The organism is Mesoterricola sp. MK458, assembly GCF_055384935.1.
Genome location: NZ_AP045075.1, coordinates 338577 through 453919, shown reverse-complemented (window position 1 = coordinate 453919; position 115343 = coordinate 338577). Strand labels below are relative to the sequence as shown.

Genomic DNA, 115343 nt, shown 5'->3' with positions numbered 1-115343 from the left:
ACGAGGTGCAGACCGCCCGTGCCTCGCGGCTCCTGCCCAGGCGCATGGCGGCCTTCCTGGGCACCCATGCCCGGGACCTCCTCGTCGGGGCCCGGGGCCAGGCCAACGACCAGGTTCCCACCGTGGAGGACGTGGAGGAGCAGTTCCGCCGGGTCGTCGCCCTCACGGAGGAGCGCAAGCGCCCGGAGCGCATCGCGAAGGAACTGGGCGTCCTGGCGCACCAGGTCCAGCTGCTCATGGACCCGTCGGCGGTGGTGGGCGTTTCGTCCCTGCGGGAGTCCTTCCAGGCTTACGGGGACGAGAAGCTGCCCAAGCTGGTGCTGAGCCGGGAGCCCTTCTGGGCCGTGACGTCACCCCTGGACCCCAGGCCCAGGCTGGTGGAATGGGCCAAGGTCAAGTTCGACCGGAATCAGGCCCTGCAGGCGTGCTTCGACGAAGCCACCGGGCGAAGGAAGGGCGGGTGGGACGAGCTTTCCGTCCCCTTCGCCCAGCTCCAGTTGGCCTATTCCAATGGAATCAACGCCACCGCCAACATCTGGATCCAGCTTTGGCGGGCCGTGGGCGACCAATGGGACGCCCCGGGCGATGAAAACCTAGCCAGGGAGTAGTCTTTTCGATATCTTCCTATCATCACCATGGAGACAAGAATGGCTTCGTATACCCGGCTCGGTTCGTACTTGCTTTCCAGTGAACTCACGGCCGATCCCGTCGGCAGGATCCAGCGTGGGCTCTCCCTTGCGGGAAGCGCCTTCGAGAAGCACCTGCTGCTGCGGACCTTCTCCGACGAACTGGTGGAAGCCGGCATCGGCGGCCGCATGGCCGAGGCCACGCGGGTGGCGGGGATCCTCGCCGGCAGCCGCGGCTTCGGGACCAACTACCACGCCGAGGCCGGTAGGGCGCCCCACATCGTGTGCGACTACGTGCCGGGGCGCAGCCTCGCGCAGGTGCTGAAGAAGACCCGGGAGGAGCAGATCCCCCTGGGCGTGGACCACTCCCTTTCGGTTATCCAGGGCCTGGCCATGTCCCTCATGGCGCTGGCCGCCAAGGACCTCCACCACGGCGCCCTGAGCCCCCACAGCATCTGGGTGAGCTTCGAAGGCGCCACCCAGGTCATCGACGCCCCCTACGCGGCCGTCCTGGCCGGGCTCCTGCCCAAGGCCAAGGGACTCGAGAAGGAGCTCGCCCCCTACCGCGCCCCGGAACCCAGGAACCCGCTCCAGCAGGACCTCTTCGCCCTGGGCGCCGTGCTCTACGAGATGCTCACCCTCGAGAAGCTCCCGGCCCCGGAAGCCATCCCCGCCGCCCTTTCCCGGGCCACGCTGAAGGCGGCCATGGAGGACGGCCCGGTCCCCGCCGAGATCTCGGGCCTCCTGAGCCGGCTGCTGCTGGACGCCTCGGCCTTCCCCTCCATGGGCGAATTCAACAAAGAGCTCGAGCGCGTCCTCTATGACGGCGACTACAGCCCCACCACCTTCAACATGGCCTTCTACATGCACACCCTCTTCCGGGACGAGGCCGAGCAGGACAGCCAGGCCATGAAGGCGGACCAGGGCATGGACTACACCCCGTTCCTGCCTTCCGAAGGCGCGTCGCGCAGCGTCCTGGTCAACGCCGACGGGCAGAGCCGGGTGAAGTACTTCGTCTACGCCGGCGCCGCCGCCGTGGCCATCCTCGGCTTCTTCGGCTACAAGTACCGCGAGCTGCGGTCCGAGAACAACGCCATCCAGGTCAAGCTGGCCGAACTCCAGCAGCTCAAGGCCGCCAACGAGAACAAGCTCCTGGACATCGCCAAGCAGGAAGAGTCCCAGAAGGCCCTCCAGGAGCAGCTCGCCAAGAAGGCCTCCGAGGCCAAGACCGCCGAGGAACGCGCCAAGGCGAAGAAGGACCTGGAGGAATCCAAGGCCAAGGCCCAGGAACTGGCCCGGCAGAAGGATGAGGCCCTGAAGAAGCAGCAGGAACTCACCAACCAGGGCAACACCATCGCCCTCAGCGCCCAGAAAGCCGCACCCCAGCCCGTGCCGCAGCCGCCGCCTCCGCCCAAGCAGGAAGCCCCGGCCCCTGCGGTGGTGGCCACGCCCGTACCCCAGGCGCCGGCCCCCGCGGCCGCCGCGCCCGCGCAGCAGGAGACGGTCGAGACGCCCGTGTCCCTCGTGAGGCGCGTCAGCCCCGCGGTGCCCCGCATCGCCAACAAGGCCTTCCTGCCCGCCAACCTGCGGGAGGGCGACATCAAGGTGATCCTGAAGATCTTCGTGGACGCCCAGGGCCACCCGGTGAAGGTGGTCATCGTGCAGGGCGTGGCCGGGCCCTTCGGCTATAACGACTCCGCCCAGAACGCCGCCCTGGCCTCCGGCTACGCCCCGGCCACGCGGAACGGCAAGCCCACCACGGGCTGGATGACCCTCGAATACAACTTCGGCAAGGCGAGGTAGCTACCCCTACCCGCCCAGGATGATCGGATCGTCGTCGTCCCCGTCCACGATGCGGATGTGGGACCCGGCGTCCAGCAGCACCGCATCCTCGAACATGTTGTGAAGCTTGGGTTCGTACCGGTCCGCTTCCAGGAGCCGCGGGTCCTCGGCCAGTTCCAGGCCGGTGCGCGCCAGACCGGTGACGGCCGCGGGGTCCACCCCGAGGATCGCCCCCAGGAGTTTCTGGGGGTTGGGGGCCTGGCCGGAGGCGATGCGGGTGGTGAAGGCCAGTTCCCCGTCCCGCCAGGCCATCGCCTCCACCAGGGACCGGATCTCCACGCGCTTGACCCCTTTGTGGCCACCGGTCTTGCCGGCCTTCTCCATCTCGAAGCGTTCGGCGGCCATGAACTCCGCCGTCGCGAAGAAGGCCCGCTCCAGCAGCTCCGGCGGGCACGCCCAGGTCCAGGACGCGGATCGGCACAGGTCGGACACGGGCGACGCGTAGTTGGGGACGATGCTGGCCTCGAGGACGGCGAGGCCCGCCGGCGCATGGGTGTTGATGCGCCCGGGCAGGTCCGCCGGCGGAACCCCGGCCCCGTGGGACAGCACGGCGTCCGCCCATTCCCCGAGCCCGGGAACGCCCAGGGGCAGCGGGTGCCCCAGGTGCAGCGCGGGACGGGGGACCTTTTCCAGGCCCATGGCCAGGGGAAGGCCTGCGTCCAGGATCGCCCGGGCCAGTTGGGCTGCCAGCGCCGGCGGGTGCTGCGCGCAGGCGGGACTGGAGGCCGAAAAGCGGAGCCGGAGGGTTCTCCGGTTGGGATCGGTCTGCCAGCGGTTCATGCGCCGGACCCTGGACCTGGCCACCTCGTCCCGGAGCCGTGCCCGCACAGGCTCCCAGTCCGGTCCCGCCTGGCGGAGGAGGGCCAGGGCGTGCTCAAGCTGGCCCTCCAGCCCCAGTTTTTCCAGGAGGAGGTCCAGGGCCGCCGGCTCGGGAGGGCCGGCCGCAACCATGTCCTGGAGGGCCTTCAGCGGCGCGGGTGCGGAATCTCGGGTGGCCTCGTCCATAGCGTTCCAGTGTAACCAGGGGCGGCGCCGGTTCCAGGGTCCGGGTTTTCCGCGAAGGCTGCTGATTTCTCGGCGGGGAATTCCGAAGTCGCCATGAGAATCAGGTAAGGGAAGGGTTGCTGCGTTCTTTGTGCAGGGAAAATATTCACGGGCCCGCTGGTCCATTTCCCCAATGGATACGCCATTCTTCCGCGAATTCCCCCGGATGATACAAGCCCCCCCCGGAAAGGAATTGCCTAGGTTCAGGTCATGAATGGATTTCCCCGGGGGAAGGGATGCGCCTCACCGCGGCTGCTTGGATTCCAGGAAGCGCTTGGCCTCCCGCCGGAGGATCTCCGCGACGCCCTTGTCCCGCACCAGGAGCTTCAGATCCAGGTCGATGAGGCGCTTGAGCAGGTTCAGGGAAAGGGCGATGGGCGTCTTGGGGTTGAGCACCAGGGCCTTGACGATGACGTATTTCTTGAGCCAGTCCCGGTTGGTGGCGATGATCCGGATGACTTCCTCGTTGACGGTGCGCATCTGCGCGATGAAGGCGATCTCGCCCTCGGTGATTCGCGGATTGCGGATCACGTTCACCTGGATGAGCCGGTTGGCCTCCCGGATGAGGAGGGTCCGCTCCTCCTTGCCGCCCTTGATGGCGAGCATGATCTTCTGGTTGGTGCGGAGGCGCATTACGCGCTTGGCGAGGGAGAGGGAGATCTCGTTGCCCTCCTCGTCCACCACCGGCGCCAGGAGGGTCCTGACGGGGGCCTCCTGCTCCTCGGGCGTCTCCGCGGGCAGGGGCAGCTCGGACCAGGCCTTGTCGAGCCTGCCGGCCTCCACTTCGTCGATGATCTCCAGCCGCTCCTCGGCGACCTCCTTCGTCACGAGGCGCAGCACGTCCCGCCGGAACTCGTTGACCCGCCGCTTGATCTGGTACTCGGCCTCGGGGTGGGTCTCCAGCAGGTCCAGGATCACCGGGCGTTCCAGCCAGAGCACCTGGTTGTTCAGGGGGATCTCCAGCACCGAACCCGGCAGGAACGGTACCACCCGCTCCATCCACGCGGAGTTCATGTCCGGGTGCAGCAGGGCCGTCTCCAGGAGGGCCGGCTCCTTGCGGTGGATGAGGATGAGGCCGAGGGGATCGGGAGGGTCCTGGGGCCCCAGGATGGCGTTGGAGAGCAGGCTCTCCGGCATCGCCTTGATCGTCTCCACCGCCGTGTCGGCGAAGGGGGTCTCGTTGAAGAAGGCGTGGCTCAGCGCGTGGAGCAGATCGGTGGGCGGCACCGGAAGATTGCCCGCCACCAGGGACCTCGCCATGGCCTCGGGCAGCTGGCCATCCATGAATTTCTGAACGATCAGGTGCACGTCATTCCCCTTCCTGGTCGGTCTCGGGAACCGTGGGCGGGTTCTTGCTCGCGGTGTCCTCGGGAACGATCCAATCCCCATTCTCGCCGAAATTCCCCGTCCACGGTTCGCCCACCGCGGTGCCGTGGCGGATCCTGCGGCCCGCCACGTCCACGACCACGACGCCACCGTTGTCCACGGTGATGGAGAAGGGCCCCTTCACCCGCAGGCGCCAGGGTTCGGAAACGCGCAGGCTGCGCTTCTGGGCGGGGGCGCCGCCGGCGGCGACGGTGACCTCGCAGGTGTCCTGGGCGCGCAGAGAGACCAGCACGCCCTCCTCGTTGACGGGCACCTCGGGCAGCACCTCGCCCACCACGGGAAAGGGCCCCTCGGGCTCCGCGGGCTTCCAGCGCGCGGGGCCGGCGCGTTCCACCGGCACCTCGGCCTGGTCCCGGGGCCTGCGCAGGTTGCGCCCGGGCACCACGAGCCAGAGCACCAGCAGCAGGGTGCCGGCGCTGAGAACGCCCATGAGGATCCGCTCCTGGTGCTCCCGGCGCGGGTCGGGAGGTTCCTGATCCACCGATCCGGGAACCTGGTTCCACTGTTCGGGAAAGGCTTCGGGATCCACGCCCAGGCGTTCGGCGATCTGGCGCGCGTAGGGCCGCTCCCGGCCCGGCGGGACGCGGTCCCAGGCCTCGGCCTCCACGGCCTCGAGGATCCGCACGCTGAGGTTCAGGTCGAAGGCCAGGGCATGCAGGGAGAGACCCTGGTCGATGCGCGCCTGCCGGAGGGCGTCGCCGATCCCCGAGGCGTGGGGCGCCCCCTCGGACCCGCTCACGGCTTCCAGCCCACGGGAACCTCGTCCAGCATGCGGCCCAGTTGCTCCCGCCGCTCGTCCCGGTTGAGACGGCGGTCGTCCATGGTCCCGCGGTGGGCCATGGCGTCGCCCAGGGTGGATTGGAGGTCGTCGGGCGTAATGAAGTCCCTGCCGTCGAGCCAGGCTTCCGCCCTGGAAAGCGCCACCCAGTGCCCCGCGGCCCGGGTGGAGCAGAACCCGCGGTTCTCGCGGATCCTCGCCACCACGCGCTCGGCATAGTCCAGCGCCCCGTCGGAGACCCGGACCCTGCGCACCCCGGCGCGGGCCCGGCGCCAGCCGTCCAGGTCCATGGCGGGTCCCAGGGATTCCAGGGTGTCCGAACCGGCCTCGCCCCGCAGCACCAGGCGCTCCGACACCGGGTCGGGATAGCCCAGGTGGAGGACGCAGGCGAAGCGGTCCATCTGGCTTTCCGGAAGGGGAAAGGTGCCGGAGGCGTCCATGGGGTTCTGGGTGGCGATCACGAAGAAGGGGTCGGGAAGCTTGTAGGTGGTGCGGTCCAGCGTCACCTGGCCTTCCACCATCACCTCCAGCAGGGCGCTCTGGGTCTTGGGGCCGATGCGGTTGAGTTCGTCCAGCAGGACGACGTTCGCGAAGATCGGCCCCTCCTGGAAGCGGAACGCCTGGCCCGCGGCCTCCCACAGGTGGATGCCCAGGAGGTCGGAGGGCAGGAGGTCGTTGGTCCCCTGCACGCGCTGGTAGGAGCCGCCCAGGAGCCGGCTGAGGCCCTTGGCCAGGGTGGTCTTGCCCACCCCGGGAAGGTCCTCCAGCAGGAGGTGCCCGCCCGAGAGCAGCACGGCCACGGACCGGCGCACCGGCCCGTCCTTGCCCACCACCACCCGGGAGAGGGCCCGCAGGCCCGCCCTCACGAGCTCCCTCGCGTCGTCAGGTCCGCTCATCAGTCGTCCTCCAGGGGAATGCCGTGTTCGCGCAAGGCCTTGGCGAGGGCCCGGGGTGTGAGGCCCAGCTCCCGCGCCAGGGCTGCCGGATCCGAGGCGCGGCCTTCCATGGCCCTGCGCAGCAGGGCCCCTTCGGCCGCATGGGACACGGCGCCCAGCATGGCTTCGAGGGTGCCGGGTTCCGGGAAGGGCAGCACCATGGCGCCGCCCCGCCGTGCGCCGTCGGGTGGCAGGGCCGCGAGCACCGAACCCGCGGTGCCCCCCAGGGCCTGGGTCAGGCCCCAGGTGAGCTGCCTCAGGTTTCCCGGCCACGCGCGCTGGAGGAGCTCCTTCTCCATGGCCCGCTCCACGATGGGCACGGGCCGGCCCTCGCGCCTGGCGTGCAGTTCCAGGAAGGTGCGGAATAGGGGAAGGATGTCCTCGCGGCGCTCGCGCAGGGGCGGCAACCGGAAGGTGAGCACGCCCATGCGCAGCCGCACGGCCTCGGGCAGCGCGTCGGGGCTTCCGCAGCCGCCCATCCACTGGACGCCCTGGCCTTCGGGGCCCTCCATGGCCGCGATGAGGGCGGGCGCGGACAGGCCCTCCAGGCCGGCCACGTAGACGCTGCCGCCCCTCAGAAGCGCCAGCTCCGCCGGCCCGGGGGCGCCCTGGGCGCCGTCCCACGCGAGGAAGGGAGCCTGGGGATGGCGCAGGGAGTGGAGCCGGCGCGCCGCCCGGGCCTTGCCGGTGCCGGGCTCGCCGTGGAAAAGCACCGGCTCGGCGGTGCCCGCGGCCTTCACCAGGCCCCGGTCCAGGATCGCCATGGCCGGAGAATGCACCACCCAGGGCTCCCGGGGGTCCGGGGGCGGGGCCATGCGCAGGCTGTGCAGGCGGTCCAGCACCGCGCCGAAGACGTCCAGGTCGAAGGGCTTGGGCAGGAAGTCGTCGGCGCCCCAGCGGATGGCCTCGACGATGTCCGAGGGCTCCCCGAAGGCGGACATGACCACGGCCCGCAGCGCGGGCTGGGCGCGCTTGGCGGCCTTGAGCAGCTCCAGCCCCGACATGGACGGCAGCCGGAGGTCCGTGACGAGGATGTCGAAGGGGGCCGCGCCCAGCGCCTGGAGCGCCTCCCGCGGGTCGGCCACCGCCGTCACCTCCCAGGGACCGGATGCCATGGCCTGCACCAGCATCCTGCGGAAGCTGTCCTTGTCCTCCACCAGCAGCACGCGCATGGTTCACCCCCCCCCGCAGCCGCGGACGAAGAGGTCGGACTGGGCCCGGGCCTGGCCCTCGAAGAGCGCGGCGCCGTCCACCACGCCCAGCCCCGCCTCCCGCGCCCAGGCGGCGAAGGCCGTGTCTTCCTTGTAGATCCATTCCACCGCCCACGTCGCGTGGGGGCGCGCGGCCTCCAGCAGGTCCGGGAAGGGCGCGGAATCGCCCGGGGCCATGCCCAGGGCCGTGGCCTGCACGATGCCCACGGGCGCGAAGGCTTCCACCTCCCGCGCGGTCGGCGCCCGCTTCCGGGAGGCCTGCAGCACGGGCCATCCTCGCGCTTCCAGCACGGCGCGGGTGGTGGCGGCGACGCCCCCGTCCCCCAGCAGGAGCACCGGTCCCCGGGCTAGGCCGGCCAGGGCCGCGTCCAGGGCCCCCGCATCGGTGTTGGCCCCCTCCCAGGGGTCGCCGGGGCCGCGGCGGTAGAGGGTGTTGAGGGGCGCGGCGAGCCCGGCCAGGGGCGGCAGGGTCGCCTTCAGGGGGGCGGTGAGGCTCGCGCCCAGCACCGGCAGGGCCTCCAAGGCCTCCAGCGCCTCCGCGGCGTCGCCGCATTCCAGGGGGAGGTACAGCAGGTCCTTGAAGGCGGCCTGGAAACGCGGGTTGTGGTAGGCCGGTCCCCGGGAGTGGAGCACGGGGCTGCCCAGCACGCCGCACAGGTGGTAGCCCGCGTGGAGCCGGTGGCACCGCCACGCCAGCATCCTGGACAAGGGCACCTGGCCCGGCGCCGCGGCGGGGGCGTCGTCGGCCGCGGCGAAGGTGAAGGCGCCCCCCCAGGCGAACTGCAGGCAGCGGCTGGGGATGCCCTTGGGCCCCATGAGGAAGGCGGACAGGATCACCTCGCGGTCCCTCGCCCAGGCCAGGGGGCCCTTGACCCGGGCGTTGTCGGCGAGGCGGGCCGCGCGGCCCACCCACTTGTAGGCGTCCCCCTCGGGAAGGTCCTGGAGGCGGTTCTCCAGGTCAAAGACGCCCTCGCCGGCGTGGACCGAACGCAGGAGCCGAAGATGGGAGCGCGCCTCCCGCAGCCGGGGGGGGATGGGCAGCTCCCATTCCAGGTCCAGCCACGCCGGTCGGCTCCCGGCGGCCTCCACGAGGCGCTCGATGCGGGAGGCCTCGTCCCCGTCCCAGGCGCCCCCGTCCTCCCGGCGCCGGCAGGTCACCAGGCACCTGCGCCCCAGGGCCTGCACCATGGCGTCGACCGGCACGTCCGGGTAGAGGTCCAGCCGCACTTCGGCCATGGCCTCGGGTGGAAGCCTCCGGCCGCAGGCCTCGGCGCCCTGCCAGTCGGGGTGGGTCAGGGTGACGAAATAGGGAGGCGGGAGGGCCATCAGGACGCCCCGGCTTCCTTCGGGGCAGCCTTCTTGGCCCGCTGCCACGCGGCCTCCAGGCCGTCCAGGTCCTGGGCCTCCCAGCCGCCGTTGGCCTCGGCGAAGTCCTCCACGGACCGGAAGCGCCCCTTGAAACGTTCCATCTGGCGCCGCAGGGCCCGGTCGGGATCCACGCCCTTCTTGCGGGCCCACTGCACGAGGCTGAAGAGCACGTCCCCGAACTCCGATTCCACGCGGTCCAGCTCGGTTTCCGCCTGCAGCTCGCCGATCTCCTCGCGCACCTTGTCCAGCACGCCTTCGAGGTCGGGCCACTCGAAACCGACCTTGGCGCAGCGCTTGCCGATCTCCATGGCCTCGTCCAGGGGGGAGAGGCTGGCGGCGATGCCAGCCAGCACGCGCTTGCGGGTCTCCTGGCCCCGGCCGGCCTTCTCGTCCTGCTTGATGGCGGCCCAGTTCACCAGGACCTCGGCGGCGTTGTCCACCTCCAACCCGGCGAAGACGTGGGGGTGCCTGCGCACCAGCTTTTCCACCACCATGGCTTCCACGTCGTGGAGGTCCCAGGCGCCGCGCTCCTCGGCCAGCCGCGCGTGGAAGGCCACCTGCAGCCACAGGTCGCCCAGCTCCTCGCAGAAATGGCGCTCCTTCTCGGGATCCCCCGGCACATGGGCCGCGAGGGCATCAAGCACCTCGGCCGCCTCCTCCCGCAGGAACCGCGCCAGCGATTGGTGGTCCTGCTCCAGGTCCCAGGGGCATCCCGTAACGGGGTTGCGGAGGGCTTGCATCACGGCACGGAGGGTGGTGGGCGTCATCCCTTAAAGGTACCAGAAATGCCGGAGGCCACGGAGGCGGCGAGGCTCCGGCGGCCGATAGGCCTCACCAGAGCCGGGTGATCCCCAGGAGGCCGGCCGGGTCGAAGTGGGCACGGAGCGCGGCCCCGGCGGCCTTGACGGCCGGGGGGGTGTAGAGGTCGTGGAAACGCTGGTTGTGCGGGCCCACGCCGTGCTCGGCGCTGTAGCTGCCCCCGTGCTCCAGGACGGCCAGGTCGTAGACCTTGCGCTGCACCAGGGGCACCAGCTCCGCGTAGGGGATGGGGCTGTCGGCCTCGCGCCAGACCAGGTTCAGGTGGGTACCGCCGTCGCCCCAGTGGCCGAAGTCGCAGACCCGCATGAAGGGATGGGTCTCGGCCAGCCACGCCTTCACGGCCTCCGTGAAGGCGGGAAGGCCGGACCGGGGCACGGCGATGTCGAAGGCGAGCACCTTCCCCTCGCCGCGCAGGCTCTCGGACACGTGGTGGCGGATGGCCCAGAACTCGGCGGGCTTGCCGAAACGCGCATCCAGCACGCCTTCGCCGTGGGCTTCCATGTGGGCTCCCAGGGCGTCCTCCAGGAGGGTGGCCAGGTCGAGGCTCCCCTCGGGCAGGGAGCTGGCCAGCTCCACCAGGGCCGTGTAGGGCGGCACCTCGTCGAAGGGGTTGCGAAGGGCCTCCTGGTGCCGGAACACGGCGGCCATGGCCTCCCCGGAGATGACCTCGTAGGCGGTGAACACCTCGAAGAGTTCGCGCTCGAGGCTGCGCAGGAGGTCCAGCACGGCCTCGCCCCCGGCCAACGCCACCAGGGCCACGGCCCGCTGGCGCGGCAGGGGCGCCACCTGCAGCACGGCGCCCGTGACCACGCCGTAGAGCCCGGTGGTGCCGGTGAAGAGCTGCTTGAAGTCCAGGCCCGTGTTGTTCTTCCGCAGGGCGGAAAGGGCGTCCACCACGGTGCCGTCGGCCAGCACCACCTCCACGCCCAGGAGGTTCCGGCGCACGTCGCCGTAGCGCAGGAGCCGGGTGCCCCCGGTGTTGGTGGCGATCATGCCCCCGATCTGGGGGTCGGCCCCCAGGTCCACCGGGAAGTGCAGGCCGTGGGGGGCCAGGGCCTCGTTGAGGGCGCTGAGGAGGACGCCGCCGTCCACCCGCACCGTGCGGTCCGTGGGATCGATCTCAAGGCGCCGGTTCAGGCGCTCCAGGCTCAGCACGGCCATTCCGCCTTGGGCGTCGGGCACCGAGGCGCCCACGAGGCCCGTGTTGGCCCCCTGCACGATGACGCGCAGCCCCTTGTCCCGGCAGTAGGTCATGAAGGCCGAGACCTCGGCGGTGGTGGAGGGCCGGGCGACGATCCGGGCCCTGCCCTTCCCGTACCGCCAGCCGTTTTCGTATTTCTCCAGTTCGGAAGGGTCGGTGAGCACCGCGCCCGGGCCCAGAAGGGCGGTGAGGTCGTCCATCAGCGCGTCCACTCAATAGCTCCCGGGTGCGGTCATCTTGAAAATGGCCTGGGCGTTCCCCGTGTCGAAGCCCAGATCCAGGCCGCCGCCCGGATGGGGCCTGCGGGTGATGAACTCGAAGAACGAGCCCGGCACCGTCTTCAGCACCAGGTGGCCCTCCAGGTCACGGAAGGCCCGCTCCACCGGATCGGCCTGGAAGGCGGTCTGCAGGACCCGGCCGCTGGCGGAGACCTCGACGGTGTCCTTCATGGCCCGGCCCAGCTCCTTCTGGGCCGCGGCCAGGGACTCCACGTCGGCGACGCGGTCCGTGGCGTGGTTGAAGGCGTTGCCCTCGGTGGCGATCCAGGCCATCTCCGCGCTCTCCTGGTAGAGGACCCGGTAGTCGGCGAGGCTGGGCGCCCCGTGCTGGCGGTCGAAGCACGCCACCAGGTCGGGCAGGAGGGCCCGGGCGTCCTCCAGGGCGAGGCTCCCCGTCCCGGCCAGCTCAGCCAGGAGCTCCAGGGCCCGGGGCGGCAGGGGATCCCGGGAGGTGGCCAGCACCCGGGCCACGGCGTCCCGGAAGGCGGGGCTGAAGCCCTCGGGGTGGAACTCACTCAGGAAGAACTGGGGGATGTCCTCCGGCAGGTCCTGGTGGCGGTAGGCGCGGCCGGTCATGGAGAGCCGGTCCAGGGGATAGACGTCGGCCAGGGCGTAGCCCAGGGGTTCCAGCACCCGCGTGATGGCGGCCTCCCCCGGGGGCAGCGGGCCGCTGGCGGCCAGGACCGTTCGCAGGGCGCCGTGGTCGAAGACCACCCTGCCCCCTCCGGCGGTCACGTCGAGCATGTACGCCCTCGCCGAAGGCACCCGCTCCTGCAGGTCCCGGAGCAGGACGAGGTTCATGGCGAAGGCCAGCTGGGCCCTGGAGACCCGCGGCTCCCGCGGCCCCATGAGGGCCTCCGGCACCGCCACGGAAGCCAGGATGTCCCCGGCGCGGCGGGCGCCCAGCAGGGCTTCCAGAAGGGTCCGCAGGTTGGTGTCTGCTTGCATCGATCGCTCCACAAAGATTCCACGAAGGGGCCCGCGCGGGCCCTGTCCTTTCTTCTTCGATGCCGGTCGCCCCTAGTGGGTTCCCGCCAGCGCGCCGAATCCGCAGATGGCGCCGCGCAGGGCGCTGGCCGCCACCGTGGCCGGACTCGCCAGCCACACCTTGCCGGGACCGCTGCGGCCGGGGTTGTTGCGGTTGATGGCGCTGATGGTGACCTGGTCGGCGCGGGTGGAGACGCCGGGGCCGGCATTGATGCAGGCTCCGCAGCCGGGCCCCAGGATGCGCGCGCCGGCCTCCTCGAAGGCGGCGAGCCAGCCCTGCGCCTCGGCGTGGGCCCTCACGTCCTCGCTGCCCAGCTGGATGAAGAACTGCACCCGCAGCGGCACCGTGAGGCCGCGGTCCAGGCCCCACCGCACCACGTCGTAGACCTTCTGCAGGTCGGCGCGCTTGGCGCCGGTGCAGCTGCCCACGTAGGCGATGTCCACCGGGATCTCCTCCTCCAGGGAATCCAGCGGCAGGCCGTTGCCCGCGAAGCCCGGCGAGGCCACCATGGGCACCACCTTTCCGCAGTCCACCACCAGGCGGCCCGCGTAGACGGCGGCGGGGTCGCTGGCCATCCAGGGTTCCAGGGCAATGCGGGCGCCCCTGCGTTCCTCCACGAACCGGACGGTTTCCGCGTCCGGGGCCATGACGCCCGCGAAGGCGCCGAAGTCGGCGGCCATGTTGGTGAGGGTGGCGCGTTCGTCGATCTGCAGGGCCCCGAGGGCCTCGCCCGCGTACTCGATGATGTGCCCGCGCACGTGGCCGTCCCGGAAGAAGGGCAGCGTCAGGAGGTGGAGCACCAGGTCCTTGGCGCAGACGCCGGGGCCGAGCTGGCCGTCCAGGCGCACCAGGATGGTGGGCGGCACGGTGATGCGCACGTCCCCGGTGACCCAGGCCGAGGCGATGTCCGCGGCCCCCACCCCGAAGGCCAGGGCGCCCAGGGCGCCGCTGTGGGAGGTGTGGGAGTCGGTGCCCACGATCACCTGCCCAGGCAGGGCGTACCGCTCGGCCATGAGCACGTGGCAGATGCCCTCGCACCCGCCCTCGGAGACGTCCCCGTGCAGGCGGATGGCGTTGGCGGCGCAGAACTCCTCCTGGAGTTTCTTGATGCGCCGGGCCACCTCCATGAGCCCGGGCTGGCCCTCGTCCTGGGTGTAGAACCGGCCCATGAACGTGAGGTGGTCGCGGAAGGCCAGGATGGAAGCGGGATCCGCGAAGGGGATCCCTTCGCCCAGGCCCTTGCGCAGCATGGCCACGGCCAGGGGTGTGACGGTCTCGTGGGAGAAGCGCCAGTCCGCCTTCACCAGGAGCCCGTCGCCGGGCGCCACCGAGGGCAGGCCCAGCCCGGCCCCGTCCCGGGCGGCCCGGGCCAGGATCTTCTCCCCGTAGGTCATGGGCGCGGGTTCCCGGCGCGTCACCGGGATCACCGCGGCCCCTTCCAGCCGGGCCCGGGTGAAGTCGAAGATCCCGCCCGCGGCCACGATCTCAGCGGTGAGCGGATCCAGTCCCTCGGTGAACGCGGCCATGGGAACGGCCTCGCCGCCGCGGATGCGGTCCACCAGGGTCATGTCCGTGGAGGTGAGCAGCCCGAGGGAGTGGCAGTAGAGGCGGTAGCCGGGGTCGAAGCTTTCCGCGATGACGATGCGGATGCCCGAAGCGCGCTCCGCGTAGGGACCGGCCTCGCGGGGGCTGCCGATGCCGTGGCGCTTCCCCGACACCGCCACCTCGAACCCGCCGCGGCGCACGAAGCCCTCGTGCACGGGAAACGCCCCGTCGCACAGGAGGCCCAGGTACGGGAAGTCCTCCAGCCGCTGGCCGAAGTAGTAGCACACCCAGCCCGGGGCGATCTCGTCCACTGACACGTAGTCCCGGAGGCGCACCTGTTCCAGGGGGAGGTCCTCCCCCTGGAACTGTTTCTGCAGACCGGTGGGGTCTCCGCACAGGAGAAGCACCCGACCCTTGGTCTTTACAGAATCCGTCCTCATGTCACAAGAATGCCACAGATGACGAGGTGATGGTTGCTATTTGCCTTCCTCTTCCTCGAGCTTGGCGGACAGTTCGTCCAGGTGCGCCAGGAGGCGCTGGGCGAAGGCCTCGTCCTCGAGAATGGAGAAGTCGTCGCCCTTGACCTCGAAGATCTCGATGGTCAGGTTGCTGTCGCCTTCGGCTTCCTCGCCGGCCTCGGAATAGGCCTGCACCTCGGCGAGGGGGGCCATGATGGCGAAGTGGCGGTCTTCGAAATCCACTTCCTCCAGGATGGCGAACTCCTCCTTTTCTCCGTTTTCGTCCTCGAGTTCGACTACCTCGATTTCATCGGCATGGTCCTCGTCGTGGCCGCAGCCGCACGCGTGATTGGGGTCTTTGTGATCATGGTCGTGGGCCATGGCGAGCTCCTGTCAAGGCTCCAGACTATTGTCTTTGGCCTTCCCCCGCCACCTATTTCGATCCGGCCCACCGGAGTCGCGCCTCGCCCGGGCCGGTGACCACCGCCTGGACCATCCTGCGGGTGGTGGGCATTTCCAGCCTAACCTTGTCCCCGGCAGCCCCGCTGGACCGCGCCACGGCATCCACGGTGATGGACAGGGCGCCGTCCACCAGGGCCAGGCGCACCGGTTCCCCGGCGTTGACCAGCGGAATGGCCTCCAGGTCCGTGCGCACCAGCACCTTCCCCTGGGTCACGGGTCCCCGCAGGCGGAACCCCTCGGGCATCTTGCGGAGCGCCCCCGCCGGCGGGACGCCTTCGAAGTCGAAGGTTTCGAGTTGGCCCGGCTCGGGCACGGCCCGGCGCGGCAGGGAGGTGCAGAAGCGCAGGAGCTGGCCCTTCCACAGGCCTTCCATGTCCACCCGCACCATGCCCAGGATCCGGCCCCCGGCCACGGCGTTGAAGGAGACGTAGAAGCGGCCTGCCAAGTCCGGGCGGCTCAGGTGGGCCGGCTCGAAGGCCAGGGGCCCCTTGGGGGACCTGGGCAGGATGGGCGTGTTGAGCACCCGGAAGGTGTAGGTCCCGTCCCGGCCCGCCACCTGGGCCTCGGCGTAGGCCAGGGCCTGGGCGTGGAGGCGGTCCCCTTCGGGAAGCGCATCGTCGGGGCCGGCCCCGAGGAGGGCGGCGCCCAGGAGGAACGCGGCCAGCAGGCGCATGGTTAGCGCTTGAGGCCAGCCACCAGCTGCAGCATGCTGTCGGCGGTCTGGATGGTCTTGGAATTGGCCTCGTAGGCGCGCTGGCCGATGATCATGTTCACCATCTCCTCGGCCATGTCCACGTTGGAGACCTCGAGGAAGTACTGCTGGATGGTGCCCAGCCCGGTCTGCCCGGGGGCGCCGTCGATGGCGTCACCGCTGGCCAGGGTGGGCTGGTAGAGGTTGTGGCCGAGGGCGTTGAGGCCGTTGGGATTGATGAAGTTGGAAAGGGTGATCTGGCCCACCTGCTGGGGGGTGGACTGGCCCGGCTGGGTCACGGAGACGGTGCCGTCGGTGGCGATGGTGACGCTGAGGGCGTCCTGGGGGATGGTCACCTGGGGATCCAGGGGGTTGCCGTTGGCGTTCACCACGTTGCCGTTCTGGTCCAGGCTGAAGGAGCCGTCCCGGGTGTAGGCGAAGGTGCCGTCGGGTTGGGTGATGCGGAAGAAGCCCGAACCCTCGATGGCCAGGTCGAACTGGCTGTTGGTGTTCTTGAGGCTGCCGGTGGTGAACTCCTTGACCATGGCCGCCAGGCGCGCCCCGTGGCCGATCTGGATGTTGCCCGGATAGGTCGTGGTGGTGGAGGTGTTGGTTCCGGCCGTGTTGATGGTCTGGTAGAGGAGATCCTGGAACTCCGCACGGGATTTCTTGAACCCGGTGGTGTTGATATTGGCCAGGTTGTTGGAGATCGTGTCCATGTTCGTCGTCTGGACGTTCATGCCGGCGGCGGCGGACCACATGGCTCTCATCATGGGAGACTCCTGATATCGAAAGGTTTCAGCGCGGGGCCACGTCGGAGATGCTGCGGCTGTCCATGTCGTTGGTGATGGTGGACGCCACCTTCATGCTCATTTCGAAAAGGCGGTTCAGGCGGATCATGTCGATCATGCAGGTGGCCATGTCCACGGAACTCTGTTCCAGCGACCCCTGCACCACCGTGGCCGTGGCGGCCTTGGGGGCGGCGCCGGCCGGGTCGAAGCGGTTGGAGCCCATGCGCTGGAGCGAATCCAGGCTGGCGAAGTCCCGCACCTCGATCTGGCCCCGGATCTCCGTTCCCTGCATGACGGTTCCGTCGGCCAGCACCGTGAAGGCGGGGTCGTTCACGTCCAGGGCGATGGGTTGGCCATTTTTGCCCAGCACCTGGGCCCCGTCCAGGGTCTGCAGCTGCCCGGTCTTGGAAAGGCCAAGCCGGCCGTCCCGGGTGGCCTGGTCCCCCGCGGGGGTCCGGACCATGAAGAACCCCGAGCCTTCCAGGGCCAGGTCCATGTTCCGCCCGGTGGTCTTGAGGGTCCCCTGGGAAAAATCCGTGCCGCGCGAGGCGAGGACGGTGCCGTCGTTCAGGAACCCGGAAAGGGGCAGCCCGGAGCCTTCGTTCACGGCCTTGTTGAACACCGCGAAGAAGCTCTTCTCCGGCTTGTAGCCGATGGTGGCGGAATTGGCCAGGTTGTTGGATACGGTGTCCAGCTGGAAGGAACGGGCCTTCAGGCTTCCGGCTGCGACATAGTATGCGGGATCCATGGGTGGGCACCTCTGACCGGGGACAGTGCAGAGGTCGTGCCAAATTCAGGCCCGCCGCTCGCCCTCCACCCAGGCCTTCTCCCCGTCGCGGTAGTTCTCGCGCTTCCAGATGGGCACCGACGCCTTGATGGCGTCCATGATCCAGGCCACGGCCTCGAAGGCCTCCTTGCGATGCCCGGAGGCGACGCCCACGATCACGGCGGCCTCCATCAGGGGCACCTCCCCGACGCGGTGGTGGATGGCGCAGCGGATCAGCGAGAACCGGGCCATGGCCTCGTCCCGGATGCGGGCGAGCTCCGCCAGGGCCATGGGGGTGTACGCCTCGTAGGCCAGGAGCTCGACGCTCCGGCCCTGGTGGTTGTCCCGGGCACAGCCCTCGAAGACCACCACGGCGCCCGCGCCCGGATCCAGCATGGCCTCGCGGACCCGGGCCGCGTCCAGGACGGCATATGTGACTTCGATCGTACTATCCAATGGTGTCCCCCGGGACCCCATGGTAGTCTGGCTCATCACCGAGGCCACCATGAAAAAATCGCAGCATTCGCATGTAATGCCGTCCGAGGTCTTCGACGTTCTCGGCCGCCACCTCCTCGTGGACGGGTTCCACATGGTCATGGATCTGGAGAAATCCCAGGGGTCCTGGATCGTGGACGCCCGCGACGGCAAGAAATACCTCGATTTCTATACCTTTTTCGCCACCGCGCCCCTGGGCCACAACCATCCCCGCCTGCGGGACGCGGCCTTCCAGGCCGAGCTGGGCTCCATCGCGGTGAACAAGCCCGCCAACTCGGACATCTACACCACCGCCTACGCGGACTGGGTGGAGACCTTCGCCGCCAAGGCCGCACCGTCCTACCTGCCCCACCTGTTCTGGATCGACGGCGGCGCCCTGGCCGTGGAGAACGCCCTCAAGGCGGCCTTCGACTGGAAGGTGCGCAAGAACCTCGAAAAGGGCCTTCCCGAGAAGGGCTCCAAGGTCATCCACTTCAAGGAGGCCTTCCACGGGCGCTCGGGCTACACGCTCAGCCTCACCAACACCGCCGACCCGAGAAAGTACCAGTACTTCCCCAAGTTCGACTGGCCCCGCATCTCCAATCCCAAGATCACCTTCCCCCTGGACGCCGAGAACCTGGCCCGGGTCGAGCAGCTGGAAAAGGTCGCCCTGGCGGAGATCGAGGCCGTGATCGCCGAGGACCCCGCCGAGATCGCGTGCCTGATCATCGAGCCCATCCAGGGCGAGGGCGGCGACAACCACTTCCGCACCGAGTTCCTGCAGGCCCTGCGCGACCTCGCCGACCGCAACGAATTCCTGCTCATCTTCGACGAGGTCCAGACGGGCTTCGGCGCCACCGGCAAGTGGTGGGCCCACCAGCACCACGGCGTGCGCCCCGACATCCTCGCCTTCGGCAAGAAGACCCAGTGCTGCGGCATCGCAGCCAGCGCCCGCCTGGACGAGGTGGAGAGCGTGTTCCAGGTGCCCAGCCGCATCAACAGCACCTGGGGTGGCAACCTCGTGGACATGGTCCGCGGCACCCGCATCATCGACGTCATGGTCGAGGAGAAGCTGGTCGAGCACTGCGCCGCGCAGGGTGAAAGGCTTCTCAAGGGCCTGCAGGAGATCCACGCGGAATTCCCCGAGTTCACCAGCAACCCCCGCGGCAAGGGCCTTTTCTGCGCCCTGGACATGGCCAACCCCGCCCTGCGCACCGCCACGGTGGCCAAGGCCCAGGACCTGGGCATGATCATCCTCTCCACCGGCCACAACGGCCTCCGGTTCCGGCCGGCCCTGAACCTCGCCACCGAGGACCTGGACCTGGGCGTGGAGCTGCTGCGCAAGAGCATCCTGCTCGCCGTGGACGCCGCCCGCCCCTACCTGGCGCAGGTCTGATGCAGGTCGAACTCTACTGCGACGGCGCCTGTCTCGGAAACCCCGGCCCCGGCGGCTGGGGTTTCCTGCTTCGCGTCAGGACCGCCGAAGGTGCCCGGGAGCGCGAAGGCTCCGGCGCCCAGGCCGGGACCACCAACAACCAGATGGAACTCACCGCCGCCATCGAGGGCCTGAAGCTCCTCACCCGGCCCTGCTCCGTGGCGCTCTACAGCGACAGCCAATACGTGGTCAAGGGCATCCAGTCCTGGATCAAGGGCTGGAAGGCCAAGGGCTGGCGCAAGGCCGACGGCAAGCCCGTGCTCAACCTCGAGCTGTGGAAGGAACTGGACGCCCTCTGCCTGAAACACCGGGTGGACCCCCACTGGGTCAAGGGCCACGCCGGGCACCCCGAGAACGAGCGGGTCGACCAGCTCGCCTCCGAGGCGGCCAAAAGCATAACCTAGTCAGCCCGTGATGGACTGGATCGCCTGGGACCAAAGCTCCTGGGGATCCTCCGGCATGAGCCATTCGGGGTTCAGCGGCACGCGCACCCAGGCCCCTTCCTGGATCTCCTGGTCCAACTGCCCGGCACCCCAGCCCGCATACCCCAGGAATAGGCGGAAGGTGGCGATGGGCTCCACCAGCAGGGACTCCAGGAGGTCCTTGCGGTAGCTGATGAAGTCCGTGAAGTCCAGGACCGTGTCGTCGGCTTCGGGCAGGCCGCCGCGCACCAGGATGATGCCCCGCTGCGGATCCACCGGACCGCCGCGCCAGGCGGTGGCGTCCTCGTCCCCCGCGAAGGCCAGGCGGCTCTCGTGGCAGATCTGGCTCAGGGTCACGGGCAGCGGGCGGTTGAGGATCACGCCCATGCCCCCGGCCTCGTCGTGCTCCACCAGGAGCACCACCGAGTGCAGGAAGTTGGGGTCCAGGAGCATTGGACTCGCCACAAGCAGACATGGGGCCAGTTGACTCATGCCCAAGATCATAACGCGCTACTCTCAGGGAATGGTCAAGTCACCCCGCTCCGATCTCGCCAGCTTTTCCGAAGGGCTCGGCTTCCTCTCCCGCCGTCCCCTCGCCGTCCTGGCCCTCGCCGCCCTGGGCATGGTCCTGGCGGCCCTGCCACCGCTGCTCCAGATCAAGGTGGGCCTGCCCGACGACGACCCGGTCCGGTTCGTCCTCACCTTCGTATGCCTGGTGCCCCTGGAGATGTACTTCATCCCCCGCTTCCTGGCTGAGGCCGACGCCGCCCGGGGCGACCGGGCCCTGAACCCCGTGGCGGGCTGGGAGCGGCTCTTCGAGACGCGCTGGGTGGCGGCCATGGCCGCCCGGCTCTTCCTGTACGCGGGGGTGTTCCTGGGGATGGTCCTGCTCGTCCTGCCCGGCCTCATGGTCCTTTTCGCCTTCGGGTGGGCGCCCATGCGGGTCCTCCTGCGGGGTGAGCCGATGCCCGTGGCCGCCCGGGGCAGCCTGAGGATGATGGTGCGCGCCTGGCGCCGGGTGATGCTGGTGGTGCTGGCCCTGGCGGCCCTCTACCTCCTCTACATGGCCGCCCTCGCCCTGGCCCTGACGCCCATGGGCGAAGCCCCCACCCCCTGGGTGCGCCTGACGCACCCCGGCATGTGGCTGGGCAATTTCCTGGGCACCCTGCTCAACCTGTGGACCAGCGCGACGGTCCTGGCGCTGTTCCGGCGGGTGGAAGGGTTCGCGGCCGAGAACCCGCCAAGTAATTAACCGTTGATTCAACGGCCCATAGCTGCTTTTTGACATTGAATCCGGGTCGCAGGGGGCCATACTCCTGGCAACGCCCCCCGGATGCCCCATGCGGAAACCCCCCACGAAGCCCTCCCCCGCCCAAAGGGCCGAACTCGAGATGCAGGAGCGGTTCCAGCTCCTCATCGACCAGGTCAAGGACTACGCCATCTTCATGCTGGACCCCGAAGGACGGGTGACCACCTGGAACCAGGGGGCCCATAGGCTCAAGGGCTACGAGGCCGCCGAGATCCTGGGGCGAAACTTCGCCTGCTTCTACGAGCCCGGGGACGTGGCCGCGGGGCTCCCCGCCCAGGAGCTGGCGCTGGCCAAGGCATACGGCACCAGCCAGCAGGAGGGGTGGCGCCTGCGCAAGGACGGCACCCGCTTCATGGCCAACACGGTGATAACCGCCCTCCGGGACCCCGGCGGGGAACTCAGGGGCTTCGTCAAGGTCGCCCGGGACGTCACGATGCAGAAGGACGCCGAGGCGCGCATGGCGGCCTTCGCCCGGGAGCTGGAGGACACCGTCGCGGCCACCACGCGCGAGCTCCAGGAAAGCGAGGTGCGCCTCCAGGCCTTCGTGCGCCACGCCACGGCGGCCATCGCCTTCAAGGGCGCCGACGGCCGGTACCTCCTCCTCAACCCCGCCATGGAAGCCCTCCTGGCCTTGCCGGCGGAACGGATCCTCGGCAGGACCGACCCGGAGCTCCTGCCCGCGCCCCGGGGCGAGGAGATCGCCGCGCTGGACCGCAAGATCCTGGGGGCCGCCCAGCCCGTGGAGGTGGAGGAGCGCTGGATCCACGCGGACGGGTCCGCCCACGACTACCTTTCCCAGAAATTCCCCCTGGTGGACGCCCAGGGGCGCAACTGGGGCATCGGGGTCATCAGCACCGACATCACGGAGCGCAAGCTGGCCGAGCAGGCCCGGCTCCAGAGCCAGAAGCTGGAGTCCCTGGGCGTCCTTTCCGGTGGCATCGCCCACGACTTCAACAACCTCCTGGGCGCCATCCTGGGCAACCTGGGCCTGGCCCAGATGGAGATCAATCCCGCCGCGTCCGCCGCCGCCCGCCTCAAGACCATCGAGAGCCTCGTGGTCAAGGCCACCAACCTCACCCGGCAGATGCTGGCCTACTCGGGCCGGGGCACCTTCGAGATCAAGCCGCTCCTCCTCAACGCCCTCGTGGAGGAAATGACCCACCTGCTCTCCATCTCCATCTCCAAGAAGGTCGCCATCCGCTACAGCCTGGACCGGACCCTCCCCCCCATCGAGGCCGACGCGAGCCAGCTCCAGCAGGTGGTGATGAACCTGGTGATCAACGCCTCCGACGCCATCGGGGACAACCCCGGGACGATCACCGTCCGCACCGGCGTCATGAGCGCGGACGCCGATTACCTGGAGCGCACCTTCCAGAGCCAGCCCATGAAGCCGGGCACCTTCGTGACCCTGGAGGTGGCCGACGACGGCGCCGGCATGAGCCCCGAGACCATGAAGCGGATCTTCGAGCCCTTCTTCACCACCAAGTTCTCGGGCCGCGGCCTGGGCCTCTCGGCCATCCAGGGCATCATCAAGGGCCACGGCGGCGGCATCCGGGTCTACAGCGAACCGGGCCGGGGCACCACCTTCAAGCTCCTCTTCCCCGCCACCGGCGCCGCCGCCGGCCCCCACGCGGCCCAGGAGTCCCCCCAGGCCTACCGCGGCGCCGGCACCATCCTGGTGGTGGACGACGAGGAGAGCATCCGCTCCATGGCCGCGGGCATCCTCGCCCAGATGGGCTTCGACGCCCTGCTCGCCGCCGACGGCATGGAGGCCCTGGTGCTCTACGAGACCCACAAGGCCGACATCCGCCTGATCATCATGGACCTGACGATGCCCCACATGGACGGCGCCGAGGCCTTCGCCGCCCTGCGCGCACGGGGGCACACGACCCCCGTGGTGCTCAGCAGCGGCTTCAACGAGTCGGAGGCCGTGAACCGGTTCAAGGGCGAGGGCTTGGCGGGGTTCCTGCAGAAGCCCTACCGGGTGCAGTCCTTCATCCAGGCGGTGAAGGCCGCGCTGGAGGGGCCGGCCTGATTGCCGGCGGGTTGGGACCGCGCGCCTACTTCAGCGCCTCGGCCCCCCCGAAGACCCGCGCCGGGCTCAGCTCCTCCAGGACGGCGGCGTCGCCCTCCCGCAGGGTGTCCGTGGCCAGCCGCGCCACCAGGGCGCCCACGCCGGGGCCCAGCATGTAGCCCTGGCCGCACATGCCGATGGCGTCGATGTAGCCTTCCAGCGAGGCGGAACGCCCCACCAACGGCGCGCCGTCGGGGGTCATGGGATAGAGGCCGCGCCAGGTGCGGCGCACCTTCAGGTTGCCCAGCTTGGGCATGAGGTCCACCATGCGCCGGGCGATCATGGGCAGGTAGGCGCTGGTCTCGCGGCGGTCCGAGCCCACCACGGGCGGGTTCGGGGTGATGCAGAAGACCACCTGGCCGGGCTTGTGCTGGTAGAAGTAGAAGTTCTCGGATCCGGGGGCGGGGCGGATGTCGACCACCATGGGATCCAGGAAGGGGGCCACGGCCTCGCTGATGCCCGCCTCGTGACAGTCGGGAACCACCGGCGCGTCCAGGCCCCCGGCCTGGGCCACGGCCCGGGCCCAGGGTCCGGCGGCGTTCACCACGCACCCGGTGGCGTATCCGCCCTTGTCGGTGCGCACGCCGACCACCTTGCCCTTGCGCCGCATGATGCTGGTGACCTTCTCGTTGAAGCGGAACTCCACGCCCAGTCCCACCGCGCGGCGGTGGAAGCCCAGGCAGCTGCGCATGGGCGAGGCCGAGCCGTCCTCGGGGGAGAACGTCCCCCCCAGCAGCCCTTCCTCGCGCAGGCCCGGAGCCACCCGCAGCATCTCCTCCCGGTCCTTCCACTCGATGTTGAGGCCGGCCTTCTTCTGCACCACCAGGAGGTTCTTCAGGAGGCGCTCCTCCTGGGCGCGGTAGGCCACGAAGGCGTACCCGCCCCGGGCCCACTCGATGTCCCAGCCGTGCTCCTCCTTCCAGTGGCCGAAGGTCTCCAGGCTGTCCAGGCACAGCTTGATCTTGGCGGGCGCGGAGTGCGTGGCGCGGATGCCACCGATGGCGCACTTGTTGCTGCCCTGGCCCGGGGAGGCGAACTGGTCCAGGCAGAGAACCTTCAGTCCCTTTTCCGCCAGGTGCATGGCAGTGGGCATGCCGACGCTGCCCGCGCCGATGACGATGACGTCGAAGACGGCCGTGCTCATCACAGACCTCCCTGGAAGGCGCCGACCGCGTGGGCGCGCGCCACGTCCTGCACGGGACCTTCCCCCGTCACCACGCCCGCGAAGGCCCCCAGGGGCACCTCCATGAAGATGGGCCGCTGGGTGAAGCCGGTGATCGCGGAATCCGGGACGCCCTCCTCGCGGAAGATGCGCCGGATGAGCCCGGGGCAGGTCTTGCCGCCGCAGGCGCCCATGCCGGCCCGGGTCGCCGCCTTCAGTTCGTTCATGTCGCGCACGCCGGCCCGGATCTGGGCCCGCACCTCGCCGGCCGTGACGCGCTCGCAACGGCAGACGATCTCGTCGTCGGCGAGGCGCTCCACGTACCCGGCCATGGGCTCGGAAACCCAGGGCTGCTGCACCCGGATGCCCGCGATCCGCTTGGCGATGTCCAGGGGCGCCCGGACCTTGACCAGCATGGCGTGATCCGCGAACTTGGGCGACCGCACCCGGTCCACCTTCACGTTGCCCAGGATCCCGCCCAGGGTGTCCAGCACCGTGACGGTGTCGCCGGCCTTCAGGGTCGAGCCGGGGAATTCGTACGGGATGGAGACCAGCACCTCGTCGCCGCCCCGGCGGTAGTCCAGGAGGGTGATGGCCAGCCCCGGGCACACCGCCACGCACTGTTCGCAGGCGATGCAGTCCTTCTCGTTGAAGGTCGGCACCCCCAGGATGTCGTTGCCTTCGATCATGATCGAGCCCTGCGGGCAGATGCTGGTGCAGGGGTTGCAGGGGATCTCCTGGCTGCAGTGGAAGACCGGGAACACGCCCTTCTCGCTGTCGGGGATCTCCTCGGTGATGGTGGCGCCGGGCCGGGACTTGAGCACCGCGGCGGTGCGGTGCCACTCCGGCGGCACCTCCCCCGTGTCGCGGCCCAGGGCCTTGGCGATCTCCAGGCCCCGGATCTTGCCCGTGAACATGGCCGCCGAAGCCTCCGCGATCTCCTCGGCGTCGCCGGCGGAATACACGGGAAGGCCGAACTCCTTGGCCTTGGTGTAGAACTCGTTCACCGGCTCCAGGCCCACCGCCACGAGGACCGTGTCGCACGCGAAGGTCTTCTCGGAGCCGGGAACCACCCGCCAGGCCGGGTCCAGTTGGGCGATGGTCACCGATTCCACCTCGCCCTCGCCGTTGGCCGAGATGACGGTGTGGCTGGTGTGGATGGGCACGCCCATGCGCACCAGCTTGTCCCGGTGCACCTTGTAGCCGCCGCACTCCGGAAGGGCCTCGCAGAGGCCCACCACCTCGATGCCCGCCTGCAGCGCGTGGTAGGCGGCGATCAGCCCCACGTTGCCGCCGCCGATGACGAAGAGGCGCTCGGAAGGCTTGACCATGTCGCGGTTCACCAGCGTCTGGAAGGCGCCGGCGCCGTAGACGCCCGGCAGGGTGTTGCCCCGGAAGACCAGCGACTTCTCCCTCGCGCCGGTGGCCACCAGCAGCACCTGGGGCTGAACCAGGACATAGTGCCCTTCCCGCAGGATGCCCACCTTGCGGTCCGAGAAGACCGCCAGGGCGTTGCTGTTGGCCCAGATCCGGACGTTCTCGTGGGTGCGGACCTCCGCCTCGAGCTTGCGTCCGATGTCCATGCCGCGCGTTCCCGCGTGGCAGGCGTCGATGGACCCGAAGAACTTGTGGGTCTGGAGCACGAGCTTGCCGCCCAGGTCGGCCTTGTCGTCCACCAGGATCACGCCCACGCCCGCCTTGCCCAGTTCCACCGCGGCCGACAGCCCCGCGGGACCGCCGCCCAGGATCAGGCATTCCACGTTCAGGGTCTCGATGTCCCGGAAGGCCAGGTCCCCGGAGGCGACGTCGGGCAGGACGGGCTTGCCGTCCAGGGGGGCCACGGCCATGCCTTCCTTCACGGGCACCATGCAGGACTTCACCGGCAGTCCGTCGGCGATGACCGAGCACTGGGCGCACTGGCCGTTGGCGCAGAAGATGCCCATGGGGGCGCCGTCCTTGTGGTGGTGGCCGAAGGTCCGGATGCCGTTGGAGAATAGCGCCGAGGAGATCGTCTCCCCCACCCTCGCCTTGAGTTCCCTTCCCTGCCAGGTGAAGGCCAGGGTGGGTTCCGCAGGGATGGGCAGGATCGGGTGTTCCTTTATCCGGTAGTCCGACATGCCTGAACTCCTCTCGTCCTCAATTCAACCACCCCCGCGCCGGGAGCCGGGGCGGGTTGTGACCGGGGTCGCAGCGTTGAAACGGATTCTCAGGAACGGGGACCCCGCCGGTATCCTATCCTGGAGCCATGAGCGAGACCCGCCGGGAGAAGGACACCCTTGGAGAGCTGGACGTCCCGGCCTCGGCCCGCCACGGCGTGCACACCGCGCGGGCCCTCCAGAACTTTCCCCTGCTGGGACGGCCCGTGCACCCGGCGCTGGTCCACGCCTTCGGCGCCGTGAAGCTGGCCGCCCTGCGCACCAACCGCAACCTGGGCTTCTTCCCCGACGCGGCCCGGGCCGACGCCCTGGAACGCGCCTGCCGGGAGCTCATGGACGGCCTCCTGGACGCCGACGTGGCCGTGGACGCCCTCCAGGGCGGGGCCGGCACGTCCACCAACATGAACGTCAACGAGGTGCTGGCCAACCGCGCCCTGGAGCTGCTGGGCCTGCCCCGGGGCGACTACGCGTCGGTGTCGCCCCTCGACCACGTGAACCTCCACCAGAGCACCAACGACACCTTCCCCACCGCCCTGCGCATCGCGGCCATCGGGGGCCTGCGCGAACTGGAGCGCCAGGTGCTGGCCCTCCAGGAGGCCTTCCAGGCCCAGGAGAAGGCCCTCGCCCACGTGGTCAAGGTGGCCCGCACCGAGCTCCAGGACGCCGTGCTCACGACCCTGGGCCGGTCCATGGGCGCCTACGCCGAGGCCCTCAACCGCGACCGCTGGCGCCTGGCCAAGGCCGAGGAGCGCCTTCGCGTGGTGAACCTGGGCGGCACGGCCATCGGCACGGGCCTGGCGGCGCCCACGGAGTACGTCTTCCGCGTGGTGGACGAGCTGCGCGACCTCACCGGCATGGGCCTCGCCCGCGCCGAGAACCTGGTGGAGGCCACCCAGAACGTCGACACCCTCGTGGAGGTCTCGGGGCTCCTCAAGGCGCTGGCCACCACGCTGGTGAAGATCTCCACCGACCTGCGGATCCTCTCCAGCGGCCCCGAGGCGGGCCTGGGCGAGCTGCGGCTCCCCCCGCGCCAGGCAGGAAGCTCCATCATGCCCGGCAAGGTCAATCCCGTGATTCCCGAGGCCGCCACCCAGGCCGCGGTGCTGGCCATGGCCCACGACCAGGCCATCTCCATGGCCGCGGCCATGGGCTCCCTGGAGCTGAACCCCTTCCTGCCGCTGGTCGCCCACGGGCTGCTGGAGAGCTTCGACCTCCTGGCCCGGGCCTGCATGATCCTGCGCGTCCATTGCGTGGAAGGCCTGTGCGCCGACGAGGCCCGCTGCCGCGCCCAGGTGGACAACGGCACCGCCGCGGCCACCGCCCTCCTGCCCCTGCTCGGCTACGAACGCGTGTGCGAGCTGGTGGCCCGCGCCGCGGGCCGGGGCCTGCGCGCCGCGGGCATCGAGGAGGGCTACTTCACCGCCGCGCAATTCGACGAGCTCACCAGCCCCGAGGCGGTGGGCCGCCTCGGTTTCAGGAAACCCCGCCCATGACCCAGCCCGCCCCCCGCTCCCTCCGCCTGCACATCGGTTTGTTCGGCCGACGCAACGTGGGCAAATCCTCCCTTCTCAATGCGTTCACCCGCCAGCAGGTGAGCATCGTCTCCGACGTGAAGGGCACCACCACCGACCCGGTGGAGAAGCCCATGGAGCTGCTGCCCCTGGGCCCCGTGCTCTTCGTGGACACCGCCGGGGTGGACGACGAGGGGGCCCTGGGCGAGCTGCGCATGGCCCGCACCCGCGCCGTGCTGGACCGCGTCGACCTGGGCGTCATCGTCACCGAGGGCACCAGCTGGGGCGAATTCGAGGCGGGACTCCTTGCCGAGCTCCAGGCCCGGAAGGTGCCCGCCCTGGTGGTGCACAACAAGGCGGACCTGGGCGGCGACGCCGCCCCGCGCCACCCGGCGGACCTGCCCTTCGTGGCCGTGAGCGCCCTGCGGGGCACCGGCATCCCCTCCCTCAAGGAGGCCCTGCTGCGCCTGGCCCCGGCGGACTTCTTCGACAACCGGCGCCTGGTGTCGGACCTGGTGCCCCCGGGGGGCCTCGCCGTGCTGGTGGTGCCCATCGACAAGGAGGCCCCCAAGGGCCGCCTCATCCTGCCCCAGGTCATGGCCATCCGGGATCTCCTGGACGGGGAGTCCATGGTGATGGTGGTGCAGGAACGCGAGCTGCGGCCCGCCCTGGCCCGGCTCAAGGAGCCGCCGGCCCTGGTGGTCACCGATTCCCAGGCCTTCCTGAAGGTGGCCGCCGACGTGCCCAGGGACGTGCCCATGACCAGCTTCTCCATCCTCATGAGCCGTTTCCAGGGCGACCTGGCCGAGCAGGTGCGCGGCACCCTGGGCATCGAGCGGCTCAAGGGCGGCGACCGGGTCCTGGTGGCCGAGACCTGCGGGCACCACCCCGTGGGCGAGGACATCGGCCGCGTGAAGATCCCCCGCTGGCTCACCCAGTACGTGGGGGCGAAGCTGGAGTTCGAGCACGTCCAGGGCCGGGACTTCCCGGGCGACCTCACGCCCTACGGCCTCATCGTGCACTGCGGCAACTGCACCGGAAACCGCCGGGAGATGCTCAGCCGCATCCACCGGGCCCGGGAGGCCGGCGTGCCGCTCACCAACTACGGCCTGACCATCGCGTATTCCCTGGGGATCTTCGCGCGGGCCCTGGAGCCCTTCCCCGCCGCCAAGGCCCTCCTGGAGACCGCGCATGCAGCGAACTGAGATCCTTCACTGGCTCAAGGAGACCGACGAGGCCCGCCTGGAGGAGCTGTGGGCGCGCGCCGACGCCGTGCGCAAGGCCAACGTGGGCGACGAGGTTCACCTGCGCGGCCTCATCGAGATCAGTAACTACTGCGTGCGCCAGTGCGCCTACTGCGGCATCAACGCCTGCTCCCAGGGCATCACCCGGTACCGCATGCCGCCCGCCGAGATCCTGGCCTGCGCGCGGGAGGCCCACCGCCTGGGGTACGGCTCCGTGGTCATGCAGTCCGGGGAGGACCCGGGCCTGAAGGCCGGGACCATCACCGCCATCGTCCGGGAGATCAAGGCCACCACCCCCCTGGCCGTGACCCTCAGCCTGGGCGAGCGCGAGGACGACGAGCTCAAGGAATGGAAGGCCGCCGGCGCCGACCGGTTCCTGCTGCGCTTCGAGACCAGCGACCCCGCCCTGTACGACGTCATCCACCCCTCGCTGCCGGGCACCCTTTCGGATCGCCTGGCCCAGCTGGACCGCATGCGGAGCTTCGGATACGAGATCGGCACCGGCGTCATGGTGGGCATCCCCGGCCAGACCTGGGAGATCCTCGCCCAGGACATCGACACCTTCCGCCACTACGACATGGACATGATCGGCATCGGCCCCTTCCTGCCCAGCCCGCGCACCCCCCTGGGGGGCCCGGACGCCGCCTCCTACCGGGCGCCGGAGGACGAGCAGGTGCCCAACGACGAGCTGACCACGCTCAAGGCCGTGGCCCTCGCCCGCATCGTCTGCCCCGGTTCCAACATCCCCAGCACCACCGCCCTGGCCACCCTCGATCCCAAGGCCGGGCGCGAACTGGGGCTTTGCCGCGGCGCCAACGTGGTGATGCCCAACGTGACGCCGCCGGAGTACCGGGTGCTCTACGAGATCTACCCCGGCAAGGCCTGCGTGCACGAGACCGCGCAGGTGTGCCACGGCTGCATGGAGGCGCGGATCCGGTCCATCGGCCGGGTCATGGGCAAGGGTCCGGGAGGACGGCGCAAGGCACCGGTTTCCCTGACGGAAGGCCCCTGACCCGTCCGGGTGGGCAACACGCGTGAAATTGAATTTTAATTTATTTATTAATTAAAAAATCAAAGAACGAAAATCCATTCTGAATCCACATTGTCCACGAATCGTGGATAGCTTATATTTTTATAAGCAGTTTATCGAAGGATTTTCATGCGATCTTCCATCACCCTCCCCTCGGCCATCGGGCTTGGCCTCCTCCTCGCCTGCAATTCCCACCCGCCAGCCAAGGAGGTGCCCACCCCCGCCGCCGCGCCCGACCCGAGGGTCGCCGCCCTGGACAAGGCCCTGGCGGGGGACCCCACCCTGGACCACCCCGCGGTGCGGGAAGCGGTGAAGGCGGCCTGTTTCCATCCCGCGGGCATCTGGTCCGCGGCCGGCGGCACCGCGGACGCAGCGCCCGGGGCCGGGGAGATCCTGAGGACGCTGGTCCGGCCCTGGCTGCGCCCCGTCCTCATGGAAGCCGTCGACGCGACGTTCCGGGAACGCTCCCGTGACCTTTCGATGGCCCGCGGCGCCTTCCACTACAACGTCGCCATCCTGGGATCCGGGCCGGTCGGCGCGGTGGCCGCCCTCAACCTCCGCCAGGCCAACCCGGGGTTGAAGGTGGCCCTGATCGAGGAGCAGGCCCGTCCGGGGCAAACCTTCCGGACCTTCGGACGCTTCACCTGGATCAACAGCCCCGAGCGGGGAGCGGCATCCACCAACCGCTTCCCGGGCCTGCCCCTGGCCGCCCGGGACCTGCTGGAGCCGGACACCGTCCAGGACACGCCCTATTTCCTCATGCCTTACCACCTGGCCGATCTGACGGAACTGACCGCGTTGACCAGCGGGGCGGACTGCTGGCTGGGCGTCCAGGCCGAGCGCCTCGAGCCCAGCCCGGGCCAGGGCCTGGCGATCCGCATGCGGGGCACCGGTCCCCGGATCACCGCCGACCGGGTCCTGGTGGCCAGCGGCCTCGGCCAGGTGGCGCCGCCGGCCGACCCCGCGAAACGCGCCCCGGCCGTGGACACCTTCGAGCACATCACGGCCCGGGCCACCGCGCTGGTGGAGCGCAACCGGCTCCGCCGCGGGGCTCACGCCTCCTTCATGGCCCCCTACGCCGGCAAGTCGATCGCGATCATCGGCGCCGGGGATTCCGCCAACAACCTCGCAGAACTCGCCGCCGGCTACGCGCCGCCAGAGCTTTACGGGAAGGCCATTTCGGAAGCCGCCCAACCCGGCCCCAGGAACGGCCCCGCCATCGGCGATCCGCAGGGCCCGGCATCCGTGGTCTGGGTCCGCCAGCGCGCCGCCGACGCCGCCGCCTTCGTGGCGGGGAACAAGCTGCGCTACCACAAGACCGTCACCGCCTCCTACGGCGCCTTCACCCTCGCCCCGGAGCGCCTCCGCGCCCTCCACCCCCTGCCGTCGGGCCAGGTGGAACTGGAGCTCGAGGCCACCGGCGCGGGCCCGGGCCGCCGCGTCACCGTGGACTTCGTGTGGCGCGCCACGGGCCAGGAGGTCGCATCCTCCCCCGCCATCCGCGCGCTCTACCAGGACGTCCACGGCACCCAGGGCTCGTCCGGGGCCGTGAGGAACTGGATCGGCACGCTGGACACCGTGAGGGGCCCCATCACCGGCAACGCCCCGGGCCCCTTCCAGGGCAAGGTGGTGGAGACGACCGTCGGCAGGCGCATGCCCGGCACCAGCGCCCTCCTGGAAACCTACTTCGGCGGGGCGGTGGCGAGCCCCCTGGCCACGCCCCAGGAGCTCCAGGACCTCTCCATCACCCGCAACGCCGCATCCCTCGAGACCAATCTTCCGCGCGCGGCCTCCCTCGCCGCCCACCTGGCGGCGCTTCCCGGCTACCTGCCGGCGGCGCCCCCCGTGGTCCCCCCAGCCACGCCGGGCCCCGTGCTGACGCCCGCCGCCGGCCACGCGTCCTGGTCCGCGCTGGTGCGCCCGCGTTCGCGCCGCCCGGGGATCCTCATGGCCGGCCTGCCTTCGGATCCGGCCCGCCGCGGCGCCTATACGCAGATCGCCCTCGCCTCGATCCTGGGCCGAACCCTCCACGGACAGCGATTCCCGGTGGACTTCATCCTGCGCTTCCAGGCCTCCGACGGAGCGCTGACCGTGGGCGCCGAGAACCTCCCGGCGGACCAGGCCAATGCCCTCATCCAGGACCTCGGCGCCCGAACCGAATTCCTGGCCCTGGCCCGGGATCTTGCCCGGCGGAGCCCCAAGGGCGTGGCGGTTCGCGTGCCGGGCGGCTTCCCGGCCGACGCCTCCCGGGTGCAGGTCCAATAGAGTTGCCGGGGCGGTCCCCTGGTTCCATGATGGAAACCTGAGCCCCTTGCGGGGCACAGAGGAAGGCATGGACGAGGAAGCTCTTTCACAAAAATCCAGGATCCGCGTGTCGGCGCTCTCCATCGCCGCGGGCTTGTTCATCCTCGGCATGAAGTACTATGCCTTCTACATCTCCCATTCCGCGGCCCTGAAGTCCGACGCCATCGAAAGCGTCGTCAACGTGGTGGCCGCGGTGTTCGCCCTGGGGGCCATCATCTTCGCGGGAAAGCCCGCGGACCGGGAGCACCCCTACGGCCACGGCAAGATCGAGCACTTCTCGGCGGCCTTCGAGGGCGGCATGATCAGCCTGGCGGCGGTGCTCATCGGCTACGAGGCCGTGCACTCCCTGGTGGACCGCCCCCCCCTGGAGCACCTGGGCAAGGGCATGGCCATCAACTTCGCCGCCGGTGTGCTCAACGGCGTGCTGGGGCTGTACCTCATCCATCACGGAAAGAAGCAGCGGTCCGCGGCCCTCGTGGCCGACGGCCACCACGTCATGTCCGACTTCTTCACCACGGTGGGCCTGGGATGCGCCCTGCTCCTGGTGCAGTTCACGGGCTGGCTGTGGCTGGACGCCATCATCGCCCTCGCCGTGGGCGGGCTCCTGGCCTGGACCGGGTTCAAGCTGGTGCGCTCCTCCAGCGCCGCCCTGCTGGACACCGAGGACCCCGACCTCCTGGACAAGCTGGTGGCCGCCATCAACCGCATCCGCCCCAAGGACATCCTGGCCATCCACGAGCTGCGCACCATGCGCTCGGGCCGCTACATCCACGTGGACATCCACATGGTGGTGCCCGAATTCTATGGAATCGCCCAGAGCCACGACCTGGCCGACGCCTTCGCCAAGGCGGTGGTGCGCGAGGCGGGCATCGAGGGCGAGCTCCACACCCACGTGGACCCCTGCCAGCGGTCCCTGTGCGACCACTGCGCCGTGGATCCCTGCCCCATCCGTCGGCAGAGCCAGGAACGCACCCAGCCCATCACCACCGACGAGGCCGTCGCGGCGGGGCCGGTCTAGGCCTCCTAGCTCACCGGCACCGTCAGCTTGGCCTGGAAGGAATCCCCCGCCTCGTTGGTGATCTCGCACACCAGCTCGAGGGCCGGGCCTTCGCCGGCATCGAAGGACACCAGGGGCGCGTCGGCCCCGGCGGTGACGACCCCGCCGGTGACCTTCCACGCGTAGCGGCACCCGGCCTGTTCCACGACGCTGGCCCGCAGGCCCTTGGCGCCCGGGGCGACCCGGCCGGGGCCCTTCACGGCGCCGGCGGGGGCGGCCACGACCTTGACGGGCACCGAGGTCCGGATGGACGGGTCGTCCTTGGACGACACCACCACCGTGTACACGCCGGGCACGGCCGGGGCGCGGTAGCGACCCGAGCCGTCCACCGTTCCACCCCCGGGCTCCCGCACCGACCACTTCACCTCGCCGGTGGTGCCGCCGTCCAGGGAGAACCCGAATTTCGTGCTGGCCCCCACGGTCACCGTGGCCGAGGCCGGATCCACCGAAAGGTCGACGCCGGGCACCAGGGGCACTTCCAGGGACGCCGTGAGGCCCTGGCCGGCGGCGTTCACCACCCGGCAGGAAAGCAGGACCTTGGAGCCCGCGCCGGCGTCGAAGGTCACCGAGGCGCCCCGGGCGCCGCCCTTGAGGACCCCGCCTTCCACCTTCCAGTCGTAGGTGGCTCCCTCCTGCGCCGGCACCGAGGCCTTCACCCCCCGGGCACCCGCCCACACCCGCGCCGGGACCGTGACGGGGCCCCTGGGGGGGGCCACGATCCGGACCGTGGCCGAGGCCGTGCGGCCTCCGTAGGCCCGGGCCACCACCGTGGCCGTGCCGGGCTCGGCCGGGGCCGTGAAATGTCCTGCCGCGTCCACAGACCCGCCCTGGGCCTCCCAGGTCACCGCGGGCCTCGAACCGTCCCGGGTCCGGGCCTTGAAGTCGGCGCCCTGCCCCGCGGTCACCGCCGCCGAGGCCGGCTCCACCACCAGGGGCGAGGGCGCCATGGGGGACACCGGCGCGATGGCCTTGGGCTCGACGCAGCCCAGGACCAGAAGGAGGCAGGCCGGGATCAGGAGGGTGGAATGAGCCATGAGCGTCTCCCCAGGAATGCCCCCAGTCTACCAAAGCCAAGGTTCCGCACCGGACCCCCGGGGGCGCGGGGGGCAGGAGCAAAGATAACCGTTTTTGATCTTAATACTTGAATGGTTGGCATCCCTTTCGCTCCCCGGTACCCCGGTGTCAACATGCTGACCTTCCTGGACAGGCTCCTTCCGTACATCACCCGCCTTTCGAAGCGGGCGGATCTGGCCACGCCTGTTTTCGTGCTCATCGTCGTGGTCGTCATGATCCTGCCCCTGCCGGCGTTCGTGATCGACATCCTCATCGTCTTCAACATCACCATGTCCCTCCTGATCCTCATGGTGGGCATGTATGTGGCCAAGCCCCAGGAATTCAACGCCTACCCCTCCATCCTGCTGATCATCACCCTGTTCCGCCTGGCCCTGAACGTGGCCACCACCCGGCGGATCCTGCTGTACGGCGGCGAGCAGGGGCCCGAAGCGGCCGGACACATGGTCCAGGCCTTCGGCCAGTTCGTGGTGGGCGGCAGCTACATCATCGGCCTGGTGGTGTTCCTCATCCTCCTGGCCATCCAGTTCCTGGTCATCAACCACGGCTCCGGGCGCATCGCCGAGGTGACGGCCCGGTTCACCCTGGACGCCATGCCCGGCAAGCAGATGGCCATCGACGCCGACCTGAACGCCGGGTACATCGACGAGGTGGAGGCCCGCAAGCGCCGGCGGGAACTGGGCGAGGAGGCCAACTTCTACGGGGCCATGGACGGCGCCGTGAAGTTCACCCAGCGGGACGCCGTGGCGGCCCTGCTCATCCTGGCCGTGAACATCATCGCCGGCATCCTCATCGGCATCCTCAAATACAACCTCCCGGTCATGCAGTCCATGGAGACCTTCACGCTGCTGACCGTGGGCGACGGCCTGGTGACGGCCGTGCCCAGCCTGCTCATCTCGGTGGGCGGCGCCATCCTCACCACCCGCAGCGGCTCCCAGTCCCCCAACCTGGGCACCGAGGTCATGGGCCAGCTGGGCATGGACTACCGGCCCCTGGCCATCGCGGCGTCGGTGCTGTTCCTGTTCGGGGCGGTGCCGGGGCTGCCCCTGGTGCCCTTCTGGATCATGGGAATCATCTTCGGCGTCATGGCCTACGCCACCCGGAAGTTCGCCGCCCAGCGCCACGAGGCCAAGGCCGAACCCCGGGAGAAGGCCAAGTCCGACGCCCCCGAGCGGGTGGAGTCCCTGCTCAAGGTGGACCCCCTGGGCCTGGAGGTGGGCTACGGCCTCATCAGCCTGCTGGACGTGAACCAGGGCGGCACCGTGCTCGAGCGCATCAAGGCCCTGCGGCGCCAGATGGCCCAGGAGCTGGGCATCGTGGTGCCCCCCATCCGCATCCGGGACAACCTCCAGCTTCCCGCCAACACCTACCGGGTGCAGCTGCGGGGCGAGGAGATCGCCCGCAGCGAGGTCATCCCCGGCGCCTTCCTGGCCATGAACCCGGGCACCGCCACCGGCGACGTGCAGGGCACGCCCACCACCGAGCCCGCCTTCGGCCTTCCCGCCTTCTGGATCCAGGAGGCCCAGCGCGACCACGCCCAGCTCATGGGCTACACCGTGGTGGACCCCGCCACCGTCATCACCACCCACCTTTCCGAGCTCATCAAGCAGCAGGCCCCGGAGCTGGTGGGCCGCCCCGAGCTCCAGCAGCTCCTGGACACCCTCAAGGAGTCCACCCCCAAGCTCGTGGAGGAGCTGGTGCCCTCCGTGGTGCCCCTGGGCGTGCTCCTCAAGGTGGTGCAGAACCTCCTGCGCGAGCGGGTCCCCGTGCGCGACCTGGGCCGGATCCTGGAGGCCTGCGCCGACGCCATCGCCATCACCCGCGACCCCCTGACGCTCACCGAGTACGTGCGCCAGCACCTGGGGCGTTCGCTCACCACGCCGCACATCTCCGAGAACAACGAACTGGGCGTGCTCATGCTGGACCCGCAGCTCGAGCAGACCATCCAGTCCGGGATCGAGACCACCGACCGGGGCAGCTTCCTCGCCCTGGACCCGGGCCGCCTGCAGGAGATCCTCGGCCGGATCTCCACGGGCATCACCAACCTCCTGCCAGGAGCCCAGCCCGTGCTCCTCACCAATCCCGTGGTGCGGCCCCACCTGCGCCGCCTCCTGGAGCGGGCCCTGCCCCACCTGGTCGTCCTGAGCCACAGCGAGATCCCCATGGACGTGCGCGTGGTCAACCTCGGGACGGTCTCATGAAGCCACCCACCCCCCCACATCGGATGGACCCATGCGTGTGAAGACTTTCGAAGCCGCTTCCATGCAGGAGGCCCTCGCCGTCGTCAAGCGCGACATGGGCGAGGAGGCCTTCATTCTCTCCACCCGCACCAAGCGGCGGAAATCCCTCCTGGGCGAGGAAACCTACATCGAGGTCACCGCCGCCGTGGACGAGCAGCCCGCGGCCGCCAACGGTACCTACGGCCTCCGGGACCCCCTGGCCAGCCGCCCCGTGGAGCCCCCCAGGCCCCTCCAGGTGAAGGCCCCGCCCGCCCCGGCACCCGTCCCGGCCCCCGCACCGGCGCCGCCCCCCGCGCCTCCCGTGGACCTCCAGCCCCTGCGCCGCGAACTCCTGGAGATCAAGGGCGCCGTGGAGGCCCTCAAGGACGTGGAGACGCGGAACGCCTCCATCCTGCGCGAGCTGGACCTCATGAAGGCCCAGCTCACCCGCATCCAGAAGCAGGGCATGCCCCAGTCCCAGATGCAGCTGCCCCAGACGCTCCTGGAACTCTACGGCGACCTGGTGGCCAACGACGTGGACCCCTTCATCGCGCTGCGCCTTTGCGAATACACCCAGCGCACGCTCCTGGACCAGGACGGGGAGAGCCCCCTGGACCCCGAGAAGGCGCGGATCTTCATGCGGCGGATCATCGCCGACTTCATCCCCGTGGCCCCGCCCATCCAGCTGGAATCCGGCAAGACGCGCGTGGTGGCCCTGGTGGGTCCCACCGGCGTGGGCAAGACCACCACCATCGCCAAGCTCGCCGCCTACGCCAAGCTCGAACTCAAGCAGAAGGTGGCCCTGCTCACCCTGGACACCTTCCGCATCGCCGCGGTGGACCAGCTCCACCAGTACGCCGAGATCCTCCAGGTCCCGCTGCACGTGGCCCTGACGGTGGAGGACCTCAAGAGCGCCCTGCGCTTCTACCAGGACCGCACCCTGGTGCTCATCGACACCCCCGGCCACAGCCCCAAGGACGGCGAGATGATGGCCCAGCTGCGCCGCTTCCTGGACGAGCTCCCCGACGTGGAGGTGCACCTGGTCCTCTCGGCCACCACCAAGCCCCGGGACCTGGCCGACATCGCCCAGCGCTTCGAGTCCCTCAAGCCCACGCGCATGGTGTTCACCAAGCTGGACGAGACGAGCACCCTGGGCCCCCTGCTCAGCACCCTGGTGCGGGTCAAGCGCCCCCTGAGCTACCTGGGCACGGGCCAGGAGGTCCCCCAGGACCTCGAGATGGCCACCAGCCGCCGTCTGGCGGACCTGATCCTCCCCCTGCCCCAGCCGGCCTGCTAACCCTGTTCGAAATCCTGGCGGTAACATGAACGATCAAGCCAATCGACTGCGCGCCCTCTCCCGGAACCAGCCCGCCGCGAGCACCCTCTTCGGTTCCCGGGTCATGGCCATCGCCTCCGGCAAGGGAGGCGTGGGCAAGACCAACGTGGTCGCGGGCCTCGCCATGTCCCTGGCCCAGATGGGCCAGCGGGTGGTGGTGCTGGACGCCGACTTCGGCCTGGCGAACCTGGACATCCTCCTGGGGCTCAGCCCCCAGTGGACCCTCGAGCACGTGCTCCGCGGCGAGAAGCTCCTGGAGGAGATCCTCCTGGACGGGCCCTTCGGCATCCGCATCATCCCCGCCTCCAGCGGCATCCAGGAGCTGACCCGCCTGGACGCGGCGGCCGAGCTGCGTCTGGTCCAGGGCCTCCAGCGGGTGTCCCAGGGCATCGACTGGCTGCTCATCGATACCGCCGCCGGCATCCATGATTCCGTGATCAAGCTGCTCATGGCCGCCCAGGAGGTGCTCCTGGTGACCACCCCCGAACCCACCGCCCTGGTGGACGCCTACGCCATGGTGAAGACCGTCCACCTGCGGGACCCCCACAAGCCCCTGTGGCTCCTGGTGAACAATGCCCAGAACGCCGAGGAGGCCGAAGAAACGGTCGACCAGCTCCAGGCCGCCACCCGGCGGTTCCTGAGCCGGGACCTGCAGGTGCTGGGCATGGTGCCCACCGACCCGTTCATGCTCCAGGCGGTGCGCCAGCAGCGGTGCGTGGCCGACCTCTACCCCCAGTCCCCCTCCTCCCAGGCCTTTCTCGGCGCGGCACAGCAGTTGCAACAGAAGATCCCCTTACAAAAGGAGGGATTTGCTGCATTCTGGAAAGGCCTTAGCGCAGAGGAGCCATGACGGAGGGAAGCCAGGGAGGAAACGGCCCGACGGCCAGGAAGCCCCCGACGCCCGCAGCCCGGGCGGCCATGAGCGCCTATGGCCGCAACACGCCGCCACCGCCCCAGCCCGAGGCCCCCGAAGCCGAGCCGGACATCCAGGATCGCGAGTACCTCATCACCGAATGCCTGCCCCTGGTGAAGTTCGTGGCCCACCGCATTTCCAGCCGCCTGCCCTCCCACGTGGAGATGGACGACCTCATCCACTCGGGCATCCTCGGCCTCATGGACGCCGTGCGCAAGTTCGAGCCCGACCGCAACGTCAAGTTCAAGACGTACGCCGAGCAGCGCATCCGCGGCGCCATCCTGGACGGCCTGCGGGACCTGGACTGGGTCCCCCGCAGCCTGCGCCGCAAGAAGAAGGACATCGAGACCGCCTACCACCTCCTGGAACAGCAGCACGGCAGGGCCGCCACCGACGAGGAGGTGGCCGCCCACCTGGGCCTGGCCCTGGAGGACCTCCACCACAGCCTGGACGAGCTCAAGGGCGTGACCCTGGGTGCCTTCGTGGAAGCGGGCGAAAACGGGGAAGGCGAGAACCTCATCAGCTTCGTGCCCGACCCGGACGGCGAGAACCCCCACATCCTGCTGCAGGCGCGGGAGGTGCGACAGCTTCTCAAGTCCGCCGTGGAGCGCCTGCCCACCAAGGAGCGGTTCGTGGTGCAGCTGTACTATTTCGAGGAGCTGACCATGAAGGAAATCGGCACGCTCCTCAACATCACCGAAAGTCGGGTATCGCAATTGCATACCAAGTCCATGCTCCGGCTCCGGGGCAAGCTGAAAGAGCGGCGCATCGATGGTTGAACGGACTGACAAATGGCCAAGATTCTAAGCCAGGAAGAGGTAGATGCCCTCCTGAAGTCCCACGCCAAGGGGGCCAAGGCACCTGCACCCGCTGCCGCGTCCGCGGACCGTCCCGCGGCCGGGCCCGCCCCCCAGAAGGCAAAAAAGGCCCAGTCCCAGAAGAAGGTCAGCCTCTACAACTTCCGCCGCCCCGACCGGGTGAGCCGGGAGCAGATGCGCAGCCTGCACTTCATGCATGACCGGTTCGCCCGGAACTTCTCCAGCTCCCTTTCCGCCTACCTGCGCACCATCACCGAGGTGAACCTGGTCTCCGTGGAGCAATTGAGCTACCAGGAGTTCCTCCTCTCGGTGCCCGACCCCACCTGCTTCAACGCCATCTCCATCCGCCCCCTGGAGGGCGCCTTCGCGCTGGAGGTGAACCCCCAGCTGGTGTTCCCCATCATCGACAAGATGCTGGGCGGCCCCGGCGACCCCCTGAAGAACCTGCGCACCATGACCGACATCGAGCAGTCCATCTTCGACGGCGTGCTCAAGCTGGCCCTGGACGACCTGCGCGAGGCCTGGCGGGGCATCATCGACCTGGACTTCAAGATCCAGGCCCGGGAGACCAGCCCCCAGCTCATCCAGATCGTGGCCCCCAACGAGGTGGTCCTGCTGGTGGTCTTCGAGGTGAAGATGGGCACGGTGGTGGGCATGATCAACCTGGCCATCCCGTCCATCATCCTGGAGCCCGTGGCCAACAAGTTCGACCAGGAGATGTACACGGGCTACAAGAAGTCCGGCACCTTCGAGGAGGCCCGCCTCCTCATGGAGAGCATGAAGAAGTGCGACATGGCCGTGGCCGCCGAGATCCGGGGCACCAACCTCCGGCTTTCGGAGATCCTCGCCCTGCAGGAGGGCGACCTCATCCCGCTCACCAAGCGTTTCGACGCCATGCTCGACCTCACCGTGGACGGCATCCCCCGGTTCCACGGCTACGTGGCCCTCAACTCAAACCAGAAGCGGGTCTTCCAAGTGACCGCCAGCAAGGAGGGATGACATGGATCCCGTGATGTCCGACCTCGACCAGAAGATCGGCGGATGCTTCGCAGAGAGCATGTCGAGCGTGTTCTCCATGCTCACCGGCCGGGAATTCGCCATCAAGCCCCAGGACGGCAACACCCTGGACCACGTGGGCGTCTCGGTGCTCCACCAGGCCACGGTGGTCTACGTGAAGGCCCACTACACCAAGGGCATGACCGGCCAGCTCCTCTTCGCCCTCCCCCTCAAGGAGGGCACCATGCTGGTGGACCTCATGCTGGGCGGGGACGGCACGCCCTCCACCGAGCTCGCCGGCGACAGCCGGGACGCCCTGGCCGAGACCTTCAACCAGATCATGGGCTCGGCCAACCAGGCCCTGTCGGACCTGGCCGGGGAGACCCTCTCCATCTCCAACGTCGAGATCTTCTCCGCCGAAGGCGGCGAGTCCAGCGGCCTGGAGGAGATCATGGGCCCCGGCCCCTTCTACGACCTGCCCCTGGAGACGAGCCAGGAGAGCCTGGGCACCGTCATCCACCTGCTCATCCCCGACCTGCTCATCCAGCAGCTCAAGCGCAAGCTGGGCATCGGCGAGACCGCCGCCGCCCCGGCCCCGGCCGCCGCCCCCGAAGCCCCCGCGCCCGTGGCGGCCCCCGCCGCCGCGCCCCGGGCCGCCGCGGGCCCCGCCCCCGCCGCCGCCCCCGCCGCAGGCCCTCCCCAGCGGCAGGCCTCCACCGTGGACACCGGCAACCTGGACCTGCTCCTGGACATCGAGCTGCCCCTCATGGTCCGCATGGGCCAGACCGAGATGCAGCTGGGGGAGCTGCTCAAGCTCACCCCCGGTTCCATCCTCGAGCTGAACCGCGCCGCCGACGCCCCCGTGGAGCTGCTGGTGAACAGCAAGCTCATCGCCCGGGGCGAGGTGGTGGTGGTGGACGGCAACTTCGCCTTCCGCATCACCGAGATCGAGAGCACCGACGCGCGCATCCGGAGCCTGGTGTAGGGACCGTGGCAGATTCGCCACACCCTCGGCCACACCCCCCCACACGCCCTGTGGGTGAATGAACCACATTGGCAAATTCCCGCAAATGGTCTTAACTTGGGTCTGACCCAGGAGCCTCCATGTGCGGAATCGTCGGATACATCGGCAGCGAAAGCGCCGCGCCCATCCTCGTCGAGGGCCTCAAGAGCCTCGAATACCGAGGCTATGACAGCGCCGGCATCGCGCTCGCCCCCGGCGGCGGCACGTTCCGCATCACCCGGGCCTCGGGCAAGCTGCGCAACCTCCAGAACCGGGTGGACATGGCCGACCCCGCCACCACCGGCATCGGGCACACCCGCTGGGCCACCCACGGCCGGCCCACGGAGGAGAACGCCCACCCCCACCGCAGCGCCGACGGCCAGATCGTGGCCGTGCACAACGGCATCTTCGAGAACTTCCTGGAACTGCGCGCGGAGCTGAAGGCCGCGGGCCAGGCCTTCGTCACCGAGACCGACACCGAGTGCTTTCCCGTGATGGTCGCCCACCTCATGAAGACCGAACCCGACTTCAAGGAGGCCTTCCGCAAGGCCGTGGGGCGCATGCACGGCATCTACGCCATCGGCTGCCTCCACGCCGAGGACCCCGGGCGCATCCTGGTGGCCCGCAGCGGCCCCCCCCTCGTCATCGGCCTGGGCGAGGGCGAGAACTTCCTCGCCTCCGACGTCGTCCCCCTGCTCCGCCACACCCGGCGCGTGATCTACCTCGAGGACGGCGACCTCGCGGAAATCACCCGGGACAAGGCCACCGTCTTCCGCCAGGACGGCACCCCCGTGGAACGGCCCGTCTTCGTGGTGCCCTTCGACCCCGTGGCCGCCGAAAAGGGCGGGTTCAAGCACTTCATGCAGAAGGAGATCTTCGAGCAGCCCCTGGCCGTGTCCAACACGCTCCTGGACCGCCTGCCCCTGGACGGCGGCGACGTGCCCCTGGGCCTGCCCTTCACCGACGAGGAGCTCAAGGGCTTCCGGCGCATCGCCATCCTCGCCTGCGGCACCAGCCGCCACGCGGGCCTGGTGGGGCAGTTCTACCTGGAGCAGCTGGCGCGCATCGGCGTGGACGTGGACTACGGCTCTGAATATCGTTACCGCGATCCCGTGGTCATGGCCGACACCCTCGCCATCGGCATCACCCAGAGCGGCGAGACCGCAGACACCCTGGCCGCCATGAAGGAGGCCGCCGCCCGCGGCGCCCGCGGCATGGCCATCTGCAACGTGCAGGGCTCCACCGCGGCGCGCCTGGCCGAGGCCACCCTCCTCACCCACGCCGGCCCCGAGATCGGCGTGGCCTCCACCAAGGCCTTCACCACCCAGCTGGTGGTCCTGCTCCTGCTGGCCCTGCGCCTGGGCCAGGCCCGGGGCACCCTGGACCCGGCGGTGCGCGCCGAGATCGTCCAGGCCCTGCGCGAGCTCCCCGCCCTCCTGGAGCGGGTGGCCTCCACGGAGCAGAAGATCCACCAGTGGGCCCAGAAGTGGCACGAGGCCACCGACTTCCTCTACCTGGGCCGGGGCCCCCTCTACCCCATCGCCCTGGAGGGCGCCCTCAAGCTCAAGGAGCTTTCCTACATCCACGCCGAGGGCTACCCCGCCGGCGAGATGAAGCACGGCCCCATCGCCCTCATCGACCGCCACCTGCCCATCGTGGCCGTCATGCCCCGGGACGCCCACCGGGAGAAGGTCCTGTCCAACCTGCAGGAAGCCGCCGCCCGCGACGGCCGCATCCTGGCCCTGGTGGAGGAGGGCGACACCGGCCTGGACCACATCGCCGAGGACGTCCTGCACCTGCCCAAGGTCAACCCCTGGCTCGCGCCCATCCTCTACGTGGTGCCCCTCCAGCTCCTGAGCTACCACATCGCCGTCATCCGCGGCTGCGACGTGGACCAGCCCCGGAACCTCGCCAAGAGCGTCACCGTGGAGTGATCCCCGGGTATCCTGGCTCATGCCCGCGAAACCCGCCCCCAGACGCAATGTGGCCCTGGTCCTCCTGTGGACCGTGGTGCTCCTCACGGGCTGGCTCGTGGCCGTGCAGGCCGCCCTCATCGCCTTCGCCCACCAGGGCCATTGGCAGTGGCCCTCCACCTACCGGGCCGAGGTCGTGGAGGTCTTCACGGACACCTCCAACGCCTTCACCCGCGACGTGTACGTCACCATCGACGGCGAGCTGGAGACCATCACCCTCCCCAAGCCCGACGCCGCCCGCCTCAAGCCCCACGACACCATCCGCGTCCTGGATAACTTCTACGCCACCCCCCTGCGCCCCGCCCAGTTCATCCTCACCCCCAGCCGCGTCCTGGCCGAATTCCCCGAGATCTTCCTCATCCTCGCCCTCCTGGCCATCCTGCTCATCCGCCGCTCCCGCTGGGGCCTCATCCCCGACCCCCCTCCCGTCCCCGAAGCCGAGAAGAAGGTCTTCCGCGACACCTTCCACCAGCGCGCCCGGCGCCACAGCGAGAACCCCTCGACAAAACCCCCCGATGCGCTAGAATGAAACTTCGTCGAAATTGGCGCGTAGCTCAGGGGTTAGAGCACTACCTTGACACGGTAGGGGTCGGTGGTTCGATTCCACTCGCGCCAACCAAAACAAAGCAAGAAATAGCGGCCACTTACGAGTGGCCGCTAGCTTTTTCAGAGATCGATTTTTCCCCGATTTTGGGGGCCGTGTCCGCGAGGTGTCCGAAACATGCCTGCGGATGACCTAGGGGGGCTGCAGCCACAGGCGCACAGATCTGAAGACCACCACCGAGTCATTCAATCTGACCCCACAAGACCGGATTGCCAAAAGAGCCACTGCCATTCCTCGGAAAGGCACCATTTTTGGCTATCAGCGGATTCGATAACAATCCCCCCTTCAACCAGGTAGGTTAGCGCAGAGCCCAGCGCCGCCTGGTACATCAATAGGGAAGTCCCAGCCGCTTTAGCAATTCCCTGCTCAGACAGTCGTGGCCTCTTTAATTGCACACGCAAGGCATCACGAAGCACTTCGGACTTGGGAATGGGCTTACCACGCCGCACCAAAGCCATGGTTATGGCATCCATCATCGGATTGACAATCAGACTGTGAGGGCTTTTTAACAGTTCTACAGCACGGAGCAACCTGGATGCGTAGTAAATCTCAACGCCCAATTTTCCCACCTTGCGACTAAGGGGAGTTGCCTGAATCTGAAATTTAAGAGGTGAAGCGATAACCTCGATAATCGTCGAAACCGCTAATGGGTGGAATGGGTCTAGCCCATGCAGCGCGAGGGCCCCGGTTATTGCCCTCTCCACATCGTCACTGAGTTTTTTACCATCAAAGAAATTCTCCACTTACCACCCCGCTGTTGGTGAGACTGAGTCCCCGATATGCCGAAATCATTTCACCCACTGCTGAACCCGCTCTATACACTTCGGCATGTGGTCCCGTAGTTCATAGACCCAGAACCGCATGACATCCCATCCAAGCTCAATCATCCGCATGTTGCGCATCTGGTCCCGCCGGAGCAATTCCCCATTCCAAGCCCTGTGGTAGCGTTCACCGTCAACCTCGATGTTCAGGCGCCGGCCTTTGTGGATGAGCGCGAAATCGAGGGTGTATTTCTCCACATCGAACTGAGGGATGGGCCGAAGACCGGCCTGGTATAGCTCTTGGTAGAACACCCGCTCCCAGTCGGAAACCAGTTCTGGGCGGGTCACCCTCGGGTATTCGGGGCCAAGATCCTCATCATGCGGGCGTGGACTCGGTTCGGGCGCCTCGGCAGCCGTAATCCCGTCGACGAAACCAACGAACTTCGCCAGATAGTCCACGCCCTCGGAAACGGCTGCCTTGCGGTCTCCGACCACGACCAAGGCCGCCCTCGCCCGTGTCACCGCGACGTTGAACAAGTTGCCGTTGCTTGAAAGGAAGCCAATGGCTCCCTTCGGAGAGCCCTTGGATATCACAGGGGAGAAGAGCATCACGTCGCACTCGTCCCCTTGGAAGCGATGGACGGTATCGATCAGCAGGCCACTGTTGAGCAGACGCGTGCTTTGTGGGTGGTTGTGGACGATGTCCCGCAGACGGTGTACCTGGGCCCTGAACGGCGTGACCACCCCCACGCTGCCCTGGTAGCCCTGGTGGACAATAATCCGCTCCAGTTCCCGGACGACCGCCTTGGCTTCCTCTTCGTTCATGGCGCTGCTGCCGCCAGGTCTGGTTACATCCCCTTCTACGTGGATCCAGCGCACCGCCGGCTTGTCCCGTTCCGGGCTCTTCAAGTGGTCGTAGCGCGTGGCCACACGGAGGTCCCCACCGTAGAAGTACTGGTTGGAGAACGTGATGATGTGCGCGTGGGACCGGTGATGGTCCTTCAGCATCACCTGGTCTTCCAGGACCATCGGGCATGCCAGATCAAAGGCGGAATTGGAGGAATACCCCCATCCGGGATGGCTCGTAAATAGGTCGAAGCGCGTGAGCAATTCAACGTCGCGCTTGATTGGGATGGCGCTGATGTGCTTGAGCTGCTTCGGATCCCCGATGATGACCACCGACTTGGCCCGGTAAAGGAGTGGGAGCAGGGAGGCGATGTCGCACTGACTTGCCTCGTCTACGACCAGCAGGTCGAAAAAGCCAGGGTCAAAGGGCACACGCCCACGCGCCGACAGGGAAGTCACGGCCCAGCATGGGAGCTGGTTCAACAGCTTAGGATACAGGCGGTAGTACTGCGAGAATACTTCCCGTCCGGCCGAGGTCCCATTTTCATCCGATTGGGAAAGCAGTCGGAGGACGGAGCAGAAGTCCCCGAGGGTCTTGCGGTCCTCCGCAGAAAGGCGAGACGGTGCAAGCCGGAGCCAAGCCTCCCATACCCGGCGGGAATAGTCCGGCACTCGCCCGAGCCTATCGGCCAGTTCACGGCTCAGGTCCTCAAGCCGCTCGCCCGTCATCAGGGTTTTCAGGAGTTCCTGATAACGCATCGCCTTTGTCATGAGCGGGATTCGAGCTTGCAACCCTGACGCCGCCTGTAGCCAATCGGGAACGGATGCCTCCTCCGCGACGGTGGTAGGGCATGGGACCTCGGCAGCACGGAGGCTCGGGCCCGCCGCCTCGGCAACCTGGCGCAATGACTCCAGGCGACCGGGGACAATCCACCTCCAGAACAGCCGGTGGACCCAAGCCTGGTGCATCCTGGAGGCCCCGCGGGCAGCGGCTTCCAATTGCCCTGCTGTAGTGCCTAGCTTGGCCATGTCGATGGATGGAACCCGCGCAAACAGGTCATCCCCAAGCTCCTGGCGGATGGGCTCAATCTCGCTCTCCGCCTTATCCACCTGGTTCCGAATGTCGATCACCTGCTCGGACCTGCGTTGAAGATCCTGTATTTGTCCACTGACCCTCAGATAGTCACGCTGGGCTTCCTCGTATGTGAATCGCTCGTGGTCGCTGGCCTTTCCGGCCAGCAACCCGGTCATGTATTCCAGGAGGTTTGCCTGGTGTTGCCCCCTGCCGAGTCTCAAAAGAATGGGGCGCGGCCCAAGGCTGTTCACACGGGTCTCTACCACGTCGACAGCCTTGTTGTTCTTGCTGGCGAAGATGACGGTTCGCCCGCTATGGGCTGCGTTGATGAGGATCGAGGAGACGACCTGGGATTTGCCGGTCCCTGGTGGGCCCGTGATAACGGTCAGAGGGCGGGTCAGGGCCTTTTCAACGGCCTCCTTCTGCTCGGAATTCAGGGGCAGTGGCTCCAGGAGCACCCCCTTGGCTGGGGGAGGTGCCTGGTAGGCAGAGAAGTCTCTGCTGAGCCAGGCTCCGAGAGCGGTCCGGCGAAGATCGGATTCAGACACCTGCTGAAGCTTCACCAGTTCCTGTTCAAGCCCCTTTGTGAAGGGCGAGCGTTCGCAGCCCAACAGGATGGCCCGGTTGTAGATCCCCTCCTTGGCGATATCTGCCAAGGGTTGCCCACTCGATAGATGGCCGGGATCAGGGATCTCGCTCCAGTCCCACTCCGGGCAGATCTCGCCATGCATCCGGAGCATCAGGTCATCGAGTTCCGGCATTCCAGTGCCCGTCAGCCCAAGTTCTTCCGCGATCCTGGCCGATTCCTCCATGATGGCCTGCTCGCCACCCATGGCGTGGCGGCCAAGGACCTTTGCATTCAAGATCGGTGGCTCTTCGGTCATTTCCGGATCGCCGTTCTTGGCCCCCTGCTCGTCCAATTCGAAGAGGAAGACCGGTTCGACCATGAACCCTTCCCACCCCTTCTTAGACACCATCTTCCGGAGACGGATGGGGTAGCCAACAAAGGGAACCCGGCGCGTGGTGTCGCGCTGCAGCCCTCGCAGGAACCTGTCCACGCCCGGGAGGGCGGCAAACGCCTGACCACCGTTCTGACCTGGGAATTCCGAAAGCTCGATGTAATCAGGTGTGTATTTGGACTTCGCGAATAGGCTCACCCCTCCCTGGTCATCGAGGCTGAGACACTGGAGGTAGTATCGGCACAGCCGGGATAGAGGGGTGTCGGGCGAATTGCCGGAGGTGTTGCGCGGTGAGCCCTTGGAAAGGGACCCCGGAAACCAGCGGTAGTTCGTGTCCTGATAGACCTTCCCGGCCGATTTCAGTTTGTAGAGTTCGCTGTTGACGAGGGATTTGTCGAGGGAGAGGAGGGCACCCAGTTCCCGACCGGTCTTGCCAGGGGTCGAACTCAGTTGCTGGAGGATCAGGTCGGAAGTCTTCATGCACCACCATCGGGAAAGTCGTCGGCAGGAGGCTATGCCAGGTCGTAGGCCTCTTTCAGGATCTCCTTCACCAGGGAGTGGCTGACCTTGTCCTGAGGAATAGCAAAGGCGATCGGATTGGCGCCGGCGTTGTATTTGTAGGTCCAGGAGGGTGACTCCATGCCGGCCTCCTGAAGGCGAGCTGCCACGCGGGTGAAGAAATCGCTGGGCGCATCGTTGGAACCACCCTCACTGCCGGGAAGGTACACGTAGACGCCATTGGCCCTGGGCCACATGGGGAGCCAGCAGCGGCGCCCCTTCTTGAGGGATACGTAACTCTGCGCCGTGTAATCCACGCGGGAGGGACCCGCGCCCTCGTCGCAGAACCGGGCGATGGCATCCACGGTGGCAAGGAAGGCTGGACTTCCTTTCGATTCCCACCAGGATCGATCTCGGGGTTGTCCCACTTCTCCCTCTGATATGGGTGCGATCCCGCGATCACCTGCATCGAGCACTAGGTCGTCCGGCTGGGCCACAATCGCGGCCTCGACAAGAGCCAGGTCGGCATCGTGCTGGAGCCTCCGTGTTTGGATCTCGATCCCAATGAAGGGCAGGAACTGGGGAAGTGTCTCTATCACCGTCTTGTAGCGACCAGACAAATCCTCTGCGACCAGGACGGCGACATGCTTGGCATTGGGATTCTTGGCACGCTCCCGGGCCCAGTAGTCCAAGACACGGAATCCGTGGTCCGAGTCGCACTCACCGAGCATGACCTCGATTTCGTAGTAGGTGTCTGAGTCGCCCCGGTACCCCAACAGGTCAAGGCGCCCACCCTGATTGCGGTAATGAATTAACTCGGAGTGCTTCACTAAGATGTCACCAAGACCAAGGCGGGATGGCTTCTCCTTAATCCAACCATGGAGCCAGGCCTCATCCTTGCCTAGGGTGCGGAGCGTCGTGATAGTGGATTCCACAATTTCCATGAGCGACATCTCCTGGCGTTATGCCCGTTGAACCAGTTTGGTTGCTATAGACCAGCGCATATTCACCCAGGCGTTCAGACAAATAGACTTTTAGCAGTCATGAGCGCCCAGGCGTCCGACGCCACCTTGGGACCGATACCTTTGATCCGAACGAGTAAGGCTTCTGCCTGCTTTTGTTCTGCTCGGAAAACCAAGTCATTCAGGGAATCTAACTCCCGGTTGGCGATGGCCTTCATGAGGCTGATCAGGCGTCCCGCCATCATCTCCGCGAGCATCCCCCGGTGATAGCCAGCTAGGTGGAGGCTAGCCATGACCTCCGCGATGTCAGCTTTAATGATATTGGGCGGATCCAGAAGCCCCACCTTTCGGAAGGCCGGCAGCAACCCACACACCCTTTCTACGCCATAGGCATTCACGGCCATGATGGCCGCCACCAGGGCCGCCACATGATCGGGGTGCAGGCCTGGGCCCGACGCGGGTGTTAGGGCTCCAGTTGGTTGAGGATAGAGGATTGAATCCACAAGCCCGTATGCGATAGAACGATCCGGGCCAAACAAGGCATCCCCTAAGACTTCCGTCCGACCTTCGCCCATCAGCGAAATGGACAATAAGCGAATCTCGCCGTATAGGTTCCGGATAAGGCCTTCACCATCTACCTGCACATACACGCCGACAACAATCCTGTCGCTATGGCCGGACTCGGTGGCCGTTTTGAAGGTCCCCAGCCAGGTTTCGGCTCTGTTCACGCTGCGCTTGGTGAAACCGGCACGTTTGGCTTTCTTCCGATCCATTTGCCGACCGAGATAGCGCACCGGGTCGAGGGGTTCAGCCAAGAAGGGGTTATCGTCGGGCATGTACAGGTTCCTTTCAACTTGTAATCTTTGGAGGATGACAGCACCGAGTATCGGCAGGAGGCGGGTCGAGGGGGGAGGCATATGGCCGGCCAGAGCCGATTGCCTCAGTCAAGCCTCGAAACGCTCTACAAGTCTCCTCTTCCGTGCGGGATCGCCCCCAGACCGCTAGATCCCTGCGTGCCACCTTCTCGAGAGTCCTAATGATGAATTGAACGTCATCTTCGGAAAGACCAAAGAGGTGGAAGATCGCAGCGTCAATCTCAGCCCGTAGGATCAATCTCCGCTCCTCATCCCATATAAAAGCACAGCCGGCGACCCCCAGGTCGCGTGCTAAGCCCTCGAGAGAATACGAAGTGCAGGACAATTCCGCCACACGCCGACACAGCCAATCGGTGACGCACGAGCCATGATCCCACTTACACAGTTCCCGCAAAGCATCAGGCGTGGGGGCAGGTAACTGCTTCACAAGGAAATAAGTGAGGTGCAGCCCTTGCATCTTTTGGCGCAGGAGATACTCGACGAGGAGGGAGTTCATGAACCCAGCGAATGCCGCGTAAGCCGGGGGCGTTGCCAAGCCCAAGGACACGAGAGGGAACGGATGCCCAACCCCCTGCCTAGGAATGAAGGCGAATGCGGAGAGGCGAGTGCTTGTGATGCCCGTAACGTCCTTGAACCCGAGCAACCACTCAGGGAGCCATTTATCTAAACGAGCGTTAACCTCGCTTTCCTTGACCCAATAAGCCGCCGTGACCTCGTACGAGGGATCGAGTAGATCCTCCGAACTTGTGCTTTCCTTCGAGATTTTCCGGAATTGGTGCCCACTCATACCGACGGATGCAGCACGGTGGTGGTACTGCGCAGCCATCTTTGCGTCGAAAAGTGGTAGATAACCCGCTCCACGAAATGCCTCGTCTGTACCTTCGGGAATCAACTCTCGAATTCGCTCTTCGGAAATCAGGAATCCGGCCGCCGAATCCGAAGCCATGTCGAACATGCGAAGAAAACTCAGTCCCCAAGGATTCCCTTGCTCACCCTTTGCGTCGTCCTTCAGCAGGGGATGAGCCCTATAGATAGCTTTCGTCAGCTTTGCCTCGGCGGAACTGCGAAACACCGGGATGGTTCGTGTGTTTGGATTGAGCAGGTTTATGTCTTCAGCAGAGAGGACCACGCGGGTATCGAGATTTTCTAACTGCCTCGGATTGGTGAGGAAGAATGCGTAGTCACAATCTGTATCTATTGGGCTTCCCGCAATTGTCATCAACACGAAATGCTGGTGGGGACGAACCGCAGGGAACAGCCTCTCTGAATTATCAAAATCGTATGCTGAAACAAGAACCCCACGCCGAACGACCTCTTGAGGGAACATCTTTGTGGTGTCATCTGTAAGCACGGAAGTGGGTACGACCACTCCCATTCTGCCGGCCGGCGCAATCAGTCGATAACCGAGTTCGGCGAACACTGACGATGTGTTCACATCCCCCCCGCCACAGAGTGGATACCGCCCGCAATGCTTGAGAAATTGGGAAATCGACCCGGAATAGCGCCGGGCGTGTTCCCATCTCCGAAGAAGGGTCGGATCTTGGTGAGCCAGATCACCGATCAACGCGGCACGAGCCTCCTTGTTTGGGGCCTCCACTATGTCCGGACGAAATGTGGCGAAGAATTCCTGTTCCTGTAGTTTCACCCGCTCCCAAGGGGGATTTCCCAATATGCAATCAAAACCGCCTTTGGCGAAAACCTCCGGGAAGGCTAGATGCCAATGGAAAAACTGAAAACTCCTCGTGAGTGTGTCTACATCCTCAGCAAGGGAAGGGGGAAGATTGGCCCCGGATCCTAATGCGTTGAGATGCTCTTGGGTAAGTCCGTAGGGTGGGGCATTGCGCTGCCCTTTGCCGGCATTCTTCTGAATGACAAAAGCAGCACACCAAGCATCTGCAAGCCGTTTTTTCTGTTGAAATTCCATTGTTTGCTCGTGGCGGCGAAGCGTGAGCTCCTTGATCTGGATGTCCTCTGGGCGGTCATCGGGAAGCGCATCCAAGGCAGCTGCGGTTTGTTGAAGCAGGGCCTGGGTCTGGGCGTCTTGTTGGGCGAACAACGGGCCTAGCCCAGAGCGGACGCCTTGATTCAGCCGACGCAGGGCTGTGCAAGCGACTTGGTCATCGCCCTCAATCGGCGTAAAGGCCCCGTCCGGAAGGCCTGCGGCAATCAACTCTGGAGTGGCACCGAGAAGGCTGTTACCCACGCGGACATGATGGTCGAGGAATGAGAGCGGCTTGCCCGGTTCCAGTGCGTCCAGCCAAAGGCTGACCTTGCAAAGCTCGACGGCCATGGGGTTTAGGTCGACACCATACACACAATGGCCAATTACATCCCGAAGCGCGGTACGAATGCTCTCGGGGCTGGGGGCTTCTTCTCGGGTTCGCACGGATGCAAGGCGATTCGCGATCCGGTGAGCCGCGGCAATGATGAAATGTCCGCTGCCGCAAGCAGGGTCGCAGACCTTGATGGCCAAGATCGCCTTTTCAGGATCGGGCATGGCACTGGCACTGGCGATCACAGGATCCAAGGCAGAATCCAGCAGGCACTGAATCAGGCTATCCGGCGTGTAGTAGCTACCTGTGGTCTTCCGCTCATTTCCGCTAGCGGTGAGAAGCTGGAAGGTCCCAGGATCCGTGGTGATTACCGGATGAAGCTCCAGCAGACTCTCATATACGCTGCCAAGTTCCTCTGACCCTAGGTTCCGGAAGTCCACCAAACGAAGGCTGCGCACGTCCCGTGTGAGGGCGAGATGCCGGAGAGCGTCCAGCAGTGCTTCGTTGCGTATCTCGGCGGTCTGGAGATCCGGAAGAGCCTCAGGACTGAACAAAAAGCTGCCCAAGGCAGGCAGAGCAAGGGCCGGGCAGCCATCATCACGACCAAGCATCCCCAAGACCAGCCGCAAGCCCTGGTACAGGTCGTGGTGACGCGTTCCGCGATGGCGTTCCGCCAGCCGCCGGAGGCGCTGCCCGCTGTAGTGCTTCTGATAGAGGCACCTTGCATCTGCAGTGGCATTGGGATCCAGCAGCAGGCCCCGGTCCTCTGCCACGAATAGAAAGATCAGGCGGTAAACGAGCCGCAGGAGCTGCCGGTAGTAATCCTGCTTGTCGAGAGCCCCACTTTGGAGACGTTCCGTTAGAGCCTGGTTATTGGGGTGGGCAATAAATCCTTGCCCCAGGGACTCAATGGCTTGCTCAACCCCTCTCCGAAGTTGGTCGAGGGCACGACGCCCAGTCTCCTGGGCTTCTTTGGTCCATTTTTCCAACCAGCAGTGCTCTGGCTTATCTCCTTCCAGACGCGACCTATGACAGAGGAGCCAGAAAAGCCTGAAGTCAGCGAAAGCTTCGCTGTCCAGAATGCCCTCCAGGTCGAATTCCACGAATGCCTGACGGGTCAGGCTGACGTTGTCGCGCAGAACCCGAAGCCTAAGCCCATTGGAAACATAGGCCCAGAGGTGCGCCTCCGAGCGATTGAGCAACTCCTGCACAAGGCTGTGGGGGCTTGCCTTTCGGGTTCCGGTGAGGGTCGAACGAGTGTCCAGATCCGCCTTGAAACTCACCAGGTGGATGGGAACATGAGCCCAGATATGAGAAATGGGGTAGACCTTCTCTTCGATGGTTATGGCAGCAGTAGGCGGGAGGTTGCGGTCGAATCCCAGTTCCTGCAGGACCACTTGGAGCCACCTGCGTGTGAGTGAAGTCCCTGTGTCGGCCTCGGGCAGGACTGCACGCTGCTTTTGGAAGGTGCCCCAAAGGGATTGGAGCCGGGTCCAGGCTCGATTAATGGCATCGCTGGGCGTTTCGCCCAGGGTAAGTCCATAGTCGTCGGGCTTCAGGCCTGCGAGATCGTTTGCATCCGCAATGCGCTGGAGCAGATCGGATGGCAGAAGGCTTCCCTCGGTGCGGACAAAGGGGAAAAGATGCTTGGCGCGGGTCTGCATGGTTACACCCCCGCAGGGAGGAAGACGTAAAGCCCGAGAACGTCCGGGGGCAACTGGGGCTCGATACGATAGCGGCCTTTGGCCTTTGATGCTTCGCGAACCCGCGTATGTGCCTCCAGGAGCTTGGTACCCCGCTGACGGGCGATCTCATCCAATTGCGGCTGAATCAGTTCAAATCCTTCCGTGACCTGCCGGATGCGCGCCTGGGCAAGTTCCAGGGGTAGATTGGCATCCGGTTCGACCTTCAGAAGCCCTTCTGCCTCTTCCTCGGTAAGCCACTGGGCATTGGCTGGGCTCCCCCTGAAGGCCGCCAGGGCAGCGTCCTCGGCCAGAAGGGGAACATCCTTACCCTCTCGGGTGACGATGATGTGATACCGGAGGCGCAACAGCAGCAGCGTCGTGCGGGTCTCCACGGCACGCGTGCCGATGGCCCCGCAACGTTTCGCGATGCCATTCCCAAAGGTATCCAGGGAACTGTCCAGAACGTGGGATGCGAGCGATTCTACGAGAGGATGCGTGCGGGTCAGGAGGACTTCGGAATCCCTCGCAGGCAGGTCGAAGCGTACGGCAAGCGTGTCCATTTCTGCTCCCAGGAGGCTCTTGAGGCTCCTGGGTAGTTCCTTCACATGAATGTCCAGGCGTCTTCCTTCCACTAGGTGGGCGCCCAGCCCCTGGAAGGCCCCCTTGACGAAGGCCTCCACATCAACCCCTGAACCCATTGCCTCGCGGGAGGCTTGAAGCTCCTGCCGCACTTCCTCCACCTTGATTCCATGCTGGGCGAAGATCGTACGGGAGGCCTTCTCCCGGTCAGAAGCCTGGTCCCACTTCTCATGGACGGCATCGCGCTGAGGCTGGAAATACTCCTCAAAGCCTGGGAGAAGCTGCGCCTGTGAAGCGCCCGCATCATGGCCTCGAAGCAGGAGCCCTTCGAAGACGGCCTCAATCACATCCTCGCTGCTCACAGGAACGGGCACGGAGATGCCAAGCGAGCTGCGAATGGCCCGATGCTTGCGCAGGAGCACGTCCAGGACAATACCGTCGATCTGATTGTCCCGGCCATAGAGGGTAAGAACCCGGATCTCAGGTTTCGGCTGCCCATATCGGTCCACCCGGCCCTCACGTTGTTCGTGCCGGGTGGGATTCCAACTCAGGTCGTAGTGGATCACCGCGTCGAAGTGCTCCTGGAGGTTGATGCCTTCCGACAGGCAATCCGTGGCGACGAGAATGCGCCTTGCCTGGCTGCCCAATTCCTCGATCCGCACTAACCGTTCGGAAGGCGGAAGCAATCCGGTCACGGCCTCAATGCTTAGGTCCTTTTCCTTCTGGAACTCCTTTCGAAGGGCCTTCATCAGGTAATCTGCGGTGGGAATGAAGCGACAGAAGACGATGGGATTGAAACCGTCAGCCAGGAGCTTGCGCAAATGCTCCGTTAGCACGATGAGCTTGCGATCCTTTGCGCCATCCAGGGCGCTGGCGAGTTTGGCAAGGCTCCTCAACCGGTTGCGAACCGACGGATCCGAGCCCTCTCCATCGTCCAGGTCACTGCCCGGAGCGACATCAGTGCCTTCCAGCACTTCGTCGTCCGTTAGGTCCATGATCTGGCGCCGGCCGAGTTCATTCGTCTCCGTCTCAGAGCCAGCCTCCGCGCCAACGGCCCGGTTCTGCAAGGTCTCCACAGCCGCCGCAGGGCTGGACGCCAGGGATCGCAGAAGGGCCAGAGCCGACCACCAACGCACCCGTTTCCTCTGCTGGCTTCCACTGGTGTCTTGGACACTTTCCCTTGCGTAGGCGAGTACGGCCTCAAAGAACGCCTTGTATTCGGGATGCAGGACGTAACTGACTTCCTCGGCCCCATCAGGGCCGGCCCCTTTTCGCTCTGGGAAGACCGTTTCCGCATCCAGATACTTTCGGATATCACCTCGCTTGCGCTGGACCAGGTGGAGGGCGAGGCGCTCGCGGTGGGCCCGGTTCTGCTCACCAGCAAGCGAGGCTGGCAACTCGCGGAATCCTGGGTTGAGGAGGCTCAAAAGCGACCGGAAAGCATCCTCATCCCCGCTGTGGGGGGTCGCAGTGACCAGGATGAGATGCCGGTTGGCATCCTGGGCCAGCCGCTGAAGAAGATGGTGCCGCTTGTGCTGGGAACCATTCGCTTTTCCGCCGGAAGCGCTTGCATGCGCCTCATCGACGATCACCAATTCCGGGCATGACCGCACGAAGTCATCCCGGCGTTTGTCGGCCTTGATGAAATCCAGGGAGACGATGACGAAGGGGTAATGGTCGAAGAGGGATTCACCTCCCCGGAGGTTGCGCTCCAGTCGGCCTGCGGTGCTGGCCAGAACCAGTTCCGCATCAATGTGGAACTTCTCGGAGAGTTCCCGTTGCCATTGTTCGGCCAGGTGGGGTGGGCAGAGGATGGCCATCCTCTGCACCTCCCCACGGTCCAGGAGTTCGCGGGCGATCAGGCCCGCCTCTACGGTCTTGCCGATGCCGACGTCATCGGCGATGAGCATGCGGACTGGGTCCAGCTTGAGGGCCATCAACAGAGGCACGAGCTGGTAGGGACGGGGCTCGACGTTCAGACGCCCAAAGGACCGGAAGGGCCCGGCGCTTGAGCGGAAACCGAGGCGCAGGGCATCCCTCAGCAACCTGCAGGAATGGTGATCGCCAGGCTTGGCTGGATCAGGCAGGCCAAAGGTGGCCGAAATGACCTTTTCCAGGGGCAGGTAGATGCCAGTCGTCTCAGCATCACTTCCGCCCAGGGGGCGGAGCACCAGCAACTCCTCCGTGCTTTCGGGGAGCACCACCCACTCCCGGTCCCTGGCCCGGACCAACGATCCAGCGCTGAACGTCATGCCTTGACTCCGAAAACAGTGGGATACCGGGCCACGACGGCGTTCCAGTCTTCTCGATGGTGGAAACGGATCAACAAGTATCCGCGGTCCTCCATCGCCTCGGTTTGAGCCAGGTCGCGGTCTTTCCGGTTGGGGTAGTCGTGGACGGGCCCGTCCACATACACCGCAGCCTGACAGTCGTCATAGATGAAATCGGGGCGCGTCCCACAGGGTTCGATCAGGAACTGAGCCCGCGTCGGGAGGCGGAGGTTCCTTTCTGCCAGGAAATCCAGCCAGGCACGCTCCAGGTCGCTGTCACAGGCCTTGCGCAACCCCGTGAGATGTTCCTCTCGGGATCGGTCACTGGAACTGACCTCCAGTCGACCGGCAGCCATGTCCATCAGGAAGTCGCGGATCTCCTGGCGGTCCAGGTCCTCGTGGTCCCATTGGTTGCCATAGGACATTAAGCAGTCGTAACAGGCGGCATCACAGTCTTCAGTGGCGTGGGGCGCCCGCTTCAGGTCCGCGCCGGTGTCGTGATCGAAGTGGCAGATGTCCAAAGCAGTCCTGGCGACGTCCTTCCATGCATCGGGCCCATCCAGGAGGCGGCGCAGGGCCCCGGCCCCGCCTTCGGCGGATTCATAAAAGAGCAGGAGGTTCCTCAGCTTCTTGGTCGGAAGAGGCTCGGCGGACAGTTCGCCTTCCTCAAGCTGGAAGCAGACCTGGATGGCGCTCTTGAGGGCCGCCTGGAGGCTGGGCATGAACTTGGGTGAACCCGTCCGACCAGGGATGAAGATCAAGCAGTTGCGCCGGTCCTCCACATAGGGAACCACCCGCTGCACCTTCTTCGAGAGTTCGTCCACCTCCAGGGCATCTTCTTCCTCGTCCTTTTTTGTCGCCCAGAAGCCCCGTTCCATATCCAGCACGAAGCCTGGTTGTTCGTCCGTTTTCCGGCGACGGAGGCCGAGGTTCACGCGCCAGAGGGTGGCAGCATCCCCGTATTGCATATCGGCGACATGTCCGTGCTCGCCAGCCATGGTTGCGGAACGGGGACTGGGCTTGCCATCTCTGGTCTCGAACCGAACTCCGGTCTGGATCTCATACCCCTGGCGAAGCCTTTCCTCTTCGTCGGAGCTGATGCGGTCCCGGCGCTTGGTGCTGACGTTTTGAAGCCGGAACAGGTTCCGTCTTTCGGCAGGCAACTGGGATTCGCAGCGTTCACAGACGTTGGGTCCAGGTTGATCCCCTTCGATGGGATGGAGGTAGCCACACACTTCGCACTGCTTCGCCCGATGGAGGATGGGGCCCTGTTCCACCGGGAGGAGCACCTTGTTGATCACGTAACGCGAACCCTCGTGATAGATGATCGAGCGGGGGCCGAACTCCGAAATGGCCAGGAAACGCGGCCGGGAGAGGAATCCTTCCCCCTCCCGAACCTGACGCCGTCCAGGAATGAAGGCGGACAAGGGAAGCCGCGGGAAGTTGTATCCGGGGAGGAATCCTTCGCTGGCGAAATAGCGATAGCTGTAGAAATCGGATTGGGCCAGGCTTTCGGTATCGGTCAGGAGCTTGAGCTGGGCTTCCGCCTCCCTTCGGAGTTGTTTGGCCTTCTCGTGGTCCTGGGGACGGCTGACGTCCTTGATGACTCGCGTCTGGATATCGATCTGCCTGTGCGCGACCCGGAACATCGTCCGCCAGCGTTCGCAGGCGGCCTCGAAGCGCCGTTCGAGCTGCAGAATGACCCCGTCTAGCCAATCCGGCGTGTACCAGCCCGTCTTCTCCAGGTCCCCCCTGAGGGCGTCCAGGATGGCCTTGGCTTTCTGGCGGGTGGCAGCCTTGGGGCCGTCCTTGGCCATGTCGGCCTTGATGTCGGGATGCAGTTCAAGGCTGGGGCTCTCCCCTTCGCAGTCCAGGATGTCGCGAAGGGACTTCTGGAGGTCGATATTGGCCTCGGCAAGCCAGATGGCGTGGATGTGCGCCCGAAGCAGATCCTCGTTGGACAGATCCAGGCGCGGAGCCTCCACCTGGCCGGCCACCATGCGTGTCTGGCGTCGGAAAAAGTACTGGTCGTGGGAACTGCCCGTGGAGCAGTACGAGAACACGAGCGCAGGTTGGCCGCTCCGACCCGCACGCCCGCTACGTTGCGCGTAGTTGGCAGGCGTTGGCGGGATATTCCTCAGGTTCACCACATTGAGGTCGGCGATGTCGACCCCGAGTTCCATGGTCGGGGAACAGTAGAGGACCGGAAGCTTGCCCTCCCGGAACTTGGCTTCCCGCGCTTTTCGTTCTTCGTTCGTGACCTGGGCCGTGTGCTCACGGGCCTCGAACCCCAGAAGCCCCTTGGCACGATCCTGGTAGAAAGCCACGAAGAACGGATTGGTGCGCCTTTCCTCGATATCAGGCAGGGCAGGCATTCTGAGCGGATCGTGGTAGGGCGTCCTACCGTCCCCTGCCCTCCAGATGAGGGCCGAGGCCGGAACCTGGTAACCCGGCACCTGGCCCTCCGCTTTGGGCTCGTCGACGACCTCAACCAAGCCCGCCACCCGGAGGGTCTTCAACAGGTCCCGGATCACGCGTTGGACATCGTCGGTGCTGGGGCGGTGCCCGCCGTTGGGCTCACGCATTTCCCTGCGGATGTACTGTCCGAAGGCACTCCTTGAACCGAAATAGAGCTGGTCCCGGTTCTCCTCGTCTTCGTTCTTGTTGCGCTGGCGCGGATACAGAACACGCGCCGTTTCGAGCTTCTCGTTGTCATCGAGGGCCCAGGGGGCCATCAGTCGCTGGCCACTCCGGGAACGCAAGCCTTCCTGCTGGCGGGAATCCAAAAAGTCCACCTTCAGGGCCAATTCCCGGCGCATGGCATCAAGAAGGACGCGGCACCAGGTTTCGCGGAGAGAGGGATCGAGGGAAGCCAGGAGCGGATGGACCTCCCGCCATTCTCCTTCCTCCTCACACAACTCCCTGAGGGACAGGTAGTCGATGGCCACAAGCCCGCACTGTTCCAAGTTGGGCATCGTGATGCGCCACCCGCGCCGAAGGTCCAGGTACAGGCGGTAGCCCAGGACGTCTCGAAGCGCACGGTCCGTTTCCTGTCTCGCGGCGAACTTCACGCCAGGATCGTTGGCATAAAGGTGGACAGGCAAGGCGAGGGCATCGAAGGTCCGCCCTGTCAGATCGTCATGCCGCAGTCCTTCAGCGCCCTTGGATTGGGCTGCCCGAAGCAGGGCCGACCGGAGCAGGCCGATTTCAACAAAGTCATTGAAGTGGCCTGCTTGAAGGCTCGCATCCTGCCGGTTATCGGTAAACGACAAGAGCTTCCTGGCGGTCGCCGATAGACCCTCGACCGTCTTCAACCCCTGGACAGCGGAAATCGACAGGACGGTGGTCGCGGTGCTGCGTCCTTCTGAGCTGAGCGTAGCCAATTTGGCGAAGTCGCTTCGAGACCGGTGCGTGTAGGCGACACCGCAGTGTGGACAGAACCGGAAGGGCGCCGGATGGAACAGCATGGGCATGCCTTCCGTGCCCATGGCGCCGTTCTCGGAAGCCTTTACCTGGGTTGGCACCCAGGCATCCCGATCCCTGCGCAAGCGCAGGGCACCGTGGTGCTCCTCGGTCCAATCCTCGGGCAGGCACCTGAGCATATCCTCCTGATCTGTCGGCCATCGTTCGGGCAAATGGCACAGGAACCCAGGATCGGCCGGGCCGCCTTCATAGACCATCTCCGAGAGGCCCCGCTGCTTGAAGACCACACTCCCGTTCTCCTGCACGGCCCGGAACACCACATAGGACTCCTGGCCGCATTCACGGCAAAATGCCATGGGGAGCAGAACTTTGGTCCGGTCGGTGCCTGGAACAAACTGCTGAGCCTGCAAGGTGAGATGCCTGGATTCGATCCCCTCCAGGGATGCATACACCGCATCCCCCTTGCTTATGAATTGATGCAGACGGAACGCAAAGGGCTTGAAGCCGGTTTCGGGATTGGACTCGCATTTGTAGCTGTGCAGCAGCCAGCGCCGGATCGCCCTTTGGCACTCGCTGGGCTCACACCCGGTCTGCTCGGAAAGCCTTCGCCCTGCCTGTTCCAGGGTCAAGGGCTGAGCACGTTCCAACCTTTGGGATTCCGGTTCCGGACGCACTCCGAAGGTTTGCTCGATCCATGCGGACAAAGGATCCCGACAGAAGCCATCAAACGTACCAGGTATGTCGAAGGATTCATTGGCTATGCGCTGACGGAGGGCCTGAACGACCATTTCAGGTGCAAGGTCCGGGTCAATGGTGGCTCGCTGTAACGTCTCGCCAATGACATTTTCCGGTGCCACCTTGGTGCCAAAAATCCGGGTCGCCACTTCCGCAACCCGTGTCTGCCGATCGGCAAAGGTGCGACCGCCGCCCATCGTTGCCGAAGTGCCAACCATGAGCATGTTCTCGGACTGAAGCGTCTCCCTCACCCGTCGCAGGAGGAGGGCAACGTCGGAACCCTGCCTCCCCCGGTAGGTGTGAAGCTCGTCCATCACCAGGAAGCGAAGCCCATGGGCCGCCCGGATCAGGCTTCGCCGTTCCTGGGGCCGGGTCAGGATGAGTTCCAGCATTACGTAGTTGGTGAGAAGAATGTCCGGGGGCTTGGCCATGATGGCATCCCGTTCCTGGAGACCTTCCTGTCCGGTGTAGCGCTGGAAGGTTACCGGCTCCTCACCCTCGGGGAAGCCCGCCTTCAAGAACTTCTCCAGTTCACCGGCCTGGCTATTGGCCAAGGCGTTCATCGGGTAGACAACAATCGCCTGGATGCCCCTCCCACTGCCGTGGCGGAGGACATGATCGACAATGGGAACGATGTAGGAGAGGCTCTTGCCGGAGCCCGTTCCGGTGGTCAGGACGTAGTTCTGGTTCCTGGCTGCGGCCCGGATGGCGTCTTCCTGGTGCTGATGCAATCGGAAGGGCTGCCCCGCAGACATCCGGTGCTCGAGGCTCTTCCCCTTAGTAAACACCCGCCGACACATCTCATGGAGTACGCCTTCCTCGACAAGGGTATCAATCCAAAAGCCCGGCTTGAAGTTGGGGTTGAGTTGGATCAATGGGTCCGTCCACAGAGCACCTTTGTGGAGTTCCTCCATTACGTATTCCCTGATTCGGCCATCCTTAATCGCCAGGAATGACTCAACATAATCCCGGTAATCCCGGACCAAAGAATCCCTGTAAGCGAAAATGTCCATTACCGAACCTTTGGCAGTTTGATTGATTATGCCACTATCCATGTATTCCTCATCAGAATAACGCGTAATACACCTATAAATTTGGGGGGTCCGATCTCTAATTTATTTCATGCGGGACTAAGGGATCTCGCGGCTCGACATAGGTACCCATTCTGCACCCTTGTGCCGGTTTCCCTGATCCCTCCTGGCGGAGCCCCCGCGCATGGTTCGCGCTCGGACCTTGCTTTATCAATTGTGGCGAAGTGTCCCAGAAACAAAGGCAACTTCGGCGCCTGGGGTGCCTGGAGCCAAAGGTGTGGCTGAATAAAAAAATGAAACCCCATCGACTTCCAAATAGAGGCCCCGATAGCTATCGGCATGGCCGCTTCGGAAGCTCACAACTGCCCCTAAGTTCATCAGAAACCTAGACATGGTTGAAGCCGCGGAGCATGTACCTGCATCCAGAGGCAGCTCAATCGTCACGGGTATTTTGCGCTGGAGAGCCTGGGCAAGTTCGTTGGCTGCCGGAACGAGGGTAATGGTCTCCGTCTTAACGTAGACGCCCCTCTTGGCACCTCTGATCACGCGTATCAGCGCCTGGTCCCTTCCAGCATGGGAGACGACCAGAGCTTCCGAGGTCGGTCCTTGCCTAACTGCCCACCACGAACCGAGCGCCCCAAGACCCGCCGCAGCGAGCAGCTCCACACATCGGATCCATTTCACCCCGCACCACACCTTCCTGGCCCCTAGGGCCCTTCTCAGGCGCCCCGGGGCTTACCTCGGGCCACTCCAATCCTAGCAATTGAATCGAGGCCAACAGCCTTGCGCTGGGGCGCTCCGGGAACGTCCAGGCCATGGCCCTCGGGTTCCACCGGGCAAGCATCCGGCCTAGAAACCCGACCTCCCCATTGACCCCAATCACCGCGCCGGGCTTGAGCACTTCCATAACTTCCGTGACGCGCCGACGACCGGTTTCCTCATCCAGTGCTTGGTAAAGAACCACATCGATTGCATCCCCAACCATCACCGCTACCGCCTGGCTGGTGAGACCGCCCACCGGAGCCATCTGGGCAAGCAACTGCAACTGCCGAAGTGCAGAGGCGGCATCGTTGCAATGGATGGTCCCAAACCCGCCCCCATGGCCACTACTCAGGGCCCGGAGCAGAAAGAATGCCTCTTCCCCCCGAACCTCCCCCACCACGATCCGGTCTGGGGTCATACGAAGGCAGTTCCGAACCAAATCACCAATCCCTACCGGGTCCACGCCCTCTCTGTAGGGTTCCACAGTCTCCAAGGCCACCCAGTTAGGATTCTGGACCTGCAGTTCCCTGGCATCCTCCACTGTCACCACACGCTCGTGGAGCGGAATCAGTCGGGACAGGGCATTCAGCGTGCTTGTCTTGCCAGCCCCGGTGCCGCCCCCGACGATGATGCTCTTTCGGGCCAGCACCAGGCTCCGGGCCATGGTGGCGATGGCCGGATTGATTGTCTGGTATTCCAGCAGCTTCTCCATCGTCATGGTGTCCCGCGGAAACTTCCGGATGGTCATGCAGGCCTTCTCACAGGCCGGGGGGATGACGATGTTCACACGCTCCCCGCCTGGGAGGCGTCCGTTCAGGACAGGTCGGTCCTGGTTGATGCGCCGCTGGATCACGTCCGAGATTCGGGTGCAGGCTGTCGTGAAGTCCTGTAGGTCTGCCCAGCACACGCCTGGAACCTTCCCATGCCCGCGGATGCCCTCTCCTTTGACCCACACGTCGTCGAACCCGTTCACCTCGATCTCGGTGATGCGCTCGTCCTCAAGGAGTTCCCGGACCGGGTGCAGGGCGCTAAGGAGCGCCGCATCCCACCTCTCAGGGTTTCGCAGGGTCATGTTTGGGTCCTCCGGCGCTGATCTGATCCATGGAGCAGGCACAGGCCAGCGTCCATTCCAGTGCCTGCTTGATAGCCGCCTCGATGGAGGGCTGGGCGATGGAATACCGATAGAGAAGCGTCCCGGTGGGGCTGGCGACCTGCAATTCCAGACAGACCCCCAGTTGCGGTTCGCGGGAGGAGGGAGCGAGAACCGCGCCGACGCAGGCTCCCTTGATGCGGATGGGGGCCGATGGATCAACCTTCCACTGATTGCGGCGGGCAAGAGCTTGGAAGGCCTGGTCCCAGGCTGACTCTGGGATCCCCGCTGCGTCCGGGGTCACGGGCCGGACTCCCATCCAAGCAACCCGCTGTCCGACCCACCGGAAACCCCCAGGCGCAAAGAAGCCCAACGCGGGATTACCCCTCAGCTCCTGGTAATCCCCTACCCCGAAGAACCGGCAAAGGCTCTGCGGCTCGTCACGGGCCTCCCTGGACTGCAGGAAGGGTTCCCTGACCCCCAGCGCTCTCCAGAGGCCCACAGGGCCCTGGGGCGCCTGCGGTCCTGGCACCTGGGCCAGGACCGTCGAACAAATCAGCAGGGGCATTCCTGGCCTCATGGGTGCCCCTTCATCCAGGACCGCTCCCCGGTGGCCATGAAGGGCGTCAGCATCACGTCCTGGGTGAAGTAGACCTTGACCTTGGTCCCCTCACGAATGGTCACAGTCGGCACCACGTTGGCGAAGCGTTGGATGACGGAGTTCGCCACCTGGCTGAAGTTCTGGGAGGTCCGCGCCATCACCAGGTCCCTGGCCGACGGGTTATCCGCTGACTGCGGGCTCTCCACTTTCGCCGCCAGACCGTCAAAGACCCCAAGGGCCACGGCAGCGCCGAATTGGAGCATCAGGTGCTGATTGAGCTTGTCCCGAACCCCCAGGCTGCCCATCTGGTCCATGGCCGGAAAGGCCCGGGAAGGGAAGTAGGCCACCTTTGGCGTCTCCTCCGGCACCCGACGGGGAAAGACGATCTTATGGAAGCGCACATAGAGCCGCGCCTGCTGCAGGGACTGCACCCGGCCGGCGGTCCCGTAGACCTTGGCGCCGGCCGGCACCAGCACCTGCTTGCCGTCCAGGCTCACGAAGTCCCGCGCCACCTGGGCCATCACCGGGGAATCGGCGATGTCGGACTCCACCCGGTTGACGGTCACACAGTCCAGGAACTTGCCCTCGCGGACCGTATCCGCCGGGCCGCTGCCACCGCCGATCCGCATGTCGGCCACCTCGCCTGGCGCCACGGGCTGGCTGGCGGTTTCAGCCGGCATTCTGGTCTGGGTGGCCAGTTCCCCCTCCCCCATGGCCCGTTCAGCCAAAGTGGTGAGCCTTTCCATGGAGCGGGCGCTCGCATCGGCTTGGACCTCCTCCGGCGTCCTGGGTGCGGTATCGCCCCCCTTGCCCTCCCTGTCCGCCCTGCGGCTGGCCCATTTGGCAGCCCGACTGGTGGTATAGCCCAGCATGGAATCCCGGAGGTCCTGCCGGTCCTCCTTCCGGGCCTCCCGGCGCTCGCGGGCCATGTTGGGGTCGGTCTCAGCCACCTCCGATCGCCACGGCTGGCTGGCATCCTCCCGCACGGCCGGGGACGGACCCGGCCGGGATTCCTTCACCGGCTCCAGGGTCACCAGCGGCTGGTTCTCCGGCAGGTCCCGGCCATCCACCTTGGGAGGCAGGTAGTTGCCAAGGGCATCGAACTGATAGCCAGTCCCCACCTCCTCCTGGCGCATCCGCCCTACACCGGATTCCGCCCGATCCCGGGCGGCCTCCGCCTTGGCGGCGATCCGCGCTTCACCAGGCGCCTGCGGGTGTCCTGCATATCTGGGAGCCGGCCGGAAGGCCTTGGTCAGAAGGAACCCCAAGGCCCCCATCCCCACAAGCCCGCCCGTCACCAGGGCCAGAATGCCGCCCTTCCCTGCCAGGATTGCCGATCCAGGTTTGCGCTCGGTCGTAATGCTCATGCCGTCCCCCTCACTTGACCCGGATCCAGGACTGCTCCTTACCGAGGATCAGGTGCCACTTCTCCCCGGGGCGCAGGACCTTGTTGATGACGTAGCAGCCGTTCTCCAGCTCGTAGTTGACCTTGTCCGCTTTGCCGGACTTGTCCATCAACTCGATCACGGCCAGATCACTGGCCTTGGGCATGGACACGAAGGTCTGGACCCGGTCGTCCACCACCCGATCGATGGCCATATCGCCGCTCCAGCCGTACCGGTCATTCACGTTCTGCAGCAGCTGCTGGCGCCAGGCCTGGAAATCGGCGGTGGCCTTTTCCTGGGCGAACTTGCGTGCATAGGCGGCCTCCTTGGCCACCTTCTGCTGCACCTGGGCGTTGACCAGGGAGCCCTCGTCCACCCCGTCCAGGTAGATCTGCAGCACCCCCGGTGCTTCCTGCCGGTCCGGCACACCCTCCACCTTCAGGGAGATCCGCAGGTTACTGGGCTCGGTCTCGATGTGGATGTAGGAAGTCCGGCCCACCGCCTCCGGGGTGTTCAGGGCCTGGACCACCACCCGGTTGGTGTCCGGAGTGCTCTCGGCCTTGAAGAACGACTTGTCGAACCAGATGTTGTGGGCCGATTCCCCCTGGGGCAGTTCCACTACCGCCGGGGCGCCGGGGATCAACGGGAGGCTGTAGATCTTGCTGGGAAGGTAGGGTAGTTTCCGGGTGTCCTGGGCTGGGAGCGCCAGGGCTGGCACGAACAAGAGCATGGCAAGGCGATTCAAGGGAAGCTCCTTAGAGGTGTTCCGGGAAGGTCCCGTCCACGATGGTCAAGCCGGCCATGTTGTCCGGCGTGCGTGGGACCTCCTTCAGGAACAGGGTGAAAAGGACTCGCCCCCCCGGCTCCTCCTTGCCGTCCGGCAGGATCAGGAGCGTGTCGAAGGATACGAGGACAGACAGGGGATTCCGACTCTGGATCAGGATCTGGGGCTGGTGGCTGGGATCGCCCTCCGCGTCCACCACCCGGCCGCTGACGCCGCGGTCGATCAGGACCTTGCGCTGGGCCAGCCGGAGGCCTCTGCGCACCACCTCCCGGGCTTTGGGCTCCACCACCCGCAGGGCGAGGCTCAGCTTGTCCTTCACGTCCAGGGGCGTCCAGGCGTGGCTGTCCATCACCCAGCGGCGGGCGAAGCCCTTGATGTCCACCTCCGTGCGAGCCTCCCCCGCGCGCAGGAAGCTGGCCGGATCGGCCTGGACCACATTTCCGAGGGTGTCCTTCACGAAACACCAGACCGTCTTCTGGTCATTGCGGTAGGCCAGGTAGGCCACCACGCCGGCCAGGGTGAGGGTGACCATCAGGAGCAGCAGGAGCAGCCAGCGGTATACAGCCAGGGCGGCATTCTGCCGGCCCCAGGCCAGGATGAAGGCGTCGTCTTGGGAGTGGGGCGTGGAGGCCATGGGTCCTTTCTCAGGTGGGTTCATGCGCGGCCGCCCTCCCCGGGCTTGACGCCCAGGGCCTCGGACACGGCGGTGCGGTTCGTGGATACCGGCAGGTCCATGCGTGGCGCACCCACCACCGTGGAGAGGACCTTGCCGACCCCCCTGCTGTGCACCGCCGCCACTGCGGCTACTGCGGATCGCACAGGAGAGGGCACCGAACTGGCCCCGTAGGCCTGGACTGCAGCGCTCAGAAGCTGGCTCAGGAAGGCCGGGATGGAGCGCACCACCGCGAAGGCACAAAGCGGCCCCAGCAGAGTGTAGATGAAGTGCATGGCGATGTCCGAACCGTCGCCGAACACCAGGTCCGAACCCGCCACCATCTCCGTGATGCCCTTGAACACGACGCCTGCCATCTTGGCGCCCAAGCCCAGCATGGGCAGGTAGAGGAGTCCGTACACGAGCCAGGCCTTGGCCCATACCCAGAAGATCCCTTCCGTCGCCTCGTGGGCCAGGAAGGCGATGCACAGCGGTCCCAGGGCCAGGATGAGCGCGTTGATGCCCAGCACCCAGAAGCCCTGGATGAGGATCAGGACCGTGATGAACATGCCGGCCAGGGTGGAGAGAACCACCGCCAGGGCCGAAACCAGTGCATCCACGGACCAGGACATGGCCTTGCTCCACCAGGCCTGGTCCTGCTCCCCCTGGCGGGTGGCGGTGACCTCGGCCTTCTTCACGTCCTGGTTGTCATGGTGCAGCTTCTCCAGTTCGTCCTTGGCATCCAGCTGGCCGCTCCAGATCTCGTACCAGGACCCGGCGAAGCTGGTCATGAACGTCGGCAGGGCCGATCGCGCGTAGGTGTCGAACATGGGCCGATAGCCGATGAGCAAGGCAAGACAGAAGGCCATGCGCATCCACCAGCGGCTCTTGAAGAGCCGGCAGGAACCCGGCTCCTCCGCCAACTCGCCTGCGCCCTGCACCAGGTGGAAGAACACGCAGAGGAAGAACACCCCCAGGGCCACCCGGGAAATGTCCTTCTCCATGGCCAGGGCAGCGACATCCAGGACGTCGTTCACCAGCTTGTCCACGTAGAAGGTTGGATGGCTTTCAAGAAGCATGGCTTCCCCAGGGCGACGGTGTCGCCATACGGTTGGTTGTTGGGTCGTTTCAGTGCCGGCGCATGAACCCGGCGCCGAGGGTTTTCAGGCTATGGGTGTTGCCGCGGATCCAACCGCGGTCGATGGTCTCCATGAAGGTCTTCTGGGCATCGTTCTCGCCGGCCAGGAACAGGATTGCCTGCTGGTTCTTCAGGATCAGGGCGTTGCCCTGGAACTTGGCCTCGGTGGCCTGGAGTTCGGCCTGGAGGCTGGCGATCTTCGCGGCATCCACAGGGGTTTGCTTGTTTGCCGCCTCGATGTCCTGTTTGACGCGGCGGACCTTCTTCACATCCTCGATCAGCTCCTTGTTCTGGGTCTCGAACTGCCGGAGGATCGAGGCCTTGACCCCCTGGGCCTTCTTGGACTGGCGCAGGAGGGACTGCACCTTGGCCCGGTACCAGGGATCGTTCGCATATCGGGGATTGAGGAGCATCTTGTTGTAGAACTCGGTGGTGTCCCAGAGCCCCTGGGCTTGCTCGGCGGTCATCACCGTGAGGGTGGTGGTTTTCCGCAGGTCGTCGATGCCCTGGATCCCGTCGAACCAGGGGCTGTCCGCCAACCGGAGGACATCCACCCAGCCGAAATTCCGCCAATCCTTGAGGCCCAAGTAAGCGGCTTTGAAGGCCATGAGCTGATCGCCGCCGGTTTTCACGGCCTGGCGCCACTGGGCCATGATCTGGATGTACTGGGCCAGACGCTGGGCGAAGGCCGGCCCGTCATGGAAGACCCAGGCCTGGGCCGGGGTGAAGCTGGCGGGAATGACCGTGGCGCAACCCGCCACCAGGACCGCCCTCCTGATCGATGTCAACATGACCCCTCCCGTCATCACACGATCCCCTGCGCCTGGGCGTAAGCACCCACGAGGCGCAGCCGCAGTTCCTTGCCGGCGATGGTGCGGCCTTCACAGGCCGCCACCAGGTGCCGGGTTCCCTCTACCATCCCGTAGCGCCGGAAGAAGGCCGCACGGAAGGCCTTGTCCTCAGCATCCGTGGTGGCGAACCAATACGCCGCCGGGGCGATCTCCACGGTCAAAGCCCGCACATGGCCGCGCCGGTTCCAGTAGAGTACCTCCCTGCGTCGTTCATCCTGCTGGAGTCCCTCGTGGAGCCGCCGCTGATGTTCGGACAGCCCCAGGTCCTCCGTGAAGAAGGTCGGCTCAGAGAAGCCCTTGTACAGGAACATCTCGGCCATGGTCTGCAGGAGCTTGCGCGCCTCGCCGTTCTGGATGTCGTTGGGGGTCTGGGTGCTCAGCACGACGAAGCCGTTGAACTTCCGGATGGTGCGGAACATCATCTCGGCCATGCCGAAGAAGGACGGGTCCGCCAGGAACGACCAGGCCTCGTCTATGATCACCGCCTTGCGCTCCTGGAGGGCGCTGGGGTTGGTGATCCGATTCCAGATGACGCCCATGAGGGCGGCGACGAAGGGCTTGGCCAGGAGCGGGTCTTCCTCGATCCCCTCCAACTCGAAATACACGTACTTGGCCGAGGAAACCGTATCCACGCCGCTGTCGAAGAACTGATCACGGGGGGCGCGGGTCCAGAGTTCCACCGAGTCCACGAACTGGGGTGCCTCGCTGCGCAGGAAGGTAAGGAGGCTGGACAAGGGCCGCGGCGCCGGCAATCGGCTCTCGGGGTCCTTCTCAAGCGCCCGCAGGTATCGCATGCATTGGTTCTCAAAATCACGAAAAAAACCGCCCCGGCCCGAGGATCCGCTGCCCTTGAGGGCCCGGTCCAGCAGGTTCTTCTGTGCGGGGTCCAGCGCCCTGCCCTGCCCCACCAGGGCATCCAGCCAGGCCTCGAAGAACAGCTTTGTCTGCTCCACCGGGCAGGCAAGGAACCCCCCGTCCGGCATCGGCCGCAGGTAGATCCCTTCCCGCTCCTGGCGCGCCTTCTCCTTCAGGGCCCAGGTCAGAGGGCACGGGTTGAACTGGAAATGCCCGCCGCGGATCCGCATGGCCGCGACCTCTCCAGGCATCTCCTGGCTGAGCAGTTCGAAGATGGGGCCGTAGCTGTTGCCCTTGTCCAGGACATAGGCCTGGCTGGGGAACATCGCATTGCCGACCAGGAACATGTTCATCAGGAGCGACTTGCCCGAACCCGGCAGACCCAGTACCGCCTTGTTCCAACTGGGCTCCTTGGGGGTGAACAGGCTGTAGCCGTAGGCCCCGCCCTTCCGGTCGCCATAGATCATGAAGGGCCTGCTGTCCCCGGCCGCCAACCGGTAAAGGAAGGCCGAATCCCCGACATTGAGGGAGGTCACCAGGTTGAACCGCTGGCAATAGCTCCCATTGCCTGGAATGGAACCCAAGTCCGCGAAGAGCCGGTGGCGTAAGCCCTCCTCCTGGCAGTCCGCCCCGAAGATCAGCTTCATCTGTGACTGGATCTTGGCGGCGCGGTCCTCGAGCTCGCTCAGGTTCTCCCCGTCAACCAGGAGGCTGAAGTACCAATTGAACGGGGCCGCGCTGTCCATGCGCACCGTGCCCAGGAAATGCCGGGCCTCGGCTTCGTATTCGGCCGCATCCCGCTGACGCTGAGCCAGGGCCCCTGCGAAGCCCTGGAACAGTTCGATCCGTCGGGACATCTTGGAGAACTCCCTGGAACGCCATGTCTGGGCGATGGAAAAGGGAAAGGCCAGTTCATCCTGAAAGCGGCGGAACACGTAACCCACGCTGATCCGGGGCGGGACCTTCCAGGTAAGAACCTTGGTGGGGCGGCCGTTGGTGCGATAGACGCGGTCGGAGGTGTCCCGGTGTGAGGCGCAGGCCTGGGTGACCAGGGACAGACCTGGATCGAAGGGGGGCGGATCTGCATCGGTGCGGTTGGTCAGGTGGTAGAGCGCCTCATGGCCTTCCGCCTCCCCGAGCATGCGAAGGCCGAAGCCCATCCGGGGCCGGCCGGTCTGGAACGCAAGGAGGTTCTCCTCGAAGGTCTTGAGGACCCGGCGCACGAAGCGCGCCTGGGTCTGGAGGTCGCCCAGGCGCAGCACCGCGGCCTGGGTGGCGTCCCGCAGCCTCCAGCGTTCCTGGTCCTTGAACCGCGGGATGAAGTGGATCGCCCAATAGATCTCGTCCTGGTAGACCACCCGCCGGTCCCAGTAATCCTGGGTGGTCTCGCACAGAAACCGTAGCGCCGCCGAATCCCGGGCGGGCTTGGTCAGGGCGGGCGCGACGCCCCGCCGCCGCCGGAAGAGGTTCTGCACCTCCCAGGACCCGCCGCGGAACTCCCCGTCCTGGTTCTCGGGGTTGAAGGCGTCCATGGCCCGGCGCACCGCGTTGGAAGCCATCTCGATCCCTTCTTCGCCCAGGGGCTCGGGGTCGAGTCCTTCCATCCGGTAGAGGGCAAGCAGCCCATGGTTCTTGCAAAGGATCAGGGGCCGCGCCGGGTCGTAGCCCTCTTCTCGACGGAAATAGTCGTAGAAGAGCACCTCGTTTTCGAGGTTGCTCTCCAGGTCGTTCCAGTCGCGGAACAGCGCCCCCAGCTCCTTCACCAGCGCCATTCAGTCCTCCTCAAGTTCCACCCGCTGATAACTGGGGGCGTAGCTGGCCACCCGACCCTGAAACCGGTGGACCATCCGGAGCTTGAGCATCGGCAGCACGATGCGGTCCTGGGCGTGGACCAGGTGCAGCACCAGTCCGCAGGCCGCAGTGGCCAAGGCCCATACGATGGCCCAGACCCCGCTCCACTGGTTGACCAGGAGGGCGCCGATGGTGCCCACGGCCACCAGGATCAAGACCTGGTGCACGGGGACGCCCAGGATCTCGGGCGCCCCATGAAGGTGGCGGTAGATGAAGGCCTCGCGCATGCTCAGCCGATCACACGTAGGCGGCCGCAGCGCCCAGGAGCACGGAAGCGCCCACAGTGCCGATGAGATACCAGAGGGCACTGTCGTCCTTCTTGGAGAACTTGACGGCCGCGAGGACCAGGCCGCTGACCATCACGATCGCGCTCATGACCCCCAGGCCGAGCTTCAGGATGTTCATGAAGGAGGTCTTGGCCTTCTCGGCCTCGGCCTCCAGTTCCTGAGCCAGGACGAAGTTCATGGCTCCGAGATACAGGGACGTTGCCGCCACCTTGGCGGCGACCGGGATGCGGATCCTCATGCGGGCTCCTGGGAGATGGCAGGGCCGGCGCCCATGCCCTTGGGTTCTTGGAAGGGACCGCCGATCCGCCCTATCAATTGGGCGGCGAGCAGGTTGTTCAGCCTGACCAGATCGACCAGGATCGTGATGGCGCGATGCTTACCCTTCGCCCGGATGGGCACGAAGCAACTGTTGAATTCCTCCCCGCCAGCGCCACGGGACCACTGGTAGAGGCTGTGGTGGCTCAGCGGAAGCCGATCTTCCACCTTGCACAGAGGGAAGTAGCCGCCAAGCTCAAGCAGCTCGGCCAGGGAGGATTTGCCGCCTCGGTCGAAATCGACGCCGGCCTTGCGCCAGAGCTGCATTCCGATGGGTGGTGTCAAAGGGATTTGAAAAGGGGGTTCCATGATTCTGCTCAAGACAGAACCATTTTGGTTTTTTAGGTTGGTTTGTCAAGATTGAATTTTTTGGTATTAATAACAAGTGTGCCGTCTTCAGCACCCCTCTTGCGCCTCACCCAGGAGGCTTGGGCCTTCGCCTTGATGGCCTGGAGGTGTGAGCAGGTGGGCTTTTTCGTCAGGTGTCCGGCGTTCAGGAAGGCCTCGGGTGGTTCCCCCATGATTCCGGTCTCTTCCCCCCCAGGAGGCGAGACAGTGATTGTCCATAGTTTTATAGGATCATGGTGCCCTGGGCCTGGCGTCTTTCCGGCTTTTCGGAACTCTCGCACGGATCCCAAGGACGCCTCATGAAAAAGACCAGCCTGACCCACCCCCTCCAGATCCAGGCCGTCCAGGTCCCCGGCTGTGGCGGCGTCATCGGCATGACCCTCTGTCCTGGAAAGATCCAGCGGAGCGCCCAGAGCGGGGATTGGGAGCGGGATCTGGACACGGACCTTGAGGCCGTCCGAGCCTGGGGGGCCACCGACCTGGTTAGCCTGATGGAGCCCCATGAATTCAAGGCTTTCAAAGTCGAAGCCCTGCCAGCCCGGGTCCCCGAGACGATCAGGCACTGGGTGCTGCCCATCCCGGACGGGGGCGTCCCGGACGCAGAATGGGAGGCGCAGTGGGAGCGGGCGGGGGCCAAACTTCGCAACCGGCTCCAGGCGGGAGGGCGGATCGTCATCCATTGCCGCGGAGGCCTGGGCCGAACGGGCACGGTGGCGGCGCGGCTCCTCGTCGAGTTGGGTCTTGGGCCGGAGGTGGCCATAGCGCGGGTCAGAGAGGCCCGGCCGGGCGCCATCGAGAACCGGGCCCAGGAGGCGTATGTCCGCCGGTGCAAACCCCTCGAAAAGACTTCGCCTCGACCCTACCTCCCCATCGATCCGGGCCGTGCGAGCCGGTTCCGGGGCTGCCTCCTGGGTGGCGCGACTGGGGACGCCCTTGGGGCGCCCGTGGAGTTCATGGACCTGGAAGCGATCCATCGGAAGTTCGGCCCCGGGGGCATCCGGGACCTGGATCCCGCCTACGGCAGGCTGGGGGCCATCACCGACGACACTCAGATGACCCTTTTCACCGCCGAGGGTGTCCTCCGGGCCCACATGCGGTTCCTGTCCAAGGGCATCAGCTCCATGCCGGGCGTAGTGGCCAATGCTTACCAGCGCTGGCTGCTGACCCAGGACCGTGAGAGCGCGTGCGAGGTCGTGGGCAGAGACGGCTGGCTCTTCACCCACCGGGAGCTGTTTTCCACGCGGGCTCCTGGGAACACTTGCCTTTCCGCGCTGATGGAGAAGGAGAGCCCAGGCTTCGAAGGACCCGCTGCCAACGGCTCCAAGGGCTGCGGAGGGCTTATGCGGGTGGCTCCCATCGGGCTCTACACGGCCAGCAGGGGACTTCAAGGCGAGCAGGCTTTCGAGTGGGGTTGCCAAGTCGCGTCCATCACCCACGGGCACCCTACCGGGCAGCTTCCTGCCGGAGTCTTCGCCTTCCTGGTTCACGCCTTGGCCCTTGGAAGGGAGATTGGGGAGGCATGCCGCGAGGGCATGGGCCTTCTCAAAGGGAGATCGCACCATTCGGAGACTCTGGAAGCCATGGACCTGGCCCTGGATCTGGCCGAGAATCGGCCCGAAGGGGACGAGGCCATCCGGAACCTGGGGCAAGGCTGGGTGGCCGAGGAGGCCCTGGCCATCGCCCTCTATTGCGCGCTAACAGCCAGGACCTTCGAGGAGGGCGTCATCCGGGCGGTAAACATCACCGGAGACAGCGACTCCACTGGCTCTCTCACCGGCAACCTCATGGGGGCGGCGCGGGGCATTCATGAGATCCCGGAGCGGTGGTTGGAGCCCCTGGAACTGCGGGCCTGCTTGACAGCAATGGCCGATGATCTGGCGACTGTCAACGATTGGGAGTCTTCTAAATCCGGTTCGAAAGGGCCAGGGGATCTGCGCTACTGGCGGGGCCGCTACCCGGGTTGGTAAGGCTTGCCTGGGTGTCACCACCCAATTCTCTGCGCACACCGATGATCTCGAATCGAGGAGATCTTAGGGTAGGAAGGCGTCGAGGCACTGGGTCTCGCCTTCGAAGGAGGGCTTCCTGCCAGCCTTCCGGCGGAAGGCAATGCGGATGGCCTCGTTCAGCGGGACCTGCCGCGCCCCCAGGTGCTCCTTGGCCCCGGTGCGTGGTTCCGGGCTAGGCTGCGTCGGTGGGCTTGGAGGCGAGCTTCTTGATCATGGTGGAATCCCTTCCAAAACAGATAGAAGCCCTTGACCCGCGGCCTCCAGGTCCCCATCCAAGGGAAAGGCCACCACCCGCGTCCTGATTCCGGGGGATTTGCACTCAAGGGGGAAGGTCGGGGTCTGGGGATAAACCAGGAAGGCTTCCTGGCATCCCAGGAACTCGGCATAGGAACGGACCTGGTGCACGTCCGAGGCGTCAGGATGGGACGTGGCCTTGTACTTTGCGTCCAGGACTGCGAGAGGAGTAAGTCTGCCCCGCCTGTAGAGAACCATATCCGCCACCATGGGTGTCCCTGAGTTCATGTCGATCGATTTCTTGGTCTGGATCTCCAGGTTCGGAGGCAGCCGCCTCTCGAGCCACTTCGCCACGAATGCCTCGAAGAGCTCCGGCATTTCGATGCGGAAGGACAGCAGGGGCTTGGAGCCCACGCCGTGCATTGGCGCCAGGTGCTGCAGGAAGAATCCGCAGAGGGCATGGATCCCCTCGTAATCCTGGTTGAGGCGGTTGTAGGTCCGGTTCCGGCAATCAGCCGCCTGAAAGGGAACGAGTCGTGCGTGGCCCAGGAGGTCCCTCCGGAGCTTCAGGAGGCGCTCCTTCCGGGTGGGGGTGGCGGTGCGGAGTTGGGTGAGGGCATGGAGGGTCCAGACCAGGATCTGGTTTTCCTCGAGATCCGCCGTGTGGATCCTCCGGTGGCAAGGCAGGTCGACCCTCCACGGCGCCTGGAGGTGCTTCGCCACGTTGAGCCGCCCCGACAACCGGCGCATCAGGATGTCCTCCCCCAGGTAGGCGCGGTAAAGACCTCGTTGGTAGCGGGTCTCGGCAAGATCCAAGAGGAGGTCCACCACCCATTCCAGTACTCCCCCCTCGGCCTGGGACCCGATCTGGGGTTCCGGCCTAGCCAGGGCCCTTCCCCGCTCAGTCCAGTCCCACATCCGCAGGACATTGGCGATGGGGACCTTGGGCTGGATCGAGAGGAGGCGCCCCGAGGGCAGGGGAAACAGGCCCACTGCGTTCTTCGGGGTGAAGCCCCACGGACCCCCGCCCAAGGAGGCCTGGATATCCACCAGCCCCGGTTCCAGGGCCTGGAGATCCCTCCATAAGCCTTCGGCCTCCCCGGGGGGAACCTCCACCCTTTCCCATTCCTTCCACTCCAGGGGCAGCTCACTCATTGGGCCGGGAACCTCGGTCCGACGCGGTCCCAACGGAACGGCTCCAGCTTTTTCCGGTCCTGGAAAAAGAATTCCTCAAGGTAGGGAACGATTTCCGTCGTCCAGATATCCGGGAAATCTGCCTTCAGGTTTTTGCCCAGGAAATAGCTGATCCCGATGGAGTAGTTGTCATCCCCGATGGCCTCGTTCACCTCCTTGAGGACCTTCTTCAGTTCCTGGATCTGGAAATCCAGGTCCTGGTGGACGACTTCCAGCACGTCGTAATGGGGGGGAAGGTGAAGGAAGGCGAACCGCCTCCGAAGGGCATGGTCCACCAGGGCAATAGACCGGTCCGCCGTGTTCATGGTTCCCAGGATTCGGACGTTTGAAGGGATCTGGAAGGACTCTCCTCCCGCAAGGGTCGTGGCCTCCTCCCGGTATTCCAGGCAGTACATTAGCTCCCCGAAAACCTGGCTCAAGTTCGCCCGGTTCATCTCGTCGATGATGAGGACGCAGATCCCCGTGCATTCCTTAGCCTTCTTGCAGAATTCCAGGAACCGACCGGAAATCATGGGGTAGCCCAGGCCCCCGCCCTCGCGCGCCTGGGGCCGGATCCCCTGGAGGAAATCCTCGTAGGTGTATGCAGGGTGGAATTGCACCAACTCCCAGAAACCGTCCCCCTGGCCGACCAGGAGCTTTGCCACCTCCCGGCTGACGAAGGTTTTGCCGGTTCCTGGAGGGCCATAGAACACGGCCTGCTTCTTCCGTTCGATCGCCCTGACCCATCCCTGGATCTCCGGGAGGGGCATATTGATGGCCTTTGCGCACTGCTCCCCGGTATAGGCCTCCTCTCCCGCGGAAGGTTTGACCGGCTCGTGGGGCCAGCCGGCGGCCTTTTCCTCCGCCACCCGGAGCAGGGGAGCCAGGGCCACGAAGGCGGCCTGGATGCGGGCGACCAGGTCCTCCACTGCCACACCCACCACCTGGTCCGGGGCGAGCCGGAGGAAGAGACCCGTATCCTCCTTGCCGATGGACTCCTGCCACCCCTTCAGGCGCTCCTCGAGGGTCGCCTCGGCCCGGGGACCCGGCTCCAGAAGAATCCCTTCGAACGCCCCCGCCGCCTCCAGGGCCCCCTTCAGGTGAGCAGCCAAGTCAGGGCTTTTCCTCAGATTCTCGGCATCCTTCGGGCAGTCTTTGGAAAGGGAAAAACCGAACTTCAGGCCGTTGGCGTCCAGGAAGAGGAGAAGCTGAGGGGCTTGGGTGCGCTTGCGCCCCTTGGGGACCAGGGCGCCCCAGTAGTGGGTCCAGGCCAGCCCCTTGCCGAAGTCGTTCTTGGTGAAGCGCGAGAATAGGTTCTTTTCGGTCTGTAGCCCATCCCGGACAGCGGGTGGGAGGCCCTGGACCACCTGGGAAAGCAGTTGCCGGAGGGGGCGCTGAACCTTCTCCAGAAAATCCGCCTTGTGCGCCTGGTAGAAGGCGGCTGAGGGCTCCTGGGCGATGGCTGACAATAGTTCGAAGGAACCGGATTCAAGGACAAAGAGTTCGCCCTCCGCCTCGGACTCCACTTCCTCATCCTCCTCCTGGCCGTCGCTCCCCATCGAGGAGAGCACAATGTCCAGGGCTTCCCGGGGCACCGCGAATTCCTTGAGGAGGGTCTGGCAGGCTTCGTTGTAATTCTGGTAGTCCTCGGCGGAGCGGACCTTGAAAGCCCGGCCGAAAAGTACCTGGAGGCCGAGGGCCATGCGGCGGTTCCATAGGGCGAAGTCGCCCTCGTGGTTGAGGTAGGCGACGAGGCTGATGAAGGTCGGGCCGGCGCCATTTATATCCCTAGAGGCGAGGGCCTCGGCCATGAGCGCGGGCAGGGCCTTGGGATCCGCCTCGATGAGCTTGTGGAGCAACGAGGCCACCGCCGGCACCTGGGCCTTGAGTGCCCCCGCGTGCCGTCCCATGAAGGCCAATCCGAACCGGCCCTGCACTTCCTGGCCCTGCTCGTTGAGGTCCCGATCGATCCAGTGGAGCAACGAGGACAGGCGGTCTGCGTCCGGCGAAAGGTTGAATTCAGAAAGGCTCTGGCGGGCCTTCTCCTCGAAAACCCGGCGGGCCTGAAGCCGGGTTTCGGGGGCCCAACGCTGCAGCTTCTCGAGGATGGAAATCCCTATGGAAGAGGCTTGGGCTTCCAGTTCGGTGGCCATGATGACTCCTACAAGATCCGTACAACCGGTGGAATGGGGTTGGATGGATCATAGGCCCATAGCCTACGGTGAGGGAGCCGTATTCTATTCTCTTATGGCCATACCTCCAGATGAGCCTGAGGTTCGCTCCCGCGGATTGAGGCATTTTCATGCCTCCTCGTCGAATCGTGTGGGTAACCTCTATCCCACCCGAAAAAGGGAGGCTTAAAGATTGGGGGTGCCCATTGTGCCTGGCACCCCCTTACCGAACAGTCGTGCGTCGATCAGTCTTTCAGGCTTCGCTCATATTGGGCCTGGAACTCCGCGGCCATCATCTGGAGGTCCACATATACGAGGGACCGCACCTCCCCCATCGGGATCTTCACGAAGCACTTCCGGTACGGTCCATCCGAGGAATACCAATACTTCAGGCGCTTGGCATCGATGGGGATCCGGTCCTCGACATCCTTGAGCTTGAACAGGCCGGGCGTCTGGAAGAGCTCCTCCTTCGATGTTTCAACGCCATCGAGGTCGAAATCCCTTCCCTTGACCTGGATCCGTGCCAGCAGGCCCATCGCGCTTGGAGGTGTCGTCTTGACCATGAACTATCCCGTATAGTTAGTTAATCATTATTACCCATTTTGGTGAGACTAGCCACCCTGCTCCCTAGGATCATTATCCACCTTCAGGAAGAAAGGTGGGACAGATCGGTCACCCCAGGGTTCGCCGGACTCAAGACTCCGGGCAGGCCACTTGAGTCATGCGTGGCCGCAGGAGGAATCCAGGCGCTTGAGGGGGGTCCGGGGTATTCCCTAACCTAAAGGGAACGAGATCCGCTCGCCTGAAGGCAGGACGACCCGGAGGACAGGGGGCTTGAACAGATACTCCCCGGGCTCCGACAAATTGAAGCCTATGAGCATGTGTTCGAGATCTGGCTTGTTGCGGATCTTGGTCACCGACGAGAAGTGCCTCCATCCTGCCCCGTGGCCGGAGCCACCGACCTCCCGGGGCAAAGAGTAGGCGGTGAAGGGGTCCCGGTTCGTCCTCACGGTCATCGCGCTCTGGGTGACCGAGAGAAAGGCCTCCTTGCCGGAGAGTTCCCCCTGGCCATTGAAATGGACATCCCAATCCATTTCGACGTCGCATTCCTCCGGAAGGCTTTCCGGCGGGATCCGCCCCATGCCACGGAGTAGAGAAGGTTGTCCCTGGCTGATCTTTGGGCATTTGACAACGATGGTGCCCGGCTCCTCCTTTCCTGGAAGGAAGACAGCGGAGGCTTCTGAACCTGGGGCGGCGACAAGACACCAGCTTCGGGGGAGATTGGTGGTTTCCATGGCGGACCTTAAAGTGAAGGTTAGGGGAATGCGTCCCGGCGCCCCCCATAGGAGCGCCGTCGCCGTGAACCAAACGGCGGCATGCCGGATGGAATCCGGCAGCCGGCTTGCGGGTTTGCTGAGTCCCGGGAGGGAATGATCCGGGTAGAAGGAGCGGATGCGCTCAAGATGCTGCTTCGCCGCCGGGACCATCTTGGCCGCCATTTCGTCGGCAAGCTGTTCACGGATCCATTCGTCCTCTCGAATCCAGTTCCGGATGGGGATTCCCACCCAGCGCATGAGCTCCGACCATTGCTTGAACAGCCAGGTGCTCGTGGCCTGGAATTTTGCCAACATCGGGTGTTCGGTGAACCATTCCCATGGCAACAGGGCTGCCGAAAAGGAGAGGAGCAGCCTCCTCAGGTGGTCCACCTGGTGGTAGTGACCTATCTCATGGGCGAGGACGGCCCTGATGGCTTCCGGGTCCTCCTCGAAATCCGGGACCGAGTCCCACCACCAGGAATCTTCACGATCCCGGAGGGGGACATAACCGGCTTCAAGGCAAACCCGCGGACGAAGGCCGGCGCTGAGATTCGCAATGATGGCCACCTTGGAGAGATAGAATCTGGGAGAGGGTAGCAGGCGCCTCCAAAGTGGCTTGCCACAAGCCTGAAGGACCTGGTTGAACTCGGCCCTGAGAGCGGGAGTAGGTTCCCTGGCCATTCCCGGTCCCAATTCCATTTCCTGGAATGCGCGCCAGGTGGTCAATTCCGCAATCCACCGGACGAAGATCAGCACGAAGACCGCCAACAGCACTGCGTTCCTGCCGGGCAGCGGCCCCGCGATGCGACTCCAAAGGTGGGGGCCAAGGCGCTTGAGCAGACATGTCGCCAGGAGTAGGAAGGGGAACGCCAGAAGCAGCCATCGGCAGGTCCGGAGGGCCATGGAATGAAGGTCCCTGGCTCCGCGCAAGGCCCACCCCCCAACGCCACCCGCCAGTACGCACGCGGCAGGGAAATAGAGAAAGACCAGCCAACTCACGGCCTGCGCCGCCTCTGGGCGCGGCGCTCGGCGAGCATGGTCTCCATCGTCCCGTCCTGGATCATTTCCTGGATCTGTCCGACGAGTTTTCCAGGGTCCGTGATCATCAAGCACCCGTCAACAAAGGGCCGCAGGACTTCCGACATCTCCTTTCTGCGCTGCCTGGCGTAGGCCTCCGGATCAAGCACCCACAACGACTCACGCCCCTGGGTGTCTTCCTGGTGCACGATTCCTTTGCTCTTGAGCATCTTCAGGATCGCGTAGATCCGCAGGTAGACCGCCTTGGGTCCAGGGTTGTCCCCGGTCTTCCACAGGCCTTTGCTGACGATCTCGGCCTCGAGGTCCGCGATCAGGATCCCTCCCGGGTGGGCCTCAAGGATCGCGAGAACCACCGGGAGGCTGTCTGGCAGCCGATTGCTGCGGGCAATTCTTGCCATCACCATGGTCGTGGCGTTTCCCCCGGCGTTTCGCGCCACTGAAGGTCGATGGTCGCTGGCTTGAATCCGTTGCGGTGGTACCAGGCCACGAACCTTTCGCCCTCCCCGTCGGGAACGGGCGGAACCTGGGAAGCCTCGATCTGGTCCACCCAGTAGTGTCGAAACTCGATCCGCCACCCTTCCGGAATGAAGAGGATCGGCCCGTAGATGACATCCCTGGAATCGGGCAGGACGCGGTTCTCCGAGTGCACGAGGATGGGGAGATCCACGGTCCCCTCCAGAAGCCCGTCCTCGGCCAGGAACACGTTCCGGGTGTAGTAGGTCCATAGTTTCTGCTGCCCATCGGCATCGATCACCCCCTGTTCGGAGGAGGCCAGTTTCAGAGCGGGGAGCTCGGTGGCACGGGCTTGCCTTTCCAGGACACGCCAGGAAAGCCGCACCCTCACGGCCTTCGCGCCGAAGGGAATCCATTTCTCATGGTCGAACAGGCCCAACGGAACACGTACCGTGGCGCACCCCGTTCTGGCATCGGCCTTGGTGGTGTCCACCCTCAGGCCGTCGGGGAGAATGCCTCCTTCCCCAGGGATGGCCTTGAATTCGACGGTAGGGTCGAAGCCGTGCACTGAAAATCCAACGATCTGATCATTCATGATAAGTTCCAAATTTTCATGGAAACGCAAACCACCGGACCATTGAATGCCCCAGAGGCAACCGAAGATCAGGATTGTCACAGATGCCAGGAGCATCGGCAATCGGCATGCTATAATACGCTCTTTCACCAAGGGGTTGGAAGATCGCCAAGCGAGCCCCACACCGGCCTGGGACTTGCCCGACACGCCGACCAATGGTTCCTCCTTCTGGCCGCCGGTGGGTACAGCCCCCCGCCTCGTGTCCCCCCTGGCCCATTCCAGTTCCAGGGCACGCCAGAGCAAGTTGCCCATTGGCAGGAGGACCAGATCGAACTGGGCCCACCACCATAGGATCATGCAGACCCGGTAGGCCTTCCTTTCGGCAAGCCGAGCCAAAGCGGCAAGGCCTTCCTGAAGGTCCATCCCTTGGTCTACCCAGGCAAAGGGAACGAAGATCCGGGGAGGATTCAGTCCGAAGAGGACCGGGTGGCAGACGGATTCGGAGAGCACAAGAGGGATCCCGGCCCCACCGTTTTCCCCTGCGATTGCATGCCATTGCCGAAGGCGGCTCCAGGCGCGCTGGAACCGCTCCCGCAGATCCTCCGTGGCGAGTTCATCCTTCTCCGTCGGACATGAGCCCAACGCCTTCAGCCCTTTCAACTGAGACCCGAGGCGGACCATACCAAGCAGAACCCATGTCCCCATGGTCCCCACCAAGGCCAAGCCGAACACGTACTGCATAAACCTTGGATCCTGGGTGGCCTGGTGCTGCCTGGGCCAAACGAATGGTAGGGCCTGAGCGCTAAGGCAGATGAGCGCGAGTCCTGCCCCCACAGTGACAAGGCCTCGGGCGCGCCGGGTGGAACCAAGCCATGCGCCGTAGGCATGCCAGCACGCGAACGAAGCAAGCAAATGAAATCCCCAATAGGCCAGAATCCTGTGAAGCAAACTCCTTCACTCCAAGTCGAGTAAATACGTTCACAAATCCGCCACTCAAGAAACTGTTTATACATAAAAGTGTATTTAATACTATAATTTTATTGTCTATTTTTTGATTGCTTTTTTTGCCTGTAATAGCAATCTTGTTTCTGGCCATCTGGATCGGTCAACCACAGCGGAGAGCCGGAATCAAGCCTGCCGATTCACAGGTGTCTCGTTTACGGCAGAGGAGGCATTCTGACTCATTCTGCCCCATTTTTTTCAATTTGTTTGATTCATAAAAGGACGGAGTAGTGGTTGCTTTACTTGCTTCTCGTTCAAAGAATGAAACGGTTTCTTGTCCGGTCGTAAGGACTGGCGTGGATGCGGAACTGCGATCACAACAAACCCGTATTGAGGATTTACTCCTGGTAGACAGCTTCATTCCTGTCGCCGGGGTCGCCAGCCGGTTGCCCTTCAGCTTGAAAGAGCTCACCCGATGGGCCAAGGCGGGCCCTTCGCATCCTGTTTCGAAAGGGTCGAGGTCGAGAATGAGGGTGGGGCCCTGTGCCTGAGGGTAAACCTGGCCCGGTTCTCCCAGCGTTTCGAGGAGCTCGCCCACCAGTCACGCGAGAAGGACTCATGGCGCGGCAGTGTCTGCGATCCGGTCACGGACGAATTCAACGGGTTGGATGAATTCGCCGATCTGGCGCTCAGGACCCCCATCCTTTGAGCGATCGTCGGGCTCTTGAACATTCCTCCGGGTGGCTGCACGAGAAGGCATGATGCGACCCCTCGTAACTTCCCAGTTCCTGGCCGGGCCTCGAGGCAGGATCCTCGTACGCCGGTGCGGAACCCTCGGCCCTCCGGTCATTTTCGTACATGGGAATGGTGGTCGGGCGTCCCAGTGGGATCGGCAACTGGCCTTCCTTGGCGAAGGGCATCAAGGGGCCGCCCTGGACCTGAGGGGCATGGGTGCATCGGATCCGCCCTGGGATGCAGATTTTTCCATCGGGGCCATAGCCGCTGATGTTGTGGCGGTGGCGGACCACCTCCAATTTGAACGTCTGTTCCTGATCGGGCACAGCCTTGGGGCTTCGGTCGTTTCATGTTTTGCGGGTCTATTCCCGAGAAGGCTCCTTGGCTTGGTCCTGGTTGATTTCGGCGGCGATCCCCGCGATGACAGCCCCGAAGAGCTTGCGGCGCTCATGGACGGTCTGGCCGAGGGCAACTTCGCGCGCTTCGCGCGGGAGGCCATGGCAACCTGTCTGCGCGGAGCCAGGGCTGAAGTTGTCACCCAGGTCCTCGACGACCTGAAAGGTACGCCCAGAAGCAGCTTCGCCGGCGCCGTGCTGGGTTTGCTGGATTTCGACCCGGTGATTTCCCTTTCGGACAACGGGATCAGGAAGCTGCACCTCTATTCCCCCTTCCTCGAATCCATGGGGCTGGCCCCCATCCATCACCGCGTCCAGGGGATGGAATCCCAGAGGCTCGCCGATTGCAGCCACTGGGTGCACCTGGATCGTCCGGAGGCTTTTGGCCAGGCGCTCCTTCAGTTCCTGGATCACGGGTCCTTGAGGAATCCTGCCAGTTGAGCCCCCGGAGGAACGATCTCGCCGGGTTCCAAGGGACCTCTGTCCCACCCGCGCCAATCCGGAGCTTGGGGAATGGACTCCAGGTCATAGGTATTCCGCAGCCCCTCAGGCCAATCCAACCATGGCGTCTCAAAGGCCAGGTCCAGGTGCTCTTCGAAGACCCATAACGGTCGAAGATATACGTAGGTCGCTGGCAGGGTCTTCTCTCCCGTGCTCGTGAAGGCCAGTGCCACGTTGTTGGGCAGCTGCTTCAACTCGTCGATCTCCACAAACGGCTTCTCCTCTGCGGTCACCGTTCGAGTCGAGGACATAGCCAAGCCCTTGTTCACGAACCCTCCCTGGACGTAGGAAAGGTCGGAAGCGCGGCCTCCCTCCGTCACGGCCAATTGAGTCTTGGCGATGTCCTTGGTCCCGGCCTCCTTCTGGATGATCTCCATGGAGTGGATGTCTGATTGGCGAAGATAAATGTGCGTCATGGAGTTCTGGAAGTAGGTCTCCGCCGCCTTCTCCTTGCCGGGCGAGAACGCCTCCAGGATGGAGTTGTGGGACTGGGTGAGTTCCCAGCAACTGGCGCGCTTGGACCGGCACAGGGCCTTGAACTCGTTGTCCCTGGGTGTGGCGCTGGTCTGGCATTCGTCGGCCATGAGGAAGGTCGGACAGTACCCGATACCTTCGCCGAACCGCGGCGGAACGATCAGCTTTCCCTGTGCATCCACCGCACCCCGGCGCAGCACCGCATCCTGCCACTGGGACTTGAGGGAGACCTGGATGAAGGTGGCGGCGTCAAACCAGCTCACCTTGCTCATCTGCAGGCCGAGGATCTTCCCGTAGTCGAGGATCTGGTCAAAGCCCGTGAAGACATGGTCCTGGGGCCGGAGCACACCCCGCTCGTTATCCAGGTCCACGCGGCGAGGCCAGGGGCAGCAGGGCCCGGTGAAATACTCCTCCCGGGTGGGGCAGAAGACCTTCCGCAGCTCCGGGTACTTGAACATGTCGATCCCTGCCTTGGCGCAACTCTCCAGCGATCCCCGGAGATTCAGGCTCATGCCCTCCCGGCGCTTCAGGATGGACCGCCAGCGCCGTTCCACCTCCAGAACCCGGGCCGAGTCGTGGGCCCACCGGTTCATGGCCCTCTCCTGGAGCCGGTCCTGAAGATCATCGCTGATGAGGACTTCCAGGTATTCGAACAAGGTGTAGTAGCCGTTGGCGTCGTCCAGGAGAGCCAGATAATCCATCACCAGCTCCTTGGGCGCCATCTCCCAGAACGGATCGCTGGTGGTTGCTCCCTTGTTGAAATTCTTGATGATCCAGCCCAACTGGTAGCCCACGGCCCAGGGAGCGAGGTTGGGGTTGTAGATCACGTTCCAGACAACGCTCCCCCCCGGTCCGATCCGGAGGATGTCCTTCTCACGGCCCCAGTCCCGGGCGAAGGCCTCGGCGGCCTGGACGAAGTCCCCCTTCTCGTCGAGGAGGAGGCCGCTGTACTTCCATTCCTCCTGGCACATCGTCCCGTCCTGCAACCGGATCGGCACCGGGCGCCGGAATCCGAGCATCTGCTTCAAGCAAGGGTATGCGACGGCGGCGGTCTTGCCAGATCCAATCCCCCCCGTCACGAGGACCCCCGTGTACTGCGCGGCCTCCGGCAGTGTCAGCCACCGGGGCTTGAGCTCAGGATCCCGTTCGGAAGGCACCCGCGCCCCATCCCGCGCCTGCAGTTCACCGAGGATGACAGTGAAGCCCTCGCGGGTGTAGGGCCAGGGCGGCAGTTGAGGCTTTTCCTGGGCCAGGTCCTTCTTGCGGGAATCCCCCTTCTCCCTTCGAATCAGGGTCAGGGAGACGAGGTTGTGGAGGACCCGGGTCATCCACATGGCGTTGAGTAGGAAGGCCACCAGAACGATGGCCAGGTAGACCCGGCCCGCCCCCGCCCACTCCACCCCCGCCCAGAGCCTGCGATGCAGGGGCGCCGGCCAGCGTTGCGTCGTGGAGAGCCAGCGCAGCGCGAGGTAGCCTCCGATGCCAGCGCCGGCCACCATGAAGACCCGGAGCGTGTCCAGCAGCACCAGCAGGGCCGGCTTGTTCCTGAGATATACGGCAAGACGAATCATAGAATGGCCCCCTTGCGCCGGCCCTTGTTGGCACCCAGGGCGGCCTGGTCCAGACCCACTCCACGGATCGCCGCGGCCTCACCCGCCTGGTGCGCCTCAAGCCACACTTCGAACCGGCGGATGTATACGCCAGTTCCCAAGGAAAAGAGCAGCAGCGCGCCCAGGCCCCCCGCTAAATCGGGCAGGACAGCCTGGACCAGGCCAAGCCGCAAGGTCAGCTCCTGCGAGAATCGCGCAACCCCCGTTCCATGCCCCGACGATGCACCGGTCCGAAGGCGAACCCCGCGCAAGGGGTGGTGGGTCCAGCCATACCAACCGAACCCGGCCGCCAGGCCAAGGCAGAAAATGGCATGGAGGGCCCGGAGGGGGTGATGGCTCCGGTCGGAATGGGTCGCCATCAGATCCCCCGCCCCTGCCCTCCGGGAATCCCCCGGTCCAGTTCAACCTGCCTGGAAAGCACCATCCGGATGGCTTCGGCCGCCGTCGGAACCTGGTCCAGGCGCTGGGTCCAAGCCGGACCGGGTTCCAGAAGCCCCCGGGTCTCCGCCTCCTGCAGGACGCCTCGGAGGACACCCTTGGGTGTGCCTTTCAAGGTTTCTTCCTGAAAGGGGTCCTTCACCTCGCAGGCCCGGATCCGTGCAGAAAGCCGCTGCAAGTCCGGCTCCAGGTCCCGCAGGGCCCTGGGGACAGCGATGGCCGCCAGGGTCGATTCACGGGAAAGCACCGCCTCGGCATCCCACGCGCTCATCGCCACACCCTCAGCACGATGTCCACGGCCAGGAGGCCACCCAGGGACACTCCGACCCAGGTCAGGGGGCGCAGGACCTTCCGGACTCCCCTGATGGGCTCCTCCATGCGTTCCTGGGCCCGATCCAGATCCGCGTCGAGCCTCCCCTCCCAGACCTGGAGGGTCTCCTCCACCTGGTGGCCGAATCGCCTTCCCGTCCCGCTCACAATCTCGGTCGCGTTGCGGAGATCCTGGGCCGCGGCCGATAGGTTTCTCAGCCCCGCCTCCAGCCGGGCGGTGTCCTGGTCCCTGGCGGCGGTCATCCCCTGGCAGATCACGGACAAGGCCTCCTCCTGCCTCCGCTTGGCATCGGTCAGATCCTGGAGGATCTGCCCTGCGGCCTCCTGGGAGACCCGGCTCCGGTCGAGCCACATCCCCCATTCCGCGCTGGCCGCCTCCAGGAGCCCATGGAGCCGGTTGAGCGTCGCGGCCACTTCGGCCAGCTGCCCGATCTGCAGCGCGACCGCGTTCCGCAGCTGCTGCCGGGGATTCAAATACGCGTCCCTGGCGGCCTGCAACCCTTCCACCGAGAGGCCCCGCTGATTCCCGGCCAAGGCCGACCCTTCGCCGAGCGCGGCTGCCATTTCGGCCGCCGCCTGGGGAACCGATAGTCCCAGGGTTCCCCCGCTTTCCCCACTCAATTTCACATTCATGCTTCACCTCCCGCCCCTTGGGCTTGTCTTGACCCTTCACCAGCGCGAGGGCCGAACTCTTGTCCGCATCTCGGGCCACGGCCCAGGACAGGTCCTCCCGGCTGTTGGTGTAGACCCTGGCTTCCAGCCGGGCCCGCGAGATGCTGACGTAGAACTGTTGCCGGTTGACCAACTCACGGCTGTGGCCCGTGTCCACCACCACCAGGGAACGGTCCTCCGTGCGACCCTGGCTGGAATGGCTGGTGATGGCGTAGGCGTGGTCCACGGGCTGGACCCGGCCCAGGTCGAGATCCACCAGACGACCGGTCCCTTCCAATTCGATCCGGGCCCGGCCGGTTTCCCGGTCCAGGGCCCGGATGAGGCCGGTATCGCCATTGGCGATACGGAACCCCTGCCCCTGAATCCGGCTGCCTTCCGGCTTCTGGGCCTCCCGATACTGGATCCGGTCGCCCACGGCGAACCGCCTGGTTTCGATCCGGGCCACCTCGGCCCCCTGGAATCGCCTGGGGGCGTAGTCCACCTGATGCCCGCCCTCCAGGTCCACCCGAAGGGTCTTTCGACCGTGGTCCACCGCGGCCACGGTACCTACCGCCCCCGCTGCAATCCCGTAGGTTCTGGATCCCCGCTGGAAGGCCAGGCAATCACCCACCTGGTAGGTCTGCACGTCCTTCTTCTGGGCCTGGGTCAGGCCTTTCGACACCCGGATGGACGCCTCCAGGCTGACCTTCTGCACCCGCCCCTCCTCGATCAGAGCCTCGCGGATCCGCTGGTTCAGGTCGCGCCTCTCCTCGTTGCTGGGGGCGATGACAATACAGGTCTGTCCCTTGGGGGTAGCCAGGAAATCCCGCACCACCGCCTGGTGCCTGGCGCCAGGCTCCGCTTCCTCGATGACTTTTCCTTGGGCTTCCAGCCGGTCCACCGCCTCCCTGGTTCGCCCCTCGGAGGCCGCCACCACGGCGGCCCGGAGCTCCAGATCCTTCTGCCGCCGGATCTCGTCCAGCCGCTCCGCCTTCAACCCGGCCTCCTGCAGGTAGGCGAACGGCATCCCTGCTTCGACCGCGGAGTGCTGGAGCCGGTCGCCCACCAGGACCACCTTGGCCCCGGCAGCCTGGGCCTTTTCCAGCACCACGGCAGCCTGGCGGCTGCTCATCTTGCCGGCCTCGTCCACCAGCCACAACTGGCGAGGTCCTCCCGGCACAAGCCGTTCCGCGGCCAGGGCGGCAAGGTTCTTGGCAGGAATGCCGGTTTCCGAGGCCAGGGTTTTCACGGCGCTGGTGTCGGGCGCCAACCCCCTCACGGTCCACCCCCGGGCCGTGGCTCCGGCAACGACCGCCTGCAGGGTATACGTTTTGCCGGCCCCGGCTTTCCCCTCCACCGCCAGGACTTGATCCCGCGAAGTCAGGATGTGTTCCGCCACCCGCCGCTGGCCGTCGCTCAAGGGCCTTGAGGGCTCGAAGCGCTCCAACCCGAGGATGGCCGAACCAGCCCCTTTCCCCTGCTTCATGAGGGCGATGTTCCGGGACTCGATGCCCAGGGACTGGTGGGTGGTGAACCGTGAATCGGGGATGCCGGGCAAGGGAACCTGGACCAGATTCCGGGCCTCGGGGAGCACCTGGCGGACGTCCTCCAGCGTGATGGAGCCCATCCCCTTCCACAGGGCCGCGCCGAGCAATTCCCGTCCCGAAAATGCGGCCTTCCGCTCAGAAACATGCTCCGCCGCAAAGGCCAGGGCCTCCCTGGCCTGGCCCAGAGTCACCTCAGGATCCGCCTGCGGGCCGCGCTCCCCCCGAGCCCTTTCCGCCTGGCTCCGGATGGCGCCCAGGTCCACCCCGTGCTCCCTCACCGTGGCGGCCCAAAAGGCCTTCAAGGCCTCCCGGTCCACGTCATGGTCCTTCACCTTCCGCGTGCGGATCGCGGCATTCTCGGCGGCCTTGGCGCCGCTTTGGCCCCGGGCTTGAAGGTAAGGCTCGATGTCCTTCCTGCGCCTCTGGCTGAAGGCCTCGCACAGCCCTTTCGGCACATCCTGGATGGCCACGACTCCGCCTTCCCGGATCTCCGTGACATAGCCCCGGGCCTGCAGACGCCTGGCCAGGTCCGCGTGGAACACGCCCTTCACGAAGGCCTGGGCGGCGAACATCTCCCGGGTTTCCAGCCCGACGAATTTCCCGTCCCCGCGCCGGGTCATGTTCATCACGACGTTGTGGATGTGCAGCTGGGGGTCCAGCCGCCGGCTGGTTTCGTGCTGGAAGGAGGCGATCACCAGGTTGGCGGTGGTCTCGAAATTCCGCTCCTTGTCTTTGCCCAGGGCGAACCGCTCCAGTTCCACCATGGCCTTCGCGTTGGCGGCCCTGACATCCGCCACGATCCCCGAGTCCCCGCCCACCAGGGCCATGATGGAAACCGTCTTCTCCGGGGAACAGGTGAAATCCCACCCTGCCCGGTGTTTGCCGGTACCCACCTCCCCGGGGATGAGTTGTTCCCCATCCCGCCCATCCTTCCCTTCCAACACCGCCTCGAAGGTTTCCCGCTCGACGTCACCCTCGAGGCCGAGCATCGCCGCCCCCCGCCCCGACCAGAGCCCCGGCATGGCACGGCCGTCCTCGCTGTAGTAATCACCGCGCGAATACTCCTTGTCGTAATAGTCGCGGCCCTGGCTCGCGGTCAGGGCGCCGCTGGCCCGGATCATGATCCCTCCTCCCGTTCCTGGAGTTCCTGCCGAACGATTCCCGTTGCTCGGGTATTGGCCCAGTCCTCCAGCTTTTTCGCAGCCTCGCTGCCCAGGGACTGGGTCAGGAATTCCCGAAGCATCATCCCGACCACCAGTGTTATTTCCGTATTCAGGGGAGCCAGGGCGTCGGCCGTCCCTCGATTTCTGAGATCGTTCTCAACGACGGCACGAAGGTATTCCGAGGGCGTTACTCCCCGCTCCTCGGCCCGCGAGTGGAGCTGTTTGGACAGCCCGGCGCTGAAACGAACGGACACCTTGAGGGGCATGGTCATGGCCGAGCCCCCCATGACATGCTGTCGGACAAAATTAATGCAGACATTGTTGACCCTAATCAGTTATGTCCGTCACATGACGGACAAGGGTTGCGTGAAAACGCTGGTGGCGCGGCATCGCAGAGGCGTGTCGTGTGAAGGAATGGGCAGCAGCCCATTCCGCCGTTTCCCCCGTGCGAAAGCACGGCAGCGCTGGGATTTCCGCGGGGGAATGAATCAGGCTGAACAGCCCGGATTGACGCGCCGCTTCCGCTCGAAAAATGCCGTTCCGAGGGTTGGATTCGGAATTCTTCGGACCTATCCTTCCGGAACGTTCCGGAGGAACCGTGGCAGAAAGCGAACCCAAGAAATCCGGCCGCCCCAAGGCCGACCAGACCCTTCCCCTGATCTTCGCCCAGGCCCTTCCCAAGGTGACCCGGGAGTTCTCCTTGGAGGCCCCCACGGCCCAACTCATCGAGGACTACGCCTGCTGGGCGGCGGAGACCGGCGGCATTTCCAAGGATGAAGCCCGCGTGCTTCTCATCGGTCGTTCGATCGATGCATTCGTGAGGAAGGATCGTCTTTTTTCTCAATTTATTCAGGACCATAAAAGAAAGGAATTGAAGTGAAGCCTGTTTCCAAAATCGCATTCGTGATCCTCCTTTGCCCCGCCCTGTGGGCCGGAACCTTCCACGAAGGGAAAACCCAGCTCACCACCGAGGAGCAGTCCCTCCTCATGCAGGGCGAGTCCCCGTCCGCGGACTTCCTCCGGGTCTGGACCGCGCCCGGGTTCACCGGCAACCCGCACTTGCTGAAGTGGGACCCGGACCATTCCTCGGCCGTCCCAGAGGCCCCCAGCGACCTCCTGGACCGGGTGCGTGAGGAGGTCGGCCGGGTCAACCAGAAGCCTGGCACCGGCGACGACCTGGCCCTTACGGTCACGGTGTTCCGCTACAAGCGCGGCGGATTCCTCACGAACCCGGTTGGCCATTTCGAACTGGTGGCCCGGGATCCCAAAGGCAAGGCGGTGTGGATGGCCGTGAGCCAGGAGAAGAGTTCCCAATCCAAGGCCGAATCCCTGGCCGATTCCGACAGCCAGATCATGGCGAGGGAACTTTACCGAAAGGTTCGCCAAGCTTTCGGGAAATAGCATTGGCACCGCTTCGCGGGCCCCATTGGGTCCGCGACCGTCGCGGAAAACCGCCCCCGGCAGGCCCTGGATCGCCCCATGTTCAAGGGGCCCCAGGGCCTGCCCATATTCATGGGCAGAGCCACTCATTCGGTGCCTCACCGGAGGTAGGCCGTGAAATCGGCCATGAACTCGTCCACCAGGCCGGTCAGCGAATCCCCAGGGTTGAGGATGACGCTCTCCACGAAGTAACCCATGGGCTGGTTTCCCTGGCGCACGACGCCCTCCAGGATCAGCTGTGGGCCCACGCTATTGACCGCGTAGTAGACAACCCGGACCGAGAGTTTGTTCGGGGCATCGGGCCGAGCCTGAAGCTCCAACTGCTCGCGCAGGTAGCGGAGCACACTTCCGTTTCGCTCGTCCCAGTTCCAGCGGGACTCCTCGACGGCATATCCCTCGGCGGGCTTGAACGCAGTGCTCTTCCAGGCCCAGCTCAGGGATTCGAGGTCACCGCCCTTCTTCAGGAGCCGATACGCGTCCGCGGGCAGGGTGCGGCCGGTGTGGCTGGACAGGTCCAGGGATTCCCCCGCGCTCAGCGCGAAGGCGCAGGTCCAGGTGAGGATCAGGAGTTTAAACATCTGAATGCCCTTTCAGAAAATGGCCCCAGGCACGCGCCTGGGACTCAGGAAACCGCCCGGTAGAGGGCGTTGACGACGTTCATCTTGATTTGCGACCGATCCCGCACCGCGATGGTCCGGGCCTCCTCGGGGATCTCCACCTGTAGGGGCAGCACCGGCTCCAGAAGCGTCCCGATTCCCTCCCAGGAACGCGAGCAGGCCTCGAAGAACCCCGGCCGGTTCACGGCCGGGGAGCGCCTGGCGGCGTCACTCGCTTGCCAGAACGCCTCTATCCGGGTCCGCAATTCCGCCTTCAGTTCAGGCCTCAGCGCCTCGGGTCCGCAGGGGGTATTCACATCCTCTGGTTCCATGGGTTCCTCCTCCCAGTCGTCATCGCCGAAATCCAAAATCACCTCGTCCTCGCGCCTGCGTTCCGGGGCCAGCAGCCGGCGATGACGTTCCGCGGCTTCCCCGAATAGCGGCAGACGTGCGAGACCCTCCCGGGCAAGGCGCCGGCCGCCCATGGTCCGCAGGATGCTTCCGCCGGGCGTCCCGTCCTCCGGCTCCATCCGCCAGCCAAACTCGCGCAGCAGCGGCCCGGCGGTCTCCAGCCGGTCCGCGCCCTTCGCCACCTGGACCAGGGCGTTCCAGAGGGTCCCTGGCTTGTTCCCCAGGCGCGGCCCCATGGTCTGGATGCCCTGCAAGATCGCCCAGGCGCCTTCCGGCCCCCAGGGGCTGCACCGCTCCAGGTCGCGGACCTGACCCGGCCCCAGGACCTCCTTCAGCGCTTCCAGCAGGGGTTCTGGCCAGGCTTCCGGCGGCTCCGTCTTCAACCAGGGGCGCCAGTCAAACGCCTCGGCAAAAGAATCCATCCGTCGGTCAGTCCGTCCATCATTCGATCCCTCGGTCGCCGCCATCACCTCCGGTACCGACGGACGGATGGATGGAGTGTGTTCAGTTGTGTTTTTGTACTTTTTTTCTTCAAAGGAAGGGGGGTGCGCCGTGCCCCCCTCCGGGGGGGTGCGCCGCGACCCCTCCCCGGGGGTGCGCCGAGGGGGGTGCGCCGGCGCACCCCCGGGGTTCAGGGGGGGGTGCGCCGGCTCACCCCCCTCGGGTCCAACCTGCGGATCCTCCTCCTGTCGGGCCTCTCGCTTCCTGTCCATGTCCCGGGTCCGCCGCTCGCTGACGGCCTTGAACGAGCATGGGATCGGCTTGCCGTCGTTGAGCCAGTGAAGCCGGTATTCGTTGGCGGTGGTGCCCGAGGGCCCCCTCACACCCGGCTTGATCTGGATGAGGTTCATCTCTTCCAAGCGCGCCAGGCGGGCCCGGACGGTGTTGCGGTCCTGGACCATGAGGAGTTCCATCCACCGCGACCAGGGGATCGGGTAGAAGTCGTACGGCGAACCGCCCCGGGCGTAGGCCTTGCCGACCGTCTCCCGGTTCAGGACCAACAGGGTGAAGCGGAGGATGTCGGTGAGGCTAGGCTTCTTGAGGTCGATGATCTCGTTCGGGTTCTGGGTGAAGTTGGCGGTCAGCGGCCTGAACCCTTGAAACGGCTCATCCTGCCCCAGGGGCCGGCCGGAATCGCCCGAAGGGCGGGGATCCTCTGGCCATGGGGGTACCGCAGACTGCACCATATCGCTCGCCTAGTCGTTCGTGGTTCCAAAGGGCGGGACGCGTCGCGGGCCTGCCCCGGCGTGAAACCCGGAATCACGCAAGTTTTCTTCCGTGCGGTTTGTTTGTCAAGTAGGGCTTGTTAGGCTTTAATGGTCAATTAAGTCACTACCGAAGATATGGAAAGAACCTAGGCCTGGGTCGCTCTGACTCCCAACGCATCGAGGCCTGGCACACCTCGGGTTGGGGCGGCGAAGTCACCTAGCAATGGCCTGAACCCTTGACACGTCTGGCTACCCGCAGCGGAGCTGCTCCTCCCCCAGAACGACCCATTGATCCCCCCGCCTCGTCCTTCATGGAAGAGGCCGCATCCTGCAAGATGCCTGGCCTGGATCGATTCCCAACGACTGCGATCAAGAGGAGCGATGACAAGGGTCTTCACCTGCGTGTTCATGCTGGACTGCATCCCACCAGATCGAACTTGGCTGGGGTGTGGCAGATGCCTGACTGGGGGTCCTGAGTCACCGCCACGGCTTCGGCGAACAGGGCCCCCGGTTTCAGCAACGGAGCCCCGAGAGGGTCCTCGACCCCACTCCAGCCCCAGCCATCTGCACATCCAACTTCCTGCCCTTCCAGATTTCTGCGAATACAGCTTTCTGCAAATCCAGTTGCCTGCCCTCCTGAACATAAGCCCCTCGGGTAGGGGGAGAACCGGAGGGCGTGCAGGGCGGGTGCCCCAAGCTCCGCCTCCCGGCAGGGGCCTGGCCCTGCCGGGATGAGCATCGCGAGGAGTGACCGGAGGCGAGTTGGGCCCCGGCGGCCGCGGAGTGGCCGTTGGGCGAGCCGCAGGGAACGGGGGCGGGTCCAGCCCGGAACGCCCGCAGGATCGGACCCCGAACCGAGGGGCGGAGATGCTGCCGACCCATACCTTCAAGCCGGCCAAGACGCTCTCCGGAGCCGCATCGCTGGCCTTCGCCCCTACTCTCCTTACTACTCTCTGCCAATAAGAACGCGCCGCTATTCACCCGCCTACAGGCCTTCTTCCTCCATCTCCTCTTGCTGGCGCATGTACTCACCATCCGCGAGCTGGCGGTGAATTGCTGCCTCAGCCCTTTCAGCAATCCGTCTGAGTAACTCCCGGAAGGACTCTTGGATCTCTGGAGAACCCAGAGCTTCCTCGGCCCTTTGCTTCAAAATCAGGTCTTCGGGAAAAGGTTCACCCGGCGTTCCGGAACGGGAGCCCCCGGTCGTTGCCCGGTACAGAGCGGCCATGGCGTCATCCTGGGCGCGCTCACCAAGTTGCTGGGCGGATTCAATAAACCGGCTTGCCAAGACCCGGTGATCAAACACAAACCCACTGGGTGCTTCGCTTATGAGGGCGCAAAGGCAATCCATCTGGTATTCCGTTGCGCCATCGGCCTTACCCACAAGTGCTTCCAGGACGCTCGGATCGAAAGGGCCGCAAAGTGCCTGGATCAGCGACGTGAAGTGATTGATGAACCGGCTGTCCCTTGGAACCAGCAAGGCCCAGTCCAGGAGTGCCAGGAATCGCTCCTGCCCATCCTCCAGGCGCAGGAGGTTGAGCGCCACCTGTTGATAAGGCCCCGCGGCGATGGGCCGGTAACGGTAGCCCTCAACATCATCGTCTTTAAATTGTCGCTCAACCCGCCGGTGGAGGAAGGAAAGGGTAAGGTCTGGAAAGTGAGAAAGGGCTTTCGCCAGAAAAGCCTGGATCTGATAGGGTTCCAGGTCCATGAGTGGAAGGAGGCCATCCAGCAGGGACCCGACCTGGTCCTCGCTCAATTCCCCAAATCGACAGGATTCCTCGTGTGTCAGCCACAGAAAATAGGAGGGGATGGCCTGGGGATGCGCAGCCAACTTCGGGGTCGTGAGGAGTTCAGTGGCCAAGGAAGGGTCTTCCCTAGAAACCAGCGCAGCCGCCCGGGCGCCATGGATGAACACCTCTGACCTATCCGACCGCACGATCTGGCGCAGCACCTCACGATGAAATGGACCATAACCGCCTTTCGGCCGGACCCACCCATAGGCGTTCGCGACAGCCTCGAGGTCCGGACACCCCTCGGTTCCGTCCTGAGATTGCCGGATCACACGTTCGGCAAAATCCTCGTCGGCCACCAGGACAAACGCCAAGGCCGAAACCAGGAAGGGCTCAAGGCCCGGGAATTGCCCAACGGGAACGAGCTCGACCATTCGGCGGGCCACGTCAGGGCAGGCTCCAAACACGGCATGGAAGACCGGGTCCGCGGATTCTACACGCTTCCCGGTTTCAGACTGGATCGTAAGGAGGCAGGCTTCCAAGTGGAGGAGAACTTCCCCGGGATCCTTAAGATCCTCTGTCAAGTCGCGGGCAAGCCTTTCCCTTTCCACGCGCTGGAGCTCCGCGCCCTCCTCGGTGAGGCTCTGGTGCTGCAGATGGCCCCAGGGGTCCATGAGAGTCACCACAGTCCGTATCTGGATATCCTGTCCCAGCAGGGCAAGGATCCGCTGAGCGGGCTCGCGGAGAACCTCGCACCCCCACTGAGTGAACCAGCAAACAGAACGAGCTATCGCCACCAGGACGACGGGGGAAACGGCCCTTTCGTTAAGCAGCTCGTTGAGTTCCTCCAATGTCGTCTTGAAATCCAGAGTCCATTCCGCACGGACCAAGTCGGGCACAGCGGCACCGAACATCCCCATCGGATATCGGAGAGCCGAATGGAGAAACTCCGCCGCCTTTACTGCGCGGCGGTGGTCGGAATGGGTGAGCAGACCCACCAGGGCCGAAATGACTTTCCTTCGGGTGGGTTGGAGGATGTGGGGGTCGACCAGGAAACCACTCAGCGTGACCCCCCGAACCGTCCCGTGGCTGGTGTGCCCCTCCACTGCCAGGGCGGATCCCAGGGCATCCAGGGGTGATAGGCCTTCCCTCCAATTAGACGCCACCGGCAGAAGGGATATCAGGAAGTCGACGGTAGTCGTTATGGCCTCCAATGGTTTGGCCGGGTAGGGAAAGGCGAGCTCGCCCAAAGCCTGAAGGGCAGGAGAACCTTGCTTACCTCTGCCTGCCGGGACCTGAAGGGCCAAGCTCCAGAGGCGCGAACATACTCCAGGGAGGTGGGCGAGGTTGTAGGCGACGTTGGTCAGGATGTGGACGAGATCATCGCCAAAATGGCCTTCACCGATGAGCCGGTCCACGAAGGCGAGCGCCTGCGCCGGCTGGAAGAAGGCCACTTGAATTGCAGCTTTTACATGCAAATTCTGGTAATCATCCTGCCAATGCAATCGCCCCCACAACTGGTCAAGAAGGCGGCTCTGCCGCGTATCCCCATTGGATCTGCGCCAATCCAACTGCCCGAAGTTTCTAAGGATATTTTCGGCGGCGTCAGTGGGGCTTGCATCGAACACCCGTTCAGCGAAGCCGGTGGAAATTCCATCACCCGTCATACAGAGATCCTCAATCAGGAAATCTGCCAACAGGTCAGGGACAAGCCGGCTCTTCCCTGCGTTGCGGACCAGGATCCCGGCGTCTCGAAGCCGTGTTAGAACCTGATTCACACGATAGGGCTGGCAGCCAGAAATGGCCGCGAGGCCTTGGAGAATAAGATGTCCGTCATCTGCAATCGGCTGCAAGAGGGCGAGGGCCCCCAGACATTCCTTTATCAGGGCTTCGTCGGGACCAGATCCCACCCCGCCGACCAGGGTGGTGATGATCCGCGGAATGAGTTCGTCCCGAAACGCGCGTTCTCCCCGTAGGAAGACCGGGTGGGCGCCGCTTTCGGCTATGATGCGGGCTCCCAGGACCGTTGCCAATGGACAATCCAGCGTCTGTCGAGCAAGGTCATCAGCGAGATCAATGATCCCACCCCATCGTTCAAGGGCTGCCTGAGCCAATTTGCGCGCTTCCGCCCGGCGCAGAGGAGCCAAGGCGACTTCTGGGGTCCGGGAGGGAGAAAGGGCCTGGGCTTGCTGGAATACCGCGTTTCGTCCGTAGGGTCGCAATGCCACCAAGGCCTGAACCGGATGACGTTGCTCTGCCAAGTGGTCGAAGAGGGGCCGCAGGTCCTGCCGCCCGTGGGCGTCGTCGCATACCAAGAGGCATCTGCCATCCCCAAGATCCTCCAGGCTCTTGGCAGTGGGGGCTTGCGGTGAAAGAAAATGAATTGCCAAGCCAGGATGTGAAACCTTGATGCGTTCTACGAATTCCTTCAAAAGACGAGATTTCCCACAACCGCCGGTTCCCGTCAGGACCAACAAAGGGCTGGATCCGCTGGCTACCCATGATTCCAACTGTTGGAGTTCCTTCCGGCGACCCACCAGATCCCAAGCGTGGCTCAATGCCTGGTTGTCCGCATGGAAAGGTGCAAAAAACCTTTCGACGGTCTGCCAAGGGGAAGCAAGATCCTCACCCAGATAGGTTCTCTCCTGGCCCCGGAAGAAGGTATTCACAAGACGGGCCTTGTCGACTCCGGGTAAGTTTCGGAATTTCCCAGAGATATCCTCTACATCCCAAAGCTTCCACCCCCGGTGTTTCCGGATCTCCCCTCGGGCTTTGCTTGTCGCGTCCCTCCCAAGGAAGAGGAATTTCCGTGAGCATGGGAATGCCATGGCCTTGACGGCCGCTTTGATCTTGGCGGGACCGAATTGGGCGTGACGTTTGCACTGGAACCCATAGATCTGGCCCACGGACAGAACGACCTGGACGTCCACACCATGCTGTTTGCTGCCCCGGTGGCCATACGCGGTGACCTCGGCTCCCGGGTAAAGCAATCTCAGGAAATCGCAGCAGAATCGCTCGAAGGATTCAGGGCTTAGACCCAGAAGCGGAAGGGGTTGGTCGAGAGTCGCAAGGGCGTTGACACGGGCGCGCACGCTGGTCCTCCATGTCCGTCAGGCCTCGGGCGGTGCTGCGAGGGCTTTCACGCGCTCCTGAAAGGCCGTGACTATCTTCGGCGTCCACAACGCAAACCAGTCGCACACCTTCTTCCGGTTGGCTTCCACGCCTGGATCGAGCTTCTCTTCCAGCAGGATCCTGGAGCTTGCCTGGTCCGCCATCTCGCGCCACTGCAGAGGCCGGCCAATCACCGCCTCTATGGCCTGAGCTTGGTCCTGAAGTTGCTTGAATGCCACGTCCTTCCAGCCCTTAGGCTGGACCACCAGTTCCACGCCGATGCTCTGGTTTTTTCGGGTCAGGAGCATGTTCACGTGGAAACCGGATCGGCCAATGGCGATGCTCGACCAATGCCCACGCGGCGGCTTCTGGAACCGGAATGATGGCTTGTCCGGCTTCACCCGCGCCTGGATTTCCTCCCAGTAGCGCACGAACCACTCCTGCCGCTTGATCTCACTTTCGGTCAGGCCGGCCTGTTGCTGTTTCATGGTCACATTGGGTCGGCAGACCAGATCCAGTTCTGGCGCAGCCGGACTATTGCCAATGGTGTAGGCCTTGATCTCAGCCAAGTATAGAGCCACGGTTTCCGGGGTATTTTCGTTGAGCCAATCGATCACCTGCCGGTGGTCATCGGCTGCCTCGCCTGCGATCCAGATGCCGGTCATGGCCTTGTGCGCGGCCGCGTAGGTCAGCAGTTTGGCAAGGTGGTCGTGATTGGTGCGACCAAACTGGTTCTCGATCACCACTATGTGCTTCTCGTCCCCAACCACGTTGGCGCGAACGTCGCAGGGGAAGTTGGAACCGCGCGCCTCTCGGACTGGGTTCTCAATCAGAACCCCCAGATCCTGGGCAATCAACTCGATTCCTTCCTGCGTTGTCAACCAGTCGGAAAAGTCGGTCTCCTTTACCCAAACCTCGCGGATATCCGCGACCTGAGTGCGTTTACCGATCGTCAGCTTGGTCATTTCAGAATCCAAGGAACGTCCCTGCGCGCAGGAACGGCGGCGGCTACGGGGGTAGACAAAGGTAAGGTCCCTGGCCTGCCGTAATAGAGTTCTTGGGGTCGCAGCATTAATATATGTTGATCATAGCCGAATCCCCTGCAGGCACAAATACGCCCTATGGTTATTGCGGTGACAGTTCCCGTGGACGCGGTCATGGTAAGGCCTTGGCCAGTCTCTCCGCAGCGGGGTGACGTTTCGGCGGGATGCCTTCCCGTTGCTACTTGGCCCCATTCCCCGCATCGAATTCAACACGCGCCGCGTGTTGTATCACCTCGCGGTAAGGCCCAAAGGGCTGTCGATGCCCCTCCCATCGCGGCTTGAGTCATCCATGGACCAGGAAAGCCAAGGCGTACCCGCATGGATGGCCGATCGTGGGCCAAGGAAAGGTGACCTTCCACTCCTCCCAGGCCCCACCGGTAGGGCGGCCTCGATTGGTCAACCCATGTGACCTCTGATGCTCCAATTTCCATACTTGACATTTCAATCACACAAACCAAACTAGCCCTAACTGGGAAAACCCGGGCGCGCACAGACCCTCGCTCCACCAGCGGATGCCCGTCCGTAACCATTCCCGGTCGTCATCGGCTCCTGGCCGCTCGCTTAAACCCACCCACGGGCGGGCCAGGGAGATCTTCGCTCCAACTGATTCCATCCGGCCTGGACCCGGCACGCCATTCCAAAGGACCTGCAATGAAGCGCCTCCCGCCTCCCCCTCCCCTTCCTCCTCCCCCGCCTCCCCAGCCCCCGATTGATCCTTCCTTCTGCGCCGCCTTGCGGGTTGAGGACTTCCTGCGCTGGGCCGGCATCAGCCGGTTCCTGTTCTACCAGGAGATCAAGCGCGGCCGCATCCACCCAAAGAAATGTGGCGCCAGGACGATGATCCCCATGGCCGAGGCGGAGCGGTGGCTGAATGCGTTGCCTGACGTGCTCCCCGCCACGGAAGCGGCCGGAACCACCAAGTGAAGCCCACCAAAAAGCCCATACACCTGGATGGATGCTCAGAAGCGCGTTCATCTGCACATTTGGAAATCTGCGCAACTGGCTGTTCCAGCAGCCAGCGGCTCATTCAAGTGGGAGCACATATGCCTGACGGGCGTTCCTACGTCGTCACCCTGCGCAAGGGCGGTGTCGGAAAGACCACCCTCGCCATGAACCTGGCCGTTTTCCTCCGCCAGACGGGAAGGAGTGTCGCCTTCCTGGACCTGGACCCTCAGCGGGACGGGTTCGATTTCTTCCGCGACCGGAAACGGATGTACCCCGACCTCCCCGAGGTCGTCCCCCTTGCCCTGGAGGACCCGGACCAGGTGCGAAGCGCCATGCGCAGCGTGGTAGAAGCCGGGGGCGACATCGTCGTGGATTGCCCTCCCTCGGATCCTCCCCATGTGGTCCGGGCCCAAGAGTCCGCCGATGTCCTTCTCTTTCCATTTCGCGCGGGCGGCAATGACCTCCGGGCGTTCTCGCGGGCCCTGGCCCTCTACCAGGCCAGGCTGGAGCGTGCGAGGACCACCTCGACCGCCTCTGCCGATTCCCAGATGTACGCCGTCCTGAACGAGTTCATGCCCTGCCAGGTGAACGACCGACTTCTCCTCAAGTGGATCCAGGGCTCCGGCGTGTTCCACCTTGCGGGCTGCCTGGGCCGGCGCGTCGAGTTCAAGGACGCCATCGCAAGGCGCCAGAGCCTTTGGGAATACGCGCCGGGCTCGAAAAGCGCGAACGAAACCCTGGCCGTGTGCCAAGCCATCTGCGGGTGCAACCCATGAAGCCCAATCGTCCCACCGAAACCGACCTCCTGGCCGTGGTCCAGAACGGGTTCCAGGATCAGCTGCGCCTGGACCGGGAACCACCAAAGGCCCAGGAGAATCCTGCGCCCGCCAAGGTCAAGGAAGAGCAACCACCACCGCCGGCCCCGGGGCCCCATGTCCGCATTACTCTGGCAATTCCTGAGGACCTCCGCTATCGAATCAAACTCGCCGTCATGGATCAACGGCGCAAGGCCCATCCTCGGTTGACCCAGGACGAGTTCTGCGCTGAGGTACTGCGACTCCACCTGGAGAATCAGGAACAAGAAACGGGGGCCGCGGAAGCATTATGCAAGGCCCGCGATTTCCTGCTCGACGGTCTTCAGGCCCGGGGGTTCAAGAGGCCTCTGGCGAAAGAGGCAGCGATCCTGTTGGACAGAATTGGTAAGGCATTGGGACAAGTCCCATGACCGTCCAAGTCGATCAGGCTTCGCAGTGAGCAACGCCTTCCTGCGGATGAGGCTCGCCCCCCTGGGGAATTGCCCAGGTGTTCGGTTTCCTGTATTTGCGCACGCATGCTCACTAGCTTAGATTTCCTGGCAACCTTCGGCTTCGCCGGAATCCCGCAAGGCCATGCCCACTTTCGGACATTTCGAGGTTGACTCGCCCGGGCGGGAGGGTAGAATTTCCTTAATCTCATGTGGGTCGGACTGAATAAGTCAAAATCATGGGAGGCGCAAAGTGGCGCATGCCCGGCCAGGCATGACGCACCGGAGTCGGACACTCTTGTCACGGCCACCCGAGCGAACCATTACATTGTGAATATTCCTAGGGCTGCAACTGCATTTTGTGGCCCTAGGAAATCCTTTGGAGGTTCCTGTGGCGGATAAGACAGAAGTTCTGGCCTGGATTACCGGGTTCCTGAGAGAGGCTGGCACCGCAGTACATGGAAGTACTCTTGCGAAGGCCTATCGAGAGCAGTTTCCAGGCGCGAAACCCTCCGACCTTGGGTTTGTAAACTTGAAAGCTGCTGTTCTCAATATTCCAGGTGTGGCGATAGTTGGTCGCAGCGGTCTCGACGTCATTTATCGGCTGGGGGGGGAGAGCGACGGACCGACTCCTTGCCTAAACAACAAATTACCAACCCCCTGGGCTGTCTGGACTCAGCCCGATCATCGGCGAGTCCTTGCCATTGACCCCTCTGGACAGGTAGAGGTTGTCGCCCCAAAATCCAGAGCCTACGAAATTTCACCTCTTTCACATGAGGCGCACAAAGGGATCGCCGAATCTTTCCTGGAGACACTGCCACAAGACCATGAATACCATCAGTTACTTTCCGATGCCCTAGCGACTGGAGAGGACTGGTGGCAATATTGGGTTCGAGCCACCCAGAAAGGCCGGAGCATCCATGGCGAATGGATAGTTCATCGCCTGGCCAAACTTTCCGCAGCATTAAAAGAGCAGCTTGCGACATTACCGATTACTACCCAGGCTCAACAGATCGCCCTTGACCAGGTGCTCGGATCACGCAAACAGGCAAAGGAAGCGACGAACAGAGATACCCGGAGGCCATCATCCCCACCCCTTGAAGCACCCATCCGCGAGTTGCGGAGCATGATTAAAGCAGCAGTGGATTTAATGGATGAGGATACAATCAATAATCTACACATCCCCCCTTCGATTCTATGGAAGGTCATGGCCCAGCAGAAGCAGACCCAGGTCGGCAGGTAAACCTCCGTGCAAAGAGTGCTGGTCCTTCGCAAGAATGAATTTGATGCTGCTGTCAGGCAATTGGGTTCAATTGCCAAGAAGAATAGCGTGACTATTCTTTGGTACGACACACCATCACGTTCACTTGGACCTTCTATACACATTGGGAAGGCTTATGCAGCTGAAGGTGCTTTTGTAGGACTCTCCCCAGAAATCATTGAAAAGATTTGCAAAGATTTCCAAATAACGCCACGTGAAGAAGGGATGTTCCGTGGTGCTCTGGTCGCTGTATCCGAAGAGATCAAGCATTGGATACAGCCTTTCGAAGTCGTCGCTCCAACCCCATCGTTTACCGAGATGGCTAAACAGGCCAAAATTGATTATCCTTCACATATCTATTTTACAGAAAGAGCCCTTCGCACTGCAGACAGAGTATCCACAAGCCCAAAAGATGATGCTGAAACATTCCCTGAATTCTTTCTGCAATCATTATCTGCCCTGGGAGTGCTCGCAAAGGAAGGTATGGGACCAGCGACGAACCTTCCAGATTTTTTCGCAGTAAGAGCCCCCCTGGCGAAATTTGCAAGCAGTGGACAGGAGTCATTCAGTTTCAGGGATGCGGGACCCCCTCCACACACATACCATACGGCCCTCCACTTAAAACCGGCTCAAGAGAGAGCTGGGGATCATGCGAGAGAAATTAAGCCTAGGTTGTACTTTAAGAACATCAATTTAAAGGGACAATCCGTGATAGTTGTTTGTTTCTTTGGCCCACACCCTCAGACAAAAAGCCATCCAGACACCGGCAATATCGAATTATCTTCGAAAGACTAAAGGCAGGGATTCAAGGTAAATGGTAGTCGATGACTTGGCACATCATTTCTAAATCCTTATATTTTCCATTTTTTAACCAACTGGTCCAACCCCAATTTCGGCGCCTTCTTCAGAATCGATTGCTGCAGGTCGGTTTTGATGAGGTGCCCGTAGTGCCGCTCGCACATCCTGGTCCCCTTGTGCCCCAATTGCTCAGCTACGTAGTCGGCCGTGAAAAACCCCTTCCGGCCGCCGGAGGCGGCGGAAGGAGCTCCGGCGCCCCATGGCAGGTCCGGAGGCCTCACGCAGCCTGAAGGCGAAGGCAGGGCATAAAGGGGGCCCACCAGGGCCGATGGACGATGGCCGCGGCACATCGGTACAGGCCAAGCCTGACCTTGGCCAGGATTTTCCGCAGGTTGTGTCCAGCTCCACACAGGAAGGCGTTCATCGCGTCGCCCTTCATGCCCTTGAGGAAGTTTCGTCCCAGCAGCCCGTCGTTCTTCATGTGGCCGATCTCGGGTTCCACGGCCGAACGCCGCCGGAGGTGTCGTTTCAGGGTGTAGCCGAGCTTGCGGGTGCCGCTGATGAGGACCCGGCTCCGTTCTACGGGGACCCCATGGGCCTTGTAGCCTCGGTCCACGAAGGTGGTCTCGGGGACCTTGCCGGTGAGCCTTTCGACCTGGTCGAGTTGGCCCTCCAGGGTGTGGCCGTCGTAGGGGTTGTCCGGGAAGGCCTGGATGCCCACGACGAAACCCTCCTTGTGGGTCACGGCCAAGCTCACCTTGACCCCGAACTCGTACGGCTTGTGGGCCTTGCCCTTGGCGATGCACTCCACCTCGGGGGCATGGAGGCTGTAGACCTTGCCCTTGGTGAAGCGCTTCTGGGTGAGGATCTGCTCCGCCAGGATGAAGATACCTTTGTGGGCCTCGAAGGCCTCATCACTCATCTTCCGTTCGACATCCCGCATCACTCGGCCTGTCATGGTCTTCAGGGTTCGCAGGATCTTCTTGGCCCGGCCGTACTGCTTGGCCTTGGCATGGCCACCATGCTTCTGATAGGCCCTGGCCATCAGTTTTCGGTAGCTCTGGCGAAGGGTGATGCCTTCCTTTTCGGCAATGCGGAGCATGGCGGCGTGGACCTTCCGATAGAGCCGGGCATCGGTCGGATGCTCCACGGCCTTGGGCTGCACCGTCGTGTCGACGATGACCTTCTCCAGGCTGCTCTCGGTGATGACGCCAGCCTTCATCCCTGCCGTGATCGTTGCCTGGAGCAGCTTCTCAACGCCCTCCTCGCCAATGCGCTGGCGCCAGCGGGACATCTGGCTTGGATCAATGGGCAGGGCATGCTGGAAGAACTCCTCCCCGCAAAGGAACTGCCAGTAGGGGTTCTCGACCCACCCGCGTACCGTCTGCTCATCGGAGATGCCCTTGAGGTGCTTGAGGTAATGGAGGCCCGCCATGAGCCGGATCGGTACTGCCGGCCTTCCGTTGTCGGCGCAGTACAGGGGGCCGAATTCCTCCGCCAGGTGGTCCCAGGGGATCGTGGCCGCCAGGCGAACCAGTTCATGGTCCATGTCCAGGGCCAAGTCGAGGCGCATGGTGGCGATCAGGGGCTGCTCGTGAGTCCTGGGCTTGGCTTTCGGCTTCATCGGTACACCGCAATAAGGGGGTTTGTCCCTACCTTTCTGGTGTACCAGATACTTGAAAAGTTCCCTTAAAGATTTGAAGAATTTCAACTTGAGGGTTTTTCAGGGCCGACTACGTATGAAACCGGGACCCCACGGTTAAGAAGCCCAGTCGCATAGGTATGCCGGAGTTCGTGAAAGGTAACCGGTGAGATCCCGGCCTTCTTCACCGCCTTCTCCATGGCATAGACCTGGTCGTAGCTAGCCCATCCTTCGAACCCGAAGAGTTCCTCCCGGGTGGTCCGTTCAGGGTTGTCGCGCTTGAAGAGCAATTCCTCCTGGGTCTTGCCCTTGACCAGGTCCTTGAACCATGTGACTGCCTCCGGGAGCAGGAAGACATGCCTTGAATCAGCCTCACCCTTGGACTTGCCGAACTGGATGAACAACGTCTGCCCCCGCGGATCGAAGTCCTTGGCCCGGACCTTGGTCAGTTCGCCATAGCGGGCACCGGTGTAGAGGGCCGCCATGACCAGCGGCCGGAAGTCCTCCTCGCAGGCCGCCACCAGCTTGCGCTGCTCCTCCACGGTCAGGTAGCGCACTCGCCGCGAGGTCGTCTTCTGAAAGGGTGCCACGAGGCGCCAGGGCGCCGGCTCCTGAACCTTCCCGGCATGCAGGGCATGGTTGAGGGCTGCCTTCAAACTGGTGAGGATCCGGTTGGCGGTGTCCTTCCGCGCGCGAACCTGGTCCTCGGTGAGCTGCTTCGGATCCTCCTCCGGCTTCTTCCGGCCCGTCCTCCGCGGCGCATTCGCCAAGCCGGCGTGCCAGGCCTTCAACTTCGTGGTCGTCAGGTGGGCCACCTCCAGGCTGCCGAGGGACGGGAGGATGTGCGCCTTGGCGACCTGACCCATGATCTTGGTACCCTTCACCCCGCGACGCTCGGCTTCCTGCATGTAGTCGGCCCAGGCATCCGCCACGGTGTAGGGGCCCTGATGGACCTCCGCGCCCATGCGGACCAGCGTATGCAGTCGGACCTCCTCCTTGAACCAAGCCTCCGCCTTCTCCTGGGCCTGCCGATAGGTGAGGATGGCGATGCCATCAGCATCGGTATAATCGTCGGCGTCGCCGATCCTGCACTGTTTGTCGCACCCCAATGACTTGTCCTGCCATCGAACCAACCAAGCTCCGGCTTGACCGTTTTTCGGCCGCCTGTAGGCTAGCCAGAAAGCTCTGGCAAGGGAGGTCTGGTGGCGCACACCAGCCGGCAGCTGCAGCCGGTTGCTTCGGTTTCGGAGAGTCGGATAGGTCTTCGCTTGTCCCATGCATTCTTGGGTGCCGCAACCGTGTCCGCCGTGTCCGCGACGTGTCCGAAAGTTGCCTGCGCATAGGCGAAAACAGGAACGGCCGGCCTTCGACAAATGCCTTGAAAACATTGAACCGCGCCAAACAGAAGAACACGAAATATGCCCTAAAATTACGCTTTTAACCGCTTTGACACGGTAGGGGTCGGTGGTTCGATTCCACTCGCGCCAACCAAAAACAAAGCACTTAGGCCCGCTTCGGCGGGCTTTTTTGTGCCCCGACTCAATAGCGGCTCAAAACCCGTTACCGGAATCATGCGGAATCCAATGGGCACCATCTGGACATCGTTCGCTTCCGGACAATTTTGACCAGCGGGTTATGCGGGAAGCTCCACCTCCACCCCCATATCATCCCCCATCCGCTCCGCGCTGACTCGGGCTTCCTCATAGATGGTCCAAGCGGCGAGGGCTCCGTGGGCATCCTGATCCCTCACCAGGAGCCCATGCAGAGACAGGGCGAGGTGTGACCCACGCTCCGCAATGGCCAGGATCGCGTGAGCCAGGGTCCCGTCTATGCTCTCGGCCCCGTCAAGATTGTCCGCCGCCGTGGAGGCTTCCAGGAACAGAACCCAGGCAATCCGCCCAAGATCCCGCTTGTGGGCCTCCATGAGGGCATTGTAGAGCCCCAGGGCGCACTCCGAGGCTCGGGTTGCGGAAGTAAAAATCAGGCTGGCATGAGACTTGAACACAAATAACTCCTGGCTGTGCGCATGGGACACAAGGCGTGTCAGTGCATGGCGGGGTTTGAAATGCCGGGAGTATCGCATAGTGGCATTTTTTTGATTACTGCAACAATCCAATGCAATACATGACAACCACCCTGGATTCAATTCTGGCTGAAGACCTTTAGCGCAATTCTCCGGATGAACGGGTTTTCCGCCCGCTGAACGGTCGAAAACAAGGGTTGAACGGTAAGTGCTTTAGCGTATGGCTACAAAACGAGTCGTCTTTGAAAATGAATCATGTCGCGCCCTTTGAATACAACCCGCCTCCAGGCTGTCCTCTCGGCAGCTCGGCAGGCGATGGAAGAGGGCAGACCTATTGTTCCTGCGGATCTCGCACGGGTTACCGGCATACGGCGTGACTGGATTTCGCGCACCCTGGGCAAGGGGCGGGTCATCGGACAGGAGGTCGGGACCCAGGCGCTAGACGAGATGCTCCACACGCTGGAGTCCACGTTTGAGCCCGGGGACATCGCCGCGATGCTGGCCCAATCGGTCCACGTGGCTCCGCACTGGGACCCTGACCAGGAGAAATGCCTGCGCATCGCCCTGGAGCGGTCCCTGGATTCGTGGTGGTTGGCGGCTGCGCTCTGTGCCGTGCTGCTAGAGGGGGCGCAGCGGAGAACGAGCCCCGACGATCTCCTGCCCATCCTGCGCCGCATCGCATCCTAGCCGCATCATATTGGCCCGTGCGATCACCTGGGCTTCGTGGCCCCAGGCACGAACCAACTCCATCGCGGCGAGGATCAATTCCGCTGACTTCACCTGGCCCTGGCACCCCTCGCGTGTTTCCCAGTGGGCAACCTGCCGCCTGGCGTGCTCAATGGCACGGGTGAAGTCGCCGCTATTGAGCCGGGCTTTCATGCCCAGGCTGGACGTTGCCGAGGGTCCAGCGTGGCCTCATAATCGCGGGTTCGTTGTTCACCCTCTGCGATGGCGCGTTCCATCGCTTCCTGGGCCGGCGCTTTGGGATTTGGGACTGGCACTTCCTTTGTCTTGCCCACCTTAGAACCTCATGAGTTGACATGCCGTTCCGAGTCCATGGGTGCGGTAGTCGTCGGGGAGGATGTAGAAGGAATCCCTGGGGTTCAATTTCCAGCCCAGCCACACCCCCCAGGAGCGGCACTGCCACAGGAACCCCACATACCCGCCCTGCCATGCGAGGAACCACCCTGGGACACCGTTGGGGGGAACACAGGCCGCATTCCCGATCCACTTCACGCTGGGAGAGGGGAGCGTGGACACGAGGGGCCAGAATCGCATGTTGCAGATTGGATTCCGCAGGAACCAGCCGTAGGCGGAGCCGTTCTGATAGGCCCACCATTCCGGCAGGAGCCCGTCTTCACGGTTCCCGAATAGTTCGTCCAGCCAGGGCCACTGGAACCCATAGACGAACTGACGACGGTTGATGTTGGATTCCTTGAGCCGCTTCGGAGCCCACCGCAGGAGCGGCCACATGAACACCACCCCCAGGAAGTAGAGCGGGAGGAAGACGAACACCTCCACGATGAGCCACGTCAGGAGCCCCCATAGGGCCATTACCGCGGGGCGCATTAGACCGGCTCTGTTGGGATCGGCGCTGCGGTCAGGAGCACGTTGATCTGGTCATTGACGGATTGCAGTTCCGTGCGCGTGGTGTCCGTCTGCGCGGCGAGATCACGCTGCATGTCCTCCTGGACAGAGAGTCGGGCCTGGAGGGTGGCGCGTAGATTGGCGAGGGTCTGAAGGTCCATGATGGACTCCGAGAAACTACCAGGAGAGGGTGGCTGATCCCGGCGCTCCCGCCGTGCCAGCCGTTGCAATTGATCCACTGACGGTCCAGGTCCCGCCCTGCCCGCCATACTGCCCGTTCCCTGCGTATCCGCCACCGCCGCCACCGGCCCGTCCAGAGGTAGAGGTGAGGTTGATGGGACCACCGCCCACGCCGTTAGCACCGCCACCGGGTGCGGGATTGCTACCCGACACGCCGACGACACCGCCGCCACCCCCGCCACCGCCAGGGACGCTCCAGACCCCGCTGAAGGACTGGACCGCCGCAGGCTGAATCACACCCGAGGTTGCCACAACGGAACCCGTAGCCGCGACGCCACCCGGGGAACCGAGGCCCGTTGCGCCTCCGATACCCGTTGAGGTTCCGCCCAGCCCGCCCGAGAACGAGATCGTGGTAAACCCGGAGTCAGGACCCGAGAGATACGCCATCGTCGTGGCTCCGCCTGCTCCTCCGGTCCCACCAATCGCGCCTGCGGTTCCACCCGCACCCACGGTGATGCGATAGGTCGTTCCAGGCACGACGGTAACCGGCTGTCGCCTCCCGTCACCCGCTGCGCCACCGCCCCCGCCCTGCCCGCTGCTGGCACCTCCACCACCGCCGCACCCGCCAAACCCTTCCAGGGTGACTCGCGTGATGCCTGCAGGGATGGTGATGTCCATCGTTCCGGCGGTCGTGCGGGTGTTCACGTTCCCGATGACCTTGTTGACGATGGTCGCCACCTTTTGGCCGCCGAAATTGGCCGATCCTTCCAGTTCCAGGTGGCAGTTGGCATCCGTCGTCCCGTCAATGAACGTCGTGGTAAAGGGGGTGCCGCTCAACTTGAACCCCGTCGGGGCATTGCCCGTGCTTCCGGCTACGTAGTAGGGATCTTTGATGGTTCCGACAATCGCCAGGACGGCGGCGAGTTTCTGCGCGGTGATGGCCCCGTCCACGATGAGGTTGGCATCGGCCATGCGGCGGAAATAGAGTGCATCGAAATAACAATCGCTGGGGGAACCGTTAGCATTGACCTTGATGGATGCCTGGACGTATGCAGCCCCGCTAGGCGCGGTCCCTGCAACGGAACTTTTCTGATACGCAGAGCCAGAGAATACGGCATTCCCGATGCACGAAAGCAGTGGGGAAAGACTCGCATCCATGAATGTGAACAATGCGACAGTAGTCCCATTGCCTCCGATGGCCTTTGTCATCGCCTCGAAATAAAATGAATCTCCAGGCGCACAAGGGATAGGGATGGTCACGTTTGTCTGCTTTGTAGTGCTCGAATATGCGTATCTGACCCACGATCCGCTAAAGGCATTCACCGCATCCTGACCAATCCAATTCCCCTCGGGATTCATCCCCGCAGCGGAGGACCCCATTTCGCTACCTGGATTCGGGACCAGGTTGTCAAAATTGGCCACGGTTAGCTGGGCCGCAAGGATCTGCCCGAATATCCCGATGGCCGCCTGCGTGATCTCGCCCCATGCGGTCCCGGAGGCGTTCACCTGGAACTTGCGGTTGTCCGTGGTCTGCGCGAGGTAGCCCGCCGGATAGGTCCCGCTCGGGAGGGTTGGGAGCGCACTGGAGGCCCAGGCGACCTGATGCAGTTGGCTCTTGAGGATGGCATCCAACGCCTTGGTCGCGGCATCCGTGGCCGCTGCGGAGATGGCCGCGGATTGGGCGGCGTTGGCCTTGTTCGTGGCATCGGTGGAGGCGTTGGCCAGGATCTTGGCATTGATCGCACCCTGCAACGCGGTGCGGGTGCTGGCGATGGTGGACCACCAACCCGCGAGGGCCGCGACGATGCCGATTGAGGTGAACGTGGTTCCATCGGGCCATGTGGAGGCCCAATTGGAGGGCGCACCGGCAGCGATGAGGCCCGACGAGAGGGCGGCTACCGCGTTGTCGTAGGCGGTGGCGCTCACGGAGTAGGTGCTGGCTTGTGAATCCAGTTGGGTCTTGGTCTGGGCTTCGTCGTTCCATTTCTGGATCAGAAAGGCTTTCTCCAGGTCGGAAAGCGTGTTGTTGCTCACGACATTGGCGACCGTGACCGATCCATAGGCGGCAGGGGAACTGCCCCCGGGGTGAACCGGAATGCCTGGACCTGGAACGGCGCATGGTCGAGTGGAGTCGCAGCCACCTGCCCCGGGGTGCGGATTCCCAGGTGGGACGAGTGATGGACCGATTCGCCCTGGTGGCCGTGGCGGGCGAACTTGCGACCGCCTGGGGGGTGGCTCCCTGGCAACCAGGCAACGCCTCCTGGGCGTCGGAGGTCTGCATGCGAAGCTGGCTTGCCCATCGAGGCGGCATAGGCGCCGGGGAACATGAACGCGGGCTTGCGGCCGTGCTCGGGTTCATCGAACGCCACGGTTCCTCCCGGTTCGCCGACTGGGACAACCAGGGCGAGCGGGTCGCAAATTGTGCAGGGTTTCGGCGCCGGGATGGCCAGGACCGCCTGGATTTCCTTTTCCATACCGAGGGGTGGAAGGACGCCTGTGAAGGCCATGGCCCCAAGGAGGTGGCCCGGGCCTGCGCGGAATTGGGGTTGCTTGAGGCAGTGGCCGAATCGGGCAAACTGCGGTTCCAGAAAAACGTCAAAGTTCCGGGCCGGGGTACTGAACGGTTCTACATCATCACCGGCCGAGGCATCGAACTCCTTCGTCAGCGCCAGGCCGAAGCGCTTGAAGGCGAGGCTTGAGGCCGAGACCTTCCCATGAGGTTCCCTCGTTCCCACTTGATGCACCCCCCTGGGAACCCATAATCACCTTCGCGGTGAACACGATTCCCTCGGTTCCCCCAGTTCCACGCCTGAAGGAAGAGATTCCCCCCAAGCCAGGCCATGAGGATTGTGATCTGGCTGGGCCGCGGTAATCTTCTCTCCACAGTTCAGTGCCGCAGGTCGGCTCGATAGGGTTCGCCCCGCTGAACATCATCATCGGGGTGTGGCGCGCGCCGCACCCCGACACTGTTTTGCCTTCGACGTCATTCAATGCGAGAGAAGAAGCGGACAAGCATCCATGGCGGGGAAATGTTCTGGCCCTCAGGCACCCTGAGTCTTGAAAAAGAGCCTCCCTCGCCCCAAAATGATGTCAAGTGGGTCGGGCAGACTCGACCGGCGCTGGGCCTTGGCGGGAACGCCAAGGCCCTTCGACTGTTCAGGGGAAAACCTTCAAGCCCCAACCCTGATACGACGAGGAGGCCTTGGGCCGGAACAGTTTGGGCTCGATGATCGTCCATGCGCGGTTGGGCCGCCCTGGGGGGTCCAGGATCATTCTCCCGATCGGCCGGGCAACCAGGTCCGCCAATTGCAATCCGCTCGAGTTGGTCTTCTTGTCGGCGAATACGATATCGAACGGCAGGCGATGTTCGAGGCCGTTCTTGCCATCGCAGATCCTCCGAAACTCCAGTTCGAGTTCCCGATCCTCCGCGGCCCCCCGGCATTCCACGACCACATGGGTCTTCGAATCGAGCTGGTCCTTTTCCGCGAGGAAGCGGTGGAGCCGCTCAAGGGCGAAACCCATGGCCTGGTGGTAGACGTGCTCATGCCTGGATTCGCTCCTCCGAACCTCGTCCTTCTTGATCGCGGTGGCGATGACCGTGAAGGGCGCAGCCGTGATGATGCCAGATAGGTCCTGCTGGAAAGCCTCTCGGAGATTCGGATCCCTAAGGAGCGAGAACGCGCCGTGCTGTTTCCGGATTTCCGCTTCGTGGAGGACGATGCAGTCGTGCCCGAAGTGTCGGAACTTGAAGTCCAGGAGGCTGGGCACCACCCTGCGGAGGAATTCCTCCTTGAGGAAGACGCAGAAGGAGAGCACGAACAGCGGGAACTGAGGGTTCACACTCTCAAGACTGTGGTCGCCGCTCTCGTCCACATAGGCGATGTATTTGCTGAAAGCCATAGTTAAAGAAATCCAAAAAAAGGAATTGGAAAGGTTGGCTCAAAAATATTCAGTGGTCATTCATGCTTCTTCGGTGTGCCTCCTCGTTGAGGCGGAGCCTGCGGCTCGAATAGCCCGAGCCTGGGGCTCAGCTTCTCGATGGATGCCGCGAGCGCCTGGCGCGCGATGTGGCCATAGTGCCGTTCGCACATCCGGGTATCGGCGTGGCCCAGTTGCTTGGCCACGAACATCAGAGGAACGCCAGCATTGATCAGTCCGGATGCGTAGGTATGGCGCAGTTCGTGGAAGGTCACCACCGCAATGCCCGCGGCCTTGACGGCCTTTTCCATGGCGAAGACCTGGTCATAGTCCGTCCAGCCGTTGGGGTCATGGAGCAGCTTGAGGCGTTTGGTCCTGGTGACCGCCGTGCGCCGCCACATCAATTCGTCCTGGTTCCGGCCCTTGGTGAACGCCTTGAACCAGGCGACGGCCTCCTTCGAAAGCGACACGGACCGGCTCACGGCGTCTCCCTTGCCTTTCCCCCACTGGATGAAGAGCGTCTTGTGGGTGGGGTCGAAGTCACGGACCAGGACCTTGCAGAGCTCCCCGTAGCGGCCGCCGGTGTACAGGGCGCCCATCACCAGGGAGCGAAGGTCGGGTTCGCAGGCCGTCACCAGCTTGCGTTGTTCATCGACGGTCAAGAAACGGACCCGCTGGGAAGTGGTCCGCTGGAAGGGCTTGACCTCGCGCCAGGGCATCGCGCCCAACACCCGGCACTGGGCTGCGGCGAAGTTGAGGGCGGCCTTCAGGTTGGTGAGGATCCGATTGGCGGTGTCGCGCCGGCCCCGGAGTTCATCCTTGGTCGGGATCGGTGGTGGCTCTGGATCCTCGTCCTCCGCCACCTTCCGATTGCTCCGCCGCGGCGCAGTGGAGAGGGCTTCATGCCAGGTCTCGATTCGCTTGCGGGTGAGCTTGGCCACGGGCAGTTCGCCCAGGGCGGGAAGGATGTGCACCTTCGCGGTCTGGTCCATGATCTTGAGACCTTTGACGCCGCGGCGGCGGGCATCGGCGAGGTAGTCGGTCCATGCATCGGCGACGGAATAGGGGCCGGCTGGGAACACCTCTCCGCCCCGCTCCAGTTCCAACCTGTGCACCTCCTCCCGGAACCATTCCTCGGCCTTCTTCTGGGCCTGGGCGTAACTCAAAATGCGGATGCCGTCGGCCTCGGTGTAGTCGTCGGCGTCGCCGATGCGCAGCTGCTTGTCGACCTTCTCCCCTTTGTCCTTCCACCGCGCGAGCCA

At 64.8% G+C, this 115343-nt stretch carries 89 protein-coding genes, 1 tRNA gene and 1 pseudogene (2 of these 91 cut by a window edge); 32 read left to right on the top strand and 59 right to left on the bottom strand.

Annotated elements, in window-relative coordinates:
- Both ACZ5LB_RS01945 and ACZ5LB_RS01940 read left to right on the top strand, forming a co-directional pair.
- Nucleotides 1-608: the 3' portion of a hypothetical protein gene (locus ACZ5LB_RS01945; RefSeq protein ID WP_464604483.1), read on the top strand. It extends 82 nt beyond the left edge of the window; the window shows 608 of its 690 coding nt (coding positions 83-690); the start codon falls outside the window, past its left edge; the stop codon is at nucleotides 606-608.
- A 39-nt stretch (nucleotides 609-647) separates the two neighbouring features.
- Complete coding sequence (locus tag ACZ5LB_RS01940; RefSeq protein ID WP_464604482.1) at nucleotides 648-2429, top strand: hypothetical protein; 1782 nt, start codon at nucleotides 648-650, stop codon at nucleotides 2427-2429.
- Nucleotides 2430-2435: 6 nt separating this feature from the next.
- Here ACZ5LB_RS01940 and ACZ5LB_RS01935 read toward each other — a convergent pair whose 3' ends face one another.
- The 15 genes from ACZ5LB_RS01935 to ACZ5LB_RS01865 all read right to left on the bottom strand — a co-directional run bounded on the left by ACZ5LB_RS01935 (nucleotide 2436) and on the right by ACZ5LB_RS01865 (nucleotide 17645).
- On the bottom strand, nucleotides 2436-3473 hold the full coding sequence (locus tag ACZ5LB_RS01935) for a DUF2344 domain-containing protein (RefSeq protein ID WP_464604481.1): 1038 nt from the start codon (nucleotides 3471-3473) through the stop codon (nucleotides 2436-2438).
- A 282-nt stretch (nucleotides 3474-3755) separates the two neighbouring features.
- Entirely contained in the window at nucleotides 3756-4820 is a 1065-nt protein-coding gene (locus ACZ5LB_RS01930) for a hypothetical protein (RefSeq protein WP_464604480.1), read from the bottom strand.
- A 1-nt stretch (nucleotide 4821) separates the two neighbouring features.
- Nucleotides 4822-5637: a helix-turn-helix domain-containing protein gene (locus tag ACZ5LB_RS01925; RefSeq protein ID WP_464604479.1), complete on the bottom strand. Its 816-nt coding sequence runs from the start codon at nucleotides 5635-5637 to the stop codon at nucleotides 4822-4824.
- Nucleotides 5634-6572 (bottom strand): AAA family ATPase, encoded by a 939-nt coding sequence (locus ACZ5LB_RS01920; protein ID WP_464604478.1) that lies wholly within the window; start codon nucleotides 6570-6572, stop codon nucleotides 5634-5636. The genes ACZ5LB_RS01925 and ACZ5LB_RS01920 overlap by 4 nt, the downstream gene beginning before the upstream one ends.
- The gene (locus ACZ5LB_RS01915) at nucleotides 6572-7783 is read right to left on the bottom strand and encodes a sigma-54-dependent transcriptional regulator (protein ID WP_464604477.1); all 1212 of its coding nucleotides are present in this window, start codon (nucleotides 7781-7783) and stop codon (nucleotides 6572-6574) included. The genes ACZ5LB_RS01920 and ACZ5LB_RS01915 overlap by 1 nt, the downstream gene beginning before the upstream one ends.
- Before the next feature lie 3 nt (nucleotides 7784-7786).
- Nucleotides 7787-9196 carry a type I 3-dehydroquinate dehydratase gene (locus ACZ5LB_RS01910; protein ID WP_464604476.1) on the bottom strand — a complete coding sequence of 470 codons (1410 nt, stop codon included), beginning with the start codon at nucleotides 9194-9196 and terminating at the stop codon, nucleotides 7787-7789.
- Nucleotides 9148-9930: a nucleoside triphosphate pyrophosphohydrolase gene (gene mazG / locus ACZ5LB_RS01905; RefSeq protein ID WP_464604475.1), complete on the bottom strand. Its 783-nt coding sequence runs from the start codon at nucleotides 9928-9930 to the stop codon at nucleotides 9148-9150. Before mazG ends, ACZ5LB_RS01910 begins: the two co-directional genes overlap by 49 nt.
- Before the next feature lie 91 nt (nucleotides 9931-10021).
- Entirely contained in the window at nucleotides 10022-11422 is a 1401-nt protein-coding gene (locus tag ACZ5LB_RS01900; RefSeq protein ID WP_464604474.1) for an FAD-binding oxidoreductase, read from the bottom strand.
- Nucleotides 11423-12436 (bottom strand): 2-oxoadipate dioxygenase/decarboxylase family protein, encoded by a 1014-nt coding sequence (locus ACZ5LB_RS01895; protein WP_464604473.1) that lies wholly within the window; start codon nucleotides 12434-12436, stop codon nucleotides 11423-11425. It lies immediately after the preceding gene.
- Between the two features lie 72 nt (nucleotides 12437-12508).
- Nucleotides 12509-14428: an aconitase family protein gene (locus ACZ5LB_RS01890; protein ID WP_464604472.1), complete on the bottom strand. Its 1920-nt coding sequence runs from the start codon at nucleotides 14426-14428 to the stop codon at nucleotides 12509-12511.
- A gap of 69 nt (nucleotides 14429-14497) precedes the next feature.
- A complete protein-coding gene (locus ACZ5LB_RS01885) occupies nucleotides 14498-14860 on the bottom strand; it encodes a hypothetical protein (protein WP_464604471.1) in 363 nt (120 codons plus the stop codon).
- Nucleotides 14861-14912: 52 nt separating this feature from the next.
- The gene (gene flgA / locus ACZ5LB_RS01880) at nucleotides 14913-15614 is read right to left on the bottom strand and encodes a flagellar basal body P-ring formation chaperone FlgA (protein WP_464604470.1); all 702 of its coding nucleotides are present in this window, start codon (nucleotides 15612-15614) and stop codon (nucleotides 14913-14915) included.
- Nucleotides 15615-15616: 2 nt separating this feature from the next.
- Complete coding sequence (gene flgG, locus ACZ5LB_RS01875) at nucleotides 15617-16405, bottom strand: flagellar basal-body rod protein FlgG (protein ID WP_464604469.1); 789 nt, start codon at nucleotides 16403-16405, stop codon at nucleotides 15617-15619.
- A 25-nt stretch (nucleotides 16406-16430) separates the two neighbouring features.
- Nucleotides 16431-17171, bottom strand: a complete 741-nt coding sequence (locus tag ACZ5LB_RS01870) for a flagellar hook-basal body protein (protein ID WP_464604468.1) — start codon at nucleotides 17169-17171, stop codon at nucleotides 16431-16433.
- Between the two features lie 45 nt (nucleotides 17172-17216).
- Nucleotides 17217-17645, bottom strand: coding sequence for a molybdenum cofactor biosynthesis protein MoaE (locus ACZ5LB_RS01865; protein ID WP_464604467.1), 429 nt, complete (start codon nucleotides 17643-17645; stop codon nucleotides 17217-17219).
- Between the two features lie 49 nt (nucleotides 17646-17694).
- Between ACZ5LB_RS01865 and lat the strand changes: the two genes are divergently transcribed.
- The gene (gene lat, locus ACZ5LB_RS01860) at nucleotides 17695-19059 is read left to right on the top strand and encodes an L-lysine 6-transaminase (protein WP_464604466.1); all 1365 of its coding nucleotides are present in this window, start codon (nucleotides 17695-17697) and stop codon (nucleotides 19057-19059) included.
- Nucleotides 19059-19502, top strand: coding sequence for a ribonuclease HI (rnhA, locus tag ACZ5LB_RS01855; RefSeq protein ID WP_464604465.1), 444 nt, complete (start codon nucleotides 19059-19061; stop codon nucleotides 19500-19502). The genes lat and rnhA overlap by 1 nt, the downstream gene beginning before the upstream one ends.
- Here rnhA and ACZ5LB_RS01850 read toward each other — a convergent pair whose 3' ends face one another.
- Nucleotides 19503-19973, bottom strand: a complete 471-nt coding sequence (locus ACZ5LB_RS01850; protein ID WP_464604464.1) for a YqgE/AlgH family protein — start codon at nucleotides 19971-19973, stop codon at nucleotides 19503-19505.
- Between the two features lie 70 nt (nucleotides 19974-20043).
- Here ACZ5LB_RS01850 and ACZ5LB_RS01845 point away from each other — a divergent pair, with 70 nt between their 5' ends.
- Together ACZ5LB_RS01845 and ACZ5LB_RS01840 are read left to right on the top strand one after the other, a co-directional pair.
- Nucleotides 20044-20772, top strand: coding sequence for a hypothetical protein (locus ACZ5LB_RS01845; RefSeq protein WP_464604463.1), 729 nt, complete (start codon nucleotides 20044-20046; stop codon nucleotides 20770-20772).
- 88 nt (nucleotides 20773-20860) lie between these two features.
- Complete coding sequence (locus ACZ5LB_RS01840) at nucleotides 20861-22864, top strand: PAS domain-containing hybrid sensor histidine kinase/response regulator (RefSeq protein ID WP_464604462.1); 2004 nt, start codon at nucleotides 20861-20863, stop codon at nucleotides 22862-22864.
- A gap of 25 nt (nucleotides 22865-22889) precedes the next feature.
- Here the strand turns inward: ACZ5LB_RS01840 and ACZ5LB_RS01835 are convergent, their stop codons facing one another.
- Both ACZ5LB_RS01835 and ACZ5LB_RS01830 read right to left on the bottom strand, forming a co-directional pair.
- On the bottom strand, nucleotides 22890-24047 hold the full coding sequence (locus ACZ5LB_RS01835; protein ID WP_464604461.1) for an NAD(P)/FAD-dependent oxidoreductase: 1158 nt from the start codon (nucleotides 24045-24047) through the stop codon (nucleotides 22890-22892).
- Nucleotides 24047-26182, bottom strand: coding sequence for an FAD-dependent oxidoreductase (locus ACZ5LB_RS01830; RefSeq protein WP_464604460.1), 2136 nt, complete (start codon nucleotides 26180-26182; stop codon nucleotides 24047-24049). The genes ACZ5LB_RS01835 and ACZ5LB_RS01830 overlap by 1 nt, the downstream gene beginning before the upstream one ends.
- A gap of 128 nt (nucleotides 26183-26310) precedes the next feature.
- Between ACZ5LB_RS01830 and ACZ5LB_RS01825 the strand changes: the two genes are divergently transcribed.
- From ACZ5LB_RS01825 to ACZ5LB_RS01805, 5 genes are all read left to right on the top strand, one after another.
- Nucleotides 26311-27714 carry an aspartate ammonia-lyase gene (locus ACZ5LB_RS01825; RefSeq protein ID WP_464604459.1) on the top strand — a complete coding sequence of 468 codons (1404 nt, stop codon included), beginning with the start codon at nucleotides 26311-26313 and terminating at the stop codon, nucleotides 27712-27714.
- On the top strand, nucleotides 27711-28937 hold the full coding sequence (hydF, locus tag ACZ5LB_RS01820) for a [FeFe] hydrogenase H-cluster maturation GTPase HydF (RefSeq protein ID WP_464604458.1): 1227 nt from the start codon (nucleotides 27711-27713) through the stop codon (nucleotides 28935-28937). Before ACZ5LB_RS01825 ends, hydF begins: the two co-directional genes overlap by 4 nt.
- Nucleotides 28924-29988, top strand: coding sequence for a [FeFe] hydrogenase H-cluster radical SAM maturase HydE (gene hydE, locus ACZ5LB_RS01815; protein ID WP_464604457.1), 1065 nt, complete (start codon nucleotides 28924-28926; stop codon nucleotides 29986-29988). The genes hydF and hydE overlap by 14 nt, the downstream gene beginning before the upstream one ends.
- Before the next feature lie 147 nt (nucleotides 29989-30135).
- Nucleotides 30136-32271: an FAD-dependent oxidoreductase gene (locus ACZ5LB_RS01810; RefSeq protein WP_464604456.1), complete on the top strand. Its 2136-nt coding sequence runs from the start codon at nucleotides 30136-30138 to the stop codon at nucleotides 32269-32271.
- A gap of 67 nt (nucleotides 32272-32338) precedes the next feature.
- Nucleotides 32339-33328, top strand: a complete 990-nt coding sequence (locus tag ACZ5LB_RS01805; RefSeq protein ID WP_464604455.1) for a cation diffusion facilitator family transporter — start codon at nucleotides 32339-32341, stop codon at nucleotides 33326-33328.
- 5 nt (nucleotides 33329-33333) lie between these two features.
- Here ACZ5LB_RS01805 and ACZ5LB_RS01800 read toward each other — a convergent pair whose 3' ends face one another.
- Nucleotides 33334-34401, bottom strand: a complete 1068-nt coding sequence (locus ACZ5LB_RS01800) for a hypothetical protein (RefSeq protein WP_464604454.1) — start codon at nucleotides 34399-34401, stop codon at nucleotides 33334-33336.
- Nucleotides 34402-34554: 153 nt separating this feature from the next.
- On the opposite strand from ACZ5LB_RS01800, the gene flhA reads away from it, so the two are divergent.
- The 9 genes from flhA to ACZ5LB_RS01755 all read left to right on the top strand — a co-directional run bounded on the left by flhA (nucleotide 34555) and on the right by ACZ5LB_RS01755 (nucleotide 44315).
- On the top strand, nucleotides 34555-36639 hold the full coding sequence (gene flhA / locus ACZ5LB_RS01795; protein WP_464604453.1) for a flagellar biosynthesis protein FlhA: 2085 nt from the start codon (nucleotides 34555-34557) through the stop codon (nucleotides 36637-36639).
- Nucleotides 36640-36670: 31 nt separating this feature from the next.
- Nucleotides 36671-37954, top strand: a complete 1284-nt coding sequence (gene flhF / locus ACZ5LB_RS01790; RefSeq protein ID WP_464604452.1) for a flagellar biosynthesis protein FlhF — start codon at nucleotides 36671-36673, stop codon at nucleotides 37952-37954.
- Nucleotides 37955-37979: 25 nt separating this feature from the next.
- A complete protein-coding gene (locus ACZ5LB_RS01785; RefSeq protein WP_464604451.1) occupies nucleotides 37980-38843 on the top strand; it encodes a MinD/ParA family protein in 864 nt (287 codons plus the stop codon).
- A complete protein-coding gene (locus ACZ5LB_RS01780) occupies nucleotides 38840-39685 on the top strand; it encodes a FliA/WhiG family RNA polymerase sigma factor (protein WP_464604450.1) in 846 nt (281 codons plus the stop codon). Before ACZ5LB_RS01785 ends, ACZ5LB_RS01780 begins: the two co-directional genes overlap by 4 nt.
- Nucleotides 39686-39697: 12 nt before the next feature.
- Nucleotides 39698-40723 carry a flagellar motor switch protein FliM gene (fliM, locus tag ACZ5LB_RS01775; protein ID WP_464604449.1) on the top strand — a complete coding sequence of 342 codons (1026 nt, stop codon included), beginning with the start codon at nucleotides 39698-39700 and terminating at the stop codon, nucleotides 40721-40723.
- Nucleotide 40724: 1 nt separating this feature from the next.
- On the top strand, nucleotides 40725-41705 hold the full coding sequence (gene fliN / locus ACZ5LB_RS01770) for a flagellar motor switch protein FliN (RefSeq protein ID WP_464604448.1): 981 nt from the start codon (nucleotides 40725-40727) through the stop codon (nucleotides 41703-41705).
- Nucleotides 41706-41824: 119 nt separating this feature from the next.
- Entirely contained in the window at nucleotides 41825-43657 is a 1833-nt protein-coding gene (gene glmS, locus ACZ5LB_RS01765; RefSeq protein WP_464604447.1) for a glutamine--fructose-6-phosphate transaminase (isomerizing), read from the top strand.
- 19 nt (nucleotides 43658-43676) lie between these two features.
- Nucleotides 43677-44225, top strand: coding sequence for a hypothetical protein (locus tag ACZ5LB_RS01760; RefSeq protein WP_464604446.1), 549 nt, complete (start codon nucleotides 43677-43679; stop codon nucleotides 44223-44225).
- A 14-nt stretch (nucleotides 44226-44239) separates the two neighbouring features.
- A tRNA-Val gene (locus tag ACZ5LB_RS01755) sits at nucleotides 44240-44315 on the top strand.
- Nucleotides 44316-44485: 170 nt separating this feature from the next.
- Here the strand turns inward: ACZ5LB_RS01755 and ACZ5LB_RS01750 are convergent.
- From ACZ5LB_RS01750 to ACZ5LB_RS01665, 18 genes are all read right to left on the bottom strand, one after another.
- Nucleotides 44486-45043, bottom strand: a complete 558-nt coding sequence (locus tag ACZ5LB_RS01750; RefSeq protein WP_464604445.1) for a hypothetical protein — start codon at nucleotides 45041-45043, stop codon at nucleotides 44486-44488.
- Nucleotides 45044-45088: 45 nt separating this feature from the next.
- Nucleotides 45089-48421 (bottom strand): AAA domain-containing protein, encoded by a 3333-nt coding sequence (locus tag ACZ5LB_RS01745; protein ID WP_464604444.1) that lies wholly within the window; start codon nucleotides 48419-48421, stop codon nucleotides 45089-45091.
- Between the two features lie 32 nt (nucleotides 48422-48453).
- Nucleotides 48454-49383: a hypothetical protein gene (locus ACZ5LB_RS01740; RefSeq protein ID WP_464604443.1), complete on the bottom strand. Its 930-nt coding sequence runs from the start codon at nucleotides 49381-49383 to the stop codon at nucleotides 48454-48456.
- Between the two features lie 74 nt (nucleotides 49384-49457).
- A complete protein-coding gene (locus ACZ5LB_RS01735; protein ID WP_464604442.1) occupies nucleotides 49458-50237 on the bottom strand; it encodes an HhH-GDP family DNA glycosylase in 780 nt (259 codons plus the stop codon).
- A 13-nt stretch (nucleotides 50238-50250) separates the two neighbouring features.
- Nucleotides 50251-54213: an Eco57I restriction-modification methylase domain-containing protein gene (locus ACZ5LB_RS01730; protein ID WP_464604441.1), complete on the bottom strand. Its 3963-nt coding sequence runs from the start codon at nucleotides 54211-54213 to the stop codon at nucleotides 50251-50253.
- A 2-nt stretch (nucleotides 54214-54215) separates the two neighbouring features.
- Nucleotides 54216-57065, bottom strand: a complete 2850-nt coding sequence (locus ACZ5LB_RS01725) for a helicase-related protein (protein WP_464604440.1) — start codon at nucleotides 57063-57065, stop codon at nucleotides 54216-54218.
- The gene (locus ACZ5LB_RS01720) at nucleotides 57062-62155 is read right to left on the bottom strand and encodes a DEAD/DEAH box helicase (protein WP_464604439.1); all 5094 of its coding nucleotides are present in this window, start codon (nucleotides 62153-62155) and stop codon (nucleotides 57062-57064) included. Before ACZ5LB_RS01720 ends, ACZ5LB_RS01725 begins: the two co-directional genes overlap by 4 nt.
- 727 nt (nucleotides 62156-62882) lie before the next feature.
- Nucleotides 62883-64106, bottom strand: a complete 1224-nt coding sequence (locus ACZ5LB_RS01715) for a CpaF family protein (protein WP_464604438.1) — start codon at nucleotides 64104-64106, stop codon at nucleotides 62883-62885.
- Complete coding sequence (locus ACZ5LB_RS01710; protein ID WP_464604437.1) at nucleotides 64087-64428, bottom strand: hypothetical protein; 342 nt, start codon at nucleotides 64426-64428, stop codon at nucleotides 64087-64089. Before ACZ5LB_RS01710 ends, ACZ5LB_RS01715 begins: the two co-directional genes overlap by 20 nt.
- A gap of 272 nt (nucleotides 64429-64700) precedes the next feature.
- Nucleotides 64701-66092 (bottom strand): TraB/TrbI/VirB10 family type IV secretion system protein, encoded by a 1392-nt coding sequence (locus tag ACZ5LB_RS01705; RefSeq protein ID WP_464604436.1) that lies wholly within the window; start codon nucleotides 66090-66092, stop codon nucleotides 64701-64703.
- A 10-nt stretch (nucleotides 66093-66102) separates the two neighbouring features.
- On the bottom strand, nucleotides 66103-66855 hold the full coding sequence (locus ACZ5LB_RS01700) for a TrbG/VirB9 family P-type conjugative transfer protein (RefSeq protein WP_464604435.1): 753 nt from the start codon (nucleotides 66853-66855) through the stop codon (nucleotides 66103-66105).
- A 10-nt stretch (nucleotides 66856-66865) separates the two neighbouring features.
- Nucleotides 66866-67528 carry a hypothetical protein gene (locus ACZ5LB_RS01695; protein WP_464604434.1) on the bottom strand — a complete coding sequence of 221 codons (663 nt, stop codon included), beginning with the start codon at nucleotides 67526-67528 and terminating at the stop codon, nucleotides 66866-66868.
- A gap of 20 nt (nucleotides 67529-67548) precedes the next feature.
- The gene (locus ACZ5LB_RS01690) at nucleotides 67549-68625 is read right to left on the bottom strand and encodes a hypothetical protein (RefSeq protein WP_464604433.1); all 1077 of its coding nucleotides are present in this window, start codon (nucleotides 68623-68625) and stop codon (nucleotides 67549-67551) included.
- 49 nt (nucleotides 68626-68674) lie between these two features.
- Nucleotides 68675-69475, bottom strand: coding sequence for a hypothetical protein (locus ACZ5LB_RS01685; RefSeq protein WP_464604432.1), 801 nt, complete (start codon nucleotides 69473-69475; stop codon nucleotides 68675-68677).
- A gap of 14 nt (nucleotides 69476-69489) precedes the next feature.
- A complete protein-coding gene (locus tag ACZ5LB_RS01680) occupies nucleotides 69490-72162 on the bottom strand; it encodes a VirB4 family type IV secretion system protein (protein WP_464604431.1) in 2673 nt (890 codons plus the stop codon).
- Entirely contained in the window at nucleotides 72163-72468 is a 306-nt protein-coding gene (locus ACZ5LB_RS01675) for a hypothetical protein (RefSeq protein WP_464604430.1), read from the bottom strand.
- A 10-nt stretch (nucleotides 72469-72478) separates the two neighbouring features.
- The gene (locus tag ACZ5LB_RS01670; protein ID WP_464604429.1) at nucleotides 72479-72766 is read right to left on the bottom strand and encodes a hypothetical protein; all 288 of its coding nucleotides are present in this window, start codon (nucleotides 72764-72766) and stop codon (nucleotides 72479-72481) included.
- Nucleotides 72763-73152: a hypothetical protein gene (locus ACZ5LB_RS01665; RefSeq protein WP_464604428.1), complete on the bottom strand. Its 390-nt coding sequence runs from the start codon at nucleotides 73150-73152 to the stop codon at nucleotides 72763-72765. Before ACZ5LB_RS01665 ends, ACZ5LB_RS01670 begins: the two co-directional genes overlap by 4 nt.
- 272 nt (nucleotides 73153-73424) lie before the next feature.
- On the opposite strand from ACZ5LB_RS01665, the pseudogene ACZ5LB_RS01660 reads away from it, so the two are divergent.
- Nucleotides 73425-73952, top strand: a pseudogene (locus ACZ5LB_RS01660) (phosphatase domain-containing protein); the annotation flags it as partial.
- Nucleotides 73953-74060: 108 nt separating this feature from the next.
- Nucleotides 74061-75158, top strand: a complete 1098-nt coding sequence (locus ACZ5LB_RS01655; protein ID WP_464606356.1) for an ADP-ribosylglycohydrolase family protein — start codon at nucleotides 74061-74063, stop codon at nucleotides 75156-75158.
- A 249-nt stretch (nucleotides 75159-75407) separates the two neighbouring features.
- On the opposite strand, the gene ACZ5LB_RS01650 is transcribed toward ACZ5LB_RS01655, so the two are convergent.
- The 6 genes from ACZ5LB_RS01650 to ACZ5LB_RS01625 all read right to left on the bottom strand — a co-directional run bounded on the left by ACZ5LB_RS01650 (nucleotide 75408) and on the right by ACZ5LB_RS01625 (nucleotide 82897).
- Nucleotides 75408-76586, bottom strand: a complete 1179-nt coding sequence (locus ACZ5LB_RS01650; protein ID WP_464604427.1) for an McrC family protein — start codon at nucleotides 76584-76586, stop codon at nucleotides 75408-75410.
- Nucleotides 76583-78757 (bottom strand): McrB family protein, encoded by a 2175-nt coding sequence (locus ACZ5LB_RS01645; protein ID WP_464604426.1) that lies wholly within the window; start codon nucleotides 78755-78757, stop codon nucleotides 76583-76585. The genes ACZ5LB_RS01650 and ACZ5LB_RS01645 overlap by 4 nt, the downstream gene beginning before the upstream one ends.
- Before the next feature lie 263 nt (nucleotides 78758-79020).
- Nucleotides 79021-79338, bottom strand: coding sequence for a hypothetical protein (locus ACZ5LB_RS01640; RefSeq protein WP_464604425.1), 318 nt, complete (start codon nucleotides 79336-79338; stop codon nucleotides 79021-79023).
- A 210-nt stretch (nucleotides 79339-79548) separates the two neighbouring features.
- The gene (locus ACZ5LB_RS01635) at nucleotides 79549-80847 is read right to left on the bottom strand and encodes a M48 family metalloprotease (protein ID WP_464604424.1); all 1299 of its coding nucleotides are present in this window, start codon (nucleotides 80845-80847) and stop codon (nucleotides 79549-79551) included.
- A 239-nt stretch (nucleotides 80848-81086) separates the two neighbouring features.
- Nucleotides 81087-81533, bottom strand: coding sequence for a hypothetical protein (locus ACZ5LB_RS01630; RefSeq protein ID WP_464604423.1), 447 nt, complete (start codon nucleotides 81531-81533; stop codon nucleotides 81087-81089).
- Nucleotides 81527-82897 (bottom strand): hypothetical protein, encoded by a 1371-nt coding sequence (locus tag ACZ5LB_RS01625; protein WP_464604422.1) that lies wholly within the window; start codon nucleotides 82895-82897, stop codon nucleotides 81527-81529. Before ACZ5LB_RS01625 ends, ACZ5LB_RS01630 begins: the two co-directional genes overlap by 7 nt.
- Nucleotides 82898-83856: 959 nt before the next feature.
- Between ACZ5LB_RS01625 and ACZ5LB_RS01620 the strand changes: the two genes are divergently transcribed.
- On the top strand, nucleotides 83857-84669 hold the full coding sequence (locus ACZ5LB_RS01620) for an alpha/beta fold hydrolase (RefSeq protein ID WP_464604421.1): 813 nt from the start codon (nucleotides 83857-83859) through the stop codon (nucleotides 84667-84669).
- Here ACZ5LB_RS01620 and ACZ5LB_RS01615 read toward each other — a convergent pair.
- The 4 genes from ACZ5LB_RS01615 to ACZ5LB_RS01600 form a co-directional block, all read right to left on the bottom strand.
- Nucleotides 84639-86774 carry a TraM recognition domain-containing protein gene (locus ACZ5LB_RS01615; RefSeq protein WP_464604420.1) on the bottom strand — a complete coding sequence of 712 codons (2136 nt, stop codon included), beginning with the start codon at nucleotides 86772-86774 and terminating at the stop codon, nucleotides 84639-84641. The genes ACZ5LB_RS01620 and ACZ5LB_RS01615 overlap by 31 nt on opposite strands.
- Nucleotides 86771-86986 (bottom strand): hypothetical protein, encoded by a 216-nt coding sequence (locus ACZ5LB_RS01610; protein WP_464604419.1) that lies wholly within the window; start codon nucleotides 86984-86986, stop codon nucleotides 86771-86773. The genes ACZ5LB_RS01615 and ACZ5LB_RS01610 overlap by 4 nt, the downstream gene beginning before the upstream one ends.
- Before the next feature lie 185 nt (nucleotides 86987-87171).
- Nucleotides 87172-90900, bottom strand: coding sequence for a MobF family relaxase (gene mobF / locus ACZ5LB_RS01605; RefSeq protein WP_464604418.1), 3729 nt, complete (start codon nucleotides 90898-90900; stop codon nucleotides 87172-87174).
- The gene (locus ACZ5LB_RS01600; protein ID WP_464604417.1) at nucleotides 90897-91214 is read right to left on the bottom strand and encodes a hypothetical protein; all 318 of its coding nucleotides are present in this window, start codon (nucleotides 91212-91214) and stop codon (nucleotides 90897-90899) included. Before ACZ5LB_RS01600 ends, mobF begins: the two co-directional genes overlap by 4 nt.
- 326 nt (nucleotides 91215-91540) lie before the next feature.
- Here ACZ5LB_RS01600 and ACZ5LB_RS01595 point away from each other — a divergent pair, with 326 nt between their 5' ends.
- Both ACZ5LB_RS01595 and ACZ5LB_RS01590 read left to right on the top strand, forming a co-directional pair.
- Nucleotides 91541-91822 carry a hypothetical protein gene (locus tag ACZ5LB_RS01595; protein ID WP_464604416.1) on the top strand — a complete coding sequence of 94 codons (282 nt, stop codon included), beginning with the start codon at nucleotides 91541-91543 and terminating at the stop codon, nucleotides 91820-91822.
- Nucleotides 91819-92343 (top strand): hypothetical protein, encoded by a 525-nt coding sequence (locus ACZ5LB_RS01590; RefSeq protein ID WP_464604415.1) that lies wholly within the window; start codon nucleotides 91819-91821, stop codon nucleotides 92341-92343. Before ACZ5LB_RS01595 ends, ACZ5LB_RS01590 begins: the two co-directional genes overlap by 4 nt.
- Nucleotides 92344-92480: 137 nt before the next feature.
- Here ACZ5LB_RS01590 and ACZ5LB_RS01585 read toward each other — a convergent pair whose 3' ends face one another.
- The 4 genes from ACZ5LB_RS01585 to ACZ5LB_RS01570 form a co-directional block, all read right to left on the bottom strand.
- On the bottom strand, nucleotides 92481-92960 hold the full coding sequence (locus tag ACZ5LB_RS01585) for a hypothetical protein (RefSeq protein WP_464604414.1): 480 nt from the start codon (nucleotides 92958-92960) through the stop codon (nucleotides 92481-92483).
- A gap of 44 nt (nucleotides 92961-93004) precedes the next feature.
- A complete protein-coding gene (locus tag ACZ5LB_RS01580; protein ID WP_464604413.1) occupies nucleotides 93005-94303 on the bottom strand; it encodes a hypothetical protein in 1299 nt (432 codons plus the stop codon).
- 1279 nt (nucleotides 94304-95582) lie between these two features.
- Nucleotides 95583-99422, bottom strand: a complete 3840-nt coding sequence (locus tag ACZ5LB_RS01575; protein WP_464604412.1) for an ATP-binding protein — start codon at nucleotides 99420-99422, stop codon at nucleotides 95583-95585.
- A gap of 18 nt (nucleotides 99423-99440) precedes the next feature.
- Nucleotides 99441-100406 (bottom strand): DUF4268 domain-containing protein, encoded by a 966-nt coding sequence (locus ACZ5LB_RS01570; RefSeq protein ID WP_464604411.1) that lies wholly within the window; start codon nucleotides 100404-100406, stop codon nucleotides 99441-99443.
- Between the two features lie 810 nt (nucleotides 100407-101216).
- Between ACZ5LB_RS01570 and ACZ5LB_RS01565 the strand changes: the two genes are divergently transcribed.
- From ACZ5LB_RS01565 to ACZ5LB_RS01545, 5 genes are all read left to right on the top strand, one after another.
- On the top strand, nucleotides 101217-101408 hold the full coding sequence (locus ACZ5LB_RS01565) for a DNA-binding protein (protein WP_464604410.1): 192 nt from the start codon (nucleotides 101217-101219) through the stop codon (nucleotides 101406-101408).
- 119 nt (nucleotides 101409-101527) lie between these two features.
- Complete coding sequence (locus ACZ5LB_RS01560) at nucleotides 101528-102205, top strand: ParA family protein (protein ID WP_464604409.1); 678 nt, start codon at nucleotides 101528-101530, stop codon at nucleotides 102203-102205.
- Nucleotides 102202-102654: a hypothetical protein gene (locus tag ACZ5LB_RS01555; RefSeq protein ID WP_464604408.1), complete on the top strand. Its 453-nt coding sequence runs from the start codon at nucleotides 102202-102204 to the stop codon at nucleotides 102652-102654. Before ACZ5LB_RS01560 ends, ACZ5LB_RS01555 begins: the two co-directional genes overlap by 4 nt.
- Before the next feature lie 409 nt (nucleotides 102655-103063).
- The gene (locus ACZ5LB_RS01550) at nucleotides 103064-103915 is read left to right on the top strand and encodes a hypothetical protein (RefSeq protein WP_464604407.1); all 852 of its coding nucleotides are present in this window, start codon (nucleotides 103064-103066) and stop codon (nucleotides 103913-103915) included.
- A 6-nt stretch (nucleotides 103916-103921) separates the two neighbouring features.
- Nucleotides 103922-104728, top strand: coding sequence for a hypothetical protein (locus ACZ5LB_RS01545; RefSeq protein WP_464604406.1), 807 nt, complete (start codon nucleotides 103922-103924; stop codon nucleotides 104726-104728).
- A 280-nt stretch (nucleotides 104729-105008) separates the two neighbouring features.
- Here the strand turns inward: ACZ5LB_RS01545 and ACZ5LB_RS01540 are convergent, their stop codons facing one another.
- From ACZ5LB_RS01540 to ACZ5LB_RS01530, 3 genes are all read right to left on the bottom strand, one after another.
- A complete protein-coding gene (locus ACZ5LB_RS01540; RefSeq protein WP_464604112.1) occupies nucleotides 105009-106355 on the bottom strand; it encodes an IS5 family transposase in 1347 nt (448 codons plus the stop codon).
- 83 nt (nucleotides 106356-106438) lie between these two features.
- Entirely contained in the window at nucleotides 106439-107506 is a 1068-nt protein-coding gene (locus tag ACZ5LB_RS01535) for a tyrosine-type recombinase/integrase (protein WP_464604405.1), read from the bottom strand.
- Between the two features lie 500 nt (nucleotides 107507-108006).
- The gene (locus ACZ5LB_RS01530; RefSeq protein ID WP_464604404.1) at nucleotides 108007-108378 is read right to left on the bottom strand and encodes a hypothetical protein; all 372 of its coding nucleotides are present in this window, start codon (nucleotides 108376-108378) and stop codon (nucleotides 108007-108009) included.
- A 465-nt stretch (nucleotides 108379-108843) separates the two neighbouring features.
- On the opposite strand from ACZ5LB_RS01530, the gene ACZ5LB_RS01525 reads away from it, so the two are divergent.
- Complete coding sequence (locus tag ACZ5LB_RS01525) at nucleotides 108844-109083, top strand: hypothetical protein (protein ID WP_464604403.1); 240 nt, start codon at nucleotides 108844-108846, stop codon at nucleotides 109081-109083.
- Nucleotides 109084-109416: 333 nt separating this feature from the next.
- Here ACZ5LB_RS01525 and ACZ5LB_RS01520 read toward each other — a convergent pair whose 3' ends face one another.
- From ACZ5LB_RS01520 to ACZ5LB_RS01510, 3 genes are read right to left on the bottom strand one after another with little or no spacing between them, the layout of a single operon-like run.
- Nucleotides 109417-109965: a hypothetical protein gene (locus tag ACZ5LB_RS01520; RefSeq protein ID WP_464604402.1), complete on the bottom strand. Its 549-nt coding sequence runs from the start codon at nucleotides 109963-109965 to the stop codon at nucleotides 109417-109419.
- A complete protein-coding gene (locus ACZ5LB_RS01515) occupies nucleotides 109965-110144 on the bottom strand; it encodes a hypothetical protein (protein ID WP_464604401.1) in 180 nt (59 codons plus the stop codon). The genes ACZ5LB_RS01520 and ACZ5LB_RS01515 overlap by 1 nt, the downstream gene beginning before the upstream one ends.
- A gap of 16 nt (nucleotides 110145-110160) precedes the next feature.
- Nucleotides 110161-112197 (bottom strand): glycine-rich domain-containing protein, encoded by a 2037-nt coding sequence (locus ACZ5LB_RS01510; RefSeq protein ID WP_464604400.1) that lies wholly within the window; start codon nucleotides 112195-112197, stop codon nucleotides 110161-110163.
- Between the two features lie 143 nt (nucleotides 112198-112340).
- Here ACZ5LB_RS01510 and ACZ5LB_RS01505 point away from each other — a divergent pair, with 143 nt between their 5' ends.
- Nucleotides 112341-112862 carry a hypothetical protein gene (locus ACZ5LB_RS01505; protein ID WP_464604399.1) on the top strand — a complete coding sequence of 174 codons (522 nt, stop codon included), beginning with the start codon at nucleotides 112341-112343 and terminating at the stop codon, nucleotides 112860-112862.
- 457 nt (nucleotides 112863-113319) lie between these two features.
- On the opposite strand, the gene ACZ5LB_RS01500 is transcribed toward ACZ5LB_RS01505, so the two are convergent.
- Together ACZ5LB_RS01500 and ACZ5LB_RS01495 are read right to left on the bottom strand one after the other, a co-directional pair.
- The gene (locus ACZ5LB_RS01500) at nucleotides 113320-114063 is read right to left on the bottom strand and encodes a DUF3800 domain-containing protein (protein WP_464604398.1); all 744 of its coding nucleotides are present in this window, start codon (nucleotides 114061-114063) and stop codon (nucleotides 113320-113322) included.
- 56 nt (nucleotides 114064-114119) lie between these two features.
- On the bottom strand, nucleotides 114120-115343 hold the 3' portion of the coding sequence (locus ACZ5LB_RS01495) for a tyrosine-type recombinase/integrase (protein ID WP_464604397.1). Its footprint extends 75 nt past the window's final position; the window shows 1224 of its 1299 coding nt (coding positions 76-1299); its start codon lies off the right edge, out of view; its stop codon occupies nucleotides 114120-114122.

Coding starts and splice junctions, on each gene's coding strand:
- ACZ5LB_RS01940 (WP_464604482.1), top strand. CDS start 648: ATGGCTTCGTATACCCGGCTCGGTTCGTACTTGCTTTCCAGTGAACTC.
- ACZ5LB_RS01935 (WP_464604481.1), bottom strand. CDS start 3,473: ATGGACGAGGCCACCCGAGATTCCGCACCCGCGCCGCTGAAGGCCCTC.
- ACZ5LB_RS01920 (WP_464604478.1), bottom strand. CDS start 6,572: ATGAGCGGACCTGACGACGCGAGGGAGCTCGTGAGGGCGGGCCTGCGG.
- ACZ5LB_RS01915 (WP_464604477.1), bottom strand. CDS start 7,783: ATGCGCGTGCTGCTGGTGGAGGACAAGGACAGCTTCCGCAGGATGCTG.
- mazG (WP_464604475.1), bottom strand. CDS start 9,930: ATGCAAGCCCTCCGCAACCCCGTTACGGGATGCCCCTGGGACCTGGAG.
- ACZ5LB_RS01895 (WP_464604473.1), bottom strand. CDS start 12,436: ATGCAAGCAGACACCAACCTGCGGACCCTTCTGGAAGCCCTGCTGGGC.
- ACZ5LB_RS01885 (WP_464604471.1), bottom strand. CDS start 14,860: ATGGCCCACGACCATGATCACAAAGACCCCAATCACGCGTGCGGCTGC.
- flgA (WP_464604470.1), bottom strand. CDS start 15,614: ATGCGCCTGCTGGCCGCGTTCCTCCTGGGCGCCGCCCTCCTCGGGGCC.
- flgG (WP_464604469.1), bottom strand. CDS start 16,405: ATGATGAGAGCCATGTGGTCCGCCGCCGCCGGCATGAACGTCCAGACG.
- ACZ5LB_RS01870 (WP_464604468.1), bottom strand. CDS start 17,171: ATGGATCCCGCATACTATGTCGCAGCCGGAAGCCTGAAGGCCCGTTCC.
- lat (WP_464604466.1), top strand. CDS start 17,695: ATGAAAAAATCGCAGCATTCGCATGTAATGCCGTCCGAGGTCTTCGAC.
- rnhA (WP_464604465.1), top strand. CDS start 19,059: ATGCAGGTCGAACTCTACTGCGACGGCGCCTGTCTCGGAAACCCCGGC.
- ACZ5LB_RS01850 (WP_464604464.1), bottom strand. CDS start 19,973: ATGCTCCTGGACCCCAACTTCCTGCACTCGGTGGTGCTCCTGGTGGAG.
- ACZ5LB_RS01845 (WP_464604463.1), top strand. CDS start 20,044: ATGGTCAAGTCACCCCGCTCCGATCTCGCCAGCTTTTCCGAAGGGCTC.
- ACZ5LB_RS01840 (WP_464604462.1), top strand. CDS start 20,861: ATGCGGAAACCCCCCACGAAGCCCTCCCCCGCCCAAAGGGCCGAACTC.
- ACZ5LB_RS01835 (WP_464604461.1), bottom strand. CDS start 24,047: ATGAGCACGGCCGTCTTCGACGTCATCGTCATCGGCGCGGGCAGCGTC.
- ACZ5LB_RS01830 (WP_464604460.1), bottom strand. CDS start 26,182: ATGTCGGACTACCGGATAAAGGAACACCCGATCCTGCCCATCCCTGCG.
- ACZ5LB_RS01825 (WP_464604459.1), top strand. CDS start 26,311: ATGAGCGAGACCCGCCGGGAGAAGGACACCCTTGGAGAGCTGGACGTC.
- hydF (WP_464604458.1), top strand. CDS start 27,711: ATGACCCAGCCCGCCCCCCGCTCCCTCCGCCTGCACATCGGTTTGTTC.
- hydE (WP_464604457.1), top strand. CDS start 28,924: ATGCAGCGAACTGAGATCCTTCACTGGCTCAAGGAGACCGACGAGGCC.
- ACZ5LB_RS01810 (WP_464604456.1), top strand. CDS start 30,136: ATGCGATCTTCCATCACCCTCCCCTCGGCCATCGGGCTTGGCCTCCTC.
- ACZ5LB_RS01805 (WP_464604455.1), top strand. CDS start 32,339: ATGGACGAGGAAGCTCTTTCACAAAAATCCAGGATCCGCGTGTCGGCG.
- ACZ5LB_RS01800 (WP_464604454.1), bottom strand. CDS start 34,401: ATGGCTCATTCCACCCTCCTGATCCCGGCCTGCCTCCTTCTGGTCCTG.
- flhA (WP_464604453.1), top strand. CDS start 34,555: ATGCTGACCTTCCTGGACAGGCTCCTTCCGTACATCACCCGCCTTTCG.
- flhF (WP_464604452.1), top strand. CDS start 36,671: ATGCGTGTGAAGACTTTCGAAGCCGCTTCCATGCAGGAGGCCCTCGCC.
- ACZ5LB_RS01785 (WP_464604451.1), top strand. CDS start 37,980: ATGAACGATCAAGCCAATCGACTGCGCGCCCTCTCCCGGAACCAGCCC.
- ACZ5LB_RS01780 (WP_464604450.1), top strand. CDS start 38,840: ATGACGGAGGGAAGCCAGGGAGGAAACGGCCCGACGGCCAGGAAGCCC.
- fliM (WP_464604449.1), top strand. CDS start 39,698: ATGGCCAAGATTCTAAGCCAGGAAGAGGTAGATGCCCTCCTGAAGTCC.
- fliN (WP_464604448.1), top strand. CDS start 40,725: ATGGATCCCGTGATGTCCGACCTCGACCAGAAGATCGGCGGATGCTTC.
- glmS (WP_464604447.1), top strand. CDS start 41,825: ATGTGCGGAATCGTCGGATACATCGGCAGCGAAAGCGCCGCGCCCATC.
- ACZ5LB_RS01760 (WP_464604446.1), top strand. CDS start 43,677: ATGCCCGCGAAACCCGCCCCCAGACGCAATGTGGCCCTGGTCCTCCTG.
- ACZ5LB_RS01745 (WP_464604444.1), bottom strand. CDS start 48,421: ATGAAGACTTCCGACCTGATCCTCCAGCAACTGAGTTCGACCCCTGGC.
- ACZ5LB_RS01740 (WP_464604443.1), bottom strand. CDS start 49,383: ATGGAAATTGTGGAATCCACTATCACGACGCTCCGCACCCTAGGCAAG.
- ACZ5LB_RS01735 (WP_464604442.1), bottom strand. CDS start 50,237: ATGCCCGACGATAACCCCTTCTTGGCTGAACCCCTCGACCCGGTGCGC.
- ACZ5LB_RS01730 (WP_464604441.1), bottom strand. CDS start 54,213: ATGCAGACCCGCGCCAAGCATCTTTTCCCCTTTGTCCGCACCGAGGGA.
- ACZ5LB_RS01725 (WP_464604440.1), bottom strand. CDS start 57,065: ATGACGTTCAGCGCTGGATCGTTGGTCCGGGCCAGGGACCGGGAGTGG.
- ACZ5LB_RS01720 (WP_464604439.1), bottom strand. CDS start 62,155: ATGGAGGAACTCCACAAAGGTGCTCTGTGGACGGACCCATTGATCCAA.
- ACZ5LB_RS01715 (WP_464604438.1), bottom strand. CDS start 64,106: ATGACCCTGCGAAACCCTGAGAGGTGGGATGCGGCGCTCCTTAGCGCC.
- ACZ5LB_RS01705 (WP_464604436.1), bottom strand. CDS start 66,092: ATGAGCATTACGACCGAGCGCAAACCTGGATCGGCAATCCTGGCAGGG.
- ACZ5LB_RS01695 (WP_464604434.1), bottom strand. CDS start 67,528: ATGGCCTCCACGCCCCACTCCCAAGACGACGCCTTCATCCTGGCCTGG.
- ACZ5LB_RS01690 (WP_464604433.1), bottom strand. CDS start 68,625: ATGCTTCTTGAAAGCCATCCAACCTTCTACGTGGACAAGCTGGTGAAC.
- ACZ5LB_RS01685 (WP_464604432.1), bottom strand. CDS start 69,475: ATGTTGACATCGATCAGGAGGGCGGTCCTGGTGGCGGGTTGCGCCACG.
- ACZ5LB_RS01680 (WP_464604431.1), bottom strand. CDS start 72,162: ATGGCGCTGGTGAAGGAGCTGGGGGCGCTGTTCCGCGACTGGAACGAC.
- ACZ5LB_RS01675 (WP_464604430.1), bottom strand. CDS start 72,468: ATGCGCGAGGCCTTCATCTACCGCCACCTTCATGGGGCGCCCGAGATC.
- ACZ5LB_RS01670 (WP_464604429.1), bottom strand. CDS start 72,766: ATGAGGATCCGCATCCCGGTCGCCGCCAAGGTGGCGGCAACGTCCCTG.
- ACZ5LB_RS01665 (WP_464604428.1), bottom strand. CDS start 73,152: ATGGAACCCCCTTTTCAAATCCCTTTGACACCACCCATCGGAATGCAG.
- ACZ5LB_RS01650 (WP_464604427.1), bottom strand. CDS start 76,586: ATGAGTGAGCTGCCCCTGGAGTGGAAGGAATGGGAAAGGGTGGAGGTT.
- ACZ5LB_RS01645 (WP_464604426.1), bottom strand. CDS start 78,757: ATGGCCACCGAACTGGAAGCCCAAGCCTCTTCCATAGGGATTTCCATC.
- ACZ5LB_RS01640 (WP_464604425.1), bottom strand. CDS start 79,338: ATGGTCAAGACGACACCTCCAAGCGCGATGGGCCTGCTGGCACGGATC.
- ACZ5LB_RS01630 (WP_464604423.1), bottom strand. CDS start 81,533: ATGGTGATGGCAAGAATTGCCCGCAGCAATCGGCTGCCAGACAGCCTC.
- ACZ5LB_RS01625 (WP_464604422.1), bottom strand. CDS start 82,897: ATGCAGTACGTGTTCGGCTTGGCCTTGGTGGGGACCATGGGGACATGG.
- ACZ5LB_RS01620 (WP_464604421.1), top strand. CDS start 83,857: ATGATGCGACCCCTCGTAACTTCCCAGTTCCTGGCCGGGCCTCGAGGC.
- ACZ5LB_RS01615 (WP_464604420.1), bottom strand. CDS start 86,774: ATGATTCGTCTTGCCGTATATCTCAGGAACAAGCCGGCCCTGCTGGTG.
- mobF (WP_464604418.1), bottom strand. CDS start 90,900: ATGATCCGGGCCAGCGGCGCCCTGACCGCGAGCCAGGGCCGCGACTAT.
- ACZ5LB_RS01600 (WP_464604417.1), bottom strand. CDS start 91,214: ATGACCATGCCCCTCAAGGTGTCCGTTCGTTTCAGCGCCGGGCTGTCC.
- ACZ5LB_RS01585 (WP_464604414.1), bottom strand. CDS start 92,960: ATGTTTAAACTCCTGATCCTCACCTGGACCTGCGCCTTCGCGCTGAGC.
- ACZ5LB_RS01580 (WP_464604413.1), bottom strand. CDS start 94,303: ATGGAACTCCTCATGGTCCAGGACCGCAACACCGTCCGGGCCCGCCTG.
- ACZ5LB_RS01570 (WP_464604411.1), bottom strand. CDS start 100,406: ATGACCAAGCTGACGATCGGTAAACGCACTCAGGTCGCGGATATCCGC.
- ACZ5LB_RS01560 (WP_464604409.1), top strand. CDS start 101,528: ATGCCTGACGGGCGTTCCTACGTCGTCACCCTGCGCAAGGGCGGTGTC.
- ACZ5LB_RS01555 (WP_464604408.1), top strand. CDS start 102,202: ATGAAGCCCAATCGTCCCACCGAAACCGACCTCCTGGCCGTGGTCCAG.
- ACZ5LB_RS01540 (WP_464604112.1), bottom strand. CDS start 106,355: ATGAAGCCGAAAGCCAAGCCCAGGACTCACGAGCAGCCCCTGATCGCC.
- ACZ5LB_RS01525 (WP_464604403.1), top strand. CDS start 108,844: ATGCTCCACACGCTGGAGTCCACGTTTGAGCCCGGGGACATCGCCGCG.
- ACZ5LB_RS01520 (WP_464604402.1), bottom strand. CDS start 109,965: ATGCGCCCCGCGGTAATGGCCCTATGGGGGCTCCTGACGTGGCTCATC.
- ACZ5LB_RS01515 (WP_464604401.1), bottom strand. CDS start 110,144: ATGGACCTTCAGACCCTCGCCAATCTACGCGCCACCCTCCAGGCCCGA.
- ACZ5LB_RS01505 (WP_464604399.1), top strand. CDS start 112,341: ATGGACCGATTCGCCCTGGTGGCCGTGGCGGGCGAACTTGCGACCGCC.
- ACZ5LB_RS01500 (WP_464604398.1), bottom strand. CDS start 114,063: ATGGCTTTCAGCAAATACATCGCCTATGTGGACGAGAGCGGCGACCAC.